The sequence below is a fragment of the Streptomyces sp. AM 4-1-1 genome, assembly GCF_029167625.1.
Classification (GTDB): domain Bacteria; phylum Actinomycetota; class Actinomycetes; order Streptomycetales; family Streptomycetaceae; genus Streptomyces.
The window spans coordinates 2,183,697-2,298,208 of sequence record NZ_CP119145.1 but is presented as its reverse complement, the minus strand read 5'-3'; the positions used below and the strand labels follow the sequence as shown (position 1 = coordinate 2,298,208).

Genomic DNA, 114,512 nt, shown 5'->3' with positions numbered 1-114,512 from the left:
CAGCTGAACGTCGAGGTCAGCGGTTTCGGCCTGATGGGCGGATTCGGTGACTCCGCGTCGGGCGAGGGCGATCCGGCCCCGGACGCGCCGAGGGTGCGGATCACCGGATTCGCGCTGATGGGCGGGGTCGGGGTCGAGCGCAAGCAGTCGAAGGCCGAGAAGCGACGGCTGCGGGAGCTGCGGGAGCGGGAGAGGGACCAGCAGGAGGAGCGGGAACAGCGGGAGCTGCGGGAACGGGAACGGGAACGGGCACGGGGAGAGCTGGGGAAGTCGGATTCCGGTACGGAGCCGGGCTCCAATACGGACCGTTAGGGCCCGGCCGACCCCCCCGGCCGTGACGGCGTCGCCCGCGCCGGACCGTCCGTGTGATCGGCCCCGGACCGTCCGTGTGATCGGCCCCGGACCGTCCGTGTGATCGGCCCCGGGCGCATGACGCGACGGAGCGCGGGAACTCGACGCGCTGCCCGGGAGTAGATCGGGCAGGGACAATGCGTACGGTCGCGGGGCGATGTGTACGCAGACGGGCGGAGCGGATACGAATGGCACGGAACGGAGCCGGGAAACCGGAGGAGCCGGGGAGACCGGACGGACCAGGGACGCCGGGCGGATCAGGGGCGCCGAGGAATCCCGACGGACCGGGGGAACCGGGGGCGTCGGGGAGACCGGACGCGTTCGGGAAACCGGCGAAGCCCCGGGAGTCCCCGCTCGCCTCCTTCGCGTTCACCGAGGCCGACGAGGAGAAGCGCCGTGGCGTGCGGCGGATGAAGATCACCGCCACCGGTCTCCTCCTGTTCGTCGCGGTCGTGTACACCCTTGCCACCTGGGCGAAGAACTCGGGCGTGGGTGGCTGGCCGGGCTATGTCGCGGCGGCGGCCGAGGCGGGCATGGTGGGCGCGCTGGCCGACTGGTTCGCCGTCACGGCGCTCTTCCGGCGCCCGCTCGGGCTGCCCATCCCGCACACAGCCATCATCCCCACCAAGAAGGACCAGCTGGGTGCTTCGCTCGGCTCGTTCGTGGGGGAGAACTTCCTCTCCGGGGACGTCGTCCGGGACAGGATTCACGCGCTCGGTATCGGGGCCAGGCTGGGCTCGTGGCTGGCGGAGCCGGCCCACGCGGACCGGGTCACCGCTGAGCTGGCGACCGCCCTGCGCGGTGCGCTCACCGTGCTGCGGGACGCGGACGTCCAGGCCGTGGTCGGGGAGGCGATCACCCGGCGGGCGGGCTCGGTGGAGGTCGGGCCCGGCGTGGGGAAGATGCTGGAGAAGGTCGTCGAGGACGGCGGTCACCGCAAGGTCGTGGACCTGGTGTGCGTACGTGCCCACGACTGGCTGGTGGAGCACGGCGACTCCGTGATGGACGCGGTGCAGGGCGGTGCCCCCGGCTGGACACCGCGCTTCGTAGACAAGCGGATCGGCGACCGCGTCTACAAGGAACTGCTGCGCTTCATTACGGAGATGCGCGACATGCCGGGCCATCCGGCGCGCGGTGCGATCGACACCTTCCTGCGGGACTTCGCGGCCGACCTCCAGACCGACTCGGACACCCGGGCCAGGGTGGAACGGCTGAAGTCGGAGATCCTGGGGCGCGGCGAGGTCCAGGACGTCATCGCGTCGGCCTGGTCGTCCGTGCGCGCGATGGTCATCGCGGCTGCCGAGGACGAGCAGAGCGAACTGCGACTGCGGGCACGCGCGTCGCTGATGTCGCTGGGTACGCGGCTGGCGAAGGACGAGCGGCTGCGGGCGAAGCTGGAGGGCTGGCTGGAGGACGCGGCGGTGTACGTCGTCACGACGTACCGCGCCGAGATCACCTCGCTGATCAGCGACACGGTCGCGGGCTGGGACGCCGAGCACACGTCGAAGAAGATCGAGGCGCACATCGGCCGCGATCTCCAGTTCATCCGGATCAACGGCACGGTGGTGGGCGCGCTGGCCGGGCTGGTGATCTACACGGTGTCGCGGGCGCTGGGCGGGTAACGGCCCCGGCTCCCCGGGGCCCGTACCGCTCGCCCGTGGGGTTCGTAGCGCTCGGCCACCGGCTCTTCCGTACCGCCCGGCCCCCGGGGTTCGCACTCCTCCCCGGGGGCGTACCACTCCCGTACCGCCCGGCCTCCGGGTTCCGCCCGGCCCGGGTTCCGCTCGGCCGCCGGACTCCGCCCGGTCTCCGGATTCCGTTCGGCTTCCGGACTCCGTGCGCTCCATGGACTCCGTTCGGCCCGGACTCCGTACGGTCACCGGCCCGGCTCGGCCGCCACGCGGTGACGCGGACGACTACCCCTGACCCCTGACCCCTGACCCCGGGCCCCGGCCCCGGCCCCCGGCCCGTGTTCAGGCGGCGCGGCGGGTGACCGCCCAGGACGCGGCTGCCACGCCGCCCGCCACCGCGAAGACGGCCGGCCAGGCGCCGACCTTCTTGGCCAGCGGGTGCGATCCGGCGAACGCGGCGACATAGGCGACGGTCAGCCCGACGGCCGCGCGGGGTCCGGCCTGTCGCTGCCACTGGTACGCGGCCGCGGTGCCCGCCGCCGCGAGCGCGACCCCGCCCAACGGGCGCTTCCCGGTCCACCGGGCGACCCCGTAACCACCAACCAGTCCGGTCGCCGCCACCGCCGCCGCCGGAACGTTCGCCATCGTTGCCACTGCCGCCACCTTCTCGTCGTCCGGTCCCGCTGTCGGGCCCGTTGCCGAGTCCCGCTGTCGGGGCTCTGCGCCTTCGAGGCTAACGCGGCGCATCGGCCCCCCTTCCCCCGCCCACCCCAGTCGGACACCGAAGGGGTGCACAAGCGTTTACCCTGACGGTGAACACATGTGCACCCCCGTGTCCGCTGCCCTCCACCCGCCTGCACCCGCCTGCATCTGCTTCCGCACGATCGCAGGTCCCGGCCCCCGATCCAGCTCCGTCCTGCCCAGCCCCGGCCCTGCCCCCACCCGCCGTCCGCCCCCACCCGCCGTCCGCCCCCACCCGCTTCCGTTGCCGCACCTCCGCGTCCGCCGTCCGCCCAGCCGTCGAGCACCGTACGGAGAACCATGCCCGCAGACATACCAGGCCCGGCCGAACCCGCCCTCCCCGCCGATCCCGCCGCCGCCCCCGAGCCGGTCGTCCACCCGGCGCACCCCCGTTACGCGGTGGGCGTGCTCGCCTTCTGCGGGGTCGTCGTCGCCGTCATGCAGACGATCGTCGTCCCGCTGCTCCCGCACATCCCCGCCCTCACCGGCTCCACCCCGACCGCCGCCAGCTGGCTGGTCACCGTCACCCTCCTCACGGGCGCCGTCTTCACCCCCGTGCTCGGCCGGGTCGGTGACATGTACGGCAAGCGACGGGTGCTCGTCGCGTCCCTCGGCGTGCTGGTCGTGGGCTCGGTACTGTGCGCGGTCAGCTCCCACATCGGCGTACTGATCACCGGCCGCGCACTCCAGGGCGCGGCCATCGCCGTCGTACCGCTGGGCATCAGCATCCTGCGCGACGAACTCCCGCCCGAGCGCGTGCTGTCCGCCGTGGCCCTGATGAGTTCGACGCTCGGCATCGGCGCCGCTGTCGGCCTGCCGGTCGCCGCCCTGGTCGTGGAGCACTTCGACTGGCACACCATGTTCTGGGTGTCGGGCGTGATCGGTGTCCTCGACATCGTGCTGGTGCTGTGCTGCGTACCGGAATCGCCGCTGCGCTCGCGCGGCCGGTTCGACGCGATCGGCGCGCTCGGGCTCGCGGCGGCGCTGCTCTGTCTGCTGCTCCCGGTCACCCAGGGCGGTGACTGGGGCTGGACCTCGCCCCGTACCGTCGGCCTGCTCGTCGCCGCCCTCGTCGTGGCGCTGCTCTGGGGCGTGTACGAACTCCGCGTCACGTCACCCATGGTCGATCTGCGCATCTCGGCCCGCCCCGCCGTCCTGCTGACGAACATCGCCGCGTTGCTGATCGGGTTCGCCTTCTACGCGAACTCCCTGGTCACCGCGCAGATGGTGCAGGAGCCGAAGGCGACGGGTTACGGGCTCGGCGCCTCCCTCGTCGTCAGCGGGCTGTGCCTGCTGCCGGGCGGGGTGGCCATGGTGGCGCTCTCGCCGGTCTCGGCGCGGATCTCCGCCTCGTACGGCCCGAAGGTCTCCCTGGCCCTGGCCGCGGGGATCATCGCGGCCGGATACGTGGTGCGTTACTTCACCAGCCACAGCCTGTGGCTGATCATCGCGGGCGCGACGGTCGTCGCGGCGGGCACGGCCATCGCGTACTCCGCGCTGCCCGCGCTGGTGATGCGGGGCGTGCCCGTCAGCGAGACCGGTGCGGCCAACGGACTCAACACGCTGATGAGGTCCGTCGGTCAGGCGTTCTGCAGCGCCACGGTGGCGGCGGTGCTCGCCAACATCACGTTCCGGATCGGCGGCCGGACGGCGCCGACGCTCCACGCCTACCAGCTGGTGTTCCTGATCGCGTCGGGCGCGGCGCTGCTGGCGCTCGCGGTGACGTCGTTCCTGCCGGGCAGGCGGGCGCCGGGTCCGGAGCAGGCGGGTGCCCGGGTACGGTCGGAGGCGACCACCCGATGAGACCGAAGCCCAGGGAGAGCGCATGACCGGCCGAGCCCCCGCCTCCGCGCCTTCCGCTTCCGCCCCGCCTTCCGCTTCCGCCCCGCCCTCCACGGCCGGGCCCTCCGCTTCCGCCTCACCCTCCGCCTCCGCGCCCACCCCGTCCCCGGCTGCCGTCGATCCGGGCACCGGCCGGTACGCGATTCTGCGGGCCGCGCGCCGGGCGTTCACGCAGCGCCCGTACGCGGAGGTGACGATCCGGGCCATCGCCGCCGACGCGGGGGTGAGCCCGTCCCTGGTGGTGAAGCACTTCGGCCGCAAGGAAGAACTCTTCAACACCGTCGCGGACTTCGGCCCCGCCGCCGAAGAACTCTTCGACGCACCGCTCGGCGGCCTCGGCCGGCACATGGTGCTGACGCTGGTGCGCCGCCGCCGGGAGGAGCACTCGGACCCGCTGCTGCGCGTGGTGTTCTCGCTCGGCAACCGCGACGAGCGCTCCCTCCTGCGTGACCGCTTCCACGCTCAGGTCACCGACCGGCTGGCCGCCCGCCTCCGGGGCGACGAGCGGGCTCTGCGGGCCGAACTGATCGCGGGCCACCTGCTGGGTCTCGGCGCCACCCTCAGTCTGCACCGCGAGGGCGCGGGCGCCCTGGTCACGTCGGAACACCTCGCGGACCTGTACGCGCCGTCGATCCAGGCCCTGGTCACGGGCGGTACGGCCACCGCCCCCGTACCGACCGCTGACTGACTCGGACCACGGAACCCGTCCCGCGCGCAGGACGGCGGAGAACAGCGGACGACGCGCAGGACGGTGGAGAAGAGCGGCCGACATCCGTCAACCGGCGGTGCGCACCGGCACGTTGAACGAAAGCCCGAACCCGGAAAGCCCGCGAACGGAGAATCACCGGCCCATGGCACAGCCGCCCCGCCCACACGTCACACCGACCACCACGTCCGTGTCCACCACATCCCTGTCCACCACGGACGGAGTGCGCCTGTCATGCGTGGATTACGGGGGTGATGGCCCCCCGGTCCTGCTGCTCCACGGCCTGGCGGGCCACGCCGGCGAATGGGCGTCGCTGGCAGGCATGTTGACTTCCCACCACCGGGTCCTTGCCTACGACGCCCGAGGCCATGGCGCCGCCACCCGCTGCCCCGTAGATCTCTCGCGCGCCGCACACGTCCGGGACGCGAAGACAGTGATGGACCAACTGGTCGGTGAGGAGACCCCGTTGACACTCGTCGGGCAGTCCCTGGGCGGCCTCACCGCGCTGCTGACCGCAGCGGCGCACCCCGACCGGGTGGAGGCGTTGGTGCTCGTGGAGGCGGGGCCGGACGGACCCGCCCCGGAGCTGCCCGAGCGGATCGGGTCCTGGATGGACTCCTGGCCGGTGCCGTTCGCCTCCTTCGAGGCCGCGTCCGCGTTCTTCGGCGGGGGCGAGGTGGGGAACGCCTGGGCCGCGGGTCTCGCCCGTACGCCCGACGGCCTGCACCCACGCGTCGATCGTGACGTGATGGTGGCGACGGTCGCGGAGAACGCCCGCCGTGGCTTCTGGGACGAGTGGGACCGGGTGTGCTGCCCGGTGCTCGTGGTGCGGGGCGCGTCCGGCTCGATGCGCGCGGAGGAGGCGGAGCAGATGCGTGTGCGCCATCCGGACACGGACGTACGGATCGTTCCTGACGCCTCCCACGACGTGCACCTGGACCAGCCGGCGGCCCTGTACACGGCGTTGAGGGCGTTCCTGGGACAGCCACCGGCCCGCTGAGCTGAAGTATGGTCCAGTCCAGTCCGGCCGAACACCATCGGACAGGACCCAAGGTCAGCGCACGAGGGGAACTCATGTCCGTCATCCGTACCGGCTTCCGTGGCGCCGCTGTCGCCGCGGTCCTCGCGGCTGCCCTGGTGTCCTGCACCAGCGCCACCACGACGAACGGTCCGGGCGGTGACGTCCCGGACATACCGCCCGCCTCGGCGGCGGCGAAGGAGACCGCGGCGAAGGCCACGACCGACCCGGAGAACGGTACGGACCCCGCGGGCCGGAGCTCGGACCAGGACTCCCCGGATCAGAACTCCGCCTCCACTGTCGAACCCGGCCCCGAGGCGGTGCGTGACGCCTTCGCCGGCCTCCAGGCCACCCTGGGGGAGACCTGCACTCCGGGCGCGGGGGACTGCGACTACTTCCTGGGGCGCGTCAACGGCGAACTTCGCGGACTCGACGAGGCCATGAGGGCGGACTCGAAGGGCCCGGCCCACTTCAAGGAACCGCTGGCCTGGATGGGCGCGATGCGGAAGTCGCTGGGCAACGACTGGTCGGTGGACAACCTGGAGAAGCACAGGTCCGAACTGATCGGCACCCGCGACCGCATCAACACCTGGATGCAGGGCCACCCGGACGACTACCGCTGACGTACGCCGCCGAGCCTTTTCGCGTCATCCCGACCGGGCGGCGGCGGAAGTCCCTTCCTCCGCCACCGCCCGGCGATGACCAAGTCCCCGGCGCCACCGCCGGATCGCGAGGTCGCAGAGCCGCGGATCGCCGGCCGCGGATCACGGAGTCACCGCAGATCGCCGAGCCTTCGCGGACCACCAAGCCCCCACACACCACCAAGCCGCCACCGATCGCCGCCACCGATCACCGATCACTGGTTGCACCCCAGGTCACCTGGGGTGCGACCCAGGTCACTCGGGGTGCAACCCAGCTCACTCGCAGCCGACGCCGTCCCCGTCACGGTCGAGGTGCCGCCCGTACCCGGGGTCCCCGGCGTGAACCGGCGCGGCCCCGGCGGCCCGAGCGGCGGCGCAGTTCTTGTAGTACGCGCTGCCACCGCCCCCACCACTGCCACTGCCACCGCTCCCGCTTCCGCCCCCACTCGACGACCCGCCGTTGCCGTGGTACGGCTCGCAGCCGACGCCGTCCCCGTCACGGTCGAGGTGGGCCGCGAACCCGGGCTGCCCGCGATGGATCGGCGCGGCCCCGGCGGCCCGTACGGCATCGCAGTTCTTGTAGTACACCGAGTCCTTCGTCTCGGTCCGCTTCGGCTTAGGCTTGGCGGCCGGTGCCTTGCTCACCTCGGGCGTCGGAGAGGGTGTGGGGGTGGGTGCGGTCACCGTGATGCTTACGACGGCGGTACCGGTCAGCGCGGGCTTCCCCTTCACCGTGACCCGGTACGTGAACTCGTCCGAACCGGAGTACCCGGCCGTCGGCGTGTACGCGAACACCGCCCCGTCGACGACGGTGGCCGTGCCGTGCGCGGGCGGGGTCTCGACGGCGGCCGTGAGATCAGGCACGCCGTACCAGGTGAGCAGCGAACCCGAGGTGTCGTTCTCCAGCCGCACCGTGTCGTTCTGCAACGCGGAGACCGCGACCTTCTCGACCGCGTCGGTGCTCACGGTGTCGTCCACGAGGGCCAGTTGACGCGCGACCAGGGCAGTGGGCGAGGCGGATGCGGTACCGGCGGACGCCGCCGCCACGGCCTTGGCGTCCTTGCCGCTGTCGTCGTCGCCGCCCTCGCACCCGGCGACGGTCAGGGCCAGAGCGAGGACTCCGGCCGATATCCCGACCGGACCGCGTACCGCTCTCGAAAACCCGGAAACTCGCGAAGTCATGGTGCCCCCCAAGGCATTTCTGTGTGACCGAAGGAGGTGATGTTCGCAGGAGCGGAAGCGCCAGGAGGGGCATACGAGGGAAGGAAGCGAAACTGTGATGAAACTGTGTGCGCCACGTGGGGAATCGGTTACGCCCCACGCCTCCACGCCGTCCCACGCCTCCACGCCGCCCAACGTCCGCCCCCGCTCTCCTCCACGCACCCGCTCACCGGTCAACGGCCCAGGACGAGCCGCCCGGTGCGCAGGCTGGTGTGGTTGGCGAAGAGGGCGTCCAGCGGGAACGCCCGGTCGAGCTCCCCGGTCCACCGGGTATCGGGCAGATCGTGATGGTCGTCGGCCCGGACCATCCGGGCCCGGCCGCACTGCGTGAGGAGCCAGCGGGCCTGCGTCTGAGCGGGCGGCGGATTGGTGTACATGCCGGCCGCGAGCCGCCACAGGTGTACCCCGGTGGCACCTTCGGGCGCGGTGACCCCGATGATCGCGACATCACCGAGCCCCCGCGAGTCGCTGGACCGGGTGGTGTACGCGACGGTGAGGCCGTCCAGCGGAAAGAGCGTGATGCGGCTGCGGCCGGTGACGCGTTGGGTGGCCCCCACGACGAGTCCGTTCTCCACGAGTGACGAGTCCGTACGAGTCCCGCGAACCGCCCCTCGGTGTCCCGGCCGGTGGCCGGCCGCCACCGCGCACGCTCCACACGCGCGACGGAGGCGACCCCGCCCGACCCCGCCGGGGAAGGCGATGCGGCGTTCAGCGGCAGGGGCCGTCGCCGCAACAGGTCGGCGGATTGCACTCGGCGGCCGTTCCCCACAGCTCGTGGTCGACGGCGAAGCCGGCCTCCTCGATGGCCTCCACGGTCCGCCGGATCGCGCCCCCGTCACGCAGCTGCTGTCCCTTGTAAGGGTGGTGGTGAATGAACCGCCCCGCGTTCCGTCGGCACCAGTCGGCGTACTCCCGCGAGTGCAGGATGAACGCGTGCCAGCCGGGGTCGACCGTCTTGGACGGCGACAACGGAACGTCTCCGCGCCGCGCTGTCATGGCGAGGAAGGCGAGTGCCTGGTCCATGACCCGCTCGGCGAGCGGACGCTCCATCCGGTCCTCGTGCTCAAGGAAACTGACGAGACGATCGAACAACTCGCCATCGACGAGACTGCGGCCGACGGCATGCCGCTGAACGCCGTACTCACGACGCGTGTGCTCCTGCGGAAGGACGTGTTGACGAGGTGTGTGCTGCTGTGGGGCGACGAGTGGGGCCATGCGAATCTCCTCGGACAAGTGCCAAGTTCCCGACACGCGGGCTGAATCCCATGTGTCGTCTGCCTCCGGACGACGACGGCCGGGCCACGTCGGCCGGTGGGCCACCGGACGCGATAGCGGGGCTCCCCTCGGGAGCCGCTTGTCCGTGACCGTGCATGTGACGCTAGGAGATCCCACGGCCGACTCGCCAGTCATGTGCAGAATTGTGCGTGCACAAGAGGTCACCTCATGAAGTGGCTTCAAACTGCCCTTGAACAAGTGCCAACGTCGAGTGATTCTGTTGCACAAGCATGCACGGACGTGCACGAGCCTCGATTGGGGATGAACGTGACATTACGTTTCGTCGGGATCGATCCCAACACCGCTGACAAAGAAAGCCCCACAGTGTGGGTCGACGAGAAGAATGGTGAGCTCGTCTTCCAGGGATGGAAGCCGGATTCCGCGCTTGAAGCGGAGTGCGCTGCCACAGAGGTCCCTGGACACGCCACGGGGATTCCCGAAAACGAGGCAGTGATCCGGATTCCCGCCAGGATGGTCGGCTTGGTGAGGGAGGCGTGCGATGCGGTCGAGCGTGCCAACGTTCGATGATCTGATTCACGGGTGCGTGCGGTCCGCGGTGCACTTGGAGATGCGTGACGCCTACGCGGTCGACTACGAGGACGGCCCGTTCGCCGCATGGAAGAAGGGTTTCCGTCATGACCCGGCGGACCGCGCCTCGTGGTGGCGCCCGTGGCTGGACCTGATGTCGGAGACGGTCGTCCGTGGCGTCGTCGTCCGTCGCGCCCGCATCGTCTCCGAGCCGGTGAGTGAGTACATCCGGTACGAACACTCGGGTACGTTCACCAACGTGGCTGCCGGGGAAGTGGTTCGGTGGCTCCCTCGCAGGCATGCGTCCGACATCGCCCTGCCGGGCAATGACTTCTGGCTCTTCGATGACCAGTGGGTGCACTGGAACCACTTCGCGGGTGACGGTTCATCGACGGGCGCGGAGATCACCGACGAGCCGGCAGCAGCTGGGTTGTGCTTCTCCGCGTTCGAGGCAGTATGGGAGCGTGCCACGCCGCACGAAGAGTACGAGATCAGCTAGCAGAAAGCACCGACCAGGCCAGCTCATGCCCAAGTCGCCTTCGTCATCCGCTCAAGCTGCCCGCGAAACTGTCGCGACGCGACTGCGGGATATGCGAAAGGGAGCCGGGCTCACGGTGGCTGAGCTGGCCGGCCGGTGTGGCTGGCATCACGCCAAGACGTCGCGCATTGAAAACGCCCGCACCGCTCCGTCCGCCAAGGACATACGCCTGTGGTGCCGGGCGTGCGGAGCCGAGCGGGACGCCGACGACGTGATCGCGCAGTCGCTCAACGCGGAATCGTTGTACAACGAGTGGCGTCACCAGGTGCGGAACGGGTTGAAGCAGCTCCAGGACCGTTCGGCTCAGTTCTTCCGGGAGACACAGCTCTTCCGCGTCTACTCGGCGACATTGGTGCCCGGCCTGTTGCAGACGGAGGGCTACGCGACGGGTCTGCTGAGCACGATTGCGCACTTTCGCGGGATTCCCGATGACGGCGCGGACGCGGCGGCTGCCCGGATCGCTCGGGCACGCGTGATTCACGAACATGGACATCGGTTCGTTCTTGTCATCGAGGAAGCCGCTCTGTACTACCGTTTTGGTGACGCTGACGCCATGGCGGCTCAGTTGGGTCACCTCTTGACCGCAGGGGCTCTGCCTGCGGTTTCTCTGGGAGTCATCCCACGGACTACGACAGATCGGAAGCAATGGCCGACGGAGACGTTCCACATCTACGATGACTCACTCGTGTCCGTGGAACTCCTGTCGGCGCAGGTGAAGGTGACTCAACCGAGTCAGGTGGCGCTGTACTTGCGGGCGTTCGGCGAACTTCGCGGCATGGCCGTCTACGGGGCCGAGGCCAGGTCCCTCATCGTGCGGGCCATCGATGCGTTGGGCCGGGACGGGGCGCGGGAAACGACCGGCCTGTTAGCCCCTGTGAACGATCAAGACTGAGCTCAGGAGACATCCATGGCGGCGCACGTGCCCCCGTTCAACGAACTCATGGAGGCCGCCCGGCACTCCGCCATGCATCTGGAGATGCGCGATGTGTACGGAGTCCACGACGAGGCCGATGACTTCGCTCGGTGGAAGGAGACGAACCGCCGCGACGCTGACCCCCAATCCCCTTACTGGAGCCCCTGGGTGGACCCATTATCCGCGCGGTCGGCAGGGGCGTCTCGGTGCGCCGGGCCCGGGTCGTATCGGAACCGGTGACGGATTACATCCGGTACGAGCACGCTGGTACTTCCGTCAACGTTCACGCGGGTGAGCAGGTGCGCTGGCTGCCACGACGGTTGACGTCCGACCTCCTGCTGCCTGGGAACGACCTATGGATCTTCGACGGGGAGACAGTGCTGTTCAACCACTTTTCGGGAGAGGGAAACTGGCAGGAGCCAGGCATGGAGCTGTGCACCGAGCCCACCGTGGCGAAGCAATGCGGAGCGGCATTCGAAACCGTATGGCAGCGCGCCGTCCCGCACGACCAGTACGAACTACGCTGACCCGTCCCGCCTGACGTTCCGGGCCCCTGAGCGCGTAACCCGCTGACGCGGGGAGGCGGGGCGCGGCCTCGGCCCCGGCCTCAGCTCTGCCCCCGTGCCTCGCCCCAGGGCCCCTTCGTTGAGCCGCGCATGAACGCTCCTCTCCGAATGCGCGCCCGCGCCCGCGCCACCCGTGCCCTCCGCGCCCGCGCCTCCCGTGCCCTCCGCGCCCGCGCCTCCCGTGCCCTCCGCGCCCGCGCCTCCCGTGCCCTCCGCGCCCGCGCCTCCCGTGCCCGCGCCTCCCGCGCCCACCGTCCCCGCGACTCCCGTTCCCTCCGCGGCCTCGCCCGGGTGGCGCTCTTCACAGCGGCCCTGCTGTCACCTCTGCTCGCGCCCCCGTTCTCGCCGCCGCTTCCGCAGACCGTCGGCGCGGCTGCCGCGGCCGGTGTGACCGGTATGGTTCCCGCAGGCCGCGCCGGCCGCGCCGACGGCGATCTCCTCCTGACGGTCTCCGGTTCCGAGAACACCTGGGTCCGTGGCGTGGTCCTCAAGTGCCCTTACACCGAAGGCCATCACCCGCACGGGCCGGCGGCCTGCGCGGCCGTCGCCGTGGTGCACGGCGATCTGGACGCCCTGCCCGACGACCCGCACGCGTGCACCATGGAGTACGACCCCGTCACAGCCACCGCGAAGGGCCGCTTCGAAGGCCGTCCCGTCGAGTGGACCCGTACCTTCCCCAACGCCTGTGCCCTCGACGCGGCGACCGGTCCCGTCTTCCGATTCTGAACCGAGGGTGCGCCCGATCCCCCTGATTCTCCGCCGCCACACACGCCTCGCGCGACCACCTCGACAGGCCGGACGGAGGCTGCCGCGTCCCCCAAATGGCAACGGCACCCGAAGACTTGTTCGCGTGGCGGCGGGGAAAATTCCTGCGGTACGGTGACGGGAACATCACACTCCGTGTGCGTACGCGTATCGCGCGCATGGGGCGGCCCCCGGCGGTGCGGTAACACCAGACCGAGGGCCTTCATCACCAGTGGGAACCCAAGAAAGGCCACCGGGAATGCTTCGGCATGTTATCGCGCCGTCCGGGCGCTTCACCAAGGCATCGCACGATGTCGTACGCCATCCACGGCTGAGCAGCGACGCGAAGATCCTCCTGCTGTACGTGCAAGGGCTCCCCGACAACGCGGTTGGCAAGTCCCTCGGCGAACTCGCGCGAAGGCTCGGGATCAAGGGCCGTGCGTACCAGAAGGCCAAGCAGCAACTGGTGGAGCACGGTTACGTACACGAGTGGCGCAGCCAGGGCGACCGGGGACGCTGGGTCACCGAACAACTCCTGGCGAATCTCCCCCTGTCGGACGAGGCGGCCTCCGGGCTGCGGGAAGGATCGGGGGAGAGGCCGGTCGAGGGGGCGGGCGAGGGGACGGGCGAGGGATCGGGCGAGAGGTCGGGTGTGGATTCGTCACCGGGTGTCCGGTTTCCGGCGGTCGGTGCATCGACCGGTCGGACGGTCGGTGGCTATGAACCAGTAGAAGAACACTGTGAGAAGAGCACTCCCCACCCACCCCCCGAAGCCCACACCCGCGACGAGCCGGACCCCGCCCTCACGCTCACCATCACCCCCGCACCCATCACCCCGGACACCGAACCCGAGCCCGAGCCCGTACACGTACCTGAATCCGGCACCGGGCCCGGGGCCCGCCCCGAACCCGAGGGCGCGATCGAACCGGCTCCCGCCCACGACCACGAACTCGCAGAGGCCGAGGGGCTGCTGCTGTCGTTGCGCCACTCCCATCGCCAACTTCACCTGGGGGTGATCGAGGCCCGCGCCCTGGCGGCGGAAGCCGTCACCTGGCTGCGGCACGGTGTCTCGCCGTCCGAGCTGCGGCGGGTTCTGACGTCCGAACTGCCCGACGACGGAGTGCGGTCGGCGGTCGGGTTCCTGCGCCACCGCCTCCTGCACAAACTCCCCGAGCCTCCCACGCCCACCCTGTCGCCCGAACCGCCCCCCGGGGCACCGCAGTTCCCTCCCGTGCCCGAACTGGTCACCTGCGACGGGCCGGGCGAGGAACACGTCTTCCGCCCGCTGACGGAGGAGACGGAATGCGCCGCCTGCCGCCAGGCCATCGCGTACGAGAACTGGAGGCGCGGCGCCCGCCCCGCCGAGCCGCCGACCGAGTACACCCCCTGGCGGGAGCGCTTCGCGCGGGTCTACGAGGCGGCCGGCCTGCCCGCCATCGAAGGCTGACCCGTGGCCCCTCGACCGCCAAGGACCGGCACTCCAAGGCTCACCGCCACCGCCCAAAGCCAACAGCCAACGGCCCAAGGCCAATCGCCAACAGCCCCAAGGCCAACCGCCCACCGCCAACCGCCAAGGGCCTTGGCAGGCCGTGTCCTATAGTCCGATCCATGGCGAATGTGACTGCCGACATCACCAAGGACCTGGCGCCGAACGGCACTCTGCGGGCCTCGATCAACCTGGGCAATCCGGTGCTGGCCCAGGGGACTCCGGCGGCCCCCACCGGCATCACGGTCGACATCGCCCGGGAGATCGGTGCGCGGCTGGACGTGCCCGTGGAGTTCCTGTGCTTCGACGCGGCGCGGAAGTCGTTCGAGGCGATGACGACCGGGCGGGCCGACATCTGCTTCCTGGCCGTCGAGCCCGCGCGCGAGGCGGAGGTCGCCTTCACCGCGCCGTACGTCGTGATCGAGGGCGTGTTCGCCGTGCCCCGGGACTCGGCGCTCACCACGGTCGCCGATGTCGACAGCGCAGGCGTACGCATCGGAGTGAAGCGCGGTTCCGCGTACGACCTCTACCTCACCCGCACCTTGCTGCACGCGAGCGTCGTGCGCGGGGACGAGGGGGTCGACGAGTTCCGCGCCCAGGGCCTGGAGGTCGCGGCCGGGATCAGGCAGCCGCTGGCCGAGTACGTCGTCGCGCACCACGAAGTACGCCTGATCGAGGGCCGGTTCATGCAGATCCAACAGGCGCTGGGGACGACCACGACCCGGCGGCCGGAGACCGTACGGTTCCTCCGGGACCTGGTCGAGGAGTTGAAGGCGGACGGGTTCGTCGCCGATTCCCTTCGCCGTGCGGACCAGTCCGACACCCTGGTCGCCCCGCCCGCCCCGTCGGCCGAGGCCGATTCTCTCAACTCCGTGACCAGGTGATCACCGCCGCGAGCACGGCACCGGTCACCGGGGCCGGTAGGCGGTGGCCAGCACGGAGACAGTGACCCGATCGGGCAGGAGGCAGGCATCCTCCAGGTCTGCGCGGTTCGCGTGGCGCGCGCTCGGCGTCATCCCCACCAGGTCAAGTGCCTCGGGTCCGGTCAGGGACGTGACGTACTCGACCTGCTCGGTGGCGGCGGCCACGAAGCAGGGGTCCAGCGCCTGGTGCAGACGCTCTTCCTTGAACGGGTCGATCGTGACCATTGCGGGCACCCGGCCGCGCAGCTCGTCCAGGTGCCGCCCGGTAGGACGTACGACGACCAGCCGGCCGGTCGGGCGCAGCACTCGGTGGAACTCTGACGGGTTGCGCGGAGCGAACACGTCCAGCACGACATCGGCCACCCCGTCGGCCAGCGGGAAGGGACGGAAGACGTCCCAGGTCGCCGCAGCGGCTCGCGCATGCGCTCGGGCTGCCGAGCGCAGCGCGCGTACCGAGGTGTCCAGCCCCAGACCACGGGCGGCGGGCAGTCGGTCGAGTACCCCGGCCAAGTAGTAGCCCGTACCGCACCCGACGTCGACGACCGTGCCCCGCTGCCGCCCCCGCTCGGACGCGGCGCCGGCGGCCAGGCGGGCCACTGCCTGTCGGACGGGCCCGTACCTGCCGGTGGACAGGAACCGATCGCGGGCGCGGGCCATGGCCGCGTCGTCGCCGCTGGTGGCGCGGCTGCCCGTCAAGAGACTGACGTACCCGTGACGGGCGATGTCGAAGGTGTGACCCGAGGGGCAGCGCAGCGTGCCGCCGTCGGGGTGGAGGCGGGCGCGGCACGGCGGGCAGCGCAACAGGTCGAGGAACGGTTCGAGGGCGGGGAGAGGCGACACAGGCACAAGGCACTCCTGGCAACGGTGAAGGAAAGGACCGTGCCTGCACGCGCGTTCGGCAGTCGCCGCCCCAGGAGGGAGCGGGCCCGGCGTCCGGCCACCTGGGCTGGGTACGGGTAGCGCCGAGGACGTGGTTCACGCGGCAGGCACACCGAGGAGGGCGATGCCGTCCGGCAACGCCCTCAATGCCTTCCGATCACAGGAAGCAGCAGTGCGGGGTACTCATGAATGCCACACCGCGATTCTACGAGCTTCGGCGGAAGCCTCTCGTACTCTCCGTACCGCCGAAGTCGATGACCGTGCTCAGCCGCCTCTCCCACCTCTCGCGCTCCTTCCGCTCCTCCCGGTCCTTATGGCCCGTCCGCTGCCATCCATCACCTGGTTAACGGAGTGCGCGGGGAGTACGGCCGCAGGCAGGATGACCATATGAGCGAGCCTGTGTCGCCCGTAGAGGCCCTGATCGTGGTGGACGTGCAGTCGGCCGCCGTCTCCGGAGCCAGGGCGGTACCGGACGCCGCCCGGATCATCGACCGTACAGCGGACCTGATCGACCGGGCCCGCGCGGCCGGGGCACTCGTCGTCCACCTCCAGAACGACGGACCGGCCGGAGCGGACGACGAACCGCACACCCCGGGCTGGGCGCTCCACCACCCCGCCCGGACCGGCCCGTCGGAGACGGTGATCCGCAAGCCCGAGGACGACGGCTTCGAGAGGACTCCGCTGGGGGACGTGCTGACCGACGCGGGCGTACGGGCGGTCGCCGTCTGCGGAGTGATGTCGGAGATGTGTGTACGGGCGACAGCGCGCCGGGCCCTGGACCTGGACTACCGGGTCGTCCTGCCGCACGACGCCCACGCCACGCACGACATCCCGGCGGCCGAGGGAATCAGCGACGCCGTCCCGGCCGCGATGGCTTCGCGGGTCGCGGAATGGTCCCTGGGCAGCGAGGCCGAGATCGTCGCCCACGCGTCGGACGTCATGTTCACGCCCCGCCCCTGCTCCCGCGACGCTCCTGAACCTGGGCTCCGGTGAGTTCGGCATTTCCTCGTATATGCACTGGGGTCACTTCGCGTTCACCGGCGTCGACGCATGTCAAAGATGCGAATGAGCCGTCCTCGAAAGACATGGTCCTCTCACCGGAATGGACTGCTAACGTCGTGCGCGAAAGTCGAGGAACCTTTCGGCGCGACACGTTGTTCCATCCGTCGTTTTCTTTGCGTGCACGAGAACGGAGAGTGAACGGAATGAATTCCAGGACGCACAAGCTCACCACGGTGGCGGCGGGCCTGCTCGCACTGGGCATCGCGACCGCCCCGACGGCAATCGCCGCCCCCGCCCCGACGGCGACCGCCGCCCCCAGCGCGGCGGCCGCCTCGCTGCCGAGCTACGAGACCTGGCAGTCCGACGTACGCAAGGTCATGGACCCATCCGTCCCCTACCTCACGCAACGGGTGAAACAGGGCGGTTCGAAGCTCGCCATCGTGCTGGACATCGACAACACCTCGCTGGAGACGGAGTACCACCCGGGCGCTCCGAACAAGCCGGTTCTGGAATTCGCGAAGGCCGCCGCAGCCAACGGGGTCTCCGTGCTGATCGCGACCGCCCGAAAGGAGAGCGGCAAGTCCGGTGCGCTGTCCGACCTGAAGAAGGCCGGCTACCCGACGATCACCGCGATATGCCTGAAGAAGAACGAAAGCCACTCGGTCGACGTGAAGATCCGCTGCCGCAAGGAATTCGTCGCGAGCGGCTACACCCTGATAGCGAACGTCGGAAACCGCCCGGGTGACCTTGAGTACGTGAATTACGAGCGCGGGTTCAAACTCCCGGACTACGACGAACAACTCTCCTGACTCCGCCTGACTCCGCCGCCCCGGGGCCTTGCCCACGCGGGGTCCTGTCCCAGGCGCGCCCGCCGTGGGTAAGGCCCGCCCGGGGGCTCGCCATGCCGGGGTCGCGATGCCCCACCCGGCGGCCCGTCCGACCTCGGCATCTCCCTCGGACGGGCCTTCCCCTCCGCGGCCCGACCCTCAACGTTTGACGGGCGCGCGTCGGCAAGTCCGGACGGCGCACGCTCACGCACCCGTTCGCCAGTCCGGCGGCCAACTCGCGCGCTCGGGAATGACCCCGCCCGGCACGTGCAGACTCGTCCGGGCCCTCTCGTAGAAGGTCTGCCGCGCAGTTCGGTAGGCGCGGTACGCCTGTTCCCAGGCGGACGCGTCTCCCGGCAGGTGCCCCAGCGCGAGCCACTCCAGGTGCCACACGGCGTCGTTCAGTTCGCGGACAGCGTCGGCGGTGGCCGGATCGGCCAGCAGGCGCAGCGGTTCGGTCGTGGCGGCGCGCCGCAGTTCCGCCAGCGCCGCTCGCTCCGGGGGTGGGGGTGCGCCCGTAGGCTCCGCGGGCATGGTCTCGGCGGTCAACCCCCGTTGGGCGGCGAGCCGTTGGTACGCAAGGACGCACTCCTTGACGGCCTGGCCGTAGTCGCCGTACGCCTGAAGGAGCAACCCGTCCCACCGCGCCCCCTGCTCCCTTCGCCAGCGCGTGCGTTCGTTCAGCATTCCCACCACGTACGACAGGACGGCGCCGAGGGTGACGCCGACCAAGGCCCATAGCTGATTGCCCACAGATCCCCCTGGTGTTGCTTCCGTGCCCTTCGTCCTCTGCGATCTTCGCCCACCACCAGGCTGCGATGAAGCGGTGTCGCTCAACCGTCGACGGCGAGTCCGGCGGGCGACCAGGAACCAGGAAACCGCGCACGCCGGAGCAAGAGGCGCCCCGACCCAGGTGGTTGGGACAGTGGGACCGGCACACCGCGAGCGGCGGTACGCGACACTGTGGCCAAGGCGGTGAACAAAAGCGGTGGACAGAGATCACGTGAGCCGCAGACTGGCCACATGACCGCAACGGAACCCAAGGCCGACCTCCACTTCTATCTCCAGTCCGCTCGTGACGCCCTGCTGTGGAAACTCGAAGGACTCCCGGAGTACGACGTCCGCCGCCCGCTGACACCGACCGGCACCAACCTCCTCGGCCTGGTGAAGCACGTGGCCGGCGTGGAGGTGGGATACCTCGGTGACACCTTCGGACGGCCGTCGGGCGAATCCCTGCCCTGGCTCGAAGAAGGTGCCGACCCCAACGACGACTTGTGGGCCACCGCCGACGAAACGCGGGAGCAGATCGTCGAGTTCTACCGCCGGGCATGGGCGCACGCGGACGCGACGCTCGACGCGCTGCCGCTGGACACGGTCGGCAGAGTGCCGTGGTGGCCGGGCGAGAAAAACGAGGTGACGCTGCATCACGCGGTCGTGCGCGTGATCAGCGACACACAGCGGCACGCCGGGCACGCCGACATCCTCCGGGAACTCATGGACGGCGCCGTGGGCATGAACAAGAGCAACGACAACATCCCGCCGGGCGACGCGGGGTGGTGGGAGAACCACCGGAATCGCCTGGAACGCGTGGCGCGGGAAGCGGCCGACCAGGACACGTGACGTCGGCCCCTCTCCGAACGTCAGACGGCCTCCGCCGGGCCTTCCCCGACCGCCGACACGAACCGCGCCCAGGCGGAGCGGCCGAACGCCAGCCTGGGCCCGTCACTGTCCTTGCTGTCCCGCACAGCCGCGAGGTGCGGAAGGTACGCGACCTCCACGCACTCGGTGGTGTTGCCGCCGCTGTGGGACGACTTGAACCACATGGGGGCCTGGCCGGACTCGGCAACCGGAATCATCACATCTCCTCGCGAACACGTTCGATCATGGCCGAGGAAGCGGCCATGTCCAACGCTTGTGCGCGTAGGTAGTCGAACGCAAGCCGGTACCGGCCGAGTTCTTCCTCCTACGGCGGTGTTGCAGCCCCGAGTCTGCGAAAGACCGGGTATCGCGGACCTGCTGCACCGAATCGCCGCCCGGAGCGGCGATTCGGACGGCCTGTTGGATCAGGCACAGACACACTTCGCGATGGCGTGACCCTCAGGGACGCCATGCCGCAGCGGTCAACCGGCGTCCGGCACCACGGCGGCGAGGAGGAACGCGACATCCTCGTGTCGACCGGCGTCGTGAAGGGCTTCCGTGATGTTCAGGACGACCGGTTGCCCTGCCGCAAGCCGGTCACGAAGCCCGCCCAGGCGCTGGGACGTACCGTGATGTGGGGGCCCTGGGGCCATTTGGAGTCACGTATGCCGACAGTGGCGTCGAGGTCGGCGACTTCCACGCATTCGCCGCCGGTGCCATTGCTGTGGCTGCTCTTTCGCCACCGGGGCGCGTTGAGGGACGGGGTCATCGAGAGTGTTCCTCCATGGTGTCTCGGATCATCATGACCGATCGAGCGGGGCTGAGAGCGAGCGCCCTGAGGTGGTCGAACGCCTTCGTGTACAGGCTCACATCGGCGGCGTCCTCCAGATAGACGGAGTCGGTCAACCCCTCTCGATAGACGACATCCGGATCTTCCTGTTCCGGAAAGCCGAGGATGGTGAAGGGACCTGTGGCCGGATACGCCCCGGCGTCGTACGGCAGGACCTGCACGGTCACATTCCTCGACTTGGCCATCTGAAGGATACGTTCGAGCTGGTCGCACATGACAGAGCGGTCACCGACGACATGGCGGAGGGCACTCTCGTGGACGACCGCCCAGAGATCGGGCGGAGTGTCGGCGGTGAGCAGTTCCTGCCTGCGCATCCGGACGTCCACCAACCGTTGGATCTCCTCCGGCGGCTGGTCGGCGGAGACGCGACTCAACTCAGCTGCGTACGAGGGCGTCTGAAGTAGCCCGGGTACGAACTCCCCTTGATACGTCCGGAGGTCGGTGGCTGCTTGCTCCAGGCCCACGTAGACCGAGAACCATGAGGGGACGGCATCTCCGTGGGCGTGCCACCACCCTTTGGTCTTCGAGTCCTTGGCGAGTGATCTCAGCAGGTCCCGTAGCTCGTCGGACGTGCGGTAGAAGCGGCAGAGCGCATCCACGTCCGAGGGCTGCACGCGCCCCTGGCCGGTCTCCAACCGGTTGACCTTGGAACCGCTCCAGTCCAGCTCCTGCCCTACCTGGTTGCAGGTGAGGCCGGCTTCGTCGCGGAGCTTCTTGAGTTCGATCGCCAGTCGTCGGCGGCGCGCGGTCGGTGAACCTGCCATATCAACTCCTTCTACGTAACGGAGATCCCATCCCATCGGAAGTGGCGGCGCGCGGCCAATCACTCCAAGGAGCGAATCTCGCCGTGCATATTGCACGAAGGGATCGGATGTTGGCATTGTGTCACTCACGAAGACCGAGAGTCACCGCCGTCCCACTCCTGGTGAGCGGCGGGGCTCCGATGCGGTGAAAGGCGTGTGCTCGTGGTGAACGGAACCGACGGCTGCATGACGCGGAAGGCTTGGGAACTGCCCTTTCCGGCGAAGGCTGAGGAGGTCGCGGCGCTGAGACGCATCGTGCGGCAGCACCTGAAGCGTTGGGGGCTGCCGGACGTGGCCGACGCCGCCGAACTCTGCGTGAGCGAACTGGTCACGAACGTCATCCGGCACGTCGGCGCGGGTACGCCGAGCGTGCTCCGAGCCGAAATGAACGGCACGCACGTCCGGATCGGACTTCGTGACCCCGACACCCGTGCGCTGCCGACGATGGTCACCGCCGGATCGGACGACGAGGCGGGGCGCGGCTTGACCTTGATCGATGGCATGGCCGACCGGTGGGGCGTCATTCTCGGCACGGATTCCAAGCTCGTCTGGTGCGACCTGCCCACGCAACTCTCCACACCCGGTGGCCATGTCACCGACCCGCGAGTCACCAAGAGCGACGCCTGTCTGACGCTGTACGCGGGTGGTGTGGCACGAGGAGACGGCGTCGCTCCCGGACGAACCCATGTCGCGCATCAGGAGGAGGCGGCGATCGACCTGATCGCCGACCTCCTTCACTGGCTCCGCGCGCACGGCTTCGACCCGGACGAGGCGCTGGATCGTGCGCAGACGCACTTCGAGGCGGAGTTGATCGAAACCGGATGATCTCTCGGTCAGAGGAGCAGCGATTCGCTGAAGAAGCCGATGGACGGGTCCTCCGGGGTGCCGATGAGGAGCGCCCGGTCCAGAAGCCCGTTGTTCTGCTCGCAACTTGTCTCGGGTAGCAGAACACACGCGTGGCACGCGGCGAGGTTGACACTCCCCGCGCCGCTCGCCTCGGACTCGACGCAGAGCGGGTCCGCCGAACACCACTGGGCCCGGTCCAGGGCGGAGTGCAGTGTTCCCACCAGACGGTCCGGTTCTCCCTGAGCCACCAAGCCTCCGAGGCTGCCCGCGGAGTCGCTGGTCGCTGTGTACACCAGCAGACCCGCCATGACTTCGTTCGCGTACAGACGCTCCCTCAGCGAAGCCGTCGGGTATCCGCCGTCGAGACTCCACTCGTTGATGAGCACGTGGGCGAGGGTGTGCAGCAGCACCATCCGGGGGGTCGCCGGAGAATCGATGACAGCTGCGGAATCGTCGGCTCGCTCGCGCAGTTGGCGCCGATGGCTGTTTCCGATCCGTTCCGCGCGCGCGGCGACGGCCGCACTTCGCTCCCAGGCGTCGAGCCGCGTCTCGTCGAGTCGCAGGAAGACACCCTCGCCCTGGACCTCCATGGCGGGCAGCCAGTCGAGGGCCTCCAGGGACAGTGCCGCTTCGTGCACATCGGTGCGGGCGTCAGGAGTGTCGACACGCGAGAACGCCTTGAGAGCCCGGACCTCACGCAGGCGCTTGACCAACATCGGGCCGGTCACGCCGTACGCGGCAAGAGCGGACGCCGAGGAGCGAGGGGGTTCGCAGACGAAGTTCTCCACGCGGTCGGTGGCGCTCTCCGGGTTGCCTTCGGTCAGCCGCCTGTACTCCTGTTTGCGCAGTGCGACGAAGACGCCGTCGTGTCCTCGCTCCTCGTCCACCTCCAGGTCTTCGTGCTTCTCCGCTTCCAGAAGCGCGATGACCTCGTCGGCGGAGAACTCGTATTTCTCCCCCTTGGCGATGGCCCTGAGGTAGCCCTCGATGCCCGCGCGATCCATGTCGCGGAGACTCTCCCAGTGGTCGGCGAGGCGTGCTGCGAGGCCACCGCTCCATGGCGGAATCGACAACGCGCTCTTCACTATGGGCTGCCACGCCACGGACGAACCGCGTTGGAGGGTACGGGCCGTTTCGGTGCACGGTTCGGGCTGGGCGTCCTTCAGCCAGGGGCGCTTGCCCGAGCAGGAGACGTGGAGCTTGGCCAGTGCGTTCCTGCGGAACGCCCCCTCCATCGAGACTTCCGGAATCCCACAGGTGCACGAGATCAGAATCGAGCGGAGCGACGCGGTCTTGCCACTGGTGCGCAGCCGCATCTCTCCTTCGCACAGACCCGTCTCACCCTTCTGACGGTTGTCCCGATGCGCCCACCGCCAGTACGGAAAATCGTCGATGTGTCCCTTCGGGCACGCCATGACGAAGCGGGAAGGGACGAGTTCCTCCGCACAGTCACCGCATTCGTTCCTGCCGACCGGCGGGTTGAAGCCGCGCACGTGCTGCAGGACGTCGCAGCTCGGACACGAGTGCCAGAGGGGGAAACGCCTGACCCTCACGCCGTCCTTGCTCGTGTCGCCGGACGCGGGGGGAAGCTTGAAGTGCCTTACTCCCAGCACGCGGGCCAATCGGTGTTCAAGGAGGGTCGGGGCCTCGCCGATGTTCCACGAGTCGGTACCCGACACCATGAACGACTCGTTGTCGACGGCGATCATCGAGCCGACACCGTACGTCGTGATCATCTGTGAACGGCGTACCGAGCCACGGCGCGGAAAGCTGCGCTCCGGGATGCCACCGCGCCGGCGCCGAGCGGGGGGAGGGGTCATCGGGATGCCTCCATGAAGAGAGCGGATTCGGCGTCCACGTCACGCAGACTCCACAGGGTGGGCCAGGCTCGGTCGTTCGCCTCGTCGTCGAAGGCGCACAGCAACGACGCTGCCCTCTTTCCGCGTGCGGGTTCGTACGTCAGTCCGCCGTGGACCTGTGCCTCCTCCGCCCACCAGTCGATGAACTCGTGGAAGGACCGGATGGTCGCGGCGTGTTCCGCCGGGTCGACCGCCTCGGCGCGGTCGGCGAGCGCCTTCCCGACCAGAGTTTCGAGTTCGTCGCGATATTCGTCGATTCGACCCGCGCCGTCGTCGGGGCGTGCGGCGGGGATGAGGATGCGGGCCAGTGCGACCACGACGGCATGCAGACCGCGTTCCCGCGAGCGGGCGGAGAACGGCGTCACACTGGTCGACTCCACCTCCCGGTAGAGAGCGGAGTGGAAGTGCTGGAAGCCCTCGTAGTGCGAACGGTCCCGGGTGCGCGCCGAGTTGAGCATGACGGCCACCAACCCCGGGTGGCGTCGTCCGACGCGGCTGGTCGCCTGGATGTACTCAGCGGTGGTCTGAGGTTGTCCCATCACCGCCATCAGCCCCAGTCGGTCCACGTCGACCCCGACGGAGATCATGTTGGTGGCCAACAGGACGTCCACGGTCTCGTCGTGCGGAAGCCGTCGCTCGATCTGCTTGAGACGTGTCGGCACCTCGCTGGAATTGGCCCGGCTGGTCAGCTCGGTCAGCTCCCGCACCTTACGCGGATCGACACCGTCCCGAGCGGCGAGGTACTCCAGGTAGGCGTCGACATCGTCGTGCACCTGGAGTTCGGCGGCGGCCAGCAGTCGGAGGCTGTTGAAGTAGCCGACGAGCGTCCAATAGGCGTCACGCACCTCCTCGGTGGTGTCGGTGCGCATCGCTCGGTGGAGCAGGGCCGCGTAGGTACGGATCAACAGCGTCGACTGGCTCGTGCTGGGAGTGAGCAGCCCCACGTACAGGCGGCTCGCCTTTCGTTCCCGAGGTGTCTCCACGGCGAACCATGAGTCACGTGCGTCCAACCCCGCCGGCGGGAACTGGGAGACATCTCGGTTGAACAGGGCTTTGCCCTGCTGAGAGGCGCGACGGATCGTCGCCGTCGAGGCGATCACCTTCGGTTTGTCGGCGAGCAGGTCCACCGCGGTCTCGTAGAGGCCGGTGAGGGTGCCGAGCGGCCCCGAGATGAGGTGCAGCTCGTCCTGAACGATCAGTTCGGGGGGCGGGGTGCCGTCCGCGCGGTCCCGGTTGAAGAGGGCCGCCGTCCGTCCGCGCCACGGCATGGCGGCGAATTTGTCGACCGTGGCGATCACGAGCGTCGGTCGGGCGTCGTAGACCGCCTCGTCGACCAGGTGGACCGGCAGCCCGTCGTGGAACTCGCACTCGATGTCGGGACAGCAGACGTGCATCCGCCTGGCCTGCTGGTCGACCTCGTACTGATAGGCGTCCAAGCGGGTGCCGCACCAGGGACAGGCGTGGAGCTGGACCGGGTTCTTCTCCTGGAGCTGCTTGCCCTTGCGCAGTTCCGCCAGACTGTCCTCGGCCACCATGAGTGTGTTGGGGGTGGCGGACTGGCCGACCCACATGCCGATGGAGATCGGCTCCTGGCCCAGGAGAGTGTTCCCTTCCTGGACCCGGATGCGTTCCATCGCGCAGATCAGAGCAGCCGCACGTTCGAACTGTTGAAGTGTGAGCAGTCGCAGCGTGTAGCGCATCAGGACCGTGACACCGGCGCCGCGTTCCTTCAGTCGCATACGGCGGAGGAAGGTGGTGAAGGCGATCAGTCCGAGGTACGCCTCCGTCTTACCGCCACCGGTGGGGAACCAGAGCAGGTCGGCGATTCCACGGTCCTCGTGCTCAGGAGTCACGATGCCGTCGAGACACAGCAGCATGAAGGCCACCTGGAACGGGCGCCATCGGCCCGTCGTGATGTCGGGCTCCCCGGAACGGCCCGCTCTCATCCACTCCCCCCGGGCACGTTGCTGGGCCATTGCCTTGTTGGCCAGCCGGAAGGCCGTCATCGCGTCCGGTTCCGCACCCAGCATGCGAACACCGCTGCGCATACGGGCCAGAGCGACGCGACACTGCTGGATCTGCTCCCGCGCCGGGGATTCGTAGGTGGTACCCACGAACGCTTTCGCCTCGATCTCCTTGCGGTCGATCCACGCGGCGTATCCGTCCATCAACCCGCCGAGTGCCCCGAGCACCTCGGTGTCGGGCAGCGTGGCCAGACCGTGCATCGTGAGCGCGGAATCGTCGATCTCCGGGTTGGAGTCGGTCAGCAGTACGTCATGGGTCGGCAGGAATTCGGTACGGACCTCGCTGATCGCTGCCCGCTCGACGTTCGGGGCGCCCACGGGCGGCGGCGTCCAGTCCCAGGCGGCCGCGCAACCGTGACCCATCGCGAACGTCGGCGCGTGCCGGTGGAACATTCTGCTCGCGGCCTGCTCAGGATCGATGGTGCCCCGGGTGGCCGGACGTTCGACGAACGCGGGCCTGTTCGATAGGGCGGTCACGACAAGGCGGGGTTGGAAGAGACTGAAGGCGTCCTGGAGCGCGCGCTCCTCGACACGTCTGTCGTTGATCAGAGTCACCGTGACGGTGACGGTGCCCGCCGGGCCCGAGGGTCGGCGGACCAAGGCCCGGACGACCACGCCCTCCGCGAGTGGCTCGGGACGGTGCGTGCCGGGCTCGGTCACGTCGATCGTGACGGGCCGGAGCACCAGTTCACGGCGGCGCCAGTGCTCCGACTGCTCGGAGGTGCTGCGGGCCTCCGCCCGTCTCGCGGCGACAGGGCGCCCCTCCGGGTCGACGGGCTCGTAGACGGCTGCCTCGGCTGTCACCACGACCGCCGACGAGACGGCGGGATCGACGGCGAAGGTGAGCCCCATCGACGACGGGCGTCGGTCGTTGGCCAGGGACACGCCCAGGTCGGGCGCGCTGTCCTCGATGTCCTTCCTGCCTCGCAGTACGGGCGTGTCGTCAGGGCCGTCGTTCTCCGCCGCCTCCGCCGAGAGCTCGGCCTCGGCCGCACCGTCCGCCGGGCGAGGGAACAACACTCCTATCGGATACGTCGTGATCGGCGGGTCCTGCGTCAGGGTCTCGTCGGGAGACCCAGGACCGAGCAGATCCGTGCGGAGCTGTTCGACCAACTCCGCACGTACCGCGTAATGCGCCGCGTGCGCGCTCGCACCGTTCTCCATCAGTCACGGCCCTCCTGGGCGTCTTTCCTGACTCGCCGGTACCGACCGAGTCCTGACATACGTGGCACCATCCACATCCCGTGATCGCCCAGCCCCGCTCGTGCGCCGGAAGCCGTGCTACCGGCGACGCTCTCCAGACAGTCCACCTGGAAGCCGTGGATCTCCACCGGCCAGCTGATCTCCCAGGTCCTGTTGACCTTCAGGGACGAGTAGAGGTCTCTGCGGAAGTGCTCCGACACGACGCCGACAGGACGGTCCCGGTGGAGGACGGTGTACGGGGGGCTCTGGTCCGACGCGACGGGCATCTCGTGCTGAGGACGCAGAACCAACGCGTCGCCCGGAAGTACCTCGGACCCCAGGTAGTCCTGAACCGCTCGGGGGTCCTCCGCCCAGCCGTCCGTGCCCGGCGGGTGGTCGCGACAGACATCCCGGTCGGAAGCCGCGATGCCGTCACGGATGTAGGGCCTCCAACCTCCGAGGTACCAACGGCCGGTGGCTCTGTCCCGGCGGACGAGAGCCGTGTCGGGCGCCGCGATACGGAGGAGGTCGTCCCGGGGCCGGGTCATCGCGACGTAGAGGGCCCGTGCCTCCGACGCCGGGTCGACGTGGTTGTGCTGCTTGCGCAGCTCCACCATCGGCGCGGGCTCGACGACGATGACCCGGTCGAATTCGAGTCCCTTGGCCCGGTGAACCGTCGACACCACCAGCCCTGCGGACTCAACAGCGGCCAAGTCGTCCGGAAAGCGGCTCTCGACGACGAGCCGACGCACGGCCGAGACGTCCAGGAGTCCCCGGGGCGCGCGTGCCGCACTCCGCAACGAACGCCAGATCCTCCCGGGATCACCGACAGGCGACACCGGACTCTCGGAGAGCAGTGACTGGAATCGCTCCTCGGTCAACGTTGCGGAGCCGGTGCTCCGTAGAACGGAGGCCACCCAGGCGGGCACTGGGCGGTCCTGAAGCGCTCGCTGCGTCCGGTGGGGCACGCCAAGAGCGGACAGCCGGTCCGAGAGCACCAGCGCTTGACGGTTGTCCCGGCAAAGAATGGCGCATGTGCCGGGAAAGTCCTGGAGGGAACCGAGCGTGAACGGGGAATCCAACGTACCGAGGTCGGGGCATGAGTGGAGGAGGTCGGTCAGCTTGCGGTAGTGGTCCTCACCGGCGGCGTCCGAATCCGCGCTCTCGGACGGGAGGCGTTGGAGCGAACCACCGAGTGACAACGCGGTGCGAGCCTCCTCCGTGCGCGCCCGGAAGTTGCCCGACAGGTGCAGTTCGACCAGGTCGTCCACGTACGACGCCCGCAGCCAGTCGAAGAAGTAGTTGGTCTCCGCGGCGCGGGCGTCGTCGTCCGACACCTGGAAGCCGAAGATCGCCTGTGCGCCGTCCCCCACCACGGTGAAGCCACAGCTGTCCTGGAAGTGGTCGAGCAGGGTTTCCACCATGTCCCTGCGATCGCCGACGAGATCCTGTACCTCGTCGATCACGACGTGGGCCGGTGCACCGGCCTCACCGGCTTCCACGGCTCCGCGCAGGATCGCGTCGGTGGCCGCCCTGATCCGTTCGTCGAAGCGGAGGCCGTCCCACTCGTGATCCGGCTGCTCGCTCCGCAGCAGGGCGTAGGCCCATGAGTCGAAGGTCTGGACCCTGACCCGGATCGCGTCGCGGGCGTGCGACGCGATCCGCTCGCGCAACTCACGTACGGCCGCCCGGGAGAAGCTGAGCACCAGGATCTCGTGTGCTTCGAGCGCCTCGTTCTCATAGCTCATCAGGGCGTCGAGACGTCGGACGAGAGTATGTGTCTTACCCGCGCCCGCACCGGCGGTGACCAACAGCCGGGTGTCCCAGGGCTGGTCGACCACAGCCTGCTGCTCGTCGGTGAGCGGCGGACTGTCGAGGTACACGTCGCTCACTTGGCCCTCCACAGGTGCTCGAACTGGGTGAAGGCCAGCGCCTTGCCGTAGTTCGTGATGTTGTCGCGCACATTGAGGATGAGACAGGTCTCCTCACCCCCGTTGCCCGGCCCGCGCAGGCCACGCCCGATCATCTGCTGGTACACGTTCGGGCTGTAGGTCGGCCGTGCCACGACGACGGCTCGGGTGGCCGGCGCGTCGAAGCCCTGTGTGAGTACGCCGTAGTTGGTGAGGACGCGGGTGCGCTTACGACGGAAGGCGTCGATGCTCTGCCTGCGCTCTCCGGTCGGCGTCGCCGAGTCCACCGACGCGGCGGAGATGCCCCGGTCCTTCAACTTGGCGGCGAGGAACTTCGCGTGCCCCACGGATGTGGCGAAGACCAGGACCGGCCAGTCGGCCGGCATCTTGCCGATCTCCTCGATGATGCGGCTGTTGCGGTCGTGGTCGTCGGCGAGGCGTTGCTCGGCGGCCTTCGACAGCAGGCTCATCTGATCGGCCCGCAACTTCTCGTCGTTGGTCAATTCGATCGTGCCACCGAGGAGTTCGCGATGGGTGACCTTTGCCAGCATCCCGAGCTCCTGAAGCTCGCCATAGGCGTTGCCCGAGGGGAAGACGCCGTCGTCAAGTCGCCAGGTGCCGAAACGCTGGACGAGCCGCCTGGTCTCCTCGTCATTGGTGTTACGGAACGGTGTGGCGGTCAGGCCGAGCAGATGCCGACGGGTTTCCCGAGCGGTCAGGCCGAGCTGCGCCAGGATCTCGGTGTACTGCGGTGCGATGGCCACATGGGCCTCGTCGACGATGACCAGGGACGCCTGACGCAGCCAACCGTACGCGTCGGTACTCAGACAGTTGCGGAGTTTGGCGTCCGTCGCGACCACCAGATGTGGACGGTCCGCGACCGGGCCGGCCTCGTTCGAACTCCACAGCCTGCTGATCACCAGGGGACTCTCGGCGCCCACCTTCGACCAGACGAAGCTCCAGCTCTGGACGGCCTGCTCGCAGAGTTCCTCGGTCTGACCGATCCAGAGCACGGGACCGTCCAACTGCCCCATCTGCTTGATCCACCGAATGACCGCTTCCGAGGCGACGCGTGTCTTTCCTGCTCCGGTCGGCAGCGACAGCATGGCGCGCTGTGGCGCGACCCGATCCAGCATCGCGAAGACGTTGGTGGCGAGTCGCTCCTGGTAGTCATGCAGGCGAGGAAACTCGGTGGGTCCGGAAACTTCGAGGCGTGGCGCCAAGGGAGGGGTTCTCGTCCCCGCGAAGGAGTCGGGAAAACCGAACTCGGAGACGAACTTCAGCGCGGTCGACGAGCCGGTGAAGGACGAAGGGGCATGGTTCGGATAAGCGGCGAGGACGTCTTTGACGTGCATCTGAAGGACGCTGTCACCATGAGCGTTGTAAGCCATGCGCGCGATACGTCGCGCGGACGGCTCCGCCCCGTCGAGCTCGGTGCGTTCGCTCTCCAACAGGCCCGGGGGCAGCCCGGCCCGCAACGCTTCGGAGCCGATCAGCAGCTCCAGCTTCTCCTCGACACTTGTCGCCTCCCGGACCTCGCGCAGGGATTCCTGCAGCTGTTGGTCCGCCTCCTGCCGCTCCTGAGCTTCGAGTACGGCTCGGCACCCGGCCTCTCCGAGCCGCCAACGAAGTTCCCGATCCGCTGCCTTCAGCGCGTCGAGCCGGGATTTCGGTTCGAGGACGAGCACCGTGTTGCCCTGGAGCGCACTGGCCAGAGGTGTCGCCCGCGTGCCCTGCGGCGTACGTGTCACCTCCTCCAGCTCGGAGCAGCGCAGCAGGCTGTAGTCGGTGACGGCGTTCCCGAGCCGTTGCCGCAGTGTGGGGAACTCCTCCCGGAGCGGGATCGGCTCCCCCTCTCCGACATGACGGGTCTCCCTGCTGATGACATCGGAGTAGCGGAGCATGCCCCACGTGTCGATCAGCAGCTCGGCATCCGCCGGCCGACCCGCGAGCAGTGCCGGTAGCTGCTCCGCCCGCAGCGCTCGGTACTCCTCGTCCGTGGCGGCGACGGCGATCTCGCCGTCCTCGCGTGTGGTCCACTCCGAGCCGACGCGGCAACGGGTCAGGGAGTCCTCCGGAAACGCCACACCGAGACGGGTGAGCATGACGTACGTGCGACCGACGAAGGCATCGTCCTCGCTGCGCCCGAGCTCCGCGAGGAGCTGTTCCCACTGGCCTGACGGAACCTCGTCCACGACTATCGGCAGATGCAGTTTGCGTGCCTTCTCGGCGCTGATGTCCGCGACCGGGAGCACGTCGTCGTACGCCCGGAGCTGGGGGCCCACCGCGTCGGCGAGCCGGACGACACCCTGAGAGGTCGGCACCCTGCCGTGATGACGCAGCATCCAGCGCAGGGGGGACTCGACCGGTGCCCGGGTCGCCGCCTGCACTCCGATCTGCCGGGTCCACGAGTCGATGACGCTCTCGTCCGGCAGGGCCTTCACGAAAGCGGCCCGTCCCTCCTCGGAGAGGTGCGTGAGGAGATGGAGCGGCCCACCCGTGGCAGCCCCCTCCACCTTGAGTCGTGCGATGGAGGGCCTGCTCGCGCTGCTGCTCAGGGCTCTGCAATAGCTCTTGTGGACGGCTTCCCGGTAGTCCTCGAACCACGGCGCGTCCGCCGGCTGATGGCCGGCCGTCGGACGATCACGCAGGCCGAACTCACGGAACAGCGCCGTGTCGTCCGAGTGGAACCTCATGTCGACGGCGACGGCTTCGTCCCTCGAACCGTCCGCCGGCACAACGGGGCCCGGAAGGAGACAGTCGCTCATTCGGTGAAAGTGTCCGTCCATCGTGCGGACGAAGAGAGTGGTGAGCGGAGCGGGGATGCGGGAGCGTACCTCCATGCTGACGTGACTCCCACCCGCGCTGTGGAACAGCTCCCAGAAACGGGTCCAGTCCCTGGGCCCGTAGTTGTCGAAGCCCTGATCCAGCACACCCACGAATCGACCACGGGCGTCCGCTTCCCTGATACCGATCTCGTTCAGGGCGCTGGTGAGTGCCATGTCTTCCGACAACTGGGGGGCGACGTAGACCAGGTCGTCCTTGAGCCCGTCCTGGACCGTCCGGCGGAAGACCTTGCCGGAGACAGGCGCGACCATGCCGTGTTCCTCGGTGAGTACGATCTGTGCTGCACGAGCTTCCTCGGCGAAGGGAGAGTCCGTCTGGATCATCTCGGCGAGAATGCCGATCGCGACGGCCGACGCCTCGGCGCTTCCGTCGGAGACGAGGGCCTCCAACCACTCCCGAGCGGTGGCTCGTCGTTGCCGTGTCTCGTCGATGACGTGTTCGATCTTGCCCGAACGGATTTCGGTGGCCTCCACCGACGGGTGGAGCCAGTCGGAGGGGCGCCCTGGGTAGGCGTTCCACTTCTCCAACCACCGCAGTTTCAGCTTTCCGTTTCTTCCATGGTCAGGGTGCAGCCGCAGGTCGCGGGGGACGCGCAGGACGCCGTCCTGATCCGGCAGCGAAGGGCGTCGTGCGGTCAACTCCCAGATTTGCTCGGTCAGATACCTGTCAGCCCAGTTCAGGGTCTCCGACTCCCTCGGCCGGCCGGGAAGTAGTGGAAGATACGCACCAGGGTCTTCGGCGGGAGCGAGGTGGGGCAACGAGTCGACGACGAGTCGGGCCGCGACCTGGATGATCTCCTGGTTGAAGGGACTGGCGTCGAGCAGGTTCTGCCGGTCCTCGTTCGTCTTCCACGCGCCGTTGAGCGCGCCGCTGAGCGTCATGGGGTATTTGGTGGGGAAGAAGGACCAGAACTCCCCTCGGCCCCTCGGGACGGTCAGCACGGTATCGCCCGTGTACTCGGGCACCGCCCAGGCGACGTCGATGGTTCCGCGATCGTGCATCTCGCCGGCGCTGAGACGGGCCTTCTCGGTGGGGCGATGGGCGTGGGTGAACACCTTCCACCGAGTTTTCACGGCCGGTTTACGGGTCCGGTTCTCGTTGATGGTGTGCCGGTATCCGTCGTGCTCGACGGTGATCTGTCGGCTGATCGGGGGCATGGAACGACGGTCTTCCAGGACCACGGTGCCGACATGGTGGGAGAAGAGCTGGAACCGGGCGGGGAACTCCTTTCGGTGTTCATCCTTCTGCCCGCTGCCGTGCATGTCGTGAGCGAGCTGCTCGGCGGCCCCGTTGAGCAGGGGCAGCCTCACCACTGTGCTGGCCCAGTCGAGCAACATGTCGAGTACGGGGTCCGCGACGCGTTCCTTGGTGGCGTCCAAGGGACGGGCCATCCTGAGGACGGGGGCTTCGAATTCCTCGCCGAGCCCGGATGCCTTCTTGATTTCTTCGTGCGACCATGACCGGTCGAAACCGAACGAACCGGATGTGCTGAAGAACTGAGGGGTGTCCGTGACGGCCAGAACCGATTTGACCCCCACCCCGAATCGGCCGATCTGCCCGCCACGCTTCCTTGAAACGCTCATCCGGAGGATGGTCTCCGCACCTTCCGGAGTTACAGGTGTTCCTTCGTTCGCGCAGTAGAGGTGGTCGTTCGTGAGAACGACATGCACCTTCCCACCGGGCGCGTCGGCGATCTCGTCGGCCGCGTTCTGGACGAGTTCGAACAGCTGGCGGTCCCCGTAACCACCTTGAGTGATCCGCCGCTCGCCGTTGGCATGTTCCAGGACCAGTCCCGGGTCGACGCGGTAGGTCTCCAATACGCGCGTCGACTGCTCGATGATCTTCCGGATGACAGGAAGGTCGGCCGAACTTCCCGTCGCCTTCGGGTGGTTCACAAGGGTTCCGTTTCTGGGCCAGAAATCGCGTGCGAGGGTGCCGGGGCCGGCCGACAGGAAGACAACGACCGACCCCGTGAGGTGAACGATAGAAGACGGATGGTGACCGGAGTCGAGCCGGTCAGTCGAGTTCGATGACGATGACGATGCTCCAAGTGGTGCCCCGAGCCCTACGACGGTTCATGGCGTCACGGTTCGGCGGACGGGAGTCCGCCACGCGAGAGCGGCGAGGAGCGCGACGCGGTCCGCGACCGCGAGGGCCGGGCGCCTCGCCCGGTGAGCGGGGCGGAGCGTCGTCCGACGTCATGGGGGACTTCGATGCCCGTTCCTCGGCATCCCGCCTGAGGCGGAGGTACTCGACCTGGGTGCGCGTCATGCCCACGGCCTCCAGGAACTCGGACCTGAGATGCGGGTCCTCGTTGGAGTCGTACTGGGCGACGATGTCGGGCATGAGTTGTCCCCTTGTTCCTCGTGTGGTGCGATGTTCGCGAACTGGGCAGATGCGGGTCGATCGAAAAATGGCGCACGTTCAGGGAAATCGAATACACACGAGGTGGGGGAGTGAATTCTACTCGGACGGGAGAAAGGTTTCTTCGGATGGTGCGGGGCCGCTGGTGAGAATTCAACTCCGTCTCATCGGGAAAATCAAGCCCGTTGGATCGCCCCTCTTTCGGTGTTACTTCGCGGGAGACTCGATTCAGCTCTCGGGCGCAGCAAACAAGGCAACCCTTTTCGTCCACGTTTCCCGTGCGGGCAAGTTGGGCTGCCGAGGACGCTACCCCAGCCGTCAGGGAGTGGCAATAAATCTTGAGGGAAAGATTCGGTGATGAAATGGAATAACCGCTTCCGGTTTTCGCGAGCAGGGTCGGACGATTCCGGCCGATAGGGCATAAGGGGCCGTTCGCGCAAAGGTTGCGTTTCGCGAATTAAGGACATGTGGGGCATTCGATTGATTTGCGGAAGTGGGACCTTCCGGTGGGGCGGATCGAGAAGTCAAACAAGATTGTCGCTGGCCACAAGTGTCAAATGATGGGTGTATCGTAGGTCCGCATACGGGCTGTACGGCACCTCGAAGGAGTGGGACGTTGGACGTCGGTGAGGAGTTCGGCCCCTGGCTGGCACGTCAGTTGAAGCGGGCGGACATGAACCAGGCGGTTCTCGCCCAACGGATCGGACTGACGCGAGCCGCGGTCTCCGCCTGGATCACGGGTCGTGCGACCCCCCGCGAGGAGACGATCAAAAAGATCGCGGAGGCATTGGGGACAGACCTGGGGACGATCCACACCCGCACGGTGGACACCCTGGCCGGGCCGCCCGTCACCTGGTGCCACCGCCCCGGCCATGCCGACGGCGGTCGCGACTTCGGTAACGCCGCGGCCTTCGCCTTCGAGGCCGATGTCGAGGTGCTGGCCCGTGAAGCCACGCAGAACAGCCTCGACGAGCGTCTCCCGGGCACTCGGCCGGTCCGTGTCCGCTACACACTGCACGAACTCACAGGAGAAGCGCTCGTCCGTTTCCGGGAGGCGATCCACTGGGACGAGCTCCTCCCCCATTACCAGGCCGCAGCCGCGCACGATCAGAAGGTCGGGAGGGTCATCGCCGCCGGTCTGCGAGACATGTACGAGCGCGACCGGCTGGTTCTGCTGCGGGTCGACGACTACAACGCGTCCGGTCTGACCGGCGACGACTACGAGACCGGGCGGTTCGCGGCCGTCGTCCGGCGCCAGCTCGACAGTCACAAGTCCGGGAAGGGGGCCGGCGGCTCGTACGGCCTCGGAAAGGCGACCCTCTGGGCGACCAGCCGGCTCGGCCTGGTGCTCATGAACTCCACCTTGTCGGAGCCGCACGAGGGACGTACCGAGCGACGGCTCATCGGGCGTCTCGATCTGCCATGGCGTGAGGTCGACGGCGAACCATGGGCCGGCCCCGCCTGGTTCGGCCGGCCGGACTCCGGCTCGGGCAACGTGGATGTCGCACGCTCGTGGTGGGCCGACGAGGAGATCGTGGAGCGGCTGCACCTCACGAGGGAGAGCGCCGAACCAGGCACCTCTTTCCTGATCGTCGGCGCCCACGACGTGGCGAGCCTCGCCGACGCCGTCCCGACGGTCGAAGGGGACGGAAGTGAGGACGACGAGAGCGTGTATTACATGCACAAGCGTCTCGTTCAAGCCCTCGGGCGGAACTTCTGGGCGGCGATGACCACGGGGGGAGATCGGCAACCGTTGCTCGAAGCATCCGTGAGGACGTTGCGCAACGGTGTCGAGATCATCGAGGAGGAGCGGGTCGATCCGTACGCCACCCAGCCGTCGCGTACCCGTGCGCTCCAGGCGTTCCTGGACGGCACGACAGTGGAGCGTCTGGCCGGACCCGGTGAAGTGGCCATGGCCACCGTGACACTCGATGTGCCGGGCACCGGAGGCCGGAGCGGCGGCGAGCACCGGGCGGTCGTCCTGGTGACAGAGGCCGAGGACGCCGACGGGAAGCCGAACACCTTGGTGAAGATGCGGGGCAACCGCATGACCGTCAAGATCGGTGGCGTCCCGAACCTGTCTCTGGGGACGAACCCGTTCCAGGCGGTACTGCTCGCCGGCCACGCCGCGGGCGACGACGCCCCGTTCGCCGACGAGGCGGAGGCGTTCCTGCGGACCGCCGAGCCCCCCGAGCACAACAAATGGGGGCAGACGGAAGAGCTACGGATGACGTACTCGCCGTCCGCGTACCGTCGTATCGCGGCCCTGACGCGTGACACGAACAAGGCGGTCCGGGGGCTGGTCAGCGTTCCCAGGAAGCCACGTGACGGCACCGACCGACTTCGTGAGCGTCTCGCCGTGGGCGCCAAGAAGGGGGCTCGACGCAAAGGCACTGCCGGACTGCCGACATTGGACGACCTGGACGCACGGATCGGTGACGACGGTGCGTGGTGTGTCACGGCCGAGGTGAAGGTGCCCGCCGGAGGCGACTCCTGGCGTCCGGCCCCGGTGGCCAAGCTGGACGTGCGCTCCGGCCCCCGGCCCGTCCTGGCGTGGTCGGAACTCGTCGCCGTCCACAACTGCGAATTCGTCGACGGTGTCCTGCACTTCACGCCCGGCGCGCGGAACGCCATTTTCCGAGGGGTCACCGACGTGTCAACCCATCCGGTTCGGACCACACTCACCGGGCTTGTCGTCGAACTTCGTACGGGCAAGGGGGACAAGGCGTGAGGGCCTATCCGTACAAGCGTCTGGCCGGAGCCGTGTCGCTGCGTGTGACAGCCGTGCGCCTGAAGGGCCCCGGCGACAACCGGGAGCAACTCGACATCAAGTCCTTCTCGGTCGTCGAGCGAGTTGTCGCCTTGGGCCAGGCCGAGCGTGACGACTGGGAGAGCGCGCGCCTGACACTGTCGGCCACGGTACCGATCAAGGCGACCGAGTTCGGCGACGTCTGGTCCGATGTGTCGGTTGTCGCGGTGCTGACGGAGAAGGCCACCAACGCGCGCGTCAGCGTCCGGCTCGAACAGCGAACGCCCGGCGGGCGCGATTGGAGCGGCAACCTGGAGCTGTGGCGTGCCGATCACCTCGACCGTGCGACGCTGACCGTCCACGTGGTCGCCACGGTCGATGGTGTGCCGGGACGTGCGATCGCCACGTCGGACGAGGACTGGATCGTCGACGTGATCGCCGAGGCACCTTTGCGCCGGCGTGAACTGGACGTGGTCGAGGTCGGATTCCGTGAGGGACCGGACTGGCTGCGGCCCTTCCGGGAAATGCCCTGGATCGTGGACACCTCGGGGGAACTGCCCGCAGTGCATCTGAACACCGATTTCGAGGGCATCACCGAGCTCGTCGGAGGCAACGGTTCCTCGGTGGAGGGTCTGGTCCGTGACCTGCTTCTCGCCCAGATGTGTACGGACGTGTGGACCGCGGTCTTCCACACCGCCATCGGGGACCTGGAGATCGAGGAGGACGGCACACCGCTCTTCCCCGAAGACTGGCGGGGAGAGGTGCTCCGGGAGATGCTTCCGGACGTCGTGCCCGGTCGTCCTGTCGAGGAGGCGCTGCGCGATGTCCATCTGCGCCGCACCGGCGCGTCCGGATGGATCGATCTCCAGCCCCGCATCCACTTCGCCGCGACGCGGAGGGCCGAAATGCCCAAGGCTCTGGCCGACACCGTTCGAGGCCTGGACCGATTCCACCGGGAGAACGACGCATGACCGACAAGCCGGCCCACCTGCCCGAACAGCTCGCACTGCTCTCCGACCTCAACGCGGCGCAGTACCTCACCGAGGGGCTGCTCGCCGGCAAGGAGGACGTTCCCGCTCTCGCGCTCAACAAGAACGCCGAATCATTCCCTCGGGAGGAAGCGCGCAAGGCGTCGCGCCCCGTGCGTGATCTTGTCGACGACGCGATGTACCTGTACAAGGACGACAAACCGACGAAGGCCGACGCCTGGCTCGCTCCCCGGCTCCACGCGACCCTACGACTCGACCGCCGGGAGGCCGCCGACCGCAGGGTGTGGAACTACCTGGCTCTGGGAGTCGCCCCTGACTACGTCGTCTGGCGCCATCTGGTGGAGACCAAGGAGGAGGAAAAGCTGTCGGGAGTCGCCGGAGCCCGGTTCCGCGGTGCGCACTACACCCAAGCCTTTGCCCGGTTGTGGTGGGCGGCGGAACTCTTCCGGAACGGTGCCGACTACGGTCCGGCTGTGACGGTATGTACGCATCAGGACATGCTCAACACCGCACTACGACTCGACGTGATCGACCATCGACCGACGGCCCAGGCCATGGTGCGTCTCATCGAGCGTGGGACAGTGCGTACCGGACGTGAGATCAACGCTCTGGCGAGGGCGGTCAACACGTCCGCGGCGACTTTGATGTACGACGTGCTCGCTCCTGACACGGAGCGGGACGGAGAACCGCTTCGGCAGTGGATCGCGGCTGCCGAGGGAGCCATGGCGGTTCCTCGCAGAACCCTTCCCGAGGGACCGGAAGAGGAAAGGGCACCGGAGGGCTCCGTGGCCGCGCTCGCCGATCACTTCGCGGGTCTCTTCACGGACGCCCCGGTGCGTGGGAAGGTCAGGCCCGACGACAGCGAGGCATGAACGGGCGTCGTTCGGCAGATCAGTGAGCCTCGGCGTAGACCCTGGCCACAGGCACGAGGGACGACATCCTCTCCGGCCTCTTCCATGCCACCAGCTTGTCGAACAGCTCCGGGCCCGGCTGCTCCAGCCCGAGCGCACTGCTCAGAATGTGCAGGGAGAGACGAGGCGGGATCGCGTTGCCGATCTGTTGGGCCACATCCGTCGACTGCCAGGGGTAATCGGCTGGGAACGACTGGAGAAGTCCCGCTTCCTCGAACGACAGCCGTTCCAACTCCTCTCCGATCTTTCCCCCCTTCAGACGGAAAACCCGATTACGACGCACCTTGCCGGTGACGGTCGCGGCCGGCTGGTCGGAGGTGCGCCTGCCGCGTGCTTTGGGGTTTCCCCCGGAGCCGTAGTTGGAGACCACGACGAAGTCCTCGGGTCGGTTCGCCAGGCTTCCGGTGCGATTGCTCAGAACGTCCCGCATGGCGACCCATCCTCGCGGCGCCGGATGGTTGTCCGACATGCCGGGGATGGAGTCCTGCGAGGGACGCTCCTCGCCCTCGATGCGGACCGCTCCCTGGCGATAGTGCTGATGTGTCGGCCGGGGAAAGGTGACCTCCGCGTCCTTGCCCCAGCGGGCGATGAGGACGGCACGCCGACGGGTCTGCGGTACTCCGAATTCCTCGGTGCGCAGGATCTGCGCGTCGGCGGTGTATCCGGCGGATTCCAGGATGGCGGCGTACACACGCCATACCGGAATCACCGTCGGGACCTGCTCCAGAAGTATCGACCGGTAGGGGCGACCGTATCGAAGCTTTGCCTCCATCACCCAGCGCAGCGGTTGCAGCACGAGCCCGGTACGGGGGTCGCTCATCGCGTCGGTCTCCGCCTTGACCTCGGCCCAAGCTTCGGAGAACGACGCCCAATCGGCGTGTCCCCCCATGCGCTCGGCCAGACGCTGCACGTCCTTGAGTGCCTTGTGACCCTCTCGGTTCCCGGCGACAGTGAAGGTCTGGCACGGTGGTCCGCCGGTCAGGACGTTCGCCTCGCAGACCTCGGGATGCCCCGGCCCGAGATCGGATACGTCCTTGACCGTGGCGGTCCGGAGGCCGGCCGCCTGTCGCGTGGCGCGTGTCGCGTCGTCCCACTCGACCCCGATGCTCTTCACTCCCATGATCGTCGCTGCGATGTCGAGACCACCGGGACCCGCGAACAGATCCACGATGTGGAAATCCGCAGGCGGAAATGATCGATGAGGTGCGTGGGTCATGGGTTTGAAGTGTATCGGCTCAGGGGACTGCGCAGTTCGATCCCATCGCGCGGCATAGTGTGACGGATCAGGCGTTCAGTGCGATCTTGATCGCCTGCCCGAGTGCCTCTCCGACCGGCGGCGGCGATGCGTGACCGACCTGTCGATAGCGAGCCGTCTTCCGGCCGACGAATCTCCACTCGGGAGGAAACGCCTGCAGAAGGGCGGCCTGTCCGTCGGTGAGCTTGACCATCCCCGAGACAGGTCCCCCGGGTGTCCAATCGAAGCCTGGCCCTGGAACTTCGTCGGCCAGAGCCCCACCGTTGACCTCCATGCGGGCCCATGCCTTCTTGGAGCCCGTCGGTCCGAGATCCGCACCTCCCCGGTTGTCGGAGCCGCCCACGAGGGTCGGCGCCACACTCAGCGCCTGCGCCGCCCACGCGTCCGCACAGGGCCAGCCACGAGCTCCCATGGAATCCCGCAGTGCCCGACCCACCGGAACATGCGTTCCGACCGTCGGTAGCGGCGGTCGGAACGCATCGAAGTAGCGGTCCTGCAACGCGACCAGCACACCCTGTTTGCGGACCTGCGGTACGCCGAAGTCGGCCGCGTTCAGGACGAACCAGCGGAACCGGTATCCGAGGTGCTCCAGCTCCTTGTGAATGAACTCGCGCACTGTCTCGAACTGCGGGGAGTCCACCAGCCCCGGCACGTTCTCGATGAGCAGGGCGCGTGGTCGCACGGCGTGGGCCAGCAGAACCGTCGCCTCCAGGAGACGGAGTTCATCCTCCGTCCCGACTCGGGCGACGGTCGCGCTGGACTTCACCCGGGGCAGTCCTGCGGACAGCAGATCGACATCGTACGTTTCCTGGTGCTCGGCGGGGTCGAAGTCCAGGAGGTCCGTCTCCAGGACGTTCCATGTCGGTCGGTTCCGGCGCAAGGTCTCGCAAGCCACCGGTTTCCTGTCCAGGAGCAGCACCGGCCGGAAACCGGCCCGCTCCAGTCCCAGCGCCAGACCACCGGCTCCCGCGCACACATCCACGAACCGCAACTCGCCCACAGTACCCACCCCGTTCCTGCCGTGTCCGTCTACTCGTCCGACCGGGTCCGGTCGACGGCTGCCGCCACTCGCTCAGCGATCAGGAGTGGCGCCTCGTGCTCCCAGAACCGCAACACCGTCCATCCTGCGGCTGCCAGATGTTCGGTGGTCTCCACGTCGCGTGCCATGTTCCGGTCGAGCTTCTCCCGCCACCACTCGGCGTTCGCTTTCGGCCGTGTGGCGTGCTGTGGACAGCCGTGCCAGAAACAGCCGTCGAGGAACACGGCGACCTTGGCGCGGGGGAACGCGATGTCGATGGTCCGCCGCGGCATGTCCGGAACCCGCACGTTGAGCCGATATCGGCGTCCCCCCGCGTGCAGGAGCTTGCGCACCGCCACCTCCGGAGCGGTGTCACGTCGAGCCTGTCGACTCATGCGTGCGGAGACTCCGGGAGAGGACGGTTTGGCTGTGTTCATGGCTCCTGCGCGTGCCGGGACCGATGCGTGAGGTTCGATGGTACGGAACAGAGTGCCGCCGTACTACGGCGTCAGGAGACCGAGGCCGGAGGAGCGCGCCGGCTTCAGCTCACCCCGTGACAGTCCCCGTAAGCCCGCCCCGATCCGCACCAGCAAGGGCCGTTGCGGGGCGGGGGCCAAGGGGTGGCGCGGCCTCGGGCGGCGAGGGTGGTGGCGTACTGGGGGAGCAGGTCCGGGTCGGACGGGGACGTGGCTTCCGAGGCGGCGAACGCCTCGTACGAGGGGACCGTGCCCGTGACGATGCCGAGGTTCGGGGTGCCCGCGGTGTGGAGGTCGCGGAGGGCGGCTTCCAGGCGGGAGAGGTGGTCGGCGTGGGAGACGTACTCCGTGCGCAGTCCCGGGTACGCGGTGAGCAGTTCCGCCAGTTCGGCCGCCGGCCAGTGCAGGACCGCCACCGGGAACGGGCGGGACAGCGCCGTGCGGTAGGTGCCCAGTTCGGCGCGGAGGCGGGTGATCTCGGCCTGGAGTTCGTCCGGATCGGATGAGCCGAGCGACCAGAGGCGCTTCGGGTCGTGCAGTTCGTCGAGGGGGACGGCCGCTGTGTGCAGGGTGTCGGCCAGTTCGTCCCAGGTGTCGTGCTCGACGCCCAGCAGCCTGCGTACCCGGTGGCGGCCGGTCAGCAGGGACTGGGTGGCGTACGGGACGTCCTCGCCCGGGGTGAGCAGCAGTGTCAGCGCGGCCGTGAAGTGGTCGTGTGCGGCCTCCAGCTCGTCGTGGGACTCCAGCGTCTCGGCGACGATCTCCCAGGGGGCCGGGTCCAGGGGGCTCGCGGCGCGGATGCCGTCGATGATCGCGCGGGCCTCCGCCGCGTGACCGTATTCCCAGAGGTTCGCCGCCTGGAGGGCCTTGACGAGGTGCGGGTGCTCGGTTGCGGGGGAGTCACCGGCGAGCAGCTGGTCGTAGAGCGTGGTGGCGCGGGCGCGGTCGCCGGCGAGTTCCAGATGGGCCGCGGCCTGGAGGAACAACGGTTCGTGGTCCTCGGGGTACTGCGCCGCGGCGCGCATCAGGCGCTCGGCTTCGGTGGTGTGGTCGGCAGGCGTGTCGGGGCGCATGGATGACACCGTACTGCCGCACGCCGCCGTGGCGGAGCGGGCGGAGGGCCACCGTGGCGGGAAGGGGACGGGGAGGGGACGGGGAGGTGATGAGTACGGGATGAGGGGATGAGGGGATGAGGGGATGAGGTGACGGGGCCGGGGAGGGGTGGGGCGGGCGGTGGTCCGGTGGTCGGGGGATGGCCGGGTGGCTCCGGGTGGGGATCGGGGCGATGGTGTGGGGCGCGTGGGGATGGCGTGGGGGTGTGAGGTGTGGTGGCGTGGGCCTCGTCGGTCCGTGGCGGGACAGCCCTTAAGGTCCTCACGTGCTCAGAAGACGCCCTCAGCTGTTGTGGTTGCTGGTCCCCTACGCCCTCTACCTGGGGGCGCTGCCGTTCGTGAACCGGGTCCGGCCCGTCGTGTTCGGGCTGCCGTTCCTCTTCGTGTGGCTGTTGGGGGCGACCCTGTTGACCCCCGTCGCGGTGTGGCTGACCAGGCGGGGGGACCGCCGGTGAACGCCGCCGTCGCGACCTCCGTCTTCGCGGCCTTCATGGTGGGGACCGTCGCCCTCGGGCTGCTCGCCGTGCGCGGGCGCGGTGGCGGGGCGGGCGGGCTCGCCGAGTGGTCGGTCGGCGGGCGGAGCCTGGGGGCCGTGTTCATCTGGGTGCTGATGGCCGGTGAGGGGTACACCAGCTTCAGCTATCTCGGCGCCGCCGGTTGGGGCTACAACTACGGCGCCCCGGTGCTCTACGTCGTCGCGTACATGTCCTGCGGGTACGCCGTCGGCTATGTCGTCGGTCCGATGATGTGGTCGTACGCGCGTGAGCACGGCCTCGTCGGGATCACCGACATGGTGGCGCACCGCTTCGGACGGCCCTGGCTCGGCGCCCTGGTCGCGGTGCTCGCGACGGTCTTCCTGCTGCCGTACATCCAGCTCCAGATCACCGGCATGGGCGTGGTCGTCTCGACCATCTCGTACGGCGCGATCAGCCTGGACTGGGCCTACTTCGTCGCCTTCGCAGTGACCACCGGATTCGTCGTGGTGAGCGGGCTGCGCGGCAGCGCCTGGGTGTCGGTGCTGAAGGACGTGCTGGTCATCGCCACGCTCGGGTTCCTCGCGCTGTACGTGCCGATGCACTACTTCGACGGGTACGGGCCCTTCCTCGACCGGCTCGTGACCGAGAAGAGCGACTGGCTGACCTTCCCCGGGCACGGCGACAGCGGACTCGGGCAGGCGTGGTACGTCACCACGTCGTTCCTCAACTCCCTCACCGTGGTGATCTTCCCGACGACCGTGGCCGGCTATCTCGGCGCGCGGAACTCCGACGCGCTGCGACGCAACGCGATGTGGCTGCCCGCGTACAACATCCTGCTGTTCGTGCCGATGCTGCTCGGGATGGCCGCCCTGTTCATCGTGCCCGGCCTGGTCGGCGCCGAGTCCAACCTCGCGCTCTTCGAGCTGGTCGTGGACTCGCTGCCCGCCTGGGCCGTCGGGTTCGTCGGGGTCGCCGCCGCGCTCTCCTCGATCGTCCCGATGGCCGTGTTCATGCTGGTCATCGGCACCATGTGGGGGCGCAGCGTGCTCTCGCTCGTACCGCGCTGGCAGCACCGGCAGAAGGGGGCCGCGCAGTGTGTGGTGGTGGTCGCGGGACTGATCGCGCTCGTCCTGACGTACACCGCGCCGAACACCCTGGTGCGGCTCTCGCTCATCTCGTACGAGGGAATGGCGCAACTGCTTCCCATGGTGCTGCTGGGTCTGGTGTGGCGGCGCTTGACGTGGCTCGGGGCGCTGACGGGGCTGGTCGTCGGGGTCGCGGTGGTGTGCGGGCTCGTGTTCACCGGCAACGACCCCGTGTGGGGGGTGAACGCGGGGATCGTCGGGCTCGGCGTCAACCTCGTCGTGGCGCTCGCGGTGACGTACGCGGGGCCGCGCGACCGTGACGACCGGCCGGACCGTGAGGTGCTCGCCCGCGACGACTGGGACGGCGGGGACGACCGGGGCGACCGGGAGAACGGGGTGGCGGGGGTGGACGGCCGGGCCGGGGGGTCCGCCCCGGGCCGTCGTGTATAACGGCTGAAGGGCTCGAACGACAGTTGCGCGGCTCGAACACGGCGGAAGGAAAGGAGGGAGGGAATGATCGTGCGAACCATCAGCGGTGTCACCGGCCGCACGCCCGGTGGCGCGAGTCCTCTCCGCGGCGGGTTCGCCCGGCTGCTCCGGCCCGCCGGGCTGCTGCTCTTCTTCCTGACCGAAGTCCTCCTCGCCGAGGGCGGCGGCCTCTCCGCCGCCGTCGCGCTCGCCGCCACCGCGGCGGCCGGGTCGGCGCTCGTCGTCTGCTCGGTCATCAGCGCGCGCTGCGCCGTGCCCGTGCCGCGCACCCGGGTCCGTACCGCCATCCGCGACCGGGAGAAACGCACCGCGTTCCTGCCCCAGCGTGATCCCGACGCCAAGGGCCGCACCAGGCCCCGAGCCCCCGGACGCCGTCTCCCGACGGCCGCGTAGGGGCAGAGCGGGGCGCAGCACAGCACCCGCTTCCTTCTCCACTTCCGCTTCTCCCGCCCCTCCTCCGGCGCGCTCTCGCGTGTCCGGGGCCCGCGCGGTCGTCCTGCCGAGTCGACATCTCCTTTCCCGGCACGACGAGACCCCCGGAGGGCTCATCCATGTCCGCCTTCATGTCCGCTTTCGCGAGCCTGGTCGGCTCGCTGGCCGATCTGCTCCACCCGTTCTTCCAGAGCGCGGCGACCGCCGCCGCGATCGTCCTGTTCACCGCGCTGGTACGGCTCGCCGTGCATCCGCTGTCCCGGGCGACGGCGCGCGGCCAGAAGGCCCGCACCAGGATTCAGCCGCGGGTCGCGGAACTCCGCAAGAAGCACGCCAAGGACCCCGAACGGCTCCGGAAGGCGGTCGCCGAGCTGCACGCCGAGGAGCAGGTCTCGCCGCTGTCCGGCTGCCTGCCGAGCCTCCTCCAGATGCCGGCCTTCTTCCTGCTGTACCACCTGTTCTCCAGCCGGGACATCGGCGGCGAGCCCAATCGGCTCCTCGGCCACCAGCTGTTCGACGCCCCGCTCGGCGACCGCTGGCACGACGCGCTCGCGCACGGCGGGCCGTTCGGCGCGCAGGGCGTGGTCTATCTGGGGCTGTTCGCGATCGTCGCGGCCGTGGCGACGTTCAACTACGGGCGTACGAAGCGTCAGCTCGCCGCCAATCCGATGACGCCCGTCACGGGACCGGACGGGGAGACCGTTCCGGGCATGGGCGCGATGTCCAGGCTGATGCCGCTGATGTCGTTCGCGACGCTCTTCACCGTGGGCGTGGTGCCGCTGGCCGCCGCCCTGTACGTCGTGACGAGCACCACCTGGACCGCGATCGAGCGCGCGGTCCTCTACCGGGACGTGCACCCGGCGGGCACGGTCGTGGCGGCCCCCACCACGGCCGCCTGACCGGTGGTGACCGTCCCGGTCCGTCGCGTGAACGGGGGCTTGCGGAGTGATCCGGTGTCTTGGAGGATCGGCCGGGCCTGCGATGGCCGCCACCTGTTCGGACGAAAGACCCTGGGGGAGACAGACCGTTGAAGCTGCTTCGTGTGGGTACGGCGGGTGCGGAACGGCCCGCGTTGCTGGACCAGGACGGAATCCTGCGTGATCTGTCGGGGATCGTCACCGACATCGACGGCGAACTGCTCGCGGACGGGTCCGCGCTCGCGCGGCTGCGGAGCGCCGCGGGCACGCCCGGAGTGCTGCCCGCGCTCGACGCCGACGGGCTGCGGATCGGCCCGCCGCTCGCCCGGATCGGCAAGATCGTGTGCGTCGGGCTGAACTACCACGACCACGCCGCCGAGGTCGGGGCACAGGTCCCGGCCGAACCGGTCCTGTTCCTCAAGGCGCCGGACACGGTCGTCGGCCCCGAGGACACGGTGCTCGTGCCGCGTGGCAGCCGTAAGACCGACTGGGAGGTCGAACTCGCCGTCGTCATCGGGCGCACCGCCCGCTGTCTGGAGTCCGCCGAGGAGGCGATGGGGTACGTCGCCGGGTACGCGACCGCCCACGACGTCTCCGAGCGCGAGTTCCAGAGCGAGCGCGGCGGCACCTGGGACAAGGGCAAGAACTGCGAGACGTTCAGCCCGCTGGGGCCCTGGCTGGTGACGGCCGACGACGTGCCGGACCCGCAGGCGCTGGGACTGCGGCTGTGGGTCAACGGCGAGCTGAAGCAGAACGGATCGACCGCCGACCAGATCTTCCCGGTGGGTGAGGTGGTGCGCTACATCAGCCACTTCATGACGCTGTACCCGGGCGATGTGATCAACACCGGTACGCCGGCCGGGGTGGCGCTCGGACAGCCGGAACCGCGGCCGTTCCTGCGCGCGGGCGATGTCGTCGAGCTGGAGGTCGAAGGGCTCGGGCGGCAGCGGCAGCAGTTGAAGGACGCGTAACGGGGGAGTGGGGCGGGAGCGGGGTGGGTGCCCCGCAGTGCCCCGGAGTGCGCGCTGGTGCCGGTCGGGGGGCCGGGACGGGGCGGGATGCGAGGGCCGCCCGACAGGGCGGGCCGTCCCCTCGGGCGGGCCGGGGGCCGGGCCCCGCCCCGGTCGCCTCAGCCGCGGCTGGTGGTGGCGAAGACCTCCAGAGCCTCGACGACCAGCGCGTGGTCCTCGGCCTGCGGCAGGCCCGACACCGTGACCGAACCGATCACGCCCGCCCCCTCGACCGAGATCGGGAACGAACCACCGTGCGCGGCGTACGTGTCCGGGTCCAGCCGTGACGACTCCTCGAACGTCGTCCCCTTCGCCCGGAACCGCGTCCCCACCAGATACGAACTCTCGCCGTACCGCTCGACGACCCGGCGCTTGCGGTCGATCCAGGCGTCGTTGTCCGCGCTCGAACCGGGCAGCGCGGCATGGAACAACTGCTGCGCGCCGCGCCTGATGTCGATCGCGACCGGTGCGTGCCGCTCCCGGGCCAGCGACACGAGCAGACCGCCGAGGGCGTACGCGTCGTCGTAGCTGAAGTGGGGGAGGGTGAGGCGGCGCTCCTGGGCGATGAGTTCGGAGATGGTCGGAGCGGTGGCGCTCATACGGTGTGCTCCTCGGGGTCGATGGGATTCGGGTACGCGCCGGTGGCCGGGACGACGGTGACGCCGTTCCGGCCGAGCGGCGTGCGGCCTCCGGGACGTCCAGTGTGGCGGTGGCCCGGAGCATGGTGACCGGATTGTCCCCCGCGCCACGCGGGGCGGTGACGGCGGCCCGGTGGTACGCGGGCGTACGGCTCCGGGAGCTGGGCCGAACGAGGGTTGTCGGTGCTCCATCAGGCATGGTCGCGGCATGTCGGGGTCCGCACGCCCGCGCGGGCGTGGCAGCGTCGCCGACCGGGCGGTGCACCGACGGATCAGGTCCGGACAGCGCCCGCAGCCGATGACCGCCGGGACCGGTCGACCGCCGAGCGTGGTGACCGCCGGGACCGGGGAACCGGGCGTGGTGACCGCCGAGTGCGGTGACCGCCGGAGCAGCACCGGGAAGCCGACCGTTCCGCCGACCAGCGAAGGGTGTCCGTCCATGCCCCTCACGCCCCCCGCACGGCTGCGCAACGCCCTCGCGCAGGGGCTGGCCGCCGCCACCGTCGTACCCACCGTCCTGACCGGCGGTCAGGCGTCGTCCGCCCCGGCCTCGGCCGGCCAGGCGTCCGGGGCGTCGTCGACCACCCCCGCGCGCCCGGCGGGCGGGAAGGCGCCCGGCTGCGGTGATCCGGCCGCCGCAGACTTCCCCATCGAGACCCGCATCCACGGCGGCCCGGACACCTACGCCCCCGGCGGTCACGGGACCTGGTACCTCGACCTGACCAACACGACGTCCGAACCCTGCCGGGCCATCCACCCGGTCCTGGTCCTCACCGACCAGGACCGGAAACTACGGCCCGACCAGATCCAGTTGCAGTTCTACGAGGAGGCGAACCCCGCCGTGGCACACCGGGTCAACTGGGAGACAACCGACCGGGACGAACAGATCGGCGTCTTCGACGCCGCCAACTTCTCCGGGTTCACCATTCCCGCAGGCCGTACGTACACCGTCCGGGTACGGATGGGATTCACCTCCGACGTCGGGCCCGGCCGGATCAAGGCGAACGCCGCGGTCGTCCAGTGGCTCAACGACACCGGCAAGAGCAGGACGAAGGCATCGGGGGGCGACAGCGAGTGGGTCGGCGAGTCGGACGACTACACCTTCGCGATCGCCGAGGGGGGCGGCGAGGGTCCGGAGGGCGTGGGGGGCGCTGAGGACACCGGGAGTACTGAGGACACCGGGGACACCGGGGAGGCCCGGGGCGCAGGGAACCCCGGGGGCACTCGGGACGCTCTGGGCTCCGGGGATCTCCTGGACGACAGCACCGCGTGGGACGGTGAGGGGCCGGCCGCCGGGACCACCGGTACCAGCGGTCGCACCGGAACCACTGGTATCACCGGCAGCGACACCACCGACACCACCGGTCCGTCCTCCGGGGCGAACGGCGCGGCCGACCCCGCCCGCGACGAGGGGTCCGTCGCCCCGGGTGGCGGTCTTCCCGAGCTCGCCAGGACCGGTCCCGTGTCGCCCTGGATCGGAACGGGTGCGAGGGCCGGCTATCTGATCGGCACCTTCCTGCTCGGGGGCACGGCGCTGGTGGTGTGGACCTGGCGTCGGCGCCGCGCCCGGCACTGAGCACCGGTACGCAATGGCGCCGGGCGCCGGTACGCGCCCGGCGCGGGGACGCCCGCGCGTATCCGGCCCCCGGCCCCCGGTCGGCCCCCCGCCGGCCTCCGGAACCCGGAAATCCCCTGGCGCCCAGGCACTCAGCCTCCGTCCGGCGCTTGGCGCCCGGCGTCCGGAGCGTCGGTCCCGGCGCCCCGGCCCCGGCGCACACCCTCCGGCGCTCAGCCCCTCGAACGCCGGCCCCGGGACGCGCCCGGCACCGGCACCCGGCACCCGGCGCGTCGGTCCCGGCGCACACCCTCCGGCGCTCAGCCCCTCGAACGCCGGCCCCGGGACGCGCCCGGCACCGAACCGTTCACCCGTGTTCATGTCCGTCTGCCACCATCGGCCCGTGGACCACCCGTACGTCGACCAGGCACCTGGCGGACCGATCCGCTCCGGCATCCCGGAGCACGGCCGCATCCCCAAGTACTACACCGTCAAGGCCCATGTCTCGCTCCTCATCGAGGAGTTGGGCGAGGGGGGCTTACTGCCGACCGAGCGCGAGCTGGCCGTCCGCCACGAGGTGTCGCGGGAGACCGTGCGCCAGGCGCTCCGCGAACTCCTGCTGGAGGGGCGGCTGCGCCGACGGGGGCGTGGCACCGTCGTCGCGGGACCCAAGCTCGAACAGCCGCTGTCGCTGGCCAGTTACACCGAGGGCGTCCGCCGCCAGGGCCGTACGCCCGGCCGTCACCTCATCGGTCTGGAACGTTTCCCCTGCCCGGCCGCGCTCGCGGCCGAGGTCGGCATCGGGCGCGGCGAGCCGGTCTGGCACCTGGAACGCGTGCTGCTCGCCGACGACGAACGGGTCGGCCTGGAGAGCACCTACGTCTCGGTGGCCCGAGTCCCGTCCCTCGACACCGAGTTCGAGCCCGATTCGTCGTTCTACGCCTACCTCCACGACCGGCTCGGGGTGTCCTTCGGGGACGCGGACGAACGGATCGAGACCGTGCTCGCCACCCCGCGCGAGGCGCTGCTGATCGGTACGCCGCCCGCACTGCCGATGCTGCTGCTCCACCGGGTCTCGCGCGACTCGGCGGGCGCGCCGCTGGAGCGCGTACGCACGCTCTACCGGGGCGACCGGTTCTCCTTCACCGCGCATCTGGGCCGACGCGGCTGACTCCCGCGTGGCGGCCACGCCACGGGATGGGTGCCACGCGGAGGTCCGGCTGAGTGCCACGCGGTTCGCCCCACCCCTCCTTGATAACGGAAACGTAACGGGTCTGGTCCAAACTTGGGGGCCAGTTCACCCTCCCGTTGCCGGGCCGATCCGCGCGGGCCACCCGCCCCGAGGAGCGTTGCCGTCGTGAGAGTCATCGTCGTAGGAGCCGGCGTGGTGGGAACCATGCACGCCTGGCACGCAGTGAACCGCGGCCACGAGGTCGTACAGATCGAGCGCGAGAGCGAGGCACGCGGGGCGTCCCTCCGTAACTTCGGACAGATATGGGTCAGTGGCCGGGCCGGGGGTGAGGAGTTGGACACCGCGCTGCGCGCCCGTGAGCTGTGGGAGGGCATCGGGGACCGGGTGCCGGGTCTGGGCTTCCGGGCCTGCGGCTCGCTCACCCCGCTCAGGACCGGGCCGGAGCTCGCCGTCGCCGAGGCCGCCGTCGCCCGCCCCGACGCCACGGACCGTGGCTACAAGCTGCTCACCGCCGACGAGGCCCGCGTGGTCAACCCCGCCCTGCGCGGGGAGTTCGAGGCCGCCCTGTGGTGCGAGCGGGACGCGGCCGTCGAACCGCGCACCGCCCAACTCGCGCTCAAGCGCGCCCTGGTGGCGTCCGGCCGGTACACCTTCCTGCCGGACCGCGAGGTGCGGGACGTGATCGGCGAGAACGCCGTGCGCGACGACCACGGCGAGGTGCACACCGGCGACGCCGTCATCCTGTGCACGGGCGCCTGGCTCGGCGGTCTGGTCCGCGAGCTGACCGGGCCCGACCTGCCCGTACGCCGGGTCCGCCTCCAGATGATGCAGACCGCGCCGCTCGGCGAACCCCTCACCACCTCCGTCGCCGACGCCGACAGCTTCCGCTACTACCCGGCGTACCGCGGCGAGGCCCTGGACGCCCTCAACTCCGGGCAGGCGCAGGCCCCGACCGCCGCCGAGCACCGCATGCAGCTCCTGATGGTGCAGCGCGCCGACGGCGGACTCACCATCGGTGACACCCATGAGTACGAACACCCCTTCTCCTTCGACGTCGTCGAGGACCCGTACGAACACCTCGGCCGGGTCGTCGAGTCGTTCCTCGGCCGACCGCTGCCGAAGATCCGCCGCCGCTGGGCCGGGGTCTACGCCCAGTGCGTCGACACCGGCCGGGTCGTCCACCGCCAGCGGGTGCGCGACGGCGTCTGGTTGGTCACCGGGCCGGGCGGGCGCGGCATGACGTGCGCGCCCGCCATCGCGGAGACGACCGCCGACGAACTGGGCTGGTGAGTGCATGACGACGACCCGTCAACCGCTCCCCGCGCCCCCAGCGACGTATCCGCAGCACACGCACACGCAGAAGGTGAAGACGTTGACCGAGAAGCTCAATCTCGTCGTGCTCGACATGGCGGGCACCACCGTCGCCGACGGCGGCCTGGTCGAGCAGGCGTTCGGCGCCGCCGCCCGGCAGCTCGGGGTCGAACCCGGCTCCGCCGACCACGCCGAGAAGCTGGACCACGTGCGCGCCACCATGGGCGAGTCCAAGATCTCCGTCTTCCGTCACCTCTTCGGCGACGAGGACCGGGCCCAGCGGGCCAACCGCGCCTTCGAGGAGGCGTACGGGGAGCTGGTCGACGCGGGCATGATCGCACCGGTCCCCGGCGCCCGTGAGGCCATCGAGGAGCTGAAGGCGGCGGGCCGGACCGTCGTCCTGTCCACCGGTTTCGCCCGCGTCACCCAGGACGCGATCCTCGCCGCGCTCGGCTGGCGGGACCTGGCCGACCTGACGCTCTGCCCCGCCGACGCGGGCGGCCGCGGCCGCCCCTACCCCGACATGGTCCTCGCCGCGTTCCTGCGCACCGGGGCCGTGGACGCCGTCCACCGGATCGTCGTCGCCGGGGACACCTCGTACGACATGCTCAGCGGCGTACGCTCCGGGGCCGGCGTCGTCGCGGGTGTGCTGACCGGCGCCCACGACCGCGACCAGCTGGTGCGCGGCGGCGCGGGCCAGGTGCTCGGCTCGGTCGCCGAACTCCCCGGACTCATCGCGCGGGCCGAGGCATGACCGGCGCGGTGACACGTGCCGGTGGCATCCGGTTCGACCGGGTCAGCGTGGCGTACGGCGGGAACACCGTCCTCGACCGGTTCGACCTGACCGTCGAACCCGGCGAGGTCATGGCACTGCTCGGACCCTCCGGCTCCGGGAAGACCACCGCGCTGCGGGCCGTCGCCGGGTTCGTGCGGCCCGTGTCCGGGCGGGTGTTCCTCGGCGACCGTGATGTGACCGCGCTGCCGCCGCACAGGCGCGGCATCGGGATGGTCGTCCAGCAGTACGCCCTCTTCCCGCACATGCGGGTCGAGGACAACGTCGCCTTCGGGCTGAAGGCCCGCAAGGCACCCCGGGCGGAGACGCCCGCCCGGGTCACCGAAGCCCTCGAACTCGTCGGCATGGCCGCGTACGCCAAGCGCTACCCGCGCGAACTGTCCGGCGGCCAGCAACAGCGTGTCGCCATCGCCCGCGCCCTCGCCGTCCGCCCCGGCGTCCTCCTCCTCGACGAACCGCTGTCCGCGCTCGACGCCCAGCTCCGCTCCGGCATGCTCGCCGAACTCGCGCGGCTGCACCGGGAGTTGCCGAACGTCTCGATCCTGTACGTCACCCACGACCAGATCGAGGCGCTGACCCTCGCCGACCGGATCGCCGTCATGGACCGGGCCAGGCTCCAGGACTGCGGCACGCCGCGGGAGCTGTACCGCCGCCCCCGTACCGAATTCACCGCGTCCTTCGTCGGCAACGCCAATCTGCTGCCCGTCACCGTCCACCCGGACGGCGACACGGTCGAGTTCGCCGGCCGGCGCCTCGCCGTACCGACCGGTGACGCGGCCGGCGGTGCCACCGCCACCCTCTGCGTCCGCCCGCACCTCGTGTCGATGGGCGACGGGCCGAACGCCCTGTCCGGCACCATCGCCGAGGTGCAGTGGCGGGGCTCCACGCACCGGCTGTACGTCGACGTCGACGGCCACCGGATCAAGGCCGATCTGCGCGAACTGCGCGACACCCCGGTGCTCGGCGACCGGATCACCCTGCACTTCGCGGCCGAGGACGCCGTACTCCTCCCGGTGGGCCCGGGATCGGGCCCCCCCGGCGGACGACGTCACAACCACCGGCCCCACGGCGGGCACGGACACGGACACGGGCGGCGGTACGGGCACGGGTGCGGCCACGGGCGCCGGAGCGCGCGCCGGGGGAGTCGTCCATGTCTAGCGCCACCCGCCCCGGCGTCCGCCGACTCGCCGTGCCCCGCCTCGCCGCACCCCGCCCCACCGTCCCGCGCTTCGTCTGGGCGCTGCCCCCGGTCGCCGTCCTCGCGCTCGTCCTCCTCTACCCGCTCGCCCTCGTCGTCCAGCAGTCCGTCACCCCCGACGGCGGCGGCGTCTCGCTCACCCCGTACACGGACGTCTTCGCGTCCGCGTCGTTCCGCTCGGCGCTCACCACCACCGTGTGGCTGGCGCTCGGTGCCACGGTCGGCTGTCTGGTGCTCGGCTTCGTGCTCGCGCTGGTCATCGCCTTCGTACCGTTCCCCGGTGGCAGGGCCGTCGCCAGGTTCATCGACGTCTTCCTCTCCTTCCCGTCCTTCCTGATCACCCTCGCCCTGCTGTTCATCTACGGCACGGTCGGCATGGCCAACGGCCTCTGGACCGACGCCACCGGGGCGGCCGAGGGGCCCTTCCACTTCCTCACCACACCCTGGGGCGTCCTGCTCGCGGAGATCACCTACTTCACCCCGTTCGTGATGCGACCGCTGCTCGCCGCGTTCTCCCAACTGGACACCGCGCAACTGGAGGTGGCGTCCTCGCTGGGCGCCGGTCCCGGCCGGATCGTGCGGCGGGTGATCCTCCCCGAGGCGCTTCCGGCGCTCGCGGCGGGCGGCAGCCTCGTCCTCGTCATGTGTCTCAACGAGTTCGGGATCGTGCTGTTCACCGGGGCGAAGGGCGTCACGACGCTCCCGATGCTCGTCTACGGCAAGGCGATCCTGGAATCCGACTACCCCGCCGCCTGCGCCGTCGCCGTCGTCAACATCGTGATCTCCGTGGGCCTCTACGGCCTGTACCGGACGGTGAGCCGCCGTGTTGGTGCATAGCCGTACCGCGAAGTGGGCCGTCTGGGCCGTGTTCTCCGCGCTGTTCGTCCCGCTCTTCGCGGTCCCGCTGCTCGTCGTCGTCGCGGCGTCGTTCACCACCCACTGGTCCGGGGCCTTCCCCTCCGGAGCGACCGTCGAGCACTACTCCGCCGCCACCACCGGCGACTCCCTCCAGGCCCTCACCACCAGCCTGGTCACCGCCCTGGCCGCCAGCGTCCTCGCCCTCGCCCTCGGGGGCTGGGCCGCGCTCGCCGCCGCCGCGCTGCGCGGCCGCGGCAGACGGGCCCTCGACGCGCTGTTCGTGCTGCCGGTCGCCGTCCCGTCCGTCGTCGTCGGCCTCGCCGTGCTCGTCGCGTTCAGCAAGCCGCCGATGCTCCTCAACGGCACGCGCTGGATCGTGATCCTGGCGCACACCATTCTTGTCACCGCGTTCGCCTACCAGTCGGTTTCGGCCGCCATGGTGCGACTGGACCCGATGTACGAACAGGCGGCGGCCAGTCTCGGCGCCCGGCCCTCGTACGTCCTGTGGCGCGTCAGACTGCCGCTCCTGCTGCCGTCCCTCACGGCGGCCGCCGGACTCTGCTTCGCCCTGTCCATGGGCGAGTTGAGCGCCACGATGATGCTCTACCCGCCGGACTGGACACCGCTGCCGGTGCAGATCTTCGCGGCCACCGACCGCGGTTCGCTCTTCACCGGGGCCGCTGTCGCCGTGGTCCTCATGGCGGCGACGCTGCTCGTGCTGCTCGCCGTCTCCCGCGTCCGCACCAGGGCCTCGTACCGCTGAGACCCGCGTCCCCTCCCGCACACCACCCCCTGAACCCCTGAACCGCAGGAGTACGAGAGTCATGCGCAAGAACACCCTCAAGCCGATCGCCGCCGTCACCGGCTGTCTCGCCCTCGCCGCCACCCTCTCCGCCTGCGGCGGCTCCTCCGCCGCCGCCGACGAGAAGGTCGTCACCGTCTACAGCGCCGACGGACTCAAGGGCGAGAAGGGCGACGGATGGTACGACAAGGTCTTCAAGGACTTCGAGAAGAAGACCGGCATCAAGGTCAAGTACGTGGAGGGCGGGTCCGGCGAGATGGTGCAGCGCGCCGTCCGCGAGAAGTCCAACACCCAGGCCGATGTGCTCGTCACGCTGCCGCCGTTCATCCAGCAGGCCGACGCCAAGGGCCTCCTCCAGACGTACGAACCGGCCGGCGCCGACCAGGTCGGCGACGCCGACAAGGCGCCCGACGGCAAGTGGACCTCGGTCGTCAACAACTACTTCGGCTTCGTCTACAACAAGAAGGAGCTGAAGGCGGCGCCCACCACCTGGGAAGAACTCCTCGGCGGCGGGTTCAAGGAGAAGATCCAGTACTCCACGCCCGGGGTCGCGGGCGACGGCACCGCCGTCCTCATCAAGGCCATGCACGACTTCGGCGGCAAGGAACCCGCCATGGAGTACCTGAAGAAGCTCCAGGCCAACAACGTCGGCCCGTCCGCCTCCACCGGCAAGCTCGCCCCCAAGGTCGACAAGGGCGAACTCCACGTCGCCAACGGCGATGTACAGATGAACTACGCCCAGTCCAAGGACATGCCCAACCTCGGCATCTGGTTCCCCGCGAAGGAGGGCGGCCGGCCCACCACGTTCGCGCTGCCCTACGCGGCCGGACTGGTCACCGAGGCCCCGCACTCCGCCAACGGCAGGAAGCTCCTCGACTTCATGCTCTCCGAGCAGGCCCAGCGGGACGTCAGCGCCGTCGGCGGCGGCTTCACCTCCCGCAAGGACGTCAAAGCCACCGACGCCAACGCCACCGACCTCGCCGAGCTGATGAACGGCGTCGAGGTCTTCGCACCGGACTGGTCCGACATCGGCACCAACCTGGACACGTACGTCGGCGCCTGGAAGACCGCCACCGGCAGCTGACCCGGGGCCGGCCGAAGGGTCCCGGACCGGTCCCGGACCTGGTCATCCGGTACGCCCGGTTGCGGGCCGGTGCCCGCCGGTCGAACGCTCGGCCTAAAATCGGGGGCGTCGGCGCCAGACCGTGTCCACGGAGTCCGCCCAGTGCCCGGAGGGCCGGGGCGGGACCCGGCGGGCCCGGTCTGAGCACAGCGCGGTGCGGCCGGCGTCCCCGCTCACGGCGTACGGCAGGAGTCCCACCCATGGCAGAGCGCAAGCCGATCGCATCCTGGCTCACCGACATGGACGGTGTTCTCATCCACGAGGGCACCCCCATCCCCGGGGCCGATGCCTTCATCAAGAGGCTGCGGGACTCGGGACTGCCCTTCCTGGTCCTCACCAACAACTCCATCTACACCGCCCGCGACCTGCACGCCCGGCTGCTGCGCATGGGCCTGGACGTGCCGGTGGAGAACATCTGGACGTCCGCGCTGGCCACCGCGAAGTTCCTCGACGACCAGCGCCCCGGCGGCACCGCGTACGTCATCGGGGAGGCCGGACTGACCACCGCGCTGCACGACATCGGTTACGTCCTCACCGACCACGCCCCGGACTACGTGGTGCTCGGCGAGACCCGTACGTACAGCTTCGAGGCGCTGACCAAGGCGATCCGGCTGATCAACGGCGGCGCCCGCTTCATCTGCACCAACCCGGACGAGACCGGCCCGTCCGCCGACGGGCCGCTGCCCGCCACCGGATCGGTCGCCGCGCTGATCACCAAGGCCACCGGCAAGGCCCCGTACTTCGCGGGCAAGCCCAACCCGCTGATGATGCGCACCGGACTGAACGCCATCGGCGCCCACTCCGAGACCAGCGCCATGATCGGCGACCGGATGGACACCGACGTGCTGGCGGGCCTTGAGGCGGGGATGCAGACCTTCCTCGTCCTCACCGGTCTCACCGGCACCGCCGACATCGACCGGTACCCCTTCCGGCCCTCCACGGTCGTCGACTCCATCGCCGACCTGGTCGATCTCATCGACGACGCCGACGACGTCGACGCGGACTGAGCCACCCGCCACCGCCACGGGGGGCGGGGGAGGCCGGGCCGTCGGCCCGCCCGCACTCCCGGCCCCCCAGCGGATGCGAAAAGCCGCCGGACACGTGAACCTGCCAGAAGGAGGTTCACGATGCGTTCCATAACCCTCACTTTCTGTGTCGTCGTGGTGGCCGCGGCGACCCTGACACCCATCTCTTCCGCCCTCGCCGGTTCCGAACCGCGCGCCCAGCTCTCGGTGACCCCGTCCACCACCGCCCCCGGCGGTGAGGTGGAACTCTGGACGGACGCCTGCCGCGGCCCGCACGCCAAGGAGGCCATCGGCCGGTCCGCGGCCTTCGTGTCCGAGGCCCACTTCGCGCCCACCCGCACCGGGCTCCACGCCGAGGCCCGGATTCGTTCCGACGCCGCGCCCCGCGACTACGACATCTGGGTGACCTGCAAGGACGGCGCAGGCCACGCCACCGGCAGGCTCACCGTCGTCCACCACAGCCGGCCGGTCGCACCGGTACGGGCCGGTGGCGGCGGCACCGCGCCTCTCGCCGACCAGGCACCCGGGCAGGAGGGGCCCGGCATCACGCACGAGGCGATCGGGCTCGGCCTGGCCGCCGTCGCGGCCGGTGCCGTCGCGTTCCGCGTACGGCGCCGCCGTCCGGCCGCCGACTGACATGGCGGCCCCGGACCGCCCGGCGGGCGGCGGCAGGATGCTCACCGGAGTCACCTGGGCCGTTCTCCTGCTGGGCCTGTGGCTGTGGGGCCGGGACATCACCGACGGCTCGGGCGGTTCCGCCCCGACGACCGGGGACGTCGCCGCGGTCGGCCGGCCCCTCGGCGTACGGCTGCCACCGGCACACGCCCCGCTGAGGGCCGCGGTGCCCGAACGGGTCGAGATCCCGTCGGTCGGGATCAGTGCGCCCGTCGTGCCGCGCGGGCTCGACCGGGGCGGGGGGATCGAACCGCCGTCGTTCGACACCCCGCAGACCGTGGGCTGGTACGACGGCGGCACCAAGCCCGGCGCGGCGGGCGCGGCCCTTCTCGTCGGCCATGTCGACACGGAGACCAGACCCGCCGTCTTCTACCCGCTCAGCGCGGCCCACCCCGGCGAGCAGGTCAGGGTGGTCAGGTCGGACGGCTCGGTCGCCGAATTCACCATCGACGACGTCCAGGTCTTCACGCGGGAACACTTCGACGCCCAGAAGGCGTACGGGCCCCGCAAGGACGGCCGGGCGGAACTGCGGCTCATCACCTGCGGCGGCACCTACGACCGCGCCACCCGGGAGTACACGGCGAACGTGGTGGTCTCGGCGTATCTGACGGGCGGCAGCGGCGCGGCTGCCTGACGGACGAGTCCGGGGGCGGATACGCGTACGGGTACGGGGAGCAGCCACGGCGTCGGCGGCAGGCACGGGAACGGCGGCAGGCACGGGAACGGCGTCGCGGGGCGCGTGGGGACGGGCCGCGGGTGGGTGACGGCGCCGCGTGTGCCGCGGAGCCGCGGACGGGAAGGGACCGTCGGCGTACCGCGCGCGTCCGGCCCGTGGCACGCACCGGGGTCGCTCCCGGCTCCCCCGGTCAGGAGTGCGGCGGGTCGCCCGGCCCGGTCGGCAATACGCTCCCCCCGGAGCCCCCGACCGGGCCGGTCCTCGACCGTGTGATCACGAGCCGCGGGAGTGGCCCGACACCCGCACGGGAGGTCGTGGGCGGCTCACACACCTGTCTCGGAGGCCCCGGACCTGGGCCACGCGGACACTCTAGAGCCGCCAACGGGACGCACATAGAGGCGACTTGTCCGTGCGTCGATTATCGGCCGTCACTGTCCGGCGCGACCGGCACCCCCCGCCGCCGCCCGCTCGTCCGGGACCCCACGCCCGGCGGATGTCCTCCGCCGCCCCCGCACCGGGACACGGCGGGTGCGGCCGGTTCGCCCGAGGCGGCCCCGACGGGCTGTGCCTGGATGGATTCGACCGGTCCGGTCCGGACCGTACGACACGTCCGGCCGGCACGACCGGAGCAGCCGAGGGGGAGCGCACGCACGGCAGTCACACCTTCCGGCGCGGTGCGCGCACCCGCGCCGGGAGCGGGACGGCGGCGGTCGCCGCGGCGGCCCTGGCCGCCGCGCTGCCGCTGACGGGGTGTTCCACCTCGGACGACGAGGGGAAGAACGCCGCCCCGGTCGACCAGCGGTCCAGGTCCACCGGCCCCTACGGGATCAACCCGGACGGCGGCGCGGCCGGACGGATCGCCGCGTACACCGAGGGCGGCGACGGGCGGAACGCCGAGCTGATCAAGAAGATCGCGTTCCAGCCGGTCGGCGAGTGAATCGGCCCCGACAACTCCGAGAAGGAGACGAAGGGACTCACCGAGGCGGCCGAGAAGACCGACCGGGAGGCCCTGCTCGTCCTCTACGACATCCCGCGCCACGACTGCGGACAGTTCTCGAAGGGCGCCGCCGCCCACGGCGACGCGTACCGCGCCTGGCTGGAGAAGGTCGCCACCGGGAGCGGTGACCGCCGCGCCACGGTGCTCCTGGAGCCCGACGCCGTACTCCACCCGGCCGACGGCTGCACGCCGCAGGAGTTCCACGAGGAGCGCCACGACCTGCTCAGGGGGCCGTCCGACGGATCAAGAAACGGAACGGGTGCCTTCCTGGTCGCGGGACGGCCACTCGGCGCCGGTCGGTCGAGGGCACGAGCAAGGCCCCCTCACGAGGAGTGAGAGGGCCTTGACTTTGCGTGCGCCGCCAGGGACTCGAACCCCGGACCCGCTGATTAAGAGTCAGCTGCTCTAACCAACTGAGCTAGCGGCGCCTGCTGACCTGGAGAACTCTACCCGACGTACGAGGGTGCTCCGAACCGATTCCCGTCCGCCACACCCCACCGGGTAGTCGTTTTTTCCGTTAGTTCCGTCAAACTACGGTATGTCAGGACAGTTGCCGTGCTGGCATCCGTGCTGAGCCCAGAGGTTTGACGAGTACGGAGGGGAATCGCATGACTGTGCCGGTCTTCGTGGAGTACGAACCCGCCATCGACTGCGGCTGCGCGGGGTGCGCCGAGCAGCGACGCACCGCGGCCAGAGCCCTGCCGACGAGGTACGGCGGACACCCCGCCGCGCACGGCGCGCGACGCGCGCTGGTGCTGGTCACCGCCGCCGGAGTGGTGCTCGGCAGTGGTACGGAGGCGGTGTCGGCCGCCCCCGTGACGGGTCCCGCCCGGACGGACGGATCGGCCGGACGGCTGACGGCCGCGGCGGAACCCGCCAGCCCGCAGGGGACGGTCGGGCCGCTCGGCGGCGCCTCGGCCGCCGGTTCGGTGATCTCCCAGGCGTTCCGCACGAACGCGCTGCCCGTGACCACCCGGGCGCAGATCATCTCCCGGGCGAAGAAGTGGGTGTCCCAACAGGTCCCGTACAGCATGGAGAAGTACTGGTCGGACGGGTACCGGCAGGACTGCTCCGGCTATGTGTCGATGGCCTGGAACCTGGGTTCCAACGAGTGGACCGGGAGCCTCGCCGCGTACGGCACCCGGATCTCCCGCGACGCCCTGGAGCCCGGCGACATCCTGCTCTTCCACAACCCGGCCGACCCCGGCAAGGGCTCCCACGTCACGATCTTCGGCGGCTGGACCGACTCCTCGCACACCTCGTACACGGCGTACGAGCAGACCCGCCCGCACACGCGCGCCCAGAAGACGCCCATGGCGTACTGGTCCCACTCGGACAGCTATCTGGCCTACCGGTACCGGGGTCTCAGCACCGGTTCGGGCGGCGCCGGATCGGCGACAAGCTTCCCGGGCGCGGCGAAGTTCGGTCCGGGCGCCGACAACACGTACGTCGCCGAGCTGGGGAAGCTGCTCGTCGCACGGGGCGGCAAGCGCTTCTACCAGCGGGGCCCCGGGCCGCGCTGGACGGACGTCGACCGACGCGCCACGCAGGCGTTCCAGCAGGCGCAGGGGTGGAAGGGGAAGCAGGCGGACGGTCTTCCCGGACCGGGCACCTGGCGCCTGTTGACGAGCGGGGCCGGCCGCGACATCCCGGCAACCGGGGGCGGCGGCGCGGGGGGTGGGGCCGGCGGGGCCAAGGGTGGCGGCAGTCAGAAGGCTCCGGCCTTCCCGGGGCGGGGCTTCTTCAAGCGGGGCGCGTCCAACAGCCATGTCGCGCGGCTCGGCAAGCGGCTGGTGCAGAAGGGATACGGCACGCACTACCGGGTGGGGCCCGGGACCCGGTGGAGCGAGGCGGACCGCCGCAACGTCGAGGCGTTCCAGCGGGCGCAGGGCTGGCGGGGCGCGTCGGCGGACGGCTACCCGGGCCCGGAGACCTGGCGACGACTCTTCGCGTGACGGAACGGAACGGATCGGACGGAGGCGGCAGATGGGAACCACGGTGTCGAACGCGCCCGGTGAACCGGGGCACAGAAGCGGTCCCGGGACCGGGGACGGGAGCGATCGTGGAAGCGGGCACGGGGCCTGGGGGGCCGAGGAGGTGTACGGGACGGGGGAGCCCCGTCAACTCCCGGGCCTGACCCTGGCCCCGACGTCGGACTCGGCGCCGGATTCGGCTCCGGAGCCCGTCGAGGCCGCGGAAGGCACGGAAGGCACGGAGGCTACGGAGGAGTCCGAGCGGCCCGTACCCGTATCCGCACCCGTCGTGGAGGACGCGTCGCGTGAGGAAGCGGGGACGGCAGACGCGGCAGACGCGGCGGAGGTGGCAGAGGCGGCAGAGGTGGCGGACCCCGAGAAGCCGACCGCGTCGACGGCCCCGGCGGACCCGGTACGGGTGCCCGCGCCCGGTGACCGCGACGCGTGGGGCCAGGAGTCGGCGGGTGCGGCGGCCCACGCCGTCCCCGTACGCCTGCCCGCCCCCGGGGACGCGCGGCAGCGGCCGGTCCTCGCGCACGCGGAGACCGCCGCCCCCGTGCACCTCTATTTCAGCAGCGCCGATCACGACCGGTCCGACGCCGTGCCGCTCCCGGGCGTCGGGACCCGGCCGCAGCCCGGCGAGCGGCCGGTGGGCGCGCGGCGGACGCCGCAGCCCAGATCGCCACGGGTGCGGGCGGTCACCCGCCCCGCCCCGCCCGCCGATCCGGGGATCAAGGAGTGGCCCGGACCGGCGCTGCCCGGCTGGACCGCGCTGCTGACCGCGGCGGTCGGGCTCGCCCTCGGGGGCGTCACGCTCTGGTGGATCGGGGCGTTGCCGGCGGCCGTGCTCAGCGGGTTCGGCCTCGCCCCCCGGCCGTTCGACGGGATCGGTGTCGGAGTCTGGCCGGTGCTGGCCGCCCTGCTGACCGTGGTGCTCTTCGCGCTCGGCGGGCTGGGGCGTGGCCGGGTCGGCTCCGCCCGGGTGCTGACGCTCTTCGGGAGGTACCGGGGGAGTGTGCGGCGCACCGGGCTCGTCTGGGTCAGCCCGCTCCTGCTGCGCCGTCGGGTCGACGTACGGCTGCGGCACTGGCGGAGCGAGCCGCTGCCCGCGGTCGACGCGGACGGTACCGCGCTGCGTGTCGTCGTCCTCGTCGTGTGGCGGACCGTGGACACCGCGCGGGCCACGCTCGGTGTCGCCGATCACGAGAGGTATCTGCGCGAGCAGGTCGACGCGGCGATGGCGCGGGTGCTCTCACAGCTCCCGGCCGACGCGTTCCACGAGGACACCCCGACCCTGCGCGACGCGGAGGCGGTCGGTGCCGCGCTGACCCGGATGCTGAAGGCGGAGTGCGTGCCCGTCGGCATCGAGGTGTACTCCGCCCAGCCGACCTCGATCACGTACGCGCCCGAGATCGCGGCGGCGATGCGGCGGCGCCGGATCGCGGCCATCGACGCCAAGCACCGGGACAGCGTTCTGACCTCCGTTGTCGACGCGGTGGCCGATACTGTCGGTCGGCTCACCGACCGGGGCATCGTGGAGCTGGACGACTACGAACGAAAGTCGCTGGTCAGAGACTTGACGGTGGCCTTCTACAACGGACGTGGCGGTGGGGAGACTTCCTGACGGAGTGTCTACAACGATCCGGATTCGTACGCTCATTGGTCTGGACATGTTCACTCCATGTCAATAATCTAAGCCTTGGTCTAGACCGCACAACCACGCGCGCAGCGGCAGTAGTGCTCATGGAACACCCCCCACGTTCTTGAGGAGCGTCAGTATGCGGAAAAGGACAAGCGCGGCTTTGGTCGGGCTGGCAGTAGCGGGCGTCTCGATGTTCGCGACGACCAGCGCCAGCAGCCACGGCTACACGGACAACCCCATCAGCCGGCAGAAGCTCTGTGCCAACGGCACGGTCACGGGCTGCGGCAACATCCAGTGGGAACCGCAGAGTGTCGAGGGCCCGAAGGGCTTCCCGGCGGCGGGCCCCGCGGACGGCAAGATCTGCTCGGGCGGCAACGGCTCCTTCGCGGAGCTCGACAACCCGCGCAACGGCGCATGGCCCGCCACCAAGGTCACCGCGGGCCAGGGCTTCAGCTTCCGGTGGAACTTCACCGCGCGGCACGCCACCACCGACTTCCGGTACTACATCACCAAGGACGGATGGGACCCGACCAAGCCGCTCACCAGGGCGTCCCTTGAGTCGCAGCCCTTCATGACGGTGCCGTACGGCAACCAGCAGCCGCCGTCGACCCTGACCCAGCAGGGCACCATCCCCACCCAGAAGACCGGGAAGCACATCATCCTGAGCGTCTGGAACATCGCGGACACGGGCAACGCGTTCTACTCCTGCTCCGACGTGCAGTTCTGACGGACGGTCGTCAGATCGTCCAGTTGACGCGCGGGGACCGGTCATCGGCGTGGTGACCGGTCCTGTCGCGTGTGCCGGGGTCACCGGACGGGAACCGCCTCCCGCCGGGGCCCCGGCTCCACGCGTTCCACGGTCCGGCGACGCAGCAGCACGGCGGCCAGGACCGCCCCGGCCAGCAGCAGCGCCCCGCCCGACACCGAGGCGTACCGCAGGCTGTGCGTGAACGCCTCCCGGCCCAGCGTGATCAGTGAGCCGTCCCCGGAGGCCACGGCGCCCGCCAGTGTCTTGCGGGCCGCGCTCGGCGCCGAGGCCGGCATGTCCGCCCGGTAGACCGAGGTCGCGACCGCCCCGAGCAGGGCCATGCCCAGCGCGCCGCCGAACTCCTGCCCGGTCTCCAGCAGGGAGGCGGCCGAACCGGCCTTCTCCGGTGGCGCGGTCGTCAGCGCCAGGTCCGAGACGAGCGCCATCACGGTGACGATGCCGCTGCTCATCACCGCCGAGCCGACGAGCAGCAGTGCCAGCGAGTCCGTGTCGCACAGGGCCAGGGAACCGAACCCGGCCGCGGCGATCACGAAGCCCGCGCAGATGACCCGCGCGCGGTCGGTCCGCTGGGCGACCGCGGTGGCCGCCGGGGCCGCCACACCCACCGCCAGCGACGGGACCAGGCTCCACAGGGCGGCTTCCAGTGCGCCCATGCCGAGGACCGACTGAAGGTACTGGGTGGTGAAGTAGGCGGAGCCCATCATCGCGAACGAGGTGAGGGCGTTGAGACCGATCCCGGTGGCGAAGGCCCGGTCCCGGAACAGCTCCCGGCTGATCATCGCGTCACCGCGGCGGCGCTGACGGCGTACGAAGAACAGTCCCACCAGCAGACCGGCGGCGACGACCGACAGCCGCTCCGCGTCCGGACCGTGCGCCGCGCTCTCCTTGACGCCCCACACGACGGGCAGCACCGCGCCCATCGAGAGCGGCACGCTCAGGAAGTCGAAGCGGCCGGGGGCCGGGTCCTTGAACTCCGGTACCAGCAGGGGCACCAGGACCAGCAGCACCAGCATGGCCGGCACATTGATCAGGAAGACCGAGCCCCACCAGAAGTGCCGCAGCATGATCCCGCTGAGCACCGAACCGAGCGCGATGCCGCCCGCCATGGCGCCGGACCAGATGCCGATGGCCCGCCCCCGCTGCCGCGCGTCGCGGAACATGTTCCGTACGAGAGCCATCGTCGACGGGATCAGAGCCGCACCGCCGATCCCGAGCAGCGCCCGCGCCGCGATGAGCATCCCGGGGCCGGTGGCGAAGGCGGCGGCGACGGACGCGGCGCTGAACGCCGCGGCCCCCATGAGCAGGAGCTTGCGACGGCCGACGCGGTCGCCGAGCGAGCCCATCGTGATGAGGAGCCCCGCCAGGGCGAAGGCGTAGATGTCGAAGATCCACAGCTGCTGGGTCGCGCTGGGTGCCAGGTCCCGGTCGATGGACGGGATGGCGAAGAACAGGACGGAGACGTCCATCGAGACAAGGAGGAGGGGCAGCAGGAGGACCACGAAAGCGGTCCATTCCCGGCGCCCGGCGAGGTCGCCGCGCTCGGCGGCGGTGGTCCGCCTTGGCCGGAGTGTCCGTACCCGGGCAGTTGGCCGACCGGCCCTCTCACTGGTCGCGCCGTTGTGCGCTGGTGACGGCGAGCACGGCTGCGGTGAGCGCCCACACCGCGTACACGGTCCAGGCTCCGCCGGTCGTCCACGGGAAGTCGGTCTGGCGGGGGCCGACCTCCACGAGCCGCAACCACGCCTGATAGAGCGTGGCGTGCCCGGCGACCGCCGACCAGTGGCGGCCCTCGGTGAAGACGATGGGCAGCACGAGGATGACCGCCACCGCGGCGATCATGGTGGCCGAGGTGTGCCTGATGACTGAGCCGATGGCCATGCCGACGACCGCGCACACGGGCGCAAGGAGGGCTGACGCCACTACGACACGCAGGGCGCCCGGGTAGCCCATCGATATGCCTGCGCCCCGGCCGTCGAGGATCGCCTGCGTCAGGCCGAACGAGGCCCCCGCGACGATCGAGCCGAAGACGGTGGCGACCGCGGTGACGACCACTGTTTTGGCGGCCATCACCGAACGGCGGTCCGGAACGGCCGCGAACGTCGTACGAATGGTGCCCGTGCTGTACTCGCCGATGATCGCGACGGCGCCGATGGCACCGAGGGCGAGCATCATGACCATGGCGGAGTTCGCCGTGAACACCTCCTGCAGCGGAATTCCGGCCCGGACGTAGTCGGCCCGGTCCGCCGCGCTCCGCTCCGGCCAGTAGTTGTAGGTGTCGTAGGCGGTCCCCGCGTTGAACGCGATGACGGCCAGGGCGGTGGCCCCGTACGCGATCCAGGTCGAGCGCAGCGACCGAAGCTTGATCCACTCGGTGGCCATCAGGTCGTAAAAGCGGGCACGGGGTTCGTCGGCGCCAAGTCCGCCAACGGGAGCGTACGTCGTGGTCACTGAGGGTCTCCTGCGAGGTATTGCACGCTGTCGGCGGTGAGCTCCATGAACGCCTCTTCCAATGAGGCGGACCGGGTGCTGAGGTGATGCAGCGGAATGCGGTGCTCCATGGCGATCTCACCGATCCGGACCGCGGTCACACCGGTCACAGCAAGCAGGTCGCCCGCCGTGTCCACGGCTGCGCCCTCGGCCGTCAGCAGATCTCTCAGGACGGCAGCGGCGGGCGTACCCACCGTGACGCTCTGCCCAGTGCCGCGAGCGGAGAACTCCGTGAGGCTTTCCGCCGCGATCAGCTCACCGCGGCCGATGACGATCAGATGGTCGGCGGTGTGCTCCATCTCGGACATGAGATGGCTGGAGACGAACACCGTGCGGCCCTCGGCGGCGAGACGCCTGAACAGGTCACGCACCCACCTCACGCCTTCCGGGTCAAGGCCGTTGAGCGGCTCGTCGAAGAGCAGTACCGGTGGGTCACCGAGCAGGGCGGAAGCGATGCCGAGCCTCTGCTTCATGCCGAGCGAGAATCCGCCGATGCGGCGCCGGGCGACCTCGGCGAGGCCGACCTCCCGCAGCACCTCCTCCACCCGACGCTGCGGGATACGGTTGCTGCGGGCCAGGGAGGACAGCTGCGCCACCGCGCTGCGCCCGCCGTGCACATCGTGCGCGTCGAGAAGGGAGCCGACGAGACGCAGGCCACGGGGGCGGTCGCGAAAGGAACAGCCGTCCACGGTGACCGTGCCGCTGGTGGGCTCATGCAAGCCGAGGATCATCCGCAGCGTGGTGCTCTTGCCGGCGCCGTTCGGACCGAGAAACCCGGTCACCTGGCCGGGCCGCACAGTGAAGGTCAGATCTTTGACGGCCGTCGTGCCGCCGTATCGCTTCGTGAGCTCGTTGACTTCGATCACGGGGACAACGGTGCCGGTGGGCGACCCCGCCCGTAATCGGACCACCGATGACAATCGGAGAGGACGGGTGTCAACCCTGGTTGTACGGCCACGGTCGGATGTGCCGCCAGATGCAGGTGCCTACGATCAGTGCATGTCCGCCTCACCGCCGCTGCCGTTGCCGCTGCTCAAACGCATACCGCCGGGCCTGTGGACGGCACTGGCGTGGTACGCGGCAGCAGTCGAACCCATCGTCGAGTACGTAGTGATGCCGCAAGCGCCAACGTACTCGCTCAACTACCCCCAGGACGGGCTCGACTCGCTCGGAGCCCGGGCGCTGCTCGCCGTCGCCTTCGTGCTGATCCTGGCCGGCAGCGCGGTGCTGCGCCGCAGGACCTCCGCGGCGTACGGCATGGTGATCGTCGGTACGGTCATCTCGACGGTGGCCTGGCGTCAGGATGAGATTCCGCCCACGCAGTTCCTGGCCGTGGATATCGCCCTCTGCTACCTCGCAGCCACCCGGCCTCGGCGGAGCTCGCTCACCGCGGCCGCCACAGCGCTCGGCACACTCGCCGGCTACCTCGTCCTGCGGTTGACCACGGGCGACGATTCCAGCATCACGCAGGAGCCGCTCGTGGCCCTGACCGTGGTCATCGCCTGGCTCATCGGTAATTCGTCGCATCAGGCCCGTGCCCACACCGCAGAGTTGCACGCCCGGGCCGCCGCCGAGGCCGTCACCGCCGAACGGCTGCGCATCGCCCGCGAGATGCACGACACCGTCGCCCACAGCATCGGCATCATCGCCTTGCAGGCCGGCGCCGCGGCCCGGGTCACCGAAACCCAGCCGGCCAAAGCCCGCGAGGCGATGCTCACCGTGGAGATGGCCGGCCGCGAGACGCTGTCCGGGCTGCGAAGGATGCTCGGCGCGCTGCGCCAGGCCGACCAGGATGAGGAACGCCAAGGCCGCGCGCACGCGCCGGCGCCCCTGCGACCGGCCGCCAGCCTGGCGAACGTGGAACAGCTCGCCGCGACGACCACGGCCGCCGGAGTCCGCGTGGAGGTGCGGTGGCAGGGCAGGCGCCGCCCGCTGCCAGCCGACATCGACCTCGCGGCGTTCCGGATCGTCCAGGAATCGGTGACCAACGCCGTACGGCACTCGGGTGCCGATTCCTGCCAGGTGCGCCTCGACTACCGCGCGGACGAACTCGCCGTCGAGGTCTCGGACCGAGGGAAAGGCGGCGGCACCAGCACGGACACCGGATACGGCCTGATCGGTATGCGCGAGCGGGCCGCCCTGCTGTACGGCGATTTCACGGCCGGGCCCCGTCCCGGGGGCGGCTTCCTGGTAGCGGCCAGACTCCCGGTACCGGCAGGGACCGCGGCAGAAGCAAAGACGGGAGCCAGATGACCATCCGTGTCGTGCTCACCGACGACCAGCCCCTGGTCCGGGCCGCCCTGCAGATGGTCATCACCGACACCGCGGACATCGAGGTGGTGGGCGAGGCAGAAGACGGCACGGGAGCGGTACGACTGACGGAGGAACTCGCCCCCGACGTCGTCGTGATGGACCTTCGGATGCCCGGCATGGACGGCATCGAGGCCACCCGGCTGATCACGACGGGCACCGGCTCCACACGCGTCGTCGTCCTCACGACCTTCGACGACGACGACTACGTCTACGGGGCGCTGCACGCCGGTGCCTCCGGATTCCTCGTCAAGGACATGGCCCTGGACGACATCCTCGCCGCAATCCGGATCGTTGCCGCCGGGGACGCTCTGATCGCACCAGCCGTCACACGCCGGCTGATCAAAGAGTTCACGACCCGACCCGCAGCGTCACCGCCGCGGCGGTCGGAGCTCGACGGCATCACCGCCCGGGAACGCGAGGTGCTGACCCTCGTCGGCAGGGGCCTGTCCAACACGGAGATCGCAGGGGAGCTCTCCATCAGCATCGCCACCGCCAAGACCTACCTGACCCGCCTGCTCGCCAAGCTCAGTGCCCGTGACCGGGTGCAGCTAGTGATCCTGGCCTATGAGGCGGGCCTGGTGGCAACATCCCAGTGAGTGGACGGACTCCCCGCACAGCGAGCACCGGCGGACGGTGCGCGATCCACGCATGTCCGATCCAACCTCGCCTGCCGTCAGTGCACAGGTTGATCAAGGTTCTGGCTCACCGCCGGCTGTCACCGGGGGCCAGAAGGCTGGTCAGCTCGGCGATGGCCGCCGGCGAGGGCTTGAAGTAACGGCGGAGGTTCTCCGGCTTCTTGTGACGCGACTTGGCCATCAGCATGAGCAGTGACGCACCTTGCTCGCCGAGGTGCGTGAGAGCAGAGTGCCGGTACTCGTGAAGGTCCCAACCGCTGCCCGGTCCACGAACTGCGGTGTGCCCATCCAGTAGGGCGCGGGCTTGGCCGTATGAGAGCCGGGCGAGGTCTGTGTCCGGACACACGTCTCGCGGGCCCACCACCTTCCCTGGGCCGGCTCGGCGGTGGGTGACGAACACGGGCCCGCGCGTGCGTCCCTTGAGCAGGCGGGGCAGGAGCCTGGCCGTGCCCGCGTCCCAGTACACAGTCTCCAGCACGAAGTCCTCGCGCGTCTGGCCGCGTCGTCGGGCCTTCGTCCGGGCGCCCTTGGCCTTGACCTGACAGCGGCGTCCGGCGAAGTCCAGATCCTCGATGTTCACGCCCAGAATCTCGTCGGATCGAGCGGCGGTCTCATAGAGCGTCCGGTACAGGGTCTTCTCCCGCAGGTGCACGTCGCGCCGCGCGATCAGCCGGTCGATGGCCATGCGCGAGCGGGCCGGGGTCTCGGAGTCCGGCACCCCCAGCCGCTTCGCCCGGGCCGGGACCGCCGGACACTCGTAGCCGCGCTCGCGGCACCACGCCAGCCAGGACAGCACCGATGCTCGGCGGGAGTTCCAGGTGTTCACCGCCGCGGTGCCCCAGAGCAGTTCGAGGGCTTCCCCCACTTCGTCGTCCGTGACCGAGCCGAGCGGGCGGCCCTCGCCGAGTCGCAGCGCAGTCTTGCCCAGCCCGATCCCGTAGGTGCGCACCGTGTTGGGGTTGCCGAGCGAATCGAGGAAGAGGTCGGCCGCCGTCCGCACGGTGAGCGCTTTGCCTGTCGGCAGCTGTACGACGGTGGGCACCGCTTCCCCCTTGCCAACAGATAACAGGGCCGCTTCGCGTAGGAACCGAAGAGCGTCACCGCAGGCGACGAATCAAGCTACCGCAGATATTGGGGTGTTATCCGCGAGAAGACTTCAGATCGCGTTCGCTACCGATGCTCCGTCAGCCGCCCACCAGGGGCGACGGGGGCTTAGCGCACGATCTGACATGGATGTTCCTCAAGCCCCTGGTCGTCGAGTTGGTCATGGAGGGACTGTACATTTGTTTAAAACATGCGTCTAGAACGTTTGTTTAAAACACGCGTACAGATGTGTGGGCATGGCTCGGTGGCCGTCGGTGCGGCGAGGGGGGACGCGAAGGAGGCGCGAGGAGGCGCGAGGGAGGGCGGCGGAAAACGCACTGGGCGGTTCCCGTCGTACGGAAACCGCCCAGTGCGTTTGTCTGTGCGCCGCCAGGGACTCGAACCCCGGACCCGCTGATTAAGAGTCAGCTGCTCTAACCAACTGAGCTAGCGGCGCTTGCTGACGAGAAAATAATACCTGGTCCCGAGGGGTGCTGCCGACACGGTCGGCCACGTCCCGCGCGATCCGCCCCGCGACCGCTACAGCGCCAGTGAGAGCAGGACCGGAGCGGCCCGGCGGTTGAGCGTGTCCGCCGCCGAACGCAGCCGGTGGGCGTCCTCGATCGGCAGTGACAGGGCCAGGCAACCGGCCGCCGCGCCCGCCGTCAGCGGGACGGCCGCGCAGACCGTCCCCACCGCGTACTCCTGGAGGTCCAGCATCGGGACGGTCGCCGGCTGACTGTCCAGCTTGGAGAAGAGCACCTTCTCGTTGGTGATCGTCCGGGAGGTGAGCCGGGCCGTCCGGTGCCGGGCGATGTGATCGCGGCGGCCGTTCTGGTCGAGCTGGGTCAGCAGGCACTTGCCGATCGCGCTGGCGTGCGCCGCGGACCTGAAGTCCACCCACTCGTTGACCGCCGGGGTCTGCGGGCCGTCGGCGACCTGGGTGATCCGGATCTCGCCGTCGACGTACCGGCTGATGTAGACGGCGGCGCCGACCGAATCGCGCAGCTGCATCAGCGTCTGCTGGAGCTTGGCCTCCAGCGCCCGCGTCCTGGCCGCGCCGGAGCCGAGCAGCAGCAGCGAGGCGCCCACCACGTAGGCGCCGTCGGTGACCTGTTCGACGTAGCCCTCGCGGCGCAGTGTGCGCAGCAGAGGGGTGAGGTGGCCGATGGGCAGCCCCGTCTCGCGGGCGATCCGGTCGTCGGTCACACCGCTGCCGTGGCAGGACACCGTTTCGAGAACGCGAAGGGCGTACTGCACCGAGTGGAACGGCGCCGTCGGCTCGGGCTTCAGTGTCACGGTTTCCCCCAACCAGGTTGTGACCGCAAGCTTTCGCCCCACGATAGCCGCCGAGGCCCCCTTTCGGGGGTGGTGTCGACGACTTCCCGGTGCGCCCCGGCCCCGCCAACTGGGGCGCACCTCTCTGGCATATGCCATCGTCATGACCAAGTAATGGATCGCGAGGTCACAGCACCGCGTTCAGGAATTCGCGCGTGCGTTCGTGTTCCGGATCGGTGAAGATCTTCTCCGGGGTACCGGCCTCCACGACCCGGCCCGCGTCGAACATCAGCACCTTCTCCGAGACGTCCCGGGCGAAGTTCATCTCATGGGTCACGCAGAGCATGGTGATGTTGGTGTTCCTGGCGATGTCGCTCAGCAACTCCAGTACACCCGCGACCAGTTCCGGGTCGAGCGCGGACGTCACCTCGTCGAGCAGCAGGATCTCCGGCCGCATCGCCAGCGCACGGGCGATGGCGACCCGCTGCTGCTGGCCACCGGAGAGCTGGGAGGGATGCGCGTCGATCTTCCCGGCCAGACCGACCAGGTCGAGCAGTTCGCGGGCCCGGGTCTCGGCCTCGTCGCGGTCCATGCCCAGCACATGGACGGGTGCCTCGGTGATGTTCTGGAGCACCTTCATGTTCGGGAACAGATTGAACTGCTGGAAGACCATGCCGATCTTCTTCCGGGCCTCCCGCAGATGCTTCTCGGGCGCCGGCTTCAGGCCGCCGTCCGGGCTCCGGACGTGGGACAGCGGTTCGCCGTCCACCCAGATCACCCCGTCGCTGACCTTCTCCAGTGTCATCAGCAGCCGCAGGATGGTCGTCTTGCCCGAGCCGCTGGGGCCGATGAGGGTGACGTGTTCGCCGCGCCGCACCGAGAAGTCGAGCCGGTCGAGGACGACGTGGTCACCGTACCGCTTCACGACGTTGTCGAAGCGGACCAGCGGCTGGTCGGGTCCGGTGGTGCCCGGGGCGGGCGCGGGCACGGTCACGACGTCCTCGGGAGCCGTGGCCGCGGGCTTCCGCGGCGGGGAGGGTTCAGTGGCCAAGGCGCTTCTCCAGTTTTCTCATCAGCAGCGAGGTCGGGTAGCTCGCGACCAGGAAGACCAGTCCGGCGAGCGTGAACGCCTCGGTGTACGCGAAGTGGTCGGCCCCGTACCGCCGGGCCTCGAAGACCATTTCCTGCACCGTGATCACGGCGAGGAACGGCGTCTCCTTGAACATCGAGATCGCGTAGTTGCCGAGGGCGGGCAGCACACTGCGTACCGCCTGCGGCAGGATCACGGCCTGCCAGGTCCGCCGGGGCGGCAGCGAGAGCGCGCGGCACGCCTCCCACTGTCCCTTCGGTACGCCGTCGATCCCGGCCCGGTACACCTCCGAGGTGTACGTGGCGTAGTGGACGCCCAGCACCACGATGCCGACCGTCAACGGCTCCGTCGAGCCGAACACGGCCGCCGCGCCCACCAGTTGGACCAGCAGCGGGGTGGACCGGATGAACTCCATCACCACCCGAACCGGCACGGTCACGAACCGGGTCGGGGCCCGTCCGGCGACCGCGATGGCCAGCCCGAGCACCGCCGCCACCAGGGTGCCGAGCACGGTCGCGAGCAGGGTGATCCGGAATCCGTTCAGGACGAGCGGCAGGACGTCACGCGCCGCGTCCCAGTCGAAGCCGTTGTTCATCCCGTGCCTCCGGCCTTCACGGTCGTCGCCGCGCTGCGGCTGCGCAGCAGGCTGCCCGCACCGGTCCCCAGACCGAGCCGCCGCTTGGCGTGCCGCTCCAGCAGGTTCATCAGCAGGGTCAGGGCGTAGGCGAGGACGAAGTAGAGGGCCAGCAGGGTCACATAGGCGGTCAGGGTCTCACCGGTACGGTCACGCAGTTGCTGGACGACGGTCATCAGGTCGGCCGCGGAGATCAGCCACAGGAGCGGGGTGCACTTCAGCAGCTGGATCAGCAGATTGGTGAAGGACGGGATCATCTGCACCCACGCCTGGGGCATGATCACCTTCCGCATCCGGTGGAACGGTGTCATGTTGAGCGCCACGGCGGCCTCCCACTGGGCGCGCGGTACGGAGTTGACACCACCGCGCACGATCTCGGCGCCGTACGCGCCGTAGTTGAGGCCGAAGGCGACGACACCGCAGAGCAGCGGCGAGAGTTCGTAGCCGGTCAGCTGCGGCATCGCGTAGTACAGCCAGAACAGCTGGATGTAGAGGGAGGTGCCGCGGAAGAACTCCACGACCACCCGCGAGACGCCCCGCACCACCAGCAGGCGGCTGCCCGCCATCAGGCCGAGGACGAACGACAGGAGCAGGGCGAGCAGCGAGCCCAGGACCGTGGCCTCAAGGGTCACCCACAGGCCCGCGCGCAGTTGGGGGAGGTCGTCGAGGAACGCGGAGAAGAAGTCGCTCATACGGTGCGGTCCGTCCCCGTCAGCCCTTGCACAGATCTGCGGTCTTCAGCGTCGTCGGCGGGATCTCGGTCGCCCCGAACCCGTACTCCTGGAGCAGCCCCACATAGCGCGACCTGTCCGAGACGATCTTCTTCAGCTCGCGGTTGAAGGCGTCCCGCAGTTCCTCGTTGCCCTCGCGGAACACCGCGCCACCCGGGCTGTACTGCTTCTTGCCGGCCAGCTCCGGCACGAACGCCTCGGTGACCTCGGTCCCGGAGTTCGTCTTCGCCAGCCAGCGCAGCGAGATCCCGGTGAGCAGGAACGCGTCGATCCGGCCACGCTTGACGGCGTCGGCGCCGTCCTGGGGCTTCTGGAACGCCTTGATCCTGCCCTTGTCGATGCCCGCGCCCTGGGCGTACGAGCCTTCGACGGCACCCGACATCACCCCGAGGGTGATCCCGGCCTCCTTCGCGGACGCCAGGTCGGTCACCTTCTTCGGGTTCCCCTTGCGCACCATCATGGCGGTGGGCGATATGAACTCCGGTTCGGAGAAGAGGGCGTTGGCGCAGCGCTCGGGGGTGATCGCCATCCCGGCACTGACCACGTCGTACTTCCCGGCCTGGAGACCTGGGATCAGGCCGTCCCACTCGGAGAGGGTGGGCTTCAGCTCGTCGACCCCCAGCGCCTTGAAGATCTCCCGGTGCAACGCCGGTGCCTCGCCCTTGAGTTGGCTGCCCTCCAGATAGCCGTACGGTGCCTCGTTGGCATAGGCGACCCTGACGAAGCCCTGCTTACGGAGCTTGTCGAGCGCTCCCGCGCCGTCACTCGCACCGGAGTTGGTCTTGCTGCACGCGGCGAGCAGGCCCGGCACCACGATCAGGCCACCCACGGCTGCGGAACGATTGAGGAAACCCCGACGGGAAAGGTGAGGAAAGTCAGCCATGGATTCGCAATCTCTGGAAGAACGAACAGTCCGGACAGGGTGAGCCCCTTCCCGATCCCGCGTGCCTATGCGGAAAACGGGAGGGTGTGATCGAACAGAAGCCGGAGGGTGACCTTCCCGTGTCATGCGGGGGCCGGTCCTCCGGCCGTGACGGAGCCGCGTCTCCGGCGTTCTCCGGTCGCGGCGGGGCCCCGGCTCCGGCCGTGGCGGGAGGAGGTCTCCGGCGTTCTCCGGTCGTGGCGGGGAGGTCTCCGGTGCTCTCCGGTCGTGGCGGGGGCCTGGTCCTCGGCGTTCTTCGGACATGGCCGGGGCCTGCTCCTCGGTGTGCTTCGGACATGGTGGAGCGCCCGGCCTGCGGCATCCGCCCTTCGCGCCGGAGGCCGGGCCCTCCCCGCCGGCCCCCGCCACGCGCGGCGGAGAACCGCCGCCGGAGGAATACTGGACGGGGACGGGGGTACCGGTCTCCGATCGCTCCCCGGGGCCCGCGGTCGCCGCAGGCCGCCGGGGCGCGGAACAGGCGGAAGACGCCAGCGGAGAACAGGAAGGGTGAGACATGACGACCGTCGGACTTCTCTACCCCGGCCACGCGGCGGAGGACGACTTCCCGCGGTTCGAGGTGCTGCTCGACACCGATATCAGACTGCCCGTCGTGCACATCGACTCCAGCGGCCGCACCGATCCCGCCGACCCCACCGGCTCCGCCGATCCGGCCGCTGCCGCCGACCCGGCCGGCCGCACCGGTCCCGATGCCGACGCCGAGCGCCTGGCCACCTGTCTCGACGAGCTGCGCATGGCGGGCGCCGAGTCCGTCGTCCGGTCCTGCGGCGCCGAGGACGGCTTCCGACATGGCCTCCAGGGCGCCCACGACCAGGTCGCCGCCCTGGCCCGCGCGGCGGGTCTGCCCGCCTCCAGCACCTCCTTCGGCTTCGCGCACGCGTTGCGGGAGCTGGGTGCCACCCGGGTCGCGGTCGCCGCCGTCTGCTCGGACGAAGCCGCCGGACACTTCGCGGGTTTTCTGCGCGAGAGCGGCGCCGAGGTGGTCGCCACCCACACCGATGTCGTCGGCACAGCCGAGGCCGCCGCCTGGGACCCCGACCGGGTCAAGGAACTCGCCGTCGCGGGCAACCACCCCGACGCCGAGGTCGTCCTGCTCCCGGACCCGGCCCTCCACACCGCGTCGTACGTCCCCGAGCTGGAGGAACTTCTCGGCAAACCGGTCCTCACCGCGAACCAGGTCACCGTCTGGGAAGGGCTGCGGCTGGCCCGCCGCCGCGCGTGGGCACCGACCGTCGGCACCCTGTTCTCCGCTCGCGAATAGCGCGCGAGCAGTAGCGACGGCCGCCGCCGCGTGAGGCTGGGACCCGTGCCCACCGGGGAGCCGGACCGAAGCCGGACGGGGAGGGAACGGGAATAAGCGGAGTCCACCTCCTGTTACCCACAGCCGGTACGTACGAGCACACCGGAGAGGGCCGACACGTGGACGTGGACGACAACCGAGGCGACGAGAACCGGGCCGACGAGAGCCGGACCGACCGAATCCGGGGCACGGCCCTGGGCACGGCGCGCGTCCCGCTGTCCGTGCTCGATCTGGTGACGGTCGGCGGGGGCCGCACCGCGACCCAGGCCGTGCGGACCAGCGTGGACATCGCCCGCCTCGCCGAGCGGCGCGGCTTCCACCGCTACTGGGTCGCCGAACACCACTCGATGCCCGGCGTGGCCTCGTCCTCCCCGGCCGTGATCCTGGCCCATCTGGCCGCCCACACCGAGCGCATCCGCCTGGGTTCCGGCGGCGTGATGCTGCCCAACCACGCCCCGCTGGTGATCGCCGAGCAGTTCGGCACCCTGGAGGCCATGGCCCCCGGCCGGATCGACCTCGGGCTGGGCCGCGCCCCCGGCACGGACGGGGCGACCGCCGCCGCGCTGCGCCGCACCGACCGGCTGAACGAGGGCGCCGACGACTTCCCGCAACAGCTCGTCGAGCTGACCCGCTTCCTGGACGACGACTTCCCCGACGGGCACCCGTACGCCCGTATCCACGCCGTGCCGGGACCGGTGCAGGGCCCCACGGGCCGTCCGCCGATCTGGCTGCTCGGTTCCTCCGGCTTCAGCGCCCGGCTGGCCGGTGTCCTCGGTCTGCCGTTCGCCTTCGCGCACCACTTCTCGGCCCAGAACACCGTCCCGGCGCTCGACCTCTACCGGGAGTCGTTCAAGCCGTCCGTGGTGCTCGACGCGCCCTACGCGGTGATCGGCGTCTCCGCGCTGGCCGCCGACGAGGAGCGGGAGGCCCGTCGGCAGGTGCTGACCGGCGCCCTGTCGATGGTCCGGCTGCGCACCGGCCGTCCGGGCCTGATCCCGACCCCGGAGGAGGCGGAGGCGTACACCTTCTCGCCGATGGAGCGGGAGTTCGTCGACGGCTGGCTGTCCAACGTCGTCCACGGCACGGCGGACGAGGTGCGCGCGGGCCTCGACGAACTGGTCGGGCGCACGGGCGCCGACGAGCTGATGGTCACGGCCAACGCGCACGGCGGAGAGGCCCGGCTGCGTTCGTACGAGCTGATCGCGGACGCGTACGGACTGCCCACCCTCGGCTGAGCCGCCCACCCTCGACCGAGCCGACCGCTTCGGCCGAGCCGCCCACCCTCGACTGAGCCGCCCACCCTCGACCGAGCTGCCCACTCTCTGACTGAGCCGACCGCTTCGGCCGAGCGCCGGCCGCCGAGGCGTCCGGGCCCCCGGAGCTGTCCGGGGCGCCCGGTCCGGGCAGCCTCCGGCCGGGGCACCCGGTCCGGGGACGGCGATCAGACCCCGGACGGTCCGCCCGGCCGGGCGCAGATCAGTTCGTCGATGCGCTCGGGCGTCACCGCGCGGGAGTACAGCCAGCCCTGACCGGTGTCGCAGCCTATCCGCCGCAGCCGCTCCGCCTGCCCGGCGGTCTCCACGCACTCCGCGGTGACGGTGAGCCCCAGCCGGTGCGCCAGCTGCACCATGGCCTCGACGATCGTCTCGTCGGCCGGGCTGGGGTGCGTACCGTCGTCGTACCTGAATCCCCGGACGAACGAACCGTCCAGTTTCAGCACCGACACGGGCAGCCGGCTCAGATACGCGAGGTTCGAGTAACCGGTCCCGAAGTCGTCGATGGCGATGCGCACGCCCATGTCGCTGAGGGCCTGAAGGGCCTGGAGGGGACGGCCCGCCGAACCCATCACGGCGGACTCGGTCAGCTCCAGTTGCAGCAGCCGGGGCGTCAGCCCGGTCTCCGCGAGGATGTCCGCCACATCGGTGACCAGGTCGGAGTCCCACACCTGCCGTACGGCGACGTTGACGCTGACGTACAGCGGCGGCTCGTCGGGGTGGTCGAGCTGCCAGCGCCTGGCCTGACGGCACGCGGTGCGCAGCACCCACCGCCCGAGCTGGACGATCGAGCCGTCCTCCTCGGCGATCCCGACGAACCGATTCGGCGACAGCATCCCGAACTGCGGGTGGTTCCACCTGACCAGCGCCTCGACCCCGCGTACGACTCCGTCGGCCATGCCCACGAGCGGCTGGTACGCGATGGTGAACTCGCCGCGCTCGACGGCGGGCCTGAGCGTGGACGACAGCGCCTGGCGGGTCATCCGGTGGGCGTTGCGCTCCGGATCGAAGAGCGTCCAGCGGGCCCTGCCGTCGGCCTTCGCCCAGTACAGGGTGGTGTCGGCGGCCTGCATCAGACCGGTGGCCGACGTCCCGGCCATGGCCCGCTCCACCACCCCGATCGACGCGGAGACCGAGAGCCGCTGCCCGGCCAGTTCGAACGGCTGCTGGAGCGCCGCGAGCACCGCGCGGGCCAGGTCGGTGAGCTGCTGGGTGCCGGTGGACCGCTCGACGAGGATCGCGAACTCGTCGCCGCCGAGCCGGGCCACCAGATGGCCGCCGTCGCGCGGGGAACCGGCCCGCTCGGCGCAGTCGGTGAGCCGTCCGGCGACGGCGGCCAGCAACCGGTCGCCGATCCGGTGCCCCAGGGTGTCGTTGACGGCTTTGAAGCCGTCCAGGTCCAGGTAGCAGAGCCCGATCCGGCCGTGCCGGGGGAGGCTGTCGTCCTGGTACGGCGGGGTCTCCAGCACCGCGGAGAGCCGTTCGAAGAACAGGGTGCGGTTGGGCAGCCGGGTCACCGGGTCGTGCATCTGGAGGTGGCGCAGCCGGTCCTGGAGCTCGTGCCGGTCGCTGATGTCGGCGATCGAGAGCAGTACCCCGGGATCGCCGGACTCGGAGACCGGACCGGGGTCGCCGGGGGCGGACGCCGCCTTCGTCGTCGCGACCGTGGCGGCTGTCGCCGTCCCCGTCGTCGCGGCTGTCGTGGTCATCGGTACGACGGTGATCTCGGCCCACAGCGAGCGGCCGTCGGGGTGCTTGAGGCTGCGGGTGCAGCGGAACCGGGAGTGCCGGCCGCGCAGAACCTCCTGGTAGGAGCGCCAGGTCCGGCTGTCCGACGTGAGGTCGACGAGGTCGGACGCGGACCGCGCGACCAGCTCGGCGCGGGTGCGGCCGAGCAGCGTGGCCAGCGCGTCGTTGGCCCTGACCACCCGGCCGTCACGGTCGAGCACGGCCATGGCGAGCGTGGACGCCCGGAACGCCGCCCGGTAGTCGCGCAGCTCGGAACCGCCCGGCCCGGTGCGGTCGCGCGCGTTCCGCTCCGTGAGGTGACCGTCCGTGATCATGTGCCGCTCTGCTTCGGGGGGTCTGCCCGCCGGGGGCCTCGGCCCTTCGGAGGTTCCGCTCACCGCTCGCTCCCGCTGTGCAGTCTGTCGTGAACAGGTGTGGTCGGACTGGCCCGCCGAGTGGCCGGCCACCCTCGGGGCAGGGAACCACACAGGAAAGCGTGGTTGAGCATAGATGCTGGTGGGTCGGCCCTTCCAGCTCGCCGGGCCGTTCCGGGCGCCGCGGGCGGCTCGATCGAACCCTTCGCGCGCACCGGGTGGCCCCTCCGGGCAGGAGCCCTGTTTGCCCGCGCCTGATCGTTTCTGTGCGGTTCTGCTCTCTCGCGCCGACACGGTGATCGATTGTGACTTTCCGTGAGGGGGAGTGAGGGGGTGTGGGGGAACCGGCCGCACACCCGAGTGGGGCAGCACAACAGGGCGTACGTGGTTGAACCGGCACAGGGTGGGTGGGATGTCCCGCGTTCCCCAGCCGGAGGTGGATGTGCCGCGCCAGCACAGACCCGGGGGAGTGGTGCGGCCCACTCCACGCGGTCTCGCCGCTGCCCTGACCTCGCTGCTGGCGTTCGCCGCCACCTCCCTCGTCGCGGGACCGGCCGTGGCGGCCTCCGACGGGGCGTCCGCGTGCGCCCTGCCCCGTACCGCCGCCCACCACTCCCTCGGCCTGGACAGCTGGAACACCGCCTATCCCCGCCCCGACCACGCCCTCGACGCGGTCATGATCTTCCTTTCCTTCCCGGACTCCCGGCCCGTCACCACGCCCGACGAACTCGCCGCGGACCACTTCCCGGCCACCACCCGGTACTTCCGGCGCGCCTCGTACGGCAGGTTCACCCTGCGCGCGCACCCGCAGCGGCGATGGGTGCAGATGCCGAAGGACTCCGGCTGGTACGGGATACAGCGCGACTGGGACTCCGGCCGGCGCGGCGCCTATCTGCGCGACGCGATCGCCGCCGCCGACGGCGAGGTCGATTTCTCCCGGTACGACCTCGTCTATCTGGTCGCCGACCCGGACGCGCCCGGCGTCGACTCCGACGCCACCAAAGTCGTCAACTTCGACCGTCCGCTGCACGCCGACGGCACGGACATCCGACGCGTCGTCACCGTTTTCGAACATCATCCGCCGGACCGCAACGTGCTGGCCCACGAGACCGGGCACGTCTTCGACCTGGCCGACCTCTATCACCGGCCGACCGACGGCAAGGGCGACTGGGACACCCATGTCGGCGACTGGGACGTCATGGGCAGCCAGTTCGGTCTCGCCCCCGACCTCTTCGGCTGGCACAAGTGGAAGCTGGGCTGGCTGGACAGCGGGCAGGTGGTGTGTGTGCGGGGCAGCGAGAGCGTGACCCTGGAGCCGATGGCCGCCGCGCCCGTGCCGGGCGGCAGCCTCGGCACCCGGCTCGCGGTGATCAGGACCGGCGAGAACAGCGCCCTGGGCATCGAGGCCCGCAGTGCCACCGGCAACGACCGGCTGACGTGCACCGAAGGGATTCTGATCTACCGGGTGCGCGGCGAGGCGCCGTCCGGCGGCGGACCGGTCGAGGTCCTCGACACCCACCCCGAAACGGGCTCCTGCTGGGACCGCTCGGTCTACCCGCCGCTCGCCGACGCGCCGCTCGGCGTCGGGGAGCGGTACACGGTGCCCGGTGAGCACGTCCGGGTCGAGGTCGCTGACCGGACGCGGTCGGGCGCCTGGACGGTCCGGATCACCACCGGCACGTAGCCGAAGCCGGTACGTGGGCGAGGCCGGCGCATCGGCGACGACATGCGCGGACGACATGCGCGGGGGTGAACGGCAACGAAGAAGCCCCCCGCTTCCGCGAGGGGCCTCTTCCGTCTGTGCGCCGCCAGGGACTCGAACCCCGGACCCGCTGATTAAGAGTCAGCTGCTCTAACCAACTGAGCTAGCGGCGCCTGCTGACGTCGTAGACATTAGCATCCGGATCGGCGGGAGGAAAAATCGAAATCCGGTCCGGTACGGGAGGCGTCGACCGGGCCACCCGTACACACGCCCAGAGCAGCACATCGGGTCCGGGAAGCCAGGGGGTACGGGTGTCGGGGGCAACCACCCAGCGGGGTCCCGTGGCAGGGGAACCGCAGGCCAGCGGCGGTACGGTCACCGCGTCGCCGGTTCCGTGGCAGAGCAGCGGGGGCAGGCTCCCCAGCCGGGGGCCCGGGACCCGGTGGTCCTCCCGGGACGTCCCGCGCGCCCGCCCCGAGCCCCACTCCTCCCAGTCGAGCAGCGAGGGCAGTCGCTGGGCGGTGCCGGGCGCGGCGAACAGCAGCATCCGGCCCCGGTGCGTGGCCACGGGCCCCGAGCCGGGACCGTCCGTCCACAGGTGCTCCAGCATGTGCCGGCCCAGCAGCGCGGGCACGTTCACGACGTCGAAGACGGAGCCGCACGGCAGCACGGCGGGACAGCCGGGGCTCGCCTCCCACCGGCTGAGCGTGGAACGCGGGAAGGCCGTGGCCGTGGCGAGCCAGGCGGCTCCGGAGGCGGTCACCTGAGCGGTCCGGTCGCCCGGCCGTTCCCGTACGGCCGCGCAGATGTCGACGCCGCCGTGGGCGGAGGCGGCGTCGCCGGGGCGGAGGGGCGTCTCGTCGTGCAGCCAAGCAGTACTCATAACCCCTGGTCTACCGGGAGTTACAGCTGATTACCGGAGAGTTTCCGAAAACTGGGACAGGGGCATGTGCCGAGGAGTATCTTGCGCGCGGGCATATGCCAGAGGTTCGACCCGCAGTCACGAAGCCTCACGCCGGTGCCAGGGCGTCCCGCCGCGCCGCTGCGGTCAGGGCGTCGGGCCGTTGAGCAGGGTCCGGCCGAACTCGACCATCTTCTTCGCGTAGTCCTCGGTCCACTCCGCCCGCTGGGCGATGTCCGCCAGGGTGAGCCGGTCGAACCTGCGCGGATCGGCGAGCTGGGCGGCGGCGATCGCCTGGAACTCCACGGCCCGGTCGGTGGCCGCGCGGAACGCGTGCGTCAGCTCGGTCGCCCGGCTCAGCAACTGCCTGGGATCGTCCATCGATTCCAGGTCGAAGAAGTGCTCGGGATCGGCGACGTCCGCCGACGGCTCGAAGAGCAGGGGCGCGGGCCGCAGCCGCTGTCGTTCGTTCCGCTCGGGTGGTGCCATGGGTGTGTTCCTCCTCCTCCGGGCAGCCGTGACGGCCACCGTCCATTGTCCGACCCGCCACAAGGGCGCGTGGGGACGGCGCTGGGCGCGACCCCGGCCGCTCCGCGCGACCATGGGCCGACCCGGGTGCAACAGGGGCGGGCCGCCCCGTATTCCGGCCGCCGGACCGTGTCCGATCCCGGCCCGGCCCGAGCCGGTCTGAATCCGCCCCGGGCCCGGTCCGGTCCGGCCCGACCGGTCCGGCCCGACCCGGTCTGACCCGGCCCGGTCCGGTCCGTAGGCCGGGCCGTGGCGACCACCTCGCCCGCCCCGCCTCTGTCGCCCCCTGTCCGCCCCGCCTTTGTCCCGCCGTGTCCGCCCCCACCTGCCCGTCCCGTTCAAGGACGCCAGGACACCCGGTGGCCGGACCAGTGTTCCCAGGTGGTGATCATGGTGTTCCAGCCGTCCGGGAACTTCACCGTCACGCCCAACTGGACCGGCTCCGTCGAGGGGTGTTCGTCCAGGAGGTCCGCGACGCCCGCCCGGCACACCACGACGCAGGCGTGACGGTGGCGCGAGGCCAGGACGCACAGCCGGCCCGCCTCCAGATGGAACGCCGTCGCGTCCGGACGCCCGGACAGCGGGTGGAGCACCACCGTGACGTCGAACTCGCGGCCCTGGAGCCGGTTCGCGGTGTCCACCGCCACCCCCGTCACCCCCAGCTCCGCCAGCGCGGCCCGCACCGCCGCCGCCTGGTCCCGGTGGGCCGTGCCGACCGCGATCCGGTCGGCGGTGAGCGGCACCGGGTCCGGGGAGCGCTCGCTCGTCGCCACCCCGCCCCGGTCCAGCATCCTGCGCACCACCAGGGCGACCGCCCGCACCGCCTCGGGATCGGTGCGGGGGGTGTGGCGCGCCGGGAGTTCGAGCAGTCCCCAGCCGGACTCCGCCGCCTCGTCCAGCACCCGGTCCGGCCCCGAACCGTCCGACGGGACACCGAACGACAGCCGCCGGTCCCCGTGGTCCGTGCCGCTGCGGAAGGGCGTGTACGGGTAGAACGCGTCCGATACCAGCGGCGCGGCGGACGCGGGCAGCCGCCAGGAGACCGGCAGCCGGTGCTGAGGCAGCTCCGGATTGTGCGCCAGCAGCGTGGAGACCGCACTGGCCGACGGGTCGTACGACAGTCCCGCCCACTGGTCCGCGCCCACGATCGAGAACGGGTCCAGCTGCCCCGGGTCACCGACGAACAGCGCCCGCTCGAAGAGCCCGGCGACGGCCAGCAGCGCGTCCGAACGCATCTGGTAAGCCTCGTCGACGATCGCGTGCCCCCACGGCTCGACGTTCGTCACATGGGCCCACTTCGCCGCCGTCGAGATCACCACGTCGAGCCCCGCCAGATCGGCGGCCTTCGACGACTTCCGTACGTTGTCCAGGCCGTCCAGGACCTTGTCGTACGGATCGGAGTCGTTGCTGTGCAGCCGCCCCACCGGCAGCCCGGGTTCCTTCTCGGCCAGCCGCACCACCAGGTCGTCGACCTGTGCGTTGGTCTGCGCCACCACCATCAACGGCCGTCCGGCCGCAGCGAGTTCGAGCGCGGCCCGGACCACGAGCGTCGACTTGCCCGCACCCGGCGGGGAGTCCACCACGACCCCCCTGGCCGTGCCGTTCAGCGTGTCGTCCAGGATCTTCGCGGTCGCCAGGCCCGCCGCCGCGCCCGGATCGAATACGGTCGTCACAGCAGGTCCTCCGCGGTCACCGGGTCGGGATGCTCAGGGTCTCCGGCGGCGCCCGGCGGACCGCCGTGGGTCCACGGGGTCTCCTCCGGATCGGGCAGCTTCGGCCCGCCGCGCTGATCGTGCTCGAACAGCGTCCAGACGATCACCTCGCCGGGCTCCGGCACGGACCCCGGAGCGGGCTCCCGGCCCCGGCCCATCCGGTCCAGGACGCGCAGCACCAGCGAACCCCCGCCGCTCCCTGCCTCCCCGGCCGCGTCCGAATCCCGTCCGCCGTCCGCCGGACCCGTTTCTCCCGGGCCCGTTCCGTCCGGCCCCGCCCCTCCGGGACCCGGGCCGTCCTCTCCCGCTCCCCGGCTGTCCGCCGGACCCGCTCCTCCCGGACCCGTTTCCGCCGGGCCCGCTCCTCCCGGCCCCGCCCCTCCGGGACCCGGGCCGTCCTCTTCCGCACCCGGGCCGTCCGCCGCCGCGCAGTGGCGCACGAACTCCGCGGTCTGCGGCTTGCCGTCCAGCGAGCGGTACACCTTCGTCCGCTCACCCAGCTGCGGCCGGTCCCCGGTCATGACGGTGACCAGCGGGCGGGGCGACGGCCGCTTCGACTCGCTGTAGGCCATCTCCACCCCCGTCACCTCGGCCACGAACGCCTCACCGGTCAGCCGCCGCCCCGCCAGCACCAGCGGATCGTCCAGCGCCTCCTGGGCCTCCAACTGGGCCTGCGCCGTCTCCCGCGCCGCCAGCTTCCGCGCCGCCGTCACCGCGTCGTCCCGGCGCGGCTGCGGCGGCTCCCCGGCCGCCACCCGGTCCCGATGACCGGTGAACGACCAGCGGTCCCGGGTCCAGCGGTCCCCGGCCGCGGCCCCCTCCGGCAGCTCCCGCAGCAGATCCAGTCCCCGCCACACCGCGTGCCAGGTCGGCAGCATGACCCCGGCCAGCAGCGACCGGATCTCCCGCTCGGCGGTGGCCAGCTCCCGCAGCCCGCTGTCCGCCTCGGACCCGTCCTCGGCCGCCGCCAGCGCCGTACGCGCCCGGTCGTACCGGTCGATCGCGGGTGCCAGCAGCCGGTTGTCGAACGCCGGGTCCGTCGCGGGACCGGCGGGCGGGCACTTCAGCTGCCCATCGCGGTCACGGCCCACCTCGGCCCGGAACGCGGCCTCCGCGCCCGCCCCGTCCTCGGCCGTGATCCAGGCGAGCAGCGCGCCCAGATGCTGGTCCTCCAGCGTGGACTGCCCGGTCGCCCAGTGCCGGTTCAGCAGATCGGTCGCGGCGAGCAGCAGCGAGGAGCCCGGCACCCGGGCCCGCTCCCCGTAGTGCGTCAGCCAGCGGCCCAGCAGCGGCACCCGCACGGGCGCGGGATACGGCGTGTCCGGATCGTCCTCGGCGGTGCGCCGGAACCGCATGGAGCGCCCCAGCAGCCGTACGAACTCGATGCCCGCCCGGCTCGGCACGATCAGCTGCGCCGCGTCCGCGCACAGCTCCACCTCGACCTTGACCCGCTTCCCGGTCTCCGGATCGGTCTCGCTCCGCTCGGCGGGCTCCACCACGTCGGCGTACGCCTCGATGTGCGGCAGCACCGCCTCGGCAAGCTCCGCGAGGAACGCGAACCGCAGCTCGCGGTCGCGCGGCTGGGAAACCGTCAGCAGCCGGGGCGCGTCCCGGTCGGTGCCGACCAGCGCACCGAGCGGGGCGCCCGCCTCCCCGGCGGTGGTCAGCGGCACCAGCACCAGCGGCCGGTCCGTGAGATGGCGGTGCCGGACCGTCGCGAGGGGCTGCGCCCGGCCCGTGTCCACGGCCTCGAACCGGGCCAGCGTGTTGATCAGGGACATGCCGGTGCGCCTTCCCGGGTGCGGACGTCCGCGAGTGCCCGCGCTCCAGGGCCGTCGAGTGCCCGGGTGCGGGCGCCTCCCAGCGCCTCTGCGCGCAGGGCAGCCGCCCGGCGCAGCGCGGCGACCGCCGGGTCCGCCGGATCGCCCTCCTTGCCCGCGGCGGCGGCCAGCACCGCGCCGACCGTCGTCAGACCGCCCAGCTCGCCCCGGACCGACCGGCCCAACGCCTCCACCGCGCCCGCCTCCCGGGCCCGGGACCGGCAGTGGAACGCCAGCTCGCACGCGGCCAGGCACTCCGGGGCGTAGGACGCGCCGACCGACTCGACGGCCGCCGTCAGCTCCTCCGCAGGGGCCTCCGGATCGAACGTGGTGCCCTCAGGCAGGGCCGCCGCGATGTCCTCGATCCGGGTCAGCCTGGCCAACTGGCGAGAGGTGACGGCCCGCTGCTTGCGCACGTCGACGACCGAGGCGGTCGGCACGTTCGAGAAGTCCTTCGGGCAGACCAGCAGCACCCGGTGCCCGACCTCCGCGCCCTCGGTGACCGCGGCGACCCGCTCCAGCGCCAGCACGTACACGGCCGACTGCCGGGCCGCCGCGCCCACCTTCGCCGGGTCCGCCGCACTGTCGATCATGGGGAACGACTTGATCTCGACGACCGTCCACCGCCCGTCGGGCCGGACCACCACGGCGTCCGGCTCCAGATAGGCCGGCGACCCCGCCACCTCCAGGGCCAGCAGCGGATGGTCGAGCAGCGCCCAGTGGCCCGCCACCGTCGCCTCCCGCAGCGCGAGCGCGGTGCGCGCCGCACGGCCCTGCGGCCCGGACGCGCTCAGATCGGGTACGTGGACGGTGTCCGGGGCCGGGCAGTCGCCGCCCAGCCGTTCGAACAGCAGGCGCAGCAGCTCCGTACCGCCGTCGGCCTTGACCTTCGCCTCGAAGGCGTTGCCGCGCATGAAGGCGAACTGCGACTGGCCGAACGCGGCGGGGGAACCGAGCGCCTTCGCCAGCGCCCCCTTGTCGACCCCGGCGCCGTCCAGCAGGGCCCGGCGCCGGCAGCCCGGATTGGCGGCTAGGGCGGCCAGCGCGCGGGCGTCCAGCGGACGCGGCGCGACGGCCGGTCCGCGCAGCTCAGCGAGCCGCTGCCGGAGCGTCCCCGGCGGTCGCGGTTCCGCCGGAGGCCGCTGGGGACGCCGCGTCGATGGGATCTGCGGAGGAGGTCCGCTGGCCGGGGATTCGCTCACCCGCCGAAGTCTCGCACCCGGCACTGACAACGGTCGCCCCCGCGCCCGCGCCGGCTGTCGCGAAGCGGCTCGGGAACCGGACCGCGACCCGGTCCCGGCACCGGGCGGTGACCCGGTCGGCGAGCCGTGCGACGGGGGTGGCGAGCAGCGCGCCGACGCCCATCACGGCGGCGCCCGCGACGGCGTCGAGGAAGTAGTGGTTCGCGGTGCCCATCACCACGAAGGTGATGACCAGCGGATACGCCACGCCCACGGCCCGCACGGCCGGATGGCGGCCGTGCCGCCACAGCAGAATCCCGCACCACAGCGCCCAGCCGACGTGCAGGCTCGGCATCGCCGCGTACTGGTTGGTCATCCCGCCGAGCCCGCGCGGCGCGCTCGCCTCCGCGCCCCACCAGCCGTACGAGCTGTACTGGGCCATCGTGTCGACGAAGCCGTGCCCGGCGTCGAGCAGCCGGGGCGGGCACGTCGGCAGCAGCGTGAAGCCGATCAGCCCCAGCAGCGTGGACGTCATCAGCCAGGTGCGCGCGGCGCGGTACGCGGCGGAGTGCCGCCGGAAGATCCAGATCAGGACCGCCGGGGTCACGACGTAGTGCAGGGAGGCGTACGCGAAGTCGGCCGGGACGCCGATGGAGGGGTGGGCGGTGAGCAGCCGGTTCAGGGGGTGCTCGGCGTTCAGACGGAGGGTCTGTTCCAGATGGAGGATGGCCAGACCGTGGTCGACGGCGGTCGCGACGTCTCCCCGGACCAGCAGCCGGCCCGCCGAGTACAACGCGTACACGACCGCGATCAGCGGCAGTTCGGTCCACCATCGGGGCCGGTGGCGTTGCACGGGCGCGGTGGTGGCGTGCGGCATCCGGAAGCTCTCCATCATGTGTTTCGTGCGGCCGACGGCGGGCGTTCAACCGTACGGTCTGTGTGGGCCGTGTCTCCCGCTGGGGTGCCCCGGCCGGACACCCCTCCCCGCACGGATCTGCTCGCGGTCCGCCTCGATCGTGCGCAGAGGAGGACGCCGGTCGGGCCCCGGAGGTTGCCTCTCCCGCGCGTACGCGATGATGGAGAGGGATGATCGAACCGGCCCCCCGCATGGTCCGGGACCCGGCTCGTGCCCGGCCCGTGGTCCCGGGAGCACCCTCTCAGACTCCGTGGCCGGGTGTCATCGCAGCGACCACAGCAGTATCGGAATCGACGTCAGCGCAGTCTCGGAAGTCTCAGGGAGAGCCGTCATGGCACCGCGTATCCTGCTCGCCCGGCACGGGCAGACCGAATGGTCCGTCAACGGCAACCACACGGGCCGGACGGACATCCCGCTGCTCGACTCGGGCCGCGAGGGCGCGAAGCTGCTGGGGGAGCGGCTGCACCGGGCGCCGTGGGCGGGCCTGCCGGACACGGAGATCCTGACGAGTCCGCTGGTCCGGGCCAGTGAGACCTGCGAGATCGCGGGTTTCGGGGACCGCGCCGAGCCGTGGGACGCGCTCATGGAGTGGGACTACGGGGCGTACGAGGGGCTGACCCCCGCCCAGATCAAGGCGGACCGGCCCGACTGGTTCATCTGGCGTGACGGGGTGCCCGACGGCGAGACGCTGGCCGAGCTGTCCGCCCGCGCCGACACGATCGTCGACCGGGTCCGCTCGGCCGACCGGGACGTCCTGGTCTTCGCGCACGGCCACATCCTGCGGGCGCTGGGCGCCCGCTGGCTCGGCGAGGACGTGTCGTTCGGCGCGAAGATCCGGCTCGACCCCACGTCACTGTCCGTGCTGGGCTGGGCGTACGACGCGCCCGCCGTGGAGCGCTGGAACGACACCGGACACCTCGCGGACTGACCGGCCCCGGCGCGTGCGGGCCGGACGGGCCGTGGCGCCTGGGGGCACGGATCGGACCTGCGGAGTGCCTGTGGAGTCCTGGGGAGCGGCCGGCCCAACGGTCGCGGCCCTGTGCGCCGACCGGATGTCGTAACCCGGTACCGGGCGGCCTCCGTGCCTGCGGACCGGCCAGCCTCCGTGCCTGCGAGGCGGCGGGGTCTCGTGCTTGCGGGGCGGCGCGCCTGCGGGGCGGCGGGTCTCGTACCCCGGTCCCGAGCGGTTCCCGTACCCCCGTACCGACCGGACCCCGCGTCCGTCGGCCGGCCAAGCCCCGCCCTCGTGGACCGCGCGGCCCTCACCTCCGCGCGGCCCTCACCTCCGCGCGGTCTCCGCCTCGACGAACTCCGCGTACCGGTCGAGGAAGCCCGCGACCTCGGCCGACCCGCGCCGCGGGCGCAGTACGTCCGCCGCGCCCGCCAACATGCCCCGGACGCGGGTCGACCGGACCCGGTCCAGCAGGTCGAGCACCTGGTGGCCCGCCGCCGCGGCCTCGTCCGCGACGCCCGCGCGGGCCAGATCGATGGTCAGCTCGGCGCGGTACAGGGCCATGTTCCGGGTGAAGTGCGGGTCCTGGAGCCGGGTGGCACGGCGGGCGTGCCCGGCGGCCCGGGACCATTCGCCCAGCGCCGACCAGCACTGGGCCTCCAGGATCTCCAGCTCCGCCTCCCGGAAGAACGACATCCACTCCGGATCGGCGTCGGACGGACCGCGTCCGAAAGCGGTGTGCGCCCGGCCGATCGCCCGCTCGCAGCCCGTCCGGTCACCGAGCCCGGCCCGGCCGCCCGCCTCGCGCAGGGTGAGCAGCGCGCGCAGCCGGGCCGAACCGAGCGGTTCGGCGGCCCGTAGTCCGGCCTCCGCCGCCCGTAGCGACTCCCGGGGCCGGCCGGTGTCCCTGGCCAGGAACGACGTGTTGCAGAAGGCGTGCGCCTCCAGCGCCGGGTCGCCCGCCACCCGCGCGGTGGCGAGCGCCTCGGCGTAGTGCGAGCGCGCGTCGTCGAAGCGGCCCGAGTCATGGGCCAGCCAGCCGACCGAGATCGCCAGTTCGCCCGCGCCCGAGTGCAGCCGGTCGGCGGTGGCCCGGCGGCCGGTCGTCCCGGTGTCGAGCAGGGCGTAGGCGGCGCGCAGCGGCTGGGCGGCCTGCCGGTAGAGTCCGTCGGCGCCGAGCCGGTCGTCGAGCACCCGGATCTCCCGGACCGCCTTCTCGACGGCGCTGACCTCGGCCTCGCCGACCCGGCGCTGGGCCGGCACCGCGGCCATCAGGGGTGGTACGGGCAGTCCGGCCGCGGTGGCGGTGCCACCGAGACCGAGGCCCAGGGAAGCGGCGGCCACGGTGGTGGTGCCGCTGGTGATGAATACGCGACGCAGCACGTCGCTCTCCTCGTCGGTTTCGCTGTGGAGCGTGGGGGGCGGTGGAATCGTGGGGCGCGGCAGGGCCGCCCGGGGCGAGGTGCGCGCCGCTCGGCCGCGCACGGACTCGCGGGCCGAGAAGCCCAGATCCGTCAGAGTGGTTCCCGGGAACATGTGCAGGAACACCCGTTCGTACGCGTAGTTGGGGCAGCGGATCTCGCCGGACTCCACGCGTCCGATGTACCGGGCGTCACACGCGACCTGCTCACCGATCTCGCGAGCGGCCCTGCGGACGGCCGCCGCGAACTCCCCCGCGGAGCGCTGTCCGCGCAGCCGCCGGAAGACGAGGTTGGGAACTGCCCGTGTCGACACCATGGCGGAGCCCTCTCTGGAGCGGCCGGTCGCCTGTTTCGACAGTCCCGGCAGAGCAAGAACGTACCGTCTGTGACGGGGCGTACACACACTGTTTGCAAGCAAAAGGGGGCATCCCGCCCACGATCCGCCATGAACTGCCACCCTTTGCAGCGGTGCGACGCCGTAGCCCTTGACGTGTTCGGGGCGTTGGTCCATGCGGAGACGGGGCGTGGCTCCGCCCGGTGACGAAGAAGGAGAGAGTCCCGATGCTGCATCTCGGCCGGACCACCGAAGGAATCGGCACACCCCAGGAGGCGTCCGGTGGTGACGCCGGACGCACCGAGCCCTGCGATCTGGTGACCGTACCGGCCCGTCAGGGGCTGGAGGCCGTGGACATCCTGCGCCGCGGCGCGGACCAGGAGGCCGTGGGCCCGGTGATCCACGACGGGGCCTGCGACACGCTCGGTTTCCTCGTGCCGCCCGGCACCGCCGCGGGCTGGGACGTACCGGGCAGTGCCTGTACGGAGACGAACGGCCGCGGACTGCGCATCCCCACCGAGCCGCCCGCCGCCGGCACCGGCTGGCTGCTGCCGCCCCGGGGCGACGCACCGGTCACCGACCCGGCCGTGCTGCGCGAGGCCCTGGACGAGGCGGCCCGGATGATCGCGGCGGCCGACAACCGCAGCTGAGCCCATAATGGCCAGGTGGCCGGATTCCCGCCCACGATGAACTCAGTGGGACCGGACCGGACCGGAGCCGGGACCGGACCGGATCAGCGAGGGCGGACACGCGTGGCACGTCGAGAAGCGTCGACAGGGGGTCCGAGCGGCCGGAAGCGGCCGGAGCGCAACCGGGACCCCCTCGCCGAGCCGGTGGACGGCGGTCTCGCCGAGCTGATACCCGACCGTGAGCGGCCCCGTGCCTGGACGCTCACCGTCGACGGCGCCCCGCAGTCCCATGTGGACCTCGACGACCCCACGCACCTCTCCTTCGCGTACCAGCGCAGGTTCGGCCACATCGCCGACCTCGCCGCCCCGCCCCAGCAGCCCCTGCACGTCGTGCACCTCGGCGGTGGCGCCTTCACCCTCGCCCGCTACATCGCGGCCACCCGCCCCCGCTCCACCCAGCAGATCGTCGAGGTGGACGGGCCACTCGTCCAGCTGGTGCGCAGGGAACTGCCGCTGGACCCGCAGGCCCGCGTCCGGGTCCGCTCCACCGACGCCCGCGCCGGACTCGGCAAGGTCCCGGACGACTGGGCGGACCTCGTCGTCGCCGACGTCTTCGGCGGGGCCCGTACCCCCGCGCACCTCACCAGCACCGAATTCCTCACCGAGGTCCGCCGCGTACTGAAGCCGGACGGGCAGTACACCGCCAACCTCGCGGACGGACCTCCGCTCACCCATCTGCGTGGCCAGATCGCCACCGCCGCCACCGTCTTCCCCGAACTGGCGCTGGCCGCCGACCCGCCCGTGCTGCGGGGCCGCAGATTCGGCAACGCCGTGCTGCTCGCGTCCGCCGTACCGCTGCCGGTCGCCGAACTGACCCGCCGGGTGGCGAGCGACCCGTACGCCGGACGGGTCGAACACGGCCGCGCGCTGACCGACTTCACCGGTGGCGCGGCGCCCGTCACCGACGCGGACGCCCGGCCGTCCCCCGCGCCACCGCCCGACACCTTCCACTGACGGGACGGCACGAGGGCGGTACGTCGCCTCCGGATACCGTCTCCTGTACGCCGTCTCCCGGATGCCGTCGTCGGTACGTCGTCGCCCGGACACCGTCACACCGTCATCGGTACGCCGTCGCCCGGACACCGCCATCCGGCCGTCGCCGTCCGGCCGCAGTCGCCGTCCGGACACCGTCATCGGTACGCAGTCGCCGTCCGGACACCGTCATCGGTACGCAGTCGCCGTCCGGACACCGTCATCGGTACGCAGTCGCCGTCCGGACACCGTCATCGGTACGCCGTCGCCGGAACACGGTCATCCGGAAGCCGTCGCCCGGCCGCCCCGGCTCAGTGCCGCTCGATGTCCACCTGTGGCTCGTGGTCGTTCCAGGTGCAGAACACCGTGATCGTCGTGTCGTTCCCCGCGAAGTCCACCCGCACCCACGTCGTGTTCGTCCAGACCCGCATCGACCAGCCCGACCGCGGCGTCGCCGAGACCAGCTTCGCCGCGCCGTCCTCCATCTCCAGGACGACCCGGCCGCCCTCCGTCCCGTAACTGCTCACCGAGCTCGACGTCTTCGTCTTCGTCGCGGACGGTCTGGGCCGGGCGGGCGGGCTGCTCGGGGTGCTCGCGGCGGGCTTCGGCGGTGGCTCCGACGGCTTCGGAGGACGCGGCGTCGGGGACCGGGTGGCGCTCGGGGACGGTGAGGCGACCGGCTCGGGGCGGTGCGTCGAGGACGACAGCGCGTCGGAACCCCCGCCGCCACGGGCGCTCTTCGAGATGGGCAGGGCGCGCGGCGGGTCATAGGCCGTCCCGGCCATCACCGTGTGCACTCCCCACCACGACAGCGTGACGGCCGCCCCGGTGGCGAGCGACCACGCGAGCGCGTGTACGAGTCCTCGTTGCATCCGGGACATCTTCCACCACGAACGGTGGGCGCCGCACCGGAGGGGACCGGGCAGGGCCGAATGGCGTACGGTGCCGCCCATGGCAAGTGTGCTCGTGGTCGAGGACGACCAGTTCGTGCGATCCGCCCTCATCCGGCACCTCACCGAGGCATCCCACACGGTACGGAGTGTCGGCACCGCGCTCGAAGCGCTCCGCGAAGTGGCGCACATCCGGTTCGACGTGGTCATCCTCGACCTCGGGCTGCCCGACCTCGACGGCGCCGAGGCACTGAAGATGCTCCGCTCCATCACCGACGTACCCGTGATCATCGCGACCGCGCGGGACGACGAGAACGAGATCGTCCGGCTGCTCAACGACGGCGCCGACGACTATCTGACCAAACCGTTCTCGGTGGAGCACCTCTCGGCGCGGATGGCCGCCGTCCTGCGCCGCTCGCGTGCGGCCGGGACCGACGCACCACCGCCGCGCGCCATCCAGGTCGGCGGCCTCTCCATCGACCCGCTCCGCCGCCAGGCGGAACTGGACGGCGAGGTACTGGACCTGACGCGCCGCGAGTTCGACCTGCTGGCCTTCCTCGCCGGACGGCCCGGGGTCGTCGTGGCGCGCAAGGAACTCCTCGCCGAGGTCTGGCAGCAGTCCTACGGCGACGACCAGACCATCGACGTCCACCTCTCCTGGCTGCGCCGGAAGCTCGGCGAGACGGCGGCCCGGCCGCGCTATCTGCACACCCTGCGCGGCGTCGGGGTGAAGCTCGAACCGCCGGTGGCGGGAGCCCCGGCGACGGGCCGGGCCGGTAGCGGACGGCCCGGCGTCGAGCCGCCCGCATGAGATGGGCGCTCGTCAAGGTCAGTCTGGCCGTCACCGTCATGGTCGTGGTCGCGTTCGCCGTGCCGCTCGGCCTCGTCGTCAAGGAGATGGCCCGCGACCGGGCGTTCTCCGACGCCGAACGGCAGGCCGCGACCATCGGCCCGACCCTCTCCATCACCACCGACCAGGAGGAGCTGGAGCGGGCCGTCCACTCCACCGAAGCGGGTGACGCGGGCCGCCTCGCCGTCCACATCCCCGCCGCCGAGGAACCGGGTGGACGTCCCCTGGTGATCGGCAACCGGCGGGCCGCCGCCAAGGACCTGGAGACCACCCGGCGCCTCGGCCGTGCCTCGGTGGCCGAGGTGCCGGGAGGCTCGGCGCTCCTCCAGCCGACCGCGCTCGGCTCCGGGGACATCGCCGTCGTCGAGGTGTTCGTCCCCGAAGACGAGGTCTCCAACGGCGTCACCACCGCCTGGCTGATGCTGGCGGGCGTCGGCGTCGCGCTGATCGTCGGATCGGTCGCCGTCGCCGACCGGCTCGGGTTGCGGATGGTCGAGCCCGCCCAACGGCTCGCCGCCGCCGCGCAGGACCTGGGCGAGGGCATGCTCGGCACCCGGGTCCCGGAGGAGGGCCCCGCCGAACTGCGCTCCGCGGCCATCGCGTTCAACTCCATGGCCGATCAGGTCGTACAGCTCCTGGCGAACGAACGTGAGTTGGCCGCCGATCTGTCGCACCGGCTGCGTACCCCGCTGACCGTGCTCCGGCTCAACACCGCCTCGCTGGGCGAGGGGCCCGCCGCCGAGCAGACCCGGGCCGCCGTGGAGCAGCTGGAGCACGAGGTCGACACGATCATCCGGACCGCACGCGAACAACGCCCCGCCCAGGGCCCGCTCACCGGCCCCGGCGCGGGCTGCGACGCCTCCGAGGTGATCCGGGAACGGATGGCCTTCTGGTCGGCGCTCGCCGAGGACGAGGGCCGCGAGGTGAGCCTGGCGGGCGTCGACCGTACGGTACGTCTCCCGGTCGCCCGCCCCGAACTCGCCGCCGCGCTCGACGCGTTGCTCGGCAATGTCTTCCGGCACACCCCCGAGGGCACCGCCTTCGCCGTCGATGTGCACCACACGGGGGACGCGGTCATCGTGCTGGTCTCGGACGCGGGCCAGGGCATAGACGACCCCGATGCGGCGCTGGCCCGCGGCGGCAGCGGCCGGGGAGCGACCGGCGCGGTCGGCTCGACCGGACTCGGCCTGGACATCGTCCGCCGGGTGGCGGAGTCCACCGGCGGCGATGTGCGGATCGGCCGGTCGGTGCTCGGCGGCGCGGAGGTACGGATCTGGATCGGGCTCCACGGGCGGCGGGCCGAGCGGGGGCGGCGGGGCCACCGGGTGGGGCGCCGGCGCCGTGGGTTCTCGCGCACGAACGGCTGACGGCCGGTCCGCGCCCCGGCCTGCTCCGCTCCGGTCCCGCCTGGTCCGGTCCCGCCTGGTCCGACCCGACCCGACCCGGTCAGATCCGATCCGGTCCGGTCAGGACGTCCCGCGCTCCGGACCGGTTCTTTAACCAGCCCCCATGCGTCCCTTAAGCCAACCCTAAGAACAGCGAGGCGGCGGCCGGTGGTCCCTTTTGTCGGATTCCTTACCGCTAGCGTACTGCTTCCGACCACCGGCACCCGTAGGACAGAGGCAGGCACTCGATGGGCACGACTTCGCACCGCCGCACGGTGACCACCAGGACCAAGGTGGTCGGCGCCGTCGTCGCGGCGGCGGTGGTCGGCGGCACGGTGTTCGCGCTCACCGGTACGGCCCAGGCGGCGTCGGTCGGCGCCGCGTACACCAGGACCAGCGACTGGACCGGTGGCTACACCGGTCAGTACGTCCTCAGCAACGACACCGGCCAGGTCCAGACCGACTGGACCCTCGAATTCGACCTCCCCGCGGGCACACGGATCGGCTCCCTGTGGAACGCCGAGTACACCCTCAGCGGCAACCACGTCACCGTGAAACCCGCCTCCTGGGACAAGGAACTGGCACCCGGCAGGTCCGTCACCATCGGCTTCGTCACCGCGTCCGACGGCACGGCGGCCGACCCCTCCGGCTGCCTCATCAACCGGGCCCCCTGTTCCGCCGACACCGGCGCCACCCCCGAGCCCAGCGGCCGCCCCACCACGACCGCCATCCCCGACCCGGCCCCCACGGCCACCCCCACCCCCACAGTGCCCCCCACCACCCCGGCCCCCACGGGGACCGCCACCGCCGACCCGACCCCCTCGCCGACCCCCACGGCGAGCGGCGGCACGGGCGGCGGTGGCGAAGGTGGCACGACCGGGGCACGCTTCACCCCCTACGTCGACACCTCCCTTTATCCGGCGTACGACCTGGTCGCCACCGCGAACAGCACCGGCGTGAAGGACTTCACCCTCGCCTTCATCACCTCCGGCGGAAGTTGCGCCCCGCTCTGGGGCGGTGTCACCGGCCTCGGCGACGACAAGGTCGCCGCCCAGATCGGCGCGCTGCGCGCCAAGGGCGGTGACGTCCGGGTCTCCTTCGGCGGCGCGGCCGGAGCCGAACTCGCCCTGCACTGCTCCTCCGCCGCCGACCTCGCCACCGCCTACGGCAAGGTCATCGACGCCTACCGGCTCACCAAGGTCGACTTCGACATCGAGGGCGGGGCACTGCCCGACACAGCCGCCAACACCCGGCGTTCCCAGGCCATCGCACAGCTCCAGAAGTCGCACCCCGGCCTCGACGTCTCCTTCACACTGCCCGTCATGCCCGAGGGTCTGACCCGGTCCGGAGTGGACCTGGTCGCCGACGCCAGGGCGAACGGCGTCACCATCGGCGCGGTCAACGTGATGGCCATGGACTACGGCCCCGCGTACAGCGGCGACATGGGCACCTACGCCGTCCAGGCGGCCACCGCCACCCAGGCCCAGCTCAAGGGGGTGCTCGGACTCTCCGACGCCGACGCCTGGAAGACCGTCGCGGTCACCCCGATGATCGGGGTCAACGACGTCAGCACCGAGATCTTCACGGTCGAGGACGCCACCCAACTGGTGAAGTTCGCCCAGGAGAAGCGGCTCGGATGGCTCGCCATGTGGTCCGGCACGCGCGACAAGCCGTGCGCGGGCGGCGCGAAGCCCACCGCCGACGCCTCGTGCAGCTCGATCGTCCAGGAACCGCTCGCCTTCACCAAGGCGTTCGGCGCCTACCACTGACCAGCGGCGGCGCCCCACCGCCGCCGCACCCGGACCATCTCTCCCCGCGCATCCCGGCCGGCCCCCCACCCCCCACTACCGGCCGGGATGCGCCCCCTTCCCGCTTCCTCGGCCCGTCGGCTCAGCCGGCCGCGCCCGCCGCCCGGTTGACGGCGGACAGCACCGCGAGGAGCGAGGCGGTCAGTACGGACGTGTCCTGTCCGACGCCCCAGCACCGCACCCCGTCGACCCGGCACTCCGCGTACGCCACGGCCGACGCGCCCTGCCCGGCCGCCGTCGCCTGTTCGCTGAAGTCGACCACGTCCACCTCGACCCCGGCGGCGGCCAGTGCCCGGGTGAACGCCGAGACCGGGCCGTTGCCCGTCCCCTCGTAGTCACCCTCGCGGTCCCCGATCCGCAGGGTGCAGACGAAGCGGTGCTCACCGGCCGGGTTCCGGTCGGTGCTCCAGGACGTCAGGCCGATCCGGCCGTCGCGTCCCGGGGTCAGATACGTCGCCTCGAACAGTGCCCACAGATCCTTCGAAGTGGCCTCCAGACCACTGTCGTCGGTGACGGACTGGACGGTCCCGGAGAAGTCGGCGCGCAGCCGGGCGGGCAGGTCCACCCCGTGGTCACCGCGGAGCAGATGGGCGATGCCGCCCTTGCCCGACTGGCTGTTGACCCGGATGACCGCCTCGTACGTACGCCCCACATCGGCCGGGTCGATCGGCAGGTACGGCACCGCCCACCGGTCCGTACCGCTGCTCGCGTGGTGGGCCAGGCCCTTGCTGATGGCGTCCTGGTGGGTGCCGGAGAACGCCGTGTACACCAGATCGCCGCCGTACGGGTGGCGGGGCGGGACCGGCAGCCGGTTGCAGTGCTCGACGGTGCGGCGGATCTCGTCGATGTCGGAGAAGTCGATCATCGGGTCGACGCCCTGGGCGTGCAGATTGAGCGCCAGATTGACCAGGTCGACGTTGCCGGTGCGTTCGCCGTTGCCGAAGAGGCAGCCCTCCACCCGCTGGGCGCCCGCCAGCACCGCCAGTTCGGCGCAGGCGACGCCCGTACCGCGGTCGTTGTGCGGGTGGACGGAGAGGATCACCGAGTCCCGCCGGGCCAACTGGCGGTGCATGTACTCGATCTGGTCGGCGTACACATTGGGGGTCGCGATCTCCACGGTGGCGGGCAGGTTGTGGATCACCGGCCGGTCCGGGGAGGCGTCCCACAGCTCGGTCAGGCTGTCGCAGATCTCCAGCACGTAGTCCGGCTCGGTGAGGATGAAGACCTCGGGCGAGAACTCGAACCGGATGTCGGCGCCGGGCCGGGCCTCGGCCAGCCGGGCCATCAGAGTGGCGGCCTCCCGGATCACCCCGTGCACCTCGTCGCGGCTGCGGCCGAGCACCACCTCGCGCCAGACGGGGGCGGTCGGGATGTAGAGGTGGACGACCACGCGGTCCAGTCCCACGACGGACTCGAAGGTCCGCTCGATCAGATCCGCTCTGGCGGGGGTGAAGACGACCACGGTGACATCGCCGGGAACCGCCCCGCTCCCGGCGAGATGGCGGACGAAGTCGAAGTCCGTCCGGCTCGCGGACGGGTAGCCGACCTCGATCTCCTTGAACCCCATGGCCACGAGCAGATCGAACATCCGGCGCTTGCGCGGGGTGTCCATCGGCTCGGCCAGCGCCTGATTGCCGTCGCGCAGATCGACCGGCACCCAGAGCGGCGCCCGCTCGATCCGGGCGTCGGGCCAGGTGCGCCCGGTCAGGGGCAGTTCGACGCGGTCGAACGCGGAGCGGTAGCGGTGGTACGGCATGGAGCTGGCCCGCTGCTGGTTCCAGGCGGGCGCGGTCGCGGGTACCGGCCCGCTGGGCGTACGCAGCGTGGGGAAGACGGTCGCGTCCACCTCGGGGCTGCTCGGCGGGGACGACGGATTCCGGGGGGCCGGGGTGCGGAGCTCGTTCATCGGACGGGGTCTCTTTCTCGGATCGCGGTACGCGACCGGCGCAGCACGGCACCCCGCGGCGGGGTGCCGATCGCTTCAGGCCCCGCCGCGGCAGCCGAGAAGAAGGAGACCGCTGAGCGTCATCCCGGTACAGTAACCAGAAGCCCACTCCTCAGACAACCTGACAGGTGTACGCCGTGCCGCTCGGTCCGCTCCGCCCCAGCCCCCTGGTCGAACAGGCCGTGGACCATCTGCGGGAGCAGATCTCCACCGGACACTGGCCGGTCGGGACCAGGCTCCCCGGTGAGACCACCCTCGCCAGGACACTGGGCGTGGGCCGTTCCACGGTCCGTGAGGCGGTGCGCGCGCTGGCCGCGACCGGACTGCTGCGGTCCCGACAGGGCGCGGGCGTGTTCGTGATCGCCGACCGCCCCACGGAGGACTGGCCGACACGGCTGCGCAGGGCCGCGGTCACGGACGTGTACGAGGTCCGCACGCTGATCGAGGTCCAGGCGGCCCGGCTGGCCGCCGAACGCCGCACGGACGAGGACCTGGCCGCCCTCGACGCGGCTCTGGCGGCCCGGCACGCCGCCTCGGGGGCACCCGATTCCGAGTTCGTCGACCGGGACATCGACCTGCACCGGGCGGTGGTGGCCGCCGCCCACAACCCCGTACTCACCGATCTCTTCGCCGAGTTCGCCCCCGCCCTGCGACAGGCGCTCATCGATCTGGTGGAACTGCTGCGACTGCGCGCCGACGACCCGGACCACGGCCGTGCCACCCATGAGGAGCTGGTGCGGTCCGTGGCCGCCGGGGACGCCGAGGCGGCCGCCCTGGCGGCCCGTACCGAACTGGAGGCCACCCTCGGCCGGCTCCGCTCCGCCTGACCGGACCCGGGCGGCCGGCCACCGAGACTTGTCTCACCCGACGGGCTGTGAGAAGTTTCGGCGACTGGGAGGGGCGGCCATGGCTGCACATGGAAAACAGGGGCGGCGACCCACACTTGAGGAGGTCGCGGCCCTGGCCGGGGTGGGGCGGGGGACGGTGTCCCGGGTGATCAACGGATCGCCGAACGTCAGCCCCGCCACCCGGGAGGCCGTGGAGGCCGCCGTCGCGGAGCTGGGGTACGTGCCCAACCGGGCGGCCCGCGCCCTCGCGGGCAACCGCACCGACGCGATCGCGCTGGTCGTGCCCGAACCCGAGGGCAGGTTCTTCGCCGAGCCGTACTTCTCCGGCATCGTGCGCGGAGTGGGCGCGGCTCTCGCCGACACCGAGATGCAGCTCCTGCTCACCCTGGCGGGCAGCGACCGCGAGCGCCGCCGGCTGGCCCAGTATCTGACCGCACACCGCGTGGACGGGGTGCTGATGGTCTCCGTGCACTCCGACGACCCGCTGCCCGACCTGCTGGAACAGCTCGGGATGCCGGCGGTGATGAGCGGCCGGCGATCGGCCGGCGAAACGCTCGCCGCCGTCGACTCCGACAACTTCGGCGGTGCCCGCTGCGCCGTCGACCATCTGATATCCCGGGGCCGCCGGACGATCGCCACGATCACCGGGCGGCTGGACGTCTACGGCGCTCAGCGCCGCCTCGACGGCTACCGGGCGGCCGTGGCGGCGGCCGGGCTCGCCCCCGACGAGCGGCTGATCGCGCCCGCCGACTTCACCGAGGAGGGCGGTGCCCGCGCCATGCGGGAGCTGCTGGCCCGCTGCCCCGGCCTCGACGCCGTCTTCGCCGGTTCCGACGTGATGGCCGCGGGCGCCCGCCACGTCCTGCGCGAGACGGGCCACCGCATCCCGCAGGACGTGGCGCTGGTCGGCTTCGACGACTCGGCGGTGGCCCGGCACATGGAACCGGCGCTGACGAGCGTGCGCCAGCCGATCGAGGAGATGGGCCGCACCATGGCACGGGTGCTGCTCCAGGAGATCGCGGGGGAGAGCACGGGACGGCCGCAGATCGTGCTGCCGACCGAACTGGTGGTACGTGACTCGACGTGACCGGACCCCTCCCCCTTTCCCGTCCGGCCCCGCCGACGGGAAAGGGGAAGGGAAAAGGAGAAGGGCCCCGGTCCGAAGACCGGGGCCCTTCCATCAGGGTGAGTAACGGGACTCGAACCCGCGACATCCTGGACCACAACCAGGTGCTCTACCATCTGAGCTATACCCACCGCGTCCGGTCTTTCCGACCGGCCGAGAAAAAGTGTACAGGGTCCGGGAGGGTGCTCGCGCCCTCATTCCCGTTTCCTGGCTCAGGGGCCGACAAGCACCCCTGACCAGCGGCTTCTCGGTGGACTACTCGGCGGACACCACATGGCGCGCCGCGATCCGCTTCGCCTGGTCCGAGTCCGGCCCCGGCTGCGGTACGAAGACCGCCTCCCGGTAGTAGCGCAGCTCGGCGATGGACTCACGGATGTCGGCGAGCGCCCGGTGGTTGCCGCTCTTGGACGGGCTGCTGAAGTACGCCTTCGGGTACCACCGGCGCGCCAGCTCCTTGATCGAGGACACGTCGACGATCCGGTAGTGGAGGTAGCTCTCCAGCGCAGACATGTCCCGGGCGAGGAAGCCCCGGTCGGTACCCACCGAGTTGCCGCACAGCGGAGCCCTGCCGGGCTCCTTCACCTGCTCGCGGACGTAGGCCAGGACCTGCGCCTCCGCGTCGGCGAGGGTGGTGCCCCCCGCCAGCTCGTCGAGGAGACCCGAAGCGGTGTGCATCTGCCGCACCACCTCGGGCATGGTCTCCAGGGCCTCGTCCGGCGGGCGGATCACGATGTCCACCCCTTCGCCGAGCACGTTCAGCTCCGAGTCGGTGACCAGCGCGGCCACCTCGATGAGTGCGTCGTCCGCCAACGAGAGCCCGGTCATCTCGCAGTCGATCCACACCATGCGATCGTTCATGGCCCCACCCTACGGGGCACCCCGCCGACCCGGCAGGGCCGGGCCGGGCGGGACGGCCAGGACGCCGCGCACCGCTCCGGCCCCGCAGGGTCGGAACGCTCCGGGACCGCTGCCGTCACGGCACTGGTGCCGTGACGGCAGCGGTCCCGGCGGCACTAGGACGCGCTCCGCTGCCCGGGGAAGGCCGGGCGCCCGGGAAGGTACGCCTCGGCGCCCGCCCTCCCGTGGTCCGGCCGGGCGCCGGCGGGCACCGGCGACGCGGTCGCCGACGCCCCGAGCGGAGCGGCGGCCGCCGCTGCCCGGCGGGCCTGCTGGCCACCCTGGGCGGGCACGACCGAATCCATCACCGCCGTCACCGACTCCGGCACCCCGCCCTGCGGACGCCGGGCCCGGTAGGCGGCCCGGTAGGTGGCGGGCGACGACCCGAGCTGGCGCCTGAAGTGGCCACGCAGCGCGACCGGCGAGCGGAAGCCGCAGCGGCCCGCGACCTCGTCGACCGAGTAGTCGGACGTCTCCAGCAGTCGCTGCGCCTGAAGCACCCGCTGGGTGATCAGCCACTGCAACGGCGCGCTCCCGGTGAGCGAACGGAACCTCCGGTCGAAGGTCCGCCTGCTCATGTAGGCGCGCGCGGCCAGCGTCTCCACGTCGAACTGCTCGTGCAGATGCTCCAGCGCCCAGGCCACGACCTCCGCGAGCGGGTCGGAGCCGATCTCCTCAGGTAAAGACCTGTCGAGGTAGCGCTCCTGACCGCCACTGCGGCGCGGCGGTACGACCAGCCGACGGGCCAGTGCCCCGGCGGCCTCGGTGCCGTGGTCCGTGCGCACGATGTGCAGACAGAGATCGATCCCGGCCGCCGTGCCGGCGGACGTGAGCACATCGCCGTCGTCGACGAACAGCTCACGCGGATCGACGTGGACCGACGGATAGCGCTTGGCCAGCGTCGGTGCGTACATCCAGTGTGTGGTCGCCGGACGGCCGTCCAGCAGACCTGCGGCGGCCAGCACGAACGCGCCGGTGCACAACCCGACGATCCGTGCGCCCTCTTCGTGAGCTCGGCGCAGCGCGTCCAACGCCTCGGTGGGCGGTGGTGAGGTGATCGAACGCCAGGCGGGCACCACGACGGTGCCTGCCCTGCTGATCGCCTCCAGCCCGTAGGGCGCGCTGAGTTCGAGCCCTCCGGTGGTGCGCAGCGGCCCCTCTTCCCCGCCGCAGACCAGCAGCCGGTAACGCGGAACACCCGCGTCCTGGCGGTCGATCCCGAATACGGAGAGCGGGATGGAGCTCTCGAAGAGGGGGCCGCCACTGAACAGCAGCACGGCGACGACTTCCCGGCGTCGCCGTCCCGCGAGCTTTCGTGCAGCCTCCGATACGGCAGTGGAGTCCTGGCTCATGACGCTAAGCCCCCCTCGGTGTTCGCGTCTCCCTGGTCCTTACGGGCCTGTCGCTCCTGCACGTTTCCCCTCGGTCTTGCACGAGTCCCCAGTTTTCGACACCCATGATCGAATCTACTGCTTCCCGTGGTGCCGGAATGACAGGTTCACCATCCGGCCCTATGTCGACAAGGCAACTTGGCGCGAAGCGTTCGATCACGAAGCGTTCCACTCGTAAGGCCGGTAGGGAAGTGGGTCTCGCATTCATGGCCCATCCCCATGGGGTGAAAGCGTACCGCCCGGTCTCTTCCTGCCTGGTGGCAAGGGGGTTGATCGGCCATTTCGCCAAGGTTCGGGCAGAGCCATGAAGTTGGCTGAAAACCGATGGTAGTGCGGCTCGGATTCGGTCAATGACCCGGCGCACCACCCTCCGGACGGCGTCCGCCCCGGTGCGCCCCGTCCCGTTCGGAGGCCCCCTCCGGCCGACGCGCACGGACCGGCGCGCGGTGCTCATGAGGAGCGCGCCGGGGTGCGCGGGCCGGAGCGGCGGGACGTCGCCAGGGTGGCCGGGCCGGGGTTCTTGTGCCGGGCGGCGGTGGCTGCCGCCGGCCTCGTTCGGCGACGGAGAGTGACCGTTGGGATGCGGCGGGCCATCCTCAGGGGTGGACCGGCCTGCCGTCGGCCGGAGCGTTAACCGGTTGACTTCCTGTCATTCGGTCGGGTGAGGCTGTGTGTACGGCGCATCGAGCATTGCCATCCGGGCCCGCCTCGGGCATGCTCCCTGCAATGCCGCATGCGCTTTGCGGGGGTCTGGGCAGGGGTGGAATGGCGCCGTACTCTTGAGGGTAAAGGGTTGGGAAGATGATTCCCGGACAGAGCACCACCATTCGCTGACATACTCTCCTCAAGTCGCCCCTCCTCACGAGGACTCTCTTCGCCGAGACACCGATGGCCGGTCACGAAATCCCCGAACCCGCGGACCGCAAGCAGGTAGCCGACCCACTGTCGGACCCGCTGGCGGCCGAAGAAACACGCCCTTCCTGCGACCCGGCGTTCCGGCACGGGGTCGTGGTCGGATTCGACGGCTCGACATCGAGTGAGCGGGCCCTCGCCTACGCCATCGGCATGGCGAACAGACTGGGCTCCGGTCTGATCATCGTGCATGTCGCCAACCGGCTCCCGACCACTGTCTGGGCGGGTTGCGAGCCGCCCGTCTTCGTCGATGTGCCGGATCACCGCACCGAAGTCCTCGGCCTGGAGCTGGCCTGTGCGGACTATCTCGCCGAGGTGCCGTGGGTGCTGGTGGAGCGCGGCGGGGACATCTGCCACGAGCTGGAGGAGGTCGGCCAGGAGTACTCGGCCGACGCCATCGTGGTCGGCTCCACGCACGGCATCGTCGGCCGGATCTTCGGCTCCGTGGCCGGACGGCTCGCACGGCGCGCGCAGCGTCCCGTCGTCGTCATCCCCTGACCCCCGCCTCTGGCCTTCCCCCTCACCCCTCCGACTCTCACCCCCACCCCTGCTCACCCTCCTCCACCGCTCGCGCTCGCTCCGCGCCTCGTGCCGGCGCCGCCTCTTCCCGGCTTCCCCGCCCGTGGACACCTCCGCGCTCCGCGAGCATCGGCGACCCCGTCTCGTCACCTCCCGATCGCGATCCACCGCCCTTACCGTCTCCGCGCGGGCCCGGCCGGACCCCTCGGCCGGTTCCGGCCGCTCTCCCCGGGCGCCCGCGCGGCGCCGAAGGCCGATGTTGATCGTTGAACGTGGCCTCAACTCGCCGCTCAAAACCGGGACTGCGATGCCTCCGACGAGACGTACGCGGTGAATTGACCGTGGGTGGGCCGGATACGGGGCTGTGGGGCGCATTGGCGGCGCTTGGCCTGGTTGGTTCCCCTCCCGTGCGACACGCCCTCCCGGCGCACTCTTCCGCACCCGGCGCCCGGTCCCGGCGTCTCCTCACCGGCCGGGTACGTCTGCTCCCGGCCACGGGGAAGGCCGCTCGGGGGCAGGGAGAAGGCCGCTCCGAGGTCCGGGGAAGGCGGCTCGGGGCCGCGTACACGCCTCATGGCGGGTGCCGTTGGTGCCGGACGACGGGAACGGCCCCACGGCGCCCGGAGAGGCGCGCTGTGGGGCCGTTCGGTGTGACGGGGCGGGAGAGGGAGGACGGATGGGTCCGGGTGGGCCTCGGGGCCCTACTCGACGGTGACGGACTTCGCGAGGTTGCGCGGCTTGTCGATGTCCCGGCCCAGCGCCAAAGCCGTGTGGTACGCCAGTAGTTGGAGCGGGATGCCCATCAGGATGGGGTCCAGCTCGTCCTCGTTCTTCGGTACGACGATGGTGTGGTCGGCCTTCTCCTGCGGCTGGTGGGCGACCGCCAGGATCTTGCCGTCACGGGCCTTGATCTCCTCCATCGCCGCACGGTTCTTGTCCAGCAGATCGTCGTCCGGCACGATCGCCACCGTCGGCATCGCGGGTTCGATCAGGGCCAGCGGACCGTGCTTCAGCTCGGACGCGGGGTAGGCCTCGGCGTGGATGTACGAGACCTCCTTGAGCTTCAACGAGGCCTCGCGGGCGACCGGGTAGCCGCGTACCCGGCCGATGAACATCATCGACCTGGCGTCCGCGTAGTCCTCCGCCAGCTTCTTGATGTCGGGCTCGGTCTCCAGGATCTCGGAGATCTGCGCCGGCAGCTTCCGCAGCCCCGCGATGATCCGCTTCCCGTCCGAGACCGACAGATCGCGGATGCGGCCCAGGTGCAGGGCGAGCAGGGCGAACGCCACCACCGTGTTGGTGAAGCACTTGGTCGAGACCACACAGACCTCGGGTCCGGCGTGCACGTACAGCCCGCCGTCGGCCTCCCTGGCGATCGCCGAGCCGACCACGTTGACCACGCCGAGCACCCGCGCGCCCTTGCGCTTGAGCTCCTGGACGGCGGCCAGCACGTCGTACGTCTCGCCGGACTGGGAGACGGCGACGTAGAGGGTGTCGGGGTCCACGACCGGGTTCCGGTAGCGGAACTCGGACGCGGGCTCGGCGTCCGCCGGGATGCGGGCCAGTTCCTCGATCAACTGGGCGCCGATCTGCCCCGCGTGGTACGAGGTGCCGCAGCCCAGGATCTTGATCCGGCGCACCCCGCGCGCCTCACGGGCGTCCAGATTGAGGCCGCCCAGGTGCACGGTGGAGAAACGGTCGTCGATCCGGCCCCGCAGCACCCGGTCCACGGCCTCGGCCTGCTCGGAGATCTCCTTGTGCATGTACGTGTCGTGGCCGCCCATGTCGTACGACTCGGCCTCCCACTCCACGGTGGTCGGCGTCGCCGTCGTGCTGGAGCCCTCGGTCGTGTACGTACGGAAGTCGTCGGCCTTGACCGTGGCCATCTCGCCGTCACCGAGGGTGACGACCTGGCGGGTGTGGGAGACCAGCGCGGCGACGTCGGAGGCGACGAACATCTCCTTCTCGCCGATGCCGAGAACGACCGGCGAGCCGTTGCGGGCGACGACGACGCGGTCGTTGAAGTCGGAGTGCAGCACGGCGATGCCGTACGTGCCCTCGACCGACCGCAGCGCCTCGCGGACCTTCTCCTCCAGGGTGTCCGCCTCGGAGCGGGCGATCAGATGGACCAGCACCTCGGTGTCGGTCTCGGAGAGGAAGACGGTGCCCTCGGCGACGAGCTTCGCGCGCAGATCGCCGGCGTTGTCGATGATCCCGTTGTGGACGACGGCGACCTTGCCGTCGGCGTCCAGATGGGGGTGGGCGTTCTCGTCGCTCGGGGCGCCGTGGGTGGCCCAACGGGTGTGGGCGATACCGGTGGTGCCGGAGAACCGCTTGGGGACGCGGGCCTCCAGCTCGCGGACCCGGCCCTTCGCCTTGACCATCCTGAGCGCGGCGGGCTTCCCGGCCGCCGCCTTGCCGGTGATGACGATGCCCGCCGAGTCGTAACCCCGGTACTCCAGCCGCTGCAAGCCTTCCAGCAGCAGGGGAGCCACATCACGCTTCCCGATATAACCGACGATCCCGCACATAGAGTCTCTGCCCCTCCATCGACGTTCCTGGGTGTGCCCGGCGACGCCGGATGCCGTCGCGCCGGACGCCGTCGAACCGCACCGACCGCGTCCGCCCCTCGGCCGCCTCGGCCGCCTCAGCCGTAGACGATGCGGCGCAGCTGACGGAGCGAGAGCTCCGGCGGCGCCACCGCGCGGTGCGGCAGCTCGGCCGCGATCCGCTCGAAGATCTCCGCGTTCACCAGGCCACCGGACTGGAGCTCGCGGTGTCGGCGGCGGACGAAGTCGTCGGTCGTCTCGTCGAAGTACGCCAGCACGTCGAGGATCACCCGGGCCGCCTCGCCGCGCTGGAGCGCGGTGCTGCGCACCAGGTGGTCAATGAGGTCGTCGTGCGACGAGCGGCGTTCGGGCACCCGTTGATACTGGGGTGCGCGAGATGCTTATGCAAGAAATCTGCCCGATATCGGGCAGGGATCGCCTCCGGAACGGTCGGCGGATGTCCCGGCCGGGTCAGAGCCGCTTCAGTACGGCCTGCTTGGCGGTACTGAACTCGTCGTCGGTGAGGACCCCGGCCCGGTGCAGTTCCCCCAGCTCGCGCAGCCGGCGCAGCAACACGTCGTGATCGTCGGCGGAGGCGGAGGCGGAGGCGGTGAGGGCGGGAACGGGGGCGGGGGCGGTGACCTCGGCCGGCGCGTGCGTGGGCGCGGGGATTTCGATCGGGGCGGGCGGTGCGGATTCCTTCCGGCTCGCCTGCGCCGGCTCGGGCAGCCGGACCAGCACCGCCGCGGCGACCAGGACGGCCGTGTACTCCTTCTTGGACAGACCCCACAGGTCCAGTGAGTACGGGTCGGACTCCGCCGGGGTCGAGACGGACGACCACTGCCCGCGCAGCGTGAAGCGCAGCCGGCCGTTCTCCAGACCGATGGCGGGCACCCAGCTCACGCCCGTCACCTCCGACACCAGGAAGGCGACGGGCCCGCCCGAGGATTTGGCTTCCTTGGCCTTCCAGTTCCAGGTGAGCCTGACCGTCCCGCCGTCGAACGACGCCGTGCCGTCCCCGCCACCACCGGCCACCGGGACCGAGGGGCCCGGCAGCAGGAAGCGGTCCACGGGGCCGGTGGGCACCTGCTCGATCAGCAGGACGTCCCGTATCTCCTCGACGAAGAACTCCGCGACGCCCGTCCGGTCCTTCTCCACCGACAACTGGTACGGGTCGGCGCCGTCCTTGAGCCTGCCGTCCGCCGCGCGGAGCACCGGGCACGCCCCGTCGCGCAGCCGCAGTCGCAGCCGGCCGCCCTTGCGGTCGGGCTCGAAGGAGATCCCGGCAACGGCCCGCACCGGCACGACGATCTCGCCCAGCGCCTCCCGCAGCGGATGAATGCCCTTGCCCCGCCCCGGCACGATGCGCACCTCCGAGCCGTCGAAGGACCAGGTGCCGTCGCGCTGGGTGATTTCCGTCATGCCCTGGATTCTGTCAGCCGTCCCTCGGTGCGATTCGGGCGCCCGGAGGCCCCGGTGCGAAGGGGGGTGGGACCGCTGCGGGGAGCGAGAGGTCCGCGCGAAGAGAAGAGGCCCGGCGTCCCGACGCCGGATCAGCTGACCTTCTTGGCACCCTCGATCGCCTTGGCCAGGTCCTCCAGGATCGGCGCGCACTTGTCGTACGAGTAGATCGGCTCGCTGGTGCGTGGAATGACCTGGCCGGCCTTGACGGCGGGCAGCTGGTTCCAGGTCGGCCTCGATGTCAGGGACTCCGGCTGGAGCGCCGAGGAACGGTTGTCCATCATGATGATGTCCGCCGGGTACTTGTCGACGTTCTCCCAGCTCAGGCTCTCGAAGAAGCCCGCCGCGTCCACCTTGGGCTCGACGAACCGCACGCCCAGCTCCTGGAAGTACAGGGTGTCGGCCGACATCTTCGCGAGGGAGACGTAGAACAGGTCCTGGCTGGCGGAGCCGATCATGACCGTGAGGTTCGGCTTGGACTTGGCGGCGGCGCGCAGCCGGGCGGCGGCCTTCTCGAAGCGGGCCTTCGCGTCGGTGACCTTCCTGGCCTTGACGTCGGCGCCGAGGGAGGCCGCCAGTTCCTCGTGGCGCTGGATCGCCTTCGGGACGGTGGTCTGCGCGGCCCACAGGGCGACGCTCGGGGCCAGCTTCAGGATCTTGGCCTTGGACTGGTCCGGTACGTACCAGAGGGCGTCCTTCTCCCACATGGCGGTGACCAGCAGGTCCGGGCCGAGTGCCGCGTACTTCTCGACGTTGAACTCCCCCCAGACGTTGCCGAGGATCTCGACCTTGTCGATGTCCAGGTCGCCGGCCTGCACGTCCGGCTTGCCGTCCTTGGTCTTCGTCGGTCCGAAGACGGCCTTCACCTCGATGCCGTAGTCGTGGAGCGCCGCGGCGGTGCCGGTGAAGGCCACGATGTTCTTCGGGGTGCCCTTGGCCCGCGCCGTCCGGCCGCGGTCGTCCTCGAAGCTCCACGGCCCGGACTTGCCCGCGTCCGATCCCGACCCCGCTCCGGACGACGAGTCGCTGTCCCCGCAGGCGGCGAGCACGGCCCCGAGGCCGACGGCGCCGCCCGCGGCGAGCAGCCCGCGACGGGAGAGGGAGGTGGTCCGGACGTGGGGCATGGCGGTGTCTGCTTTCGTACGTAGGGGAGGAGGTCCGGGTAGGGGCGACCTCCGTCGAACCGGGCGAAGGTTAGCCTAACCTCACTTGGAATTCGGTCCTCCGCTTACCCCCGCGCCACCGGTCTCCGTTGCCCCGGCTCCTCCCGCGCCGCTGCCCACCAGCCGCCGGGTGAATCCCGCTCGGCACAGCCGCTCGTACGCCGCCGTCACCTCGTCCGGCACGTCCTGAGCGATCATGAATGCCTGGCCCGGGTAGACCAGCAGCCGCTGAAGGGAGCCGACGAGCATGTCGATCACCAGGCGGTCGTCACCGACCGAGGTCAGGTACTCCTCGAAGGTCATCGGGGCCGAGGCGCTCACGACCTCCACGCCGGGCCACAGCTTGCGTGCCGTCGCATACGCGCGCCGCTCCTCGTACGGCTTGCTGACCAGCAGCACCGAGGTGACGTCGACACCGGCCTCTTCGAGCGAGGCCCGCGAGAAGCGGATGTTCTCCCCGGTGTTGCGGGCGCGGGGTTCCACCAGCACGGCGGTGGAGGGGACGCCGAGTTCGAGGGCCCGCTCCCGGTAGTGCACGGCCTCGCCGCGCGGCATCCGCTCCCGTGTGGTGGGACTCGTCGCGCCGGTGAAGACGATGAGCGGTGCCAGGCCACGTCGGTAGAGGCCGGCGGTGGTGTCCGCCACGCCGAGGTCATGGCTTCCCAGCCCGATCGCCACCGAGCATCGGCGCGGACGGTGCCGCATCAGGTGGTGGTCCCACAGTTGTCGGGCGTCCGCCCGTGCCTGCGCCGAGATCATGGCTCCTCGCCTCCGCCGTGTGCCGAGTTCGGACCGTTGAGCACACGGCGGCGGCGCGCCCCGATCGCTTTCGCCCCTCAGGCCGGCAGGCCCAGCTCCCGGGCGATCAGCATGCGCTGCACCTCGCTCGTGCCCTCGCCGATCTCCAGGATCTTGGAGTCGCGCCACATCCGGGCCACCGGGTACTCGTTCATGAAGCCGTAGCCGCCGTGGATCTGGGTCGCGTCGCGGGCGTTGTCCACGGCGACCGTCGACGAGTACAGCTTCGCGAGCGCCGCCTCCTTCTTGAACGGTTCGCCCGCCAGCAGCCGGGACGCCGCGTCCCGCCAGCCGATGCGCGCCATGTGCGCCCGCATCTCCATGTCGGCGATCTTGAACTGGATGGCCTGGTTGGCGCCGATCGGGCGGCCGAAGGCGTGGCGCTCCTTCGCGTACGACACGGACTCGTCCACACAGCCCTGCGCCAGCCCGGTCGCCAGGGCCGAGATCGCGATGCGGCCCTCGTCCAGGATGCGCAGGAACTGCGCGTATCCGCGTCCCTCCTCGCCCAGCAGGTTGGCTGCCGGGACCCGGACGTCCGCGAAGGACAGTTCACGGGTGTCCGAGGCGTTCCAGCCGACCTTCGAGTAGGGGGCGGCGACGGTGAAGCCGGGGGTGCCGGACGGCACGATGATCGACGAGATGCGCGGGGCGCCGTTCTCCTTGCGGCCGGTCACCGCCGTGACCGTGACCAGGCCGGTGATGTCCGTGCCGGAGTTGGTGATGAAGCACTTGGTGCCGTTGATCACCCACTCGCCGGTGGCCTCGTCCCGTACGGCGGTGGTGCGGGTGCCGCCCGCGTCCGAACCGCAGTCCGGCTCGGTCAGACCGAACGCGCCCAGCATCTCTCCCGCGCACAGCCTCGGCAGCCACTCGCGCTTCTGCTCCTCCGTACCGAACAGGAAGACCGGCATCGCGCCGAGCGACACCCCCGCCTCCAGGGTGATCGCCACCGACGAGTCGACCCGCGCCAGCTCTTCGAGGGCGATGCCGAGCGCGAGGTAGTCGCCGCCCATGCCGCCGTACTCCTCCGGGAACGGCAGGCCGAACAGGCCCATCCGGCCCATCTCGCGCACGATCTCGTACGGGAACTCGTGGCGCTCGTAGAGGTCGCCGATCTTCGGGGCGATCACGTCGTGCGCGAACGCCTCGACCGTGCGGCGCAGTTCCTCGTGTTCGGCGGTCAGCCGGTGGTCCAGGGACATAGGGGGGTCACTCCTTGTGAGAGAGGGCGCGGACGGCGCGTGAGGGGCTGGGGCGGCCCAGCCGTTCGGCGAGCCACACGCTGGTGGCGGTGAGCGCGCCGAGATCGACCCCGGTTTCGACACCGAGGCCCTGAAGCATCCACACGAGGTCTTCGGTGGCGAGATTCCCGGTCGCGCTCTTCGCGTACGGGCAGCCGCCGAGGCCGCCCGCCGACGCGTCGACCGTCGTCACGCCGTGCTGGAGCGCGGCCAGGGTGTTGACGAGCGCCTGGCCGTACGTGTCGTGGAAGTGCACCCCGATCGTGTCGGTGGCCACCCCCGCAGCGTTCAACTCGGCAAGCAGCGACCGCACATGGCCGGGGGTGGCGACACCGATCGTGTCGCCGACGGAGAGTTCGTCGCAGCCCAGGTCCATCAGCGCCTTCGCGACCCGTACCACCTGGGGCACCGGGACGGGCCCCTCCCAGGGGTCGCCGAAGCACATCGACAGATAGCCGCGCACATGTGCCCCGTCGGCCTTCGCGCGGGCGACCACCGGCTCGAACATCGCCAGCGATTCGTCGACCGTACGGTTCAGATTGCGGGCGGCGAACGTCTCGGTCGCCGAACCGAAGACGGCGATCCGGCGGGCGCCGAGGGCGAGTGCGCGGTCAAGACCGCGCTCGTTGGGCACCAGCACCGGCAGCGCGACACCCTCCCCGAGATCCCCGAGCAGCGGGAACAGCCGCTCCGCGTCGGCCAGTTGGGGGACCCACTTGGGGTGGACGAAGCTGGTCGCCTCGATGGTGGTGAGCCCGGCGCCGGCCAGGCGGTGGATGAACTCCGCCTTCACCTCGGTGGACACGACGCCCTGTTCGTTCTGCAGACCGTCGCGCGCACCGACCTCGTGGACGCGGACCCGGGCCGGCAGTCCGGGCGCGGGCACGGTCATGGGCAGTGCGGAGGGTGTGGTCATGATTCCTTCCCGGGGCCGTCGTCGGCGGGTGTGATCACGGCCAGGATCTGGTCCATGGCGACCGTGGACCCTGCGGTGACGTCCAGTTCGGTGACGGTCCCGGCGTGCGGGGCGGAGATGACGTGCTCCATCTTCATCGCCTCCACGACGAGCAGGCTCTGCCCGGCCGCCACCTCGTCCCCGACGGACACCTTCACGACGGTGACGGTGCCGGGCATCGGCGCGGCCAGGGTGTCGGCCCCGGCGTGCGCGGCCCCGGCGAGCGAGGCGGCCACCGGGTCGTGGTCCTGGACGTGCCAGGTGTCGCCGTCCCGGCCGAGCCAGTCGGCCCCGCGGTGGAAGTGGTGGAGGACGCCGTCGACCTCGACGGTGACCCGGCCGTCCTCGACCAGGGCCCCGCCGGGCGCGGGACGAGCGACGGGTTCGAGTCCCGCCACGCGCAACGGGAAGGTCAGCGCGGCCGGTTCGCCGCCGGTCCGCCAGCCGTTCGGCACGGAGAACGGATCGGTCCAGC

99 protein-coding genes, 4 tRNA genes and 4 pseudogenes (2 of these 107 cut by a window edge) are annotated in these 114,512 nt (G+C 70.8%); 54 read left to right on the top strand and 53 right to left on the bottom strand.

Annotated elements, in window-relative coordinates; all coding sequences use genetic code 11:
- On the top strand, window positions 1-312 hold the 3' end of the coding sequence (locus tag PZB75_RS09635) for a DUF1707 domain-containing protein (RefSeq protein WP_275538652.1). The gene continues 447 nt to the left of window position 1, outside the view; 312 of the gene's 759 nt are visible here — the last part of the coding sequence; its start codon lies off the left edge, out of view; the stop codon is at window positions 310-312.
- Window positions 313-539: 227 nt separating this feature from the next.
- Window positions 540-1,973 carry a DUF445 family protein gene (locus tag PZB75_RS09630; protein WP_275534880.1) on the top strand — a complete coding sequence of 478 codons (1,434 nt, stop codon included), beginning with the start codon at window positions 540-542 and terminating at the stop codon, window positions 1,971-1,973.
- A 351-nt stretch (window positions 1,974-2,324) separates the two neighbouring features.
- Here PZB75_RS09630 and PZB75_RS09625 read toward each other — a convergent pair whose 3' ends face one another.
- Entirely contained in the window at window positions 2,325-2,627 is a 303-nt protein-coding gene (locus PZB75_RS09625) for a hypothetical protein (protein WP_275538651.1), read from the bottom strand.
- Window positions 2,628-3,023: 396 nt separating this feature from the next.
- Between PZB75_RS09625 and PZB75_RS09620 the strand changes: the two genes are divergently transcribed.
- From PZB75_RS09620 to PZB75_RS09605, 4 genes are all read left to right on the top strand, one after another.
- On the top strand, window positions 3,024-4,526 hold the full coding sequence (locus PZB75_RS09620; protein WP_275534879.1) for an MFS transporter: 1,503 nt from the start codon (window positions 3,024-3,026) through the stop codon (window positions 4,524-4,526).
- Window positions 4,527-4,548: 22 nt separating this feature from the next.
- Window positions 4,549-5,253, top strand: coding sequence for a TetR/AcrR family transcriptional regulator (locus tag PZB75_RS09615; RefSeq protein ID WP_275534878.1), 705 nt, complete (start codon window positions 4,549-4,551; stop codon window positions 5,251-5,253).
- Between the two features lie 163 nt (window positions 5,254-5,416).
- Complete coding sequence (locus tag PZB75_RS09610) at window positions 5,417-6,271, top strand: alpha/beta hydrolase (RefSeq protein ID WP_275534877.1); 855 nt, start codon at window positions 5,417-5,419, stop codon at window positions 6,269-6,271.
- A 74-nt stretch (window positions 6,272-6,345) separates the two neighbouring features.
- Window positions 6,346-6,912, top strand: coding sequence for a hypothetical protein (locus PZB75_RS09605; protein ID WP_275534876.1), 567 nt, complete (start codon window positions 6,346-6,348; stop codon window positions 6,910-6,912).
- A 294-nt stretch (window positions 6,913-7,206) separates the two neighbouring features.
- Here PZB75_RS09605 and PZB75_RS09600 read toward each other — a convergent pair whose 3' ends face one another.
- The 3 genes from PZB75_RS09600 to PZB75_RS09590 all read right to left on the bottom strand — a co-directional run bounded on the left by PZB75_RS09600 (window position 7,207) and on the right by PZB75_RS09590 (window position 9,366).
- The gene (locus tag PZB75_RS09600; protein WP_275534875.1) at window positions 7,207-8,112 is read right to left on the bottom strand and encodes an excalibur calcium-binding domain-containing protein; all 906 of its coding nucleotides are present in this window, start codon (window positions 8,110-8,112) and stop codon (window positions 7,207-7,209) included.
- A gap of 212 nt (window positions 8,113-8,324) precedes the next feature.
- A complete protein-coding gene (locus tag PZB75_RS09595; RefSeq protein WP_275534874.1) occupies window positions 8,325-8,726 on the bottom strand; it encodes a hypothetical protein in 402 nt (133 codons plus the stop codon).
- Window positions 8,727-8,859: 133 nt separating this feature from the next.
- Window positions 8,860-9,366, bottom strand: a complete 507-nt coding sequence (locus tag PZB75_RS09590; protein ID WP_275534873.1) for a hypothetical protein — start codon at window positions 9,364-9,366, stop codon at window positions 8,860-8,862.
- A 327-nt stretch (window positions 9,367-9,693) separates the two neighbouring features.
- Between PZB75_RS09590 and PZB75_RS09585 the strand changes: the two genes are divergently transcribed.
- From PZB75_RS09585 to PZB75_RS09555, 7 genes and pseudogenes are all read left to right on the top strand, one after another.
- Window positions 9,694-9,954: a hypothetical protein gene (locus PZB75_RS09585; protein ID WP_275538650.1), complete on the top strand. Its 261-nt coding sequence runs from the start codon at window positions 9,694-9,696 to the stop codon at window positions 9,952-9,954.
- Window positions 9,926-10,453, top strand: a complete 528-nt coding sequence (locus PZB75_RS09580; RefSeq protein ID WP_275534872.1) for a DUF6879 family protein — start codon at window positions 9,926-9,928, stop codon at window positions 10,451-10,453. The genes PZB75_RS09585 and PZB75_RS09580 overlap by 29 nt, the downstream gene beginning before the upstream one ends.
- A 25-nt stretch (window positions 10,454-10,478) precedes the next feature.
- Window positions 10,479-11,384, top strand: a complete 906-nt coding sequence (locus tag PZB75_RS09575; RefSeq protein ID WP_275534871.1) for a helix-turn-helix transcriptional regulator — start codon at window positions 10,479-10,481, stop codon at window positions 11,382-11,384.
- A 15-nt stretch (window positions 11,385-11,399) separates the two neighbouring features.
- Window positions 11,400-11,932 (top strand): annotated as a pseudogene (locus tag PZB75_RS09570) (DUF6879 family protein).
- Window positions 11,933-12,061: 129 nt separating this feature from the next.
- Window positions 12,062-12,697 (top strand): SSI family serine proteinase inhibitor, encoded by a 636-nt coding sequence (locus PZB75_RS09565; protein WP_275534870.1) that lies wholly within the window; start codon window positions 12,062-12,064, stop codon window positions 12,695-12,697.
- A 277-nt stretch (window positions 12,698-12,974) separates the two neighbouring features.
- Window positions 12,975-14,162, top strand: a complete 1,188-nt coding sequence (locus tag PZB75_RS09560; protein WP_275534869.1) for a helix-turn-helix domain-containing protein — start codon at window positions 12,975-12,977, stop codon at window positions 14,160-14,162.
- A gap of 161 nt (window positions 14,163-14,323) precedes the next feature.
- Complete coding sequence (locus PZB75_RS09555; RefSeq protein WP_275534868.1) at window positions 14,324-15,085, top strand: transporter substrate-binding domain-containing protein; 762 nt, start codon at window positions 14,324-14,326, stop codon at window positions 15,083-15,085.
- 24 nt (window positions 15,086-15,109) lie between these two features.
- On the opposite strand, the gene PZB75_RS09550 is transcribed toward PZB75_RS09555, so the two are convergent.
- The gene (locus PZB75_RS09550) at window positions 15,110-15,970 is read right to left on the bottom strand and encodes a putative RNA methyltransferase (protein WP_275534867.1); all 861 of its coding nucleotides are present in this window, start codon (window positions 15,968-15,970) and stop codon (window positions 15,110-15,112) included.
- A gap of 420 nt (window positions 15,971-16,390) precedes the next feature.
- Between PZB75_RS09550 and PZB75_RS09545 the strand changes: the two genes are divergently transcribed.
- Window positions 16,391-16,996: an isochorismatase family protein gene (locus tag PZB75_RS09545; RefSeq protein ID WP_275534866.1), complete on the top strand. Its 606-nt coding sequence runs from the start codon at window positions 16,391-16,393 to the stop codon at window positions 16,994-16,996.
- A gap of 212 nt (window positions 16,997-17,208) precedes the next feature.
- Window positions 17,209-17,814 carry an HAD family acid phosphatase gene (locus PZB75_RS09540; RefSeq protein ID WP_275534865.1) on the top strand — a complete coding sequence of 202 codons (606 nt, stop codon included), beginning with the start codon at window positions 17,209-17,211 and terminating at the stop codon, window positions 17,812-17,814.
- A 222-nt stretch (window positions 17,815-18,036) separates the two neighbouring features.
- Here the strand turns inward: PZB75_RS09540 and PZB75_RS09535 are convergent, their stop codons facing one another.
- Window positions 18,037-18,585 carry a hypothetical protein gene (locus PZB75_RS09535; RefSeq protein ID WP_275534864.1) on the bottom strand — a complete coding sequence of 183 codons (549 nt, stop codon included), beginning with the start codon at window positions 18,583-18,585 and terminating at the stop codon, window positions 18,037-18,039.
- A gap of 270 nt (window positions 18,586-18,855) precedes the next feature.
- Here PZB75_RS09535 and PZB75_RS09530 point away from each other — a divergent pair, with 270 nt between their 5' ends.
- Window positions 18,856-19,452, top strand: a complete 597-nt coding sequence (locus PZB75_RS09530) for a DinB family protein (RefSeq protein WP_275534863.1) — start codon at window positions 18,856-18,858, stop codon at window positions 19,450-19,452.
- Between the two features lie 20 nt (window positions 19,453-19,472).
- Here PZB75_RS09530 and PZB75_RS09525 read toward each other — a convergent pair whose 3' ends face one another.
- The 4 genes and pseudogenes from PZB75_RS09525 to PZB75_RS09510 all read right to left on the bottom strand — a co-directional run bounded on the left by PZB75_RS09525 (window position 19,473) and on the right by PZB75_RS09510 (window position 21,084).
- Window positions 19,473-19,688 (bottom strand): DUF397 domain-containing protein, encoded by a 216-nt coding sequence (locus PZB75_RS09525; RefSeq protein ID WP_275534862.1) that lies wholly within the window; start codon window positions 19,686-19,688, stop codon window positions 19,473-19,475.
- Window positions 19,688-19,795, bottom strand: a pseudogene (locus tag PZB75_RS09520) (XRE family transcriptional regulator); the annotation flags it as partial. The pseudogene PZB75_RS09520 and the gene PZB75_RS09525, both read right to left, overlap by 1 nt.
- A 240-nt stretch (window positions 19,796-20,035) precedes the next feature.
- Window positions 20,036-20,239: a DUF397 domain-containing protein gene (locus PZB75_RS09515; RefSeq protein ID WP_275534861.1), complete on the bottom strand. Its 204-nt coding sequence runs from the start codon at window positions 20,237-20,239 to the stop codon at window positions 20,036-20,038.
- Window positions 20,236-21,084 carry a helix-turn-helix transcriptional regulator gene (locus PZB75_RS09510; protein ID WP_275534860.1) on the bottom strand — a complete coding sequence of 283 codons (849 nt, stop codon included), beginning with the start codon at window positions 21,082-21,084 and terminating at the stop codon, window positions 20,236-20,238. Before PZB75_RS09510 ends, PZB75_RS09515 begins: the two co-directional genes overlap by 4 nt.
- A gap of 225 nt (window positions 21,085-21,309) precedes the next feature.
- On the opposite strand from PZB75_RS09510, the gene PZB75_RS09505 reads away from it, so the two are divergent.
- Complete coding sequence (locus PZB75_RS09505) at window positions 21,310-21,948, top strand: ATP-binding protein (protein WP_275534859.1); 639 nt, start codon at window positions 21,310-21,312, stop codon at window positions 21,946-21,948.
- Window positions 21,949-21,956: 8 nt separating this feature from the next.
- Here PZB75_RS09505 and PZB75_RS09500 read toward each other — a convergent pair whose 3' ends face one another.
- The 5 genes from PZB75_RS09500 to PZB75_RS09480 all read right to left on the bottom strand — a co-directional run bounded on the left by PZB75_RS09500 (window position 21,957) and on the right by PZB75_RS09480 (window position 34,137).
- Entirely contained in the window at window positions 21,957-23,789 is a 1,833-nt protein-coding gene (locus PZB75_RS09500) for a DUF1998 domain-containing protein (RefSeq protein WP_275534858.1), read from the bottom strand.
- Window positions 23,786-27,016, bottom strand: coding sequence for a helicase-related protein (locus tag PZB75_RS09495; RefSeq protein WP_275534857.1), 3,231 nt, complete (start codon window positions 27,014-27,016; stop codon window positions 23,786-23,788). The genes PZB75_RS09500 and PZB75_RS09495 overlap by 4 nt, the downstream gene beginning before the upstream one ends.
- The gene (locus tag PZB75_RS09490; RefSeq protein ID WP_275534856.1) at window positions 27,016-28,926 is read right to left on the bottom strand and encodes a UvrD-helicase domain-containing protein; all 1,911 of its coding nucleotides are present in this window, start codon (window positions 28,924-28,926) and stop codon (window positions 27,016-27,018) included. Before PZB75_RS09490 ends, PZB75_RS09495 begins: the two co-directional genes overlap by 1 nt.
- Complete coding sequence (locus tag PZB75_RS09485) at window positions 28,923-33,686, bottom strand: DEAD/DEAH box helicase (RefSeq protein WP_275534855.1); 4,764 nt, start codon at window positions 33,684-33,686, stop codon at window positions 28,923-28,925. Before PZB75_RS09485 ends, PZB75_RS09490 begins: the two co-directional genes overlap by 4 nt.
- Window positions 33,687-33,807: 121 nt before the next feature.
- Window positions 33,808-34,137, bottom strand: coding sequence for a hypothetical protein (locus PZB75_RS09480; protein WP_275534854.1), 330 nt, complete (start codon window positions 34,135-34,137; stop codon window positions 33,808-33,810).
- 634 nt (window positions 34,138-34,771) lie between these two features.
- On the opposite strand from PZB75_RS09480, the gene PZB75_RS09475 reads away from it, so the two are divergent.
- The 3 genes from PZB75_RS09475 to PZB75_RS09465 are packed head-to-tail and all read left to right on the top strand — an operon-like array spanning window position 34,772 to window position 38,765.
- Window positions 34,772-36,886: a helix-turn-helix transcriptional regulator gene (locus tag PZB75_RS09475; protein WP_275534853.1), complete on the top strand. Its 2,115-nt coding sequence runs from the start codon at window positions 34,772-34,774 to the stop codon at window positions 36,884-36,886.
- A complete protein-coding gene (locus PZB75_RS09470; protein WP_275534852.1) occupies window positions 36,883-37,875 on the top strand; it encodes a hypothetical protein in 993 nt (330 codons plus the stop codon). Before PZB75_RS09475 ends, PZB75_RS09470 begins: the two co-directional genes overlap by 4 nt.
- Window positions 37,872-38,765 carry a DUF6339 family protein gene (locus tag PZB75_RS09465; RefSeq protein WP_275534851.1) on the top strand — a complete coding sequence of 298 codons (894 nt, stop codon included), beginning with the start codon at window positions 37,872-37,874 and terminating at the stop codon, window positions 38,763-38,765. The genes PZB75_RS09470 and PZB75_RS09465 overlap by 4 nt, the downstream gene beginning before the upstream one ends.
- A 19-nt stretch (window positions 38,766-38,784) precedes the next feature.
- On the opposite strand, the gene PZB75_RS09460 is transcribed toward PZB75_RS09465, so the two are convergent.
- From PZB75_RS09460 to PZB75_RS09445, 4 genes are all read right to left on the bottom strand, one after another.
- A complete protein-coding gene (locus PZB75_RS09460; RefSeq protein WP_275534850.1) occupies window positions 38,785-40,020 on the bottom strand; it encodes a DNA cytosine methyltransferase in 1,236 nt (411 codons plus the stop codon).
- Between the two features lie 67 nt (window positions 40,021-40,087).
- Entirely contained in the window at window positions 40,088-41,059 is a 972-nt protein-coding gene (locus PZB75_RS09455; RefSeq protein ID WP_275538649.1) for a DNA cytosine methyltransferase, read from the bottom strand.
- Window positions 41,060-41,088: 29 nt separating this feature from the next.
- Window positions 41,089-41,514, bottom strand: a complete 426-nt coding sequence (locus tag PZB75_RS09450; protein WP_275534849.1) for a very short patch repair endonuclease — start codon at window positions 41,512-41,514, stop codon at window positions 41,089-41,091.
- Window positions 41,515-41,618: 104 nt separating this feature from the next.
- Window positions 41,619-42,626: an SEC-C domain-containing protein gene (locus tag PZB75_RS09445; RefSeq protein ID WP_275534848.1), complete on the bottom strand. Its 1,008-nt coding sequence runs from the start codon at window positions 42,624-42,626 to the stop codon at window positions 41,619-41,621.
- Window positions 42,627-42,931: 305 nt separating this feature from the next.
- On the opposite strand from PZB75_RS09445, the gene PZB75_RS09440 reads away from it, so the two are divergent.
- The 5 genes from PZB75_RS09440 (at window position 42,932) to PZB75_RS09420 (ending at window position 47,035) form a co-directional block, all read left to right on the top strand.
- On the top strand, window positions 42,932-43,120 hold the full coding sequence (locus PZB75_RS09440; RefSeq protein ID WP_275534847.1) for a DUF3311 domain-containing protein: 189 nt from the start codon (window positions 42,932-42,934) through the stop codon (window positions 43,118-43,120).
- Window positions 43,117-44,676, top strand: a complete 1,560-nt coding sequence (locus tag PZB75_RS09435) for a sodium:solute symporter family protein (RefSeq protein WP_275534846.1) — start codon at window positions 43,117-43,119, stop codon at window positions 44,674-44,676. Before PZB75_RS09440 ends, PZB75_RS09435 begins: the two co-directional genes overlap by 4 nt.
- A gap of 63 nt (window positions 44,677-44,739) precedes the next feature.
- Window positions 44,740-45,108 (top strand): DUF6412 domain-containing protein, encoded by a 369-nt coding sequence (locus PZB75_RS09430; RefSeq protein WP_275534845.1) that lies wholly within the window; start codon window positions 44,740-44,742, stop codon window positions 45,106-45,108.
- Window positions 45,109-45,266: 158 nt separating this feature from the next.
- Window positions 45,267-46,046, top strand: a complete 780-nt coding sequence (locus PZB75_RS09425) for a YidC/Oxa1 family membrane protein insertase (protein WP_275534844.1) — start codon at window positions 45,267-45,269, stop codon at window positions 46,044-46,046.
- A 128-nt stretch (window positions 46,047-46,174) separates the two neighbouring features.
- A complete protein-coding gene (locus tag PZB75_RS09420; RefSeq protein WP_275534843.1) occupies window positions 46,175-47,035 on the top strand; it encodes a fumarylacetoacetate hydrolase family protein in 861 nt (286 codons plus the stop codon).
- A 158-nt stretch (window positions 47,036-47,193) separates the two neighbouring features.
- Here the strand turns inward: PZB75_RS09420 and PZB75_RS09415 are convergent, their stop codons facing one another.
- A complete protein-coding gene (locus PZB75_RS09415; protein WP_275534842.1) occupies window positions 47,194-47,673 on the bottom strand; it encodes a heme-degrading domain-containing protein in 480 nt (159 codons plus the stop codon).
- A 478-nt stretch (window positions 47,674-48,151) separates the two neighbouring features.
- On the opposite strand from PZB75_RS09415, the gene PZB75_RS09410 reads away from it, so the two are divergent.
- The 12 genes and pseudogenes from PZB75_RS09410 to PZB75_RS09355 form a co-directional block, all read left to right on the top strand.
- Window positions 48,152-49,288, top strand: coding sequence for a hypothetical protein (locus PZB75_RS09410; RefSeq protein ID WP_275534841.1), 1,137 nt, complete (start codon window positions 48,152-48,154; stop codon window positions 49,286-49,288).
- Between the two features lie 382 nt (window positions 49,289-49,670).
- Window positions 49,671-50,438, top strand: a complete 768-nt coding sequence (locus tag PZB75_RS09405) for a GntR family transcriptional regulator (RefSeq protein WP_275534840.1) — start codon at window positions 49,671-49,673, stop codon at window positions 50,436-50,438.
- Between the two features lie 186 nt (window positions 50,439-50,624).
- On the top strand, window positions 50,625-51,749 hold the full coding sequence (locus tag PZB75_RS09400; RefSeq protein WP_275534839.1) for a TIGR03364 family FAD-dependent oxidoreductase: 1,125 nt from the start codon (window positions 50,625-50,627) through the stop codon (window positions 51,747-51,749).
- A 4-nt stretch (window positions 51,750-51,753) separates the two neighbouring features.
- A complete protein-coding gene (locus tag PZB75_RS09395; protein ID WP_275534838.1) occupies window positions 51,754-52,524 on the top strand; it encodes a phosphonatase-like hydrolase in 771 nt (256 codons plus the stop codon).
- Window positions 52,521-53,576, top strand: a pseudogene (locus PZB75_RS09390) (ABC transporter ATP-binding protein); the annotation flags it as partial. The gene PZB75_RS09395 and the pseudogene PZB75_RS09390, both read left to right, overlap by 4 nt.
- A 137-nt stretch (window positions 53,577-53,713) precedes the next feature.
- Window positions 53,714-54,598 (top strand): 2-aminoethylphosphonate ABC transporter permease subunit, encoded by an 885-nt coding sequence (locus PZB75_RS09385; protein WP_275534837.1) that lies wholly within the window; start codon window positions 53,714-53,716, stop codon window positions 54,596-54,598.
- Window positions 54,585-55,382, top strand: coding sequence for an ABC transporter permease subunit (locus PZB75_RS09380; RefSeq protein WP_275534836.1), 798 nt, complete (start codon window positions 54,585-54,587; stop codon window positions 55,380-55,382). The genes PZB75_RS09385 and PZB75_RS09380 overlap by 14 nt, the downstream gene beginning before the upstream one ends.
- A 61-nt stretch (window positions 55,383-55,443) precedes the next feature.
- Window positions 55,444-56,505, top strand: coding sequence for a 2-aminoethylphosphonate ABC transporter substrate-binding protein (locus PZB75_RS09375; protein WP_275534835.1), 1,062 nt, complete (start codon window positions 55,444-55,446; stop codon window positions 56,503-56,505).
- Between the two features lie 239 nt (window positions 56,506-56,744).
- The gene (locus tag PZB75_RS09370) at window positions 56,745-57,551 is read left to right on the top strand and encodes an HAD-IIA family hydrolase (RefSeq protein ID WP_275534834.1); all 807 of its coding nucleotides are present in this window, start codon (window positions 56,745-56,747) and stop codon (window positions 57,549-57,551) included.
- A 120-nt stretch (window positions 57,552-57,671) separates the two neighbouring features.
- Window positions 57,672-58,205, top strand: a complete 534-nt coding sequence (locus PZB75_RS09365; protein WP_275534833.1) for a hypothetical protein — start codon at window positions 57,672-57,674, stop codon at window positions 58,203-58,205.
- A gap of 1 nt (window position 58,206) precedes the next feature.
- Window positions 58,207-58,878 (top strand): class F sortase, encoded by a 672-nt coding sequence (locus tag PZB75_RS09360; protein ID WP_275534832.1) that lies wholly within the window; start codon window positions 58,207-58,209, stop codon window positions 58,876-58,878.
- A 766-nt stretch (window positions 58,879-59,644) separates the two neighbouring features.
- Window positions 59,645-60,148 (top strand): annotated as a pseudogene (locus tag PZB75_RS09355) (glycoside hydrolase family 6 protein); the annotation flags it as partial.
- Window positions 60,149-60,271: 123 nt separating this feature from the next.
- Here PZB75_RS09355 and PZB75_RS09350 read toward each other — a convergent pair.
- Window positions 60,272-60,345, bottom strand: a tRNA-Lys gene (locus PZB75_RS09350).
- A gap of 180 nt (window positions 60,346-60,525) precedes the next feature.
- On the opposite strand from PZB75_RS09350, the gene PZB75_RS09345 reads away from it, so the two are divergent.
- From PZB75_RS09345 to PZB75_RS09335, 3 genes are all read left to right on the top strand, one after another.
- Complete coding sequence (locus tag PZB75_RS09345) at window positions 60,526-61,872, top strand: peptidoglycan-binding protein (protein WP_275534831.1); 1,347 nt, start codon at window positions 60,526-60,528, stop codon at window positions 61,870-61,872.
- Between the two features lie 31 nt (window positions 61,873-61,903).
- Complete coding sequence (locus PZB75_RS09340; protein WP_275534830.1) at window positions 61,904-63,514, top strand: SPFH domain-containing protein; 1,611 nt, start codon at window positions 61,904-61,906, stop codon at window positions 63,512-63,514.
- Window positions 63,515-63,668: 154 nt separating this feature from the next.
- Entirely contained in the window at window positions 63,669-64,259 is a 591-nt protein-coding gene (locus tag PZB75_RS09335) for a lytic polysaccharide monooxygenase auxiliary activity family 9 protein (RefSeq protein ID WP_275534829.1), read from the top strand.
- An 80-nt stretch (window positions 64,260-64,339) separates the two neighbouring features.
- On the opposite strand, the gene PZB75_RS09330 is transcribed toward PZB75_RS09335, so the two are convergent.
- From PZB75_RS09330 to PZB75_RS09320, 3 genes are all read right to left on the bottom strand, one after another.
- A complete protein-coding gene (locus PZB75_RS09330) occupies window positions 64,340-65,800 on the bottom strand; it encodes an MFS transporter (RefSeq protein WP_275534828.1) in 1,461 nt (486 codons plus the stop codon).
- Between the two features lie 103 nt (window positions 65,801-65,903).
- Entirely contained in the window at window positions 65,904-66,749 is an 846-nt protein-coding gene (locus PZB75_RS09325) for an ABC transporter permease subunit (protein WP_275534827.1), read from the bottom strand.
- Window positions 66,746-67,654 carry an ABC transporter ATP-binding protein gene (locus PZB75_RS09320; protein WP_275534826.1) on the bottom strand — a complete coding sequence of 303 codons (909 nt, stop codon included), beginning with the start codon at window positions 67,652-67,654 and terminating at the stop codon, window positions 66,746-66,748. The genes PZB75_RS09325 and PZB75_RS09320 overlap by 4 nt, the downstream gene beginning before the upstream one ends.
- A gap of 133 nt (window positions 67,655-67,787) precedes the next feature.
- Here PZB75_RS09320 and PZB75_RS09315 point away from each other — a divergent pair, with 133 nt between their 5' ends.
- Both PZB75_RS09315 and PZB75_RS09310 read left to right on the top strand, forming a co-directional pair.
- Window positions 67,788-69,041 (top strand): histidine kinase, encoded by a 1,254-nt coding sequence (locus tag PZB75_RS09315; protein ID WP_275534825.1) that lies wholly within the window; start codon window positions 67,788-67,790, stop codon window positions 69,039-69,041.
- Window positions 69,038-69,697, top strand: a complete 660-nt coding sequence (locus tag PZB75_RS09310) for a response regulator transcription factor (RefSeq protein ID WP_275534824.1) — start codon at window positions 69,038-69,040, stop codon at window positions 69,695-69,697. The genes PZB75_RS09315 and PZB75_RS09310 overlap by 4 nt, the downstream gene beginning before the upstream one ends.
- A 106-nt stretch (window positions 69,698-69,803) precedes the next feature.
- Here the strand turns inward: PZB75_RS09310 and PZB75_RS09305 are convergent, their stop codons facing one another.
- From PZB75_RS09305 to ehuB, 7 genes are all read right to left on the bottom strand, one after another.
- Window positions 69,804-70,778: a site-specific integrase gene (locus PZB75_RS09305; protein ID WP_275534823.1), complete on the bottom strand. Its 975-nt coding sequence runs from the start codon at window positions 70,776-70,778 to the stop codon at window positions 69,804-69,806.
- Window positions 70,779-71,202: 424 nt separating this feature from the next.
- Window positions 71,203-71,276 (bottom strand) — tRNA-Lys (locus PZB75_RS09300).
- 83 nt (window positions 71,277-71,359) lie between these two features.
- On the bottom strand, window positions 71,360-72,118 hold the full coding sequence (locus PZB75_RS09295) for an IclR family transcriptional regulator C-terminal domain-containing protein (RefSeq protein WP_275534822.1): 759 nt from the start codon (window positions 72,116-72,118) through the stop codon (window positions 71,360-71,362).
- Between the two features lie 166 nt (window positions 72,119-72,284).
- Entirely contained in the window at window positions 72,285-73,148 is an 864-nt protein-coding gene (ehuA, locus tag PZB75_RS09290) for an ectoine/hydroxyectoine ABC transporter ATP-binding protein EhuA (RefSeq protein ID WP_275534821.1), read from the bottom strand.
- Window positions 73,138-73,782, bottom strand: coding sequence for an ectoine/hydroxyectoine ABC transporter permease subunit EhuD (gene ehuD / locus PZB75_RS09285; protein WP_275534820.1), 645 nt, complete (start codon window positions 73,780-73,782; stop codon window positions 73,138-73,140). The genes ehuA and ehuD overlap by 11 nt, the downstream gene beginning before the upstream one ends.
- Complete coding sequence (gene ehuC / locus PZB75_RS09280; protein ID WP_275534819.1) at window positions 73,779-74,513, bottom strand: ectoine/hydroxyectoine ABC transporter permease subunit EhuC; 735 nt, start codon at window positions 74,511-74,513, stop codon at window positions 73,779-73,781. Before ehuC ends, ehuD begins: the two co-directional genes overlap by 4 nt.
- Window positions 74,514-74,532: 19 nt before the next feature.
- Entirely contained in the window at window positions 74,533-75,435 is a 903-nt protein-coding gene (gene ehuB / locus PZB75_RS09275; RefSeq protein WP_275534818.1) for an ectoine/hydroxyectoine ABC transporter substrate-binding protein EhuB, read from the bottom strand.
- Between the two features lie 553 nt (window positions 75,436-75,988).
- On the opposite strand from ehuB, the gene PZB75_RS09270 reads away from it, so the two are divergent.
- Together PZB75_RS09270 and PZB75_RS09265 are read left to right on the top strand one after the other, a co-directional pair.
- Window positions 75,989-76,753, top strand: coding sequence for a decarboxylase (locus PZB75_RS09270; protein ID WP_275534817.1), 765 nt, complete (start codon window positions 75,989-75,991; stop codon window positions 76,751-76,753).
- A gap of 164 nt (window positions 76,754-76,917) precedes the next feature.
- Window positions 76,918-78,027, top strand: coding sequence for an LLM class flavin-dependent oxidoreductase (locus tag PZB75_RS09265; protein WP_275534816.1), 1,110 nt, complete (start codon window positions 76,918-76,920; stop codon window positions 78,025-78,027).
- Window positions 78,028-78,233: 206 nt separating this feature from the next.
- Here the strand turns inward: PZB75_RS09265 and PZB75_RS09260 are convergent, their stop codons facing one another.
- A complete protein-coding gene (locus PZB75_RS09260) occupies window positions 78,234-80,129 on the bottom strand; it encodes an EAL domain-containing protein (protein ID WP_275534815.1) in 1,896 nt (631 codons plus the stop codon).
- Window positions 80,130-80,580: 451 nt separating this feature from the next.
- On the opposite strand from PZB75_RS09260, the gene PZB75_RS09255 reads away from it, so the two are divergent.
- Window positions 80,581-81,852, top strand: a complete 1,272-nt coding sequence (locus PZB75_RS09255) for a M6 family metalloprotease domain-containing protein (RefSeq protein WP_275534814.1) — start codon at window positions 80,581-80,583, stop codon at window positions 81,850-81,852.
- Between the two features lie 117 nt (window positions 81,853-81,969).
- Here the strand turns inward: PZB75_RS09255 and PZB75_RS09250 are convergent.
- From PZB75_RS09250 to PZB75_RS09220, 7 genes are all read right to left on the bottom strand, one after another.
- Window positions 81,970-82,043, bottom strand: a tRNA-Lys gene (locus PZB75_RS09250).
- Window positions 82,034-82,753 (bottom strand): hypothetical protein, encoded by a 720-nt coding sequence (locus PZB75_RS09245; protein ID WP_275534813.1) that lies wholly within the window; start codon window positions 82,751-82,753, stop codon window positions 82,034-82,036. The genes PZB75_RS09250 and PZB75_RS09245 overlap by 10 nt, the downstream gene beginning before the upstream one ends.
- A gap of 165 nt (window positions 82,754-82,918) precedes the next feature.
- Window positions 82,919-83,260, bottom strand: a complete 342-nt coding sequence (locus PZB75_RS09240; protein WP_275534812.1) for a hypothetical protein — start codon at window positions 83,258-83,260, stop codon at window positions 82,919-82,921.
- Between the two features lie 377 nt (window positions 83,261-83,637).
- Window positions 83,638-84,972 carry an AAA domain-containing protein gene (locus PZB75_RS09235; RefSeq protein ID WP_275534811.1) on the bottom strand — a complete coding sequence of 445 codons (1,335 nt, stop codon included), beginning with the start codon at window positions 84,970-84,972 and terminating at the stop codon, window positions 83,638-83,640.
- Window positions 84,969-86,792 carry a hypothetical protein gene (locus PZB75_RS09230; protein WP_275534810.1) on the bottom strand — a complete coding sequence of 608 codons (1,824 nt, stop codon included), beginning with the start codon at window positions 86,790-86,792 and terminating at the stop codon, window positions 84,969-84,971. Before PZB75_RS09230 ends, PZB75_RS09235 begins: the two co-directional genes overlap by 4 nt.
- A complete protein-coding gene (locus PZB75_RS09225) occupies window positions 86,783-88,033 on the bottom strand; it encodes a hypothetical protein (protein ID WP_275534809.1) in 1,251 nt (416 codons plus the stop codon). The genes PZB75_RS09230 and PZB75_RS09225 overlap by 10 nt, the downstream gene beginning before the upstream one ends.
- Entirely contained in the window at window positions 87,921-88,889 is a 969-nt protein-coding gene (locus PZB75_RS09220; protein ID WP_275534808.1) for a phosphatase PAP2 family protein, read from the bottom strand. The genes PZB75_RS09225 and PZB75_RS09220 overlap by 113 nt, the downstream gene beginning before the upstream one ends.
- A gap of 370 nt (window positions 88,890-89,259) precedes the next feature.
- Between PZB75_RS09220 and PZB75_RS09215 the strand changes: the two genes are divergently transcribed.
- Window positions 89,260-89,856 carry a histidine phosphatase family protein gene (locus tag PZB75_RS09215; RefSeq protein ID WP_275534807.1) on the top strand — a complete coding sequence of 199 codons (597 nt, stop codon included), beginning with the start codon at window positions 89,260-89,262 and terminating at the stop codon, window positions 89,854-89,856.
- Between the two features lie 351 nt (window positions 89,857-90,207).
- Here PZB75_RS09215 and PZB75_RS09210 read toward each other — a convergent pair whose 3' ends face one another.
- Complete coding sequence (locus PZB75_RS09210) at window positions 90,208-91,617, bottom strand: tetratricopeptide repeat protein (protein ID WP_275534806.1); 1,410 nt, start codon at window positions 91,615-91,617, stop codon at window positions 90,208-90,210.
- A 245-nt stretch (window positions 91,618-91,862) separates the two neighbouring features.
- Between PZB75_RS09210 and PZB75_RS09205 the strand changes: the two genes are divergently transcribed.
- Complete coding sequence (locus tag PZB75_RS09205) at window positions 91,863-92,285, top strand: hypothetical protein (RefSeq protein ID WP_275534805.1); 423 nt, start codon at window positions 91,863-91,865, stop codon at window positions 92,283-92,285.
- A gap of 102 nt (window positions 92,286-92,387) precedes the next feature.
- A complete protein-coding gene (locus PZB75_RS09200) occupies window positions 92,388-93,278 on the top strand; it encodes a fused MFS/spermidine synthase (protein ID WP_275534804.1) in 891 nt (296 codons plus the stop codon).
- Window positions 93,279-93,607: 329 nt separating this feature from the next.
- On the opposite strand, the gene PZB75_RS09195 is transcribed toward PZB75_RS09200, so the two are convergent.
- On the bottom strand, window positions 93,608-94,168 hold the full coding sequence (locus tag PZB75_RS09195) for a hypothetical protein (protein WP_275534803.1): 561 nt from the start codon (window positions 94,166-94,168) through the stop codon (window positions 93,608-93,610).
- Window positions 94,169-94,247: 79 nt separating this feature from the next.
- Between PZB75_RS09195 and PZB75_RS09190 the strand changes: the two genes are divergently transcribed.
- From PZB75_RS09190 to PZB75_RS09180, 3 genes are all read left to right on the top strand, one after another.
- Window positions 94,248-94,997 (top strand): response regulator transcription factor, encoded by a 750-nt coding sequence (locus PZB75_RS09190; protein WP_275534802.1) that lies wholly within the window; start codon window positions 94,248-94,250, stop codon window positions 94,995-94,997.
- Entirely contained in the window at window positions 94,994-96,403 is a 1,410-nt protein-coding gene (locus tag PZB75_RS09185; RefSeq protein ID WP_275534801.1) for a HAMP domain-containing sensor histidine kinase, read from the top strand. The genes PZB75_RS09190 and PZB75_RS09185 overlap by 4 nt, the downstream gene beginning before the upstream one ends.
- Before the next feature lie 266 nt (window positions 96,404-96,669).
- On the top strand, window positions 96,670-98,190 hold the full coding sequence (locus PZB75_RS09180; protein WP_275534800.1) for a cellulose binding domain-containing protein: 1,521 nt from the start codon (window positions 96,670-96,672) through the stop codon (window positions 98,188-98,190).
- A gap of 121 nt (window positions 98,191-98,311) precedes the next feature.
- Here PZB75_RS09180 and leuA read toward each other — a convergent pair whose 3' ends face one another.
- Entirely contained in the window at window positions 98,312-99,985 is a 1,674-nt protein-coding gene (leuA, locus tag PZB75_RS09175) for a 2-isopropylmalate synthase (protein WP_275538648.1), read from the bottom strand.
- A gap of 326 nt (window positions 99,986-100,311) precedes the next feature.
- On the opposite strand from leuA, the gene PZB75_RS09170 reads away from it, so the two are divergent.
- Both PZB75_RS09170 and PZB75_RS09165 read left to right on the top strand, forming a co-directional pair.
- A complete protein-coding gene (locus PZB75_RS09170) occupies window positions 100,312-101,001 on the top strand; it encodes an FCD domain-containing protein (RefSeq protein ID WP_275534799.1) in 690 nt (229 codons plus the stop codon).
- Window positions 101,002-101,080: 79 nt separating this feature from the next.
- Entirely contained in the window at window positions 101,081-102,109 is a 1,029-nt protein-coding gene (locus tag PZB75_RS09165) for a LacI family DNA-binding transcriptional regulator (protein ID WP_275534798.1), read from the top strand.
- Window positions 102,110-102,206: 97 nt separating this feature from the next.
- Here PZB75_RS09165 and PZB75_RS09160 read toward each other — a convergent pair.
- The 3 genes from PZB75_RS09160 to PZB75_RS09150 form a co-directional block, all read right to left on the bottom strand.
- A tRNA-His gene (locus tag PZB75_RS09160) sits at window positions 102,207-102,279 on the bottom strand.
- A gap of 124 nt (window positions 102,280-102,403) precedes the next feature.
- Complete coding sequence (orn, locus tag PZB75_RS09155; RefSeq protein WP_275534797.1) at window positions 102,404-103,006, bottom strand: oligoribonuclease; 603 nt, start codon at window positions 103,004-103,006, stop codon at window positions 102,404-102,406.
- 155 nt (window positions 103,007-103,161) lie between these two features.
- A complete protein-coding gene (locus tag PZB75_RS09150; protein ID WP_275534796.1) occupies window positions 103,162-104,397 on the bottom strand; it encodes a helix-turn-helix domain-containing protein in 1,236 nt (411 codons plus the stop codon).
- A gap of 927 nt (window positions 104,398-105,324) precedes the next feature.
- Between PZB75_RS09150 and PZB75_RS09145 the strand changes: the two genes are divergently transcribed.
- The gene (locus PZB75_RS09145; RefSeq protein ID WP_275534795.1) at window positions 105,325-105,846 is read left to right on the top strand and encodes a universal stress protein; all 522 of its coding nucleotides are present in this window, start codon (window positions 105,325-105,327) and stop codon (window positions 105,844-105,846) included.
- A gap of 722 nt (window positions 105,847-106,568) precedes the next feature.
- Here PZB75_RS09145 and glmS read toward each other — a convergent pair.
- From glmS to PZB75_RS09105, 8 genes are all read right to left on the bottom strand, one after another.
- Window positions 106,569-108,398: a glutamine--fructose-6-phosphate transaminase (isomerizing) gene (gene glmS, locus PZB75_RS09140; protein WP_275534794.1), complete on the bottom strand. Its 1,830-nt coding sequence runs from the start codon at window positions 108,396-108,398 to the stop codon at window positions 106,569-106,571.
- 116 nt (window positions 108,399-108,514) lie between these two features.
- A complete protein-coding gene (locus tag PZB75_RS09135; RefSeq protein WP_275534793.1) occupies window positions 108,515-108,790 on the bottom strand; it encodes a hypothetical protein in 276 nt (91 codons plus the stop codon).
- Between the two features lie 97 nt (window positions 108,791-108,887).
- The gene (locus tag PZB75_RS09130; RefSeq protein ID WP_275534792.1) at window positions 108,888-109,838 is read right to left on the bottom strand and encodes a DUF4429 domain-containing protein; all 951 of its coding nucleotides are present in this window, start codon (window positions 109,836-109,838) and stop codon (window positions 108,888-108,890) included.
- 131 nt (window positions 109,839-109,969) lie between these two features.
- Window positions 109,970-111,001, bottom strand: a complete 1,032-nt coding sequence (locus PZB75_RS09125) for an ABC transporter substrate-binding protein (protein ID WP_275534791.1) — start codon at window positions 110,999-111,001, stop codon at window positions 109,970-109,972.
- An 81-nt stretch (window positions 111,002-111,082) separates the two neighbouring features.
- Window positions 111,083-111,799: a YdcF family protein gene (locus PZB75_RS09120; RefSeq protein ID WP_275534790.1), complete on the bottom strand. Its 717-nt coding sequence runs from the start codon at window positions 111,797-111,799 to the stop codon at window positions 111,083-111,085.
- Window positions 111,800-111,876: 77 nt separating this feature from the next.
- A complete protein-coding gene (locus PZB75_RS09115) occupies window positions 111,877-113,043 on the bottom strand; it encodes an acyl-CoA dehydrogenase family protein (RefSeq protein ID WP_275534789.1) in 1,167 nt (388 codons plus the stop codon).
- A gap of 7 nt (window positions 113,044-113,050) precedes the next feature.
- The gene (locus tag PZB75_RS09110) at window positions 113,051-113,998 is read right to left on the bottom strand and encodes a hydroxymethylglutaryl-CoA lyase (RefSeq protein WP_275534788.1); all 948 of its coding nucleotides are present in this window, start codon (window positions 113,996-113,998) and stop codon (window positions 113,051-113,053) included.
- Window positions 113,995-114,512, bottom strand: the end of a protein-coding gene (locus PZB75_RS09105) for a biotin carboxylase N-terminal domain-containing protein (protein ID WP_275534787.1). The gene runs 1,435 nt beyond the window's last position; only the last 518 of its 1,953 coding nucleotides appear in the window; its start codon lies off the right edge, out of view — the gene reads right to left on this strand; its stop codon occupies window positions 113,995-113,997. Before PZB75_RS09105 ends, PZB75_RS09110 begins: the two co-directional genes overlap by 4 nt.

Excerpts from the sequence above, each read along its gene's own strand:
- PZB75_RS09630 (WP_275534880.1), top strand. The coding sequence starts at position 540 with ATGGCACGGAACGGAGCCGGGAAACCGGAGGAGCCGGGGAGACCGGAC.
- PZB75_RS09625 (WP_275538651.1), bottom strand. The coding sequence starts at position 2,627 with ATGGCGAACGTTCCGGCGGCGGCGGTGGCGGCGACCGGACTGGTTGGT.
- PZB75_RS09620 (WP_275534879.1), top strand. The coding sequence starts at position 3,024 with ATGCCCGCAGACATACCAGGCCCGGCCGAACCCGCCCTCCCCGCCGAT.
- PZB75_RS09615 (WP_275534878.1), top strand. The coding sequence starts at position 4,549 with ATGACCGGCCGAGCCCCCGCCTCCGCGCCTTCCGCTTCCGCCCCGCCT.
- PZB75_RS09610 (WP_275534877.1), top strand. The coding sequence starts at position 5,417 with ATGGCACAGCCGCCCCGCCCACACGTCACACCGACCACCACGTCCGTG.
- PZB75_RS09605 (WP_275534876.1), top strand. The coding sequence starts at position 6,346 with ATGTCCGTCATCCGTACCGGCTTCCGTGGCGCCGCTGTCGCCGCGGTC.
- PZB75_RS09600 (WP_275534875.1), bottom strand. The coding sequence starts at position 8,112 with ATGACTTCGCGAGTTTCCGGGTTTTCGAGAGCGGTACGCGGTCCGGTC.
- PZB75_RS09590 (WP_275534873.1), bottom strand. The coding sequence starts at position 9,366 with ATGGCCCCACTCGTCGCCCCACAGCAGCACACACCTCGTCAACACGTC.
- PZB75_RS09580 (WP_275534872.1), top strand. The coding sequence starts at position 9,926 with ATGCGGTCGAGCGTGCCAACGTTCGATGATCTGATTCACGGGTGCGTG.
- PZB75_RS09575 (WP_275534871.1), top strand. The coding sequence starts at position 10,479 with ATGCCCAAGTCGCCTTCGTCATCCGCTCAAGCTGCCCGCGAAACTGTC.
- PZB75_RS09565 (WP_275534870.1), top strand. The coding sequence starts at position 12,062 with ATGAACGCTCCTCTCCGAATGCGCGCCCGCGCCCGCGCCACCCGTGCC.
- PZB75_RS09560 (WP_275534869.1), top strand. The coding sequence starts at position 12,975 with ATGCTTCGGCATGTTATCGCGCCGTCCGGGCGCTTCACCAAGGCATCG.
- PZB75_RS09555 (WP_275534868.1), top strand. The coding sequence starts at position 14,324 with ATGGCGAATGTGACTGCCGACATCACCAAGGACCTGGCGCCGAACGGC.
- PZB75_RS09545 (WP_275534866.1), top strand. The coding sequence starts at position 16,391 with ATGAGCGAGCCTGTGTCGCCCGTAGAGGCCCTGATCGTGGTGGACGTG.
- PZB75_RS09540 (WP_275534865.1), top strand. The coding sequence starts at position 17,209 with ATGAATTCCAGGACGCACAAGCTCACCACGGTGGCGGCGGGCCTGCTC.
- PZB75_RS09530 (WP_275534863.1), top strand. The coding sequence starts at position 18,856 with ATGACCGCAACGGAACCCAAGGCCGACCTCCACTTCTATCTCCAGTCC.
- PZB75_RS09525 (WP_275534862.1), bottom strand. The coding sequence starts at position 19,688 with ATGATTCCGGTTGCCGAGTCCGGCCAGGCCCCCATGTGGTTCAAGTCG.
- PZB75_RS09515 (WP_275534861.1), bottom strand. The coding sequence starts at position 20,239 with ATGACCCCGTCCCTCAACGCGCCCCGGTGGCGAAAGAGCAGCCACAGC.
- PZB75_RS09510 (WP_275534860.1), bottom strand. The coding sequence starts at position 21,084 with ATGGCAGGTTCACCGACCGCGCGCCGCCGACGACTGGCGATCGAACTC.
- PZB75_RS09505 (WP_275534859.1), top strand. The coding sequence starts at position 21,310 with ATGACGCGGAAGGCTTGGGAACTGCCCTTTCCGGCGAAGGCTGAGGAG.
- PZB75_RS09500 (WP_275534858.1), bottom strand. The coding sequence starts at position 23,789 with ATGACCCCTCCCCCCGCTCGGCGCCGGCGCGGTGGCATCCCGGAGCGC.
- PZB75_RS09495 (WP_275534857.1), bottom strand. The coding sequence starts at position 27,016 with ATGGAGAACGGTGCGAGCGCGCACGCGGCGCATTACGCGGTACGTGCG.
- PZB75_RS09480 (WP_275534854.1), bottom strand. The coding sequence starts at position 34,137 with ATGCCCGACATCGTCGCCCAGTACGACTCCAACGAGGACCCGCATCTC.
- PZB75_RS09465 (WP_275534851.1), top strand. The coding sequence starts at position 37,872 with ATGACCGACAAGCCGGCCCACCTGCCCGAACAGCTCGCACTGCTCTCC.
- PZB75_RS09460 (WP_275534850.1), bottom strand. The coding sequence starts at position 40,020 with ATGACCCACGCACCTCATCGATCATTTCCGCCTGCGGATTTCCACATC.
- PZB75_RS09450 (WP_275534849.1), bottom strand. The coding sequence starts at position 41,514 with ATGAACACAGCCAAACCGTCCTCTCCCGGAGTCTCCGCACGCATGAGT.
- PZB75_RS09445 (WP_275534848.1), bottom strand. The coding sequence starts at position 42,626 with ATGCGCCCCGACACGCCTGCCGACCACACCACCGAAGCCGAGCGCCTG.
- PZB75_RS09430 (WP_275534845.1), top strand. The coding sequence starts at position 44,740 with ATGATCGTGCGAACCATCAGCGGTGTCACCGGCCGCACGCCCGGTGGC.
- PZB75_RS09425 (WP_275534844.1), top strand. The coding sequence starts at position 45,267 with ATGTCCGCCTTCATGTCCGCTTTCGCGAGCCTGGTCGGCTCGCTGGCC.
- PZB75_RS09415 (WP_275534842.1), bottom strand. The coding sequence starts at position 47,673 with ATGAGCGCCACCGCTCCGACCATCTCCGAACTCATCGCCCAGGAGCGC.
- PZB75_RS09410 (WP_275534841.1), top strand. The coding sequence starts at position 48,152 with ATGCCCCTCACGCCCCCCGCACGGCTGCGCAACGCCCTCGCGCAGGGG.
- PZB75_RS09395 (WP_275534838.1), top strand. The coding sequence starts at position 51,754 with ATGACGACGACCCGTCAACCGCTCCCCGCGCCCCCAGCGACGTATCCG.
- PZB75_RS09385 (WP_275534837.1), top strand. The coding sequence starts at position 53,714 with ATGTCTAGCGCCACCCGCCCCGGCGTCCGCCGACTCGCCGTGCCCCGC.
- PZB75_RS09375 (WP_275534835.1), top strand. The coding sequence starts at position 55,444 with ATGCGCAAGAACACCCTCAAGCCGATCGCCGCCGTCACCGGCTGTCTC.
- PZB75_RS09370 (WP_275534834.1), top strand. The coding sequence starts at position 56,745 with ATGGCAGAGCGCAAGCCGATCGCATCCTGGCTCACCGACATGGACGGT.
- PZB75_RS09365 (WP_275534833.1), top strand. The coding sequence starts at position 57,672 with ATGCGTTCCATAACCCTCACTTTCTGTGTCGTCGTGGTGGCCGCGGCG.
- PZB75_RS09360 (WP_275534832.1), top strand. The coding sequence starts at position 58,207 with ATGGCGGCCCCGGACCGCCCGGCGGGCGGCGGCAGGATGCTCACCGGA.
- PZB75_RS09345 (WP_275534831.1), top strand. The coding sequence starts at position 60,526 with ATGACTGTGCCGGTCTTCGTGGAGTACGAACCCGCCATCGACTGCGGC.
- PZB75_RS09340 (WP_275534830.1), top strand. The coding sequence starts at position 61,904 with ATGGGAACCACGGTGTCGAACGCGCCCGGTGAACCGGGGCACAGAAGC.
- PZB75_RS09335 (WP_275534829.1), top strand. The coding sequence starts at position 63,669 with ATGCGGAAAAGGACAAGCGCGGCTTTGGTCGGGCTGGCAGTAGCGGGC.
- PZB75_RS09315 (WP_275534825.1), top strand. The coding sequence starts at position 67,788 with ATGTCCGCCTCACCGCCGCTGCCGTTGCCGCTGCTCAAACGCATACCG.
- PZB75_RS09310 (WP_275534824.1), top strand. The coding sequence starts at position 69,038 with ATGACCATCCGTGTCGTGCTCACCGACGACCAGCCCCTGGTCCGGGCC.
- ehuD (WP_275534820.1), bottom strand. The coding sequence starts at position 73,782 with ATGAACAACGGCTTCGACTGGGACGCGGCGCGTGACGTCCTGCCGCTC.
- ehuC (WP_275534819.1), bottom strand. The coding sequence starts at position 74,513 with ATGAGCGACTTCTTCTCCGCGTTCCTCGACGACCTCCCCCAACTGCGC.
- ehuB (WP_275534818.1), bottom strand. The coding sequence starts at position 75,435 with ATGGCTGACTTTCCTCACCTTTCCCGTCGGGGTTTCCTCAATCGTTCC.
- PZB75_RS09270 (WP_275534817.1), top strand. The coding sequence starts at position 75,989 with ATGACGACCGTCGGACTTCTCTACCCCGGCCACGCGGCGGAGGACGAC.
- PZB75_RS09260 (WP_275534815.1), bottom strand. The coding sequence starts at position 80,129 with ATGATCACGGACGGTCACCTCACGGAGCGGAACGCGCGCGACCGCACC.
- PZB75_RS09255 (WP_275534814.1), top strand. The coding sequence starts at position 80,581 with ATGTCCCGCGTTCCCCAGCCGGAGGTGGATGTGCCGCGCCAGCACAGA.
- PZB75_RS09245 (WP_275534813.1), bottom strand. The coding sequence starts at position 82,753 with ATGAGTACTGCTTGGCTGCACGACGAGACGCCCCTCCGCCCCGGCGAC.
- PZB75_RS09240 (WP_275534812.1), bottom strand. The coding sequence starts at position 83,260 with ATGGCACCACCCGAGCGGAACGAACGACAGCGGCTGCGGCCCGCGCCC.
- PZB75_RS09230 (WP_275534810.1), bottom strand. The coding sequence starts at position 86,792 with ATGTCCCTGATCAACACGCTGGCCCGGTTCGAGGCCGTGGACACGGGC.
- PZB75_RS09220 (WP_275534808.1), bottom strand. The coding sequence starts at position 88,889 with ATGCCGCACGCCACCACCGCGCCCGTGCAACGCCACCGGCCCCGATGG.
- PZB75_RS09215 (WP_275534807.1), top strand. The coding sequence starts at position 89,260 with ATGGCACCGCGTATCCTGCTCGCCCGGCACGGGCAGACCGAATGGTCC.
- PZB75_RS09210 (WP_275534806.1), bottom strand. The coding sequence starts at position 91,617 with ATGGTGTCGACACGGGCAGTTCCCAACCTCGTCTTCCGGCGGCTGCGC.
- PZB75_RS09205 (WP_275534805.1), top strand. The coding sequence starts at position 91,863 with ATGCTGCATCTCGGCCGGACCACCGAAGGAATCGGCACACCCCAGGAG.
- PZB75_RS09195 (WP_275534803.1), bottom strand. The coding sequence starts at position 94,168 with ATGCAACGAGGACTCGTACACGCGCTCGCGTGGTCGCTCGCCACCGGG.
- PZB75_RS09190 (WP_275534802.1), top strand. The coding sequence starts at position 94,248 with ATGGCAAGTGTGCTCGTGGTCGAGGACGACCAGTTCGTGCGATCCGCC.
- PZB75_RS09185 (WP_275534801.1), top strand. The coding sequence starts at position 94,994 with ATGAGATGGGCGCTCGTCAAGGTCAGTCTGGCCGTCACCGTCATGGTC.
- PZB75_RS09180 (WP_275534800.1), top strand. The coding sequence starts at position 96,670 with ATGGGCACGACTTCGCACCGCCGCACGGTGACCACCAGGACCAAGGTG.
- leuA (WP_275538648.1), bottom strand. The coding sequence starts at position 99,985 with ATGCCGTACCACCGCTACCGCTCCGCGTTCGACCGCGTCGAACTGCCC.
- PZB75_RS09165 (WP_275534798.1), top strand. The coding sequence starts at position 101,081 with ATGGCTGCACATGGAAAACAGGGGCGGCGACCCACACTTGAGGAGGTC.
- orn (WP_275534797.1), bottom strand. The coding sequence starts at position 103,006 with ATGAACGATCGCATGGTGTGGATCGACTGCGAGATGACCGGGCTCTCG.
- PZB75_RS09150 (WP_275534796.1), bottom strand. The coding sequence starts at position 104,397 with ATGAGCCAGGACTCCACTGCCGTATCGGAGGCTGCACGAAAGCTCGCG.
- PZB75_RS09145 (WP_275534795.1), top strand. The coding sequence starts at position 105,325 with ATGGCCGGTCACGAAATCCCCGAACCCGCGGACCGCAAGCAGGTAGCC.
- glmS (WP_275534794.1), bottom strand. The coding sequence starts at position 108,398 with ATGTGCGGGATCGTCGGTTATATCGGGAAGCGTGATGTGGCTCCCCTG.
- PZB75_RS09130 (WP_275534792.1), bottom strand. The coding sequence starts at position 109,838 with ATGACGGAAATCACCCAGCGCGACGGCACCTGGTCCTTCGACGGCTCG.
- PZB75_RS09125 (WP_275534791.1), bottom strand. The coding sequence starts at position 111,001 with ATGCCCCACGTCCGGACCACCTCCCTCTCCCGTCGCGGGCTGCTCGCC.
- PZB75_RS09120 (WP_275534790.1), bottom strand. The coding sequence starts at position 111,799 with ATGATCTCGGCGCAGGCACGGGCGGACGCCCGACAACTGTGGGACCAC.
- PZB75_RS09115 (WP_275534789.1), bottom strand. The coding sequence starts at position 113,043 with ATGTCCCTGGACCACCGGCTGACCGCCGAACACGAGGAACTGCGCCGC.
- PZB75_RS09110 (WP_275534788.1), bottom strand. The coding sequence starts at position 113,998 with ATGACCACACCCTCCGCACTGCCCATGACCGTGCCCGCGCCCGGACTG.